Genomic DNA, 107168 nt, shown 5'->3' with positions numbered 1-107168 from the left:
GGTCCGGTCGCCACGCAGTCGGCGTTCGCCGCCTCCTACTCCACCAAGTCCCGTATTTCCAGGGGCACCCCGGTCATCACGGTGAAGCCGAACAGTGCTGCCGTGGAGGCTGCCCCGGCCGCGGGCACGGTTGAGGCGCTTGAGGTGTCCTTCTCGGATGCCGCCACCGGTACGAAGGTTGTTTCGCGTACGCCGCGGGAGTCGACCGGGCGTCCGGAGCTGACCGAGGCCGCGATCGTGGTCTCCGGCGGCCGTGGTGTGAACGGGGCGGACAACTTCCACCTCATCGAGTCGCTCGCCGACTCCCTGGGTGCGGCGGTGGGTGCCTCGCGGGCCGCGGTGGACGCGGGCTGGTATCCGCACTCCAACCAGGTCGGCCAGACCGGCAAGAGTGTCTCGCCGCAGCTGTACATCGCCTCGGGCATCTCGGGTGCGATCCAGCACCGGGCGGGCATGCAGACCTCCAAGACGATCGTGGCGATCAACAAGGACGCCGAGGCCCCGATCTTCGACCTGGTCGACTACGGCGTGGTCGGCGACCTCTTCGACGTCGTCCCCGCCCTCACCGAAGAGGTCAACACCCGCAAGGGCTGAGCCTGTTGACCTCGCAGCCCGGCCGCGCGGACACCGCGCGGCCGGGCTGCGTGCGTCTGTTCACGCACAGCGGCGGAGAGCAGAGGTCAGGTCGTCGACGTGTCGGGCGACCGGGCCCAGGGTGAGCAGGCCACTGCCCGCTCCCGCCAACTCACCTATGGCCGGCCTGAGTTCACTGCGGGCGCGTTCCATCGTCTCCCTGTCGTCGAGGGCCATCGCCGCTCGCCCCGCCAGGCACCACAGGGCTTCTTGCAGCAGGTCGCGGGGTGGGTCCGGGACGTGGCGCAACGCCTCGGCCGCCTCGCCGCGACGGTCCTGGGACAGCAGCACCAGGGGGCGCGCCCAGGGTTCGTACGGGCCCCAGTCCGTTCCGGCGTCCTGCACCTGGTCCAGGGACAGCAGCGCGAGCGGCAGCAGTCCGCACTCCAGGCCCGGCATGCCCGAGCCGTCCATGCGCGCGGCGGCCTCCCGGTAGGCGGCCTCGGCTGCCGGGGTCCGGCCTGCCGCGGCGAGCCGCAGCGCCGCGTACCACTGCGTGAACACCCCTACCAGCGGCAGTTCATGACGCTCCGCCAGGAGTTCCGCGGCCGCCGCGTGACCGTCGGCGCCCGTGAAGTCCGCGAGCGCGCTGCGGGATTGGAGGCGGATGAGGTGGCCGAGGACCTCGTAGGTGGCGAGTCCGTGCCGGGTGGCCAGGGCGACGAGTTCGGCGCCGATCGCGTCCCGGTGTGCGGCAAGGCCCGTGCGGTGGAAGGTCTGCATGAACAGGCCGTTGAGGGTGAACGCGAGGAGTGCGGGGTCCTCGACGCGGCGGGCGATCTCCTCGGCCTGGCGGGCGGCCTGAGGGCCGCGGGCCGATCTGGTGCCGCGTGACTCCAGGGCGATCGTGGCGAGCAGGCGGGCCCGCGCCGCCGGGTGCGCGTCGGGGCCGAGCGCGGCCAGGGTGCGTTCGGCGGCCGCGACGACCTGCGCGGCCTGGTGTGGGTCGTCGACGCGGGTCCAGATCGCCGGGACGTCGTACGCGCCGATCACGCGGGCGGTGAGCTCCGCGTCGCCCCGTTCCTCGGCCGCCTCGACGGCCGCCATGCGGTGCTCGCGGGCGGCTTCGAGGCCGCCGCCCCCGGTGACCGCCAGGTTGCGCAGCAGGCTCACCGTCGAGTCCAGCCGGGCGCGGGCGCCGGACGCCACGGTGCGGTCGTAGGCGGTGGTGGCCCGCGCCCACACCTGCTCCGCCACGCCACCGGCCCGGGACGGCCCGGGGTCGAGGTGGCGGGCCTGGCCGAGGATGTCCGCCTCCAGGTGGCGCAGCGCGGGGCCCGGGTCCACGCCCAACTGCTCGACCAGGAGCGCGCGGGCCCGGCGCAGGACCGCGAGCGCGTCGCCTTGGCGGCCGGTGCGGTAGAGCGCGAGAGCGAGGAGCCGCCAGGCGTCCTCGCGCCACGGGTGTTCGGCCACGTGCGCGTCGAGGTCGGGTACCGCGTCGGCGGCGCGCCCCAGGTCGAGCCGTGCCGCGGCCCGGCGCTCGACGGCGTGCAGCCGCAGCTCGCCCAGGCGGGAGCGCTCGGCGCGGGCCCAGGCTTCGTCGGCGAACTCGGCGTAGGCGGGACCGCGCCACCACCCGAGCGCCTCCGCCAGGCGGTCGGCGGCCTCCCGCGGCGGCAGGTTCGCCGCGTCGGTCACCGCCTGCTCGAAGCGCCAGGCGTCCACCGTGGCGGGCTCGGCGCGCAGGGCGTACCCCGGGCCCTCGGTGACCAGGAGCCGGGCGGGTGTGCGGGGCGGGCGATCGGGTTCCAGGGCTCGGCGCAGTGCGGCGACGAAGGTGCGTACGGTGCCGACCGCGTCCTGGGGCGGGTCCACCCACAGGTCGTCGACCAGGCGGGCGACGGGGACGACGCGGCGGCGGGCGACGATCAGCCGGGAGAGCACCGCGCGGTGCCGCGGCCCCCTCAGCGCGACGGCTCCCCCATCGCCGTCCCAGGCCGTCACCGGCCCGAGCACCCCGAACGTGACCTGCACGCCTGACCAGCCTTTCCACCCGTTCCGTGGGCATCGCCCCAGGTCACGTTAGCGCGCTCATCGGATGCTCATCGGCGCCCGGCAGGCTCGGGAGCACCTGTTCCAGCACCGCGAAGGACCGCGACCATGACCCCTGCCATCGAGAACTTCGACTATCACCGTGTGCCCGTCGCGGAAGGCGTCGGCCTGAACGTGGCCGTCGGCGGCTCGGGGCCGCCGCTCGTGCTGCTGCACGGTTTCCCGCAGACCCATCTGATGTGGCGGCACGTCGCCGCCGACCTCGCCGCGGACCACACGGTGATCTGCCCCGACCTGCGCGGCTACGGGGCGAGCGACAAACCCGCGGAGACCGACGGCACCACGTACTCCAAGCGCACCATGGCGGCCGACGTCGTCGCCGTGGCCCGCGCCCTCGGCCACGAGCGTTTCGCACTGGCCGGGCACGACCGGGGCGCCCTGGTCGCCTTCCGTGCCGGTCTCGACCACCCCGGCACGATCACGCACCTGGCCTGTCTCGACGTGCTGCCCACCCTGGACATGTGGGACGTGATGCACGGCGTCACCGCCGCCGTCGGCTTCCATCTGTATCTGATGGCCCAACCACCCGGTCTGCCCGAGCAGTTGATCGCCGCCGCACCGGACGCGTTCTTCGGGCACTTCCTCGACATCTGGGCGAACGGCCCACGAGCGATCCCCGCCGACGTACGCGCCGCCTATCTGGACGCCTGTCGCGCCGCGGTGCCCTCCATCGTGGCCGACTTCCGCGCCACCGCCGGGATCGACGTCGGGCACGACCGGACCGACCGGGACGCCGGCAACACGCTGCGGATGCCGGTCACCGTGCTCCAGCAGGACTGGGGCGCCGCGCTCGGCTTCGACGCGGCGGCCCTGTGGGGCGCCTGGGCGCCGGACCTGCGGCACACCCCCGTCACCTGCGGCCACTTCATGGCCGAGGAAGCGCCGGACGAGATCGCCGGTGCGCTGCGGGACCTCCTGGCGCGCTGAACCCTGGTCCCGCACCGACCCGACCCCATCGTGCGTTCAGCCCAGCGAACGGTGCGTGAGCGGCAGATATCCGGTATGCCGGACAGAAGGCCATGCGTGCCCGCCTCCGGCCACCGGGTGCGTATGCTCACCGACTCGGCCCGGATATCTGTTCGCGGATTTCTGTTATCTCCGTACGCTCACGCGATCTCCCAGGTGTAAGGCCAAACGTGCCGACGATGAAAGCGAGTGAGGCAGTCCATGATCGGTGAACACGATCCTCTGGTGACGGCGGCGCAGACCGGGGACCAGCAGGCGCAGGACGAGCTGGTGGCCGGATATCTGCCGCTGGTCTACAACATCGTCGGGCGGGCGCTCGACGGCCATGCCGACGTCGACGACGTCGTGCAGGAGACCATGCTGCGCGCGCTGGCCGGTCTGGCGTCGCTCCGCGATCCGGCGAGCTTCCGGTCCTGGCTCGTGGCCATCGCCATGAACGAGATCCGCAGGCACTGGGCTGAGCGCGCGTCCGGCCGGAAGAGCCCGAGCCCGCTCCACGAGGCGCACGACGTCGCGGACCCCGGCGCCGATTTCGTCGACCTGACGATCATCCGGCTCGGCCTGGTGGGGCAGCGCAAGGAGGTGGCCGAGGCGACCCGGTGGCTGGACACCGACGACCGCGCGCTCCTCTCGCTGTGGTGGCTCGAGGTCTCCGGCGAGCTGACCCGGCCGGAGGTCGCCGCCGCCATGGAGCTGCCCACGCAGCACGCCACGGTGCGGGTGCAGCGGATGAAGACGCAGCTGGAGACGGCCCGGATCGTGGTCCGCGCGCTCGCCGCGGCGCCCCGGTGCCCGTACCTGAGCGAAGTGGTGGCCCCGTGGGACGGCACACCGTCCGCACTGTGGCGCAAGCGCCTGGCCCGGCACGTCCGTGACTGCCCGATGTGCTCGGGCCACGGCGCGGGCATGGTGCTCGCCGAGCGGCTGCTGGTGGGCCTCGCCCTGGTGCCGCTGTCCGCCGCGCTCGCCGTCCCCGGGGCGATACGCGCGGTGAGCGCGGCCGACGCCCACCACCTGACGGCCGGCTCACCGCACATGGCGCCCGACACACATTCCACGGGCGGCAATACGTACGAGATATCCGGCTCCCGGGCCTCGGCGAGACACGCCGCCAAGCGCCACCGGACGCCCCGCAAGGGCCGGACCGTGGCCGCGGGAGTCGCTGTGCTCGTCGTCGCGACCGGAGTCATCTACTCGGCCACGCGCCCCTCGGACGACGAGAAGACCGAGGCGCAGCCCCTGACCGCCTCGCAGCCCCCCTCTTCGGCGGCTCCGTCCACGAAGGCCGCCAAGCCGAGCAAGTCCCCCTCCGCCTCCCCCAGCCGCTCGAAGAAGCCGTCCCCCAAGGCCACGCCCTCGAAGAAGACCAAGGCGCCGAAGCCCAGGGCGAGCACCCCGAAGCCCACCCGTACCAGCAGCCCGCCCCAGGCCCCGCAGGCCCCGGCGGGCAACTCGTACGGCGAGCAGGTCACCCGGCTCGCCAACGCCGAGCGGGCGAAGAGCGGCTGCGGCCCGCTGACCCTCAACAGCAAGCTGAACGACGCGGCGCAGGGCCACTCCGACGACATGGCGGAGCGCGACTTCTTCGACCACACGAACCCCGACGGCAAGGACCCCGGCGACCGGGTCACGGCCGCCGGCTACAAGTGGTCCACCTACGGCGAGAACATCGCCGCGGGCCAGCGCACCCCGGCCGCCGTGATGGACTCCTGGATGAACAGCTCAGGCCACCGCGCGAACATCCTCAACTGCTCCTTCAAGGAGATCGGCATCGGCTACCGGCAGGGCAGCGGCGGCCCCTGGTGGACGCAGAACTTCGGCGCGCGGTAGCCGTGCCCGCGGGACCGTGGTCTCGACGGGCGCGGGTGTCCTCGCTCGCATAGCGTGAAGGCAACAGGAACCGCCCGGACTGGAGGCCTCGCGATGTCGGCGTACCCGGAAGGCACCCCCTGTTGGGCGGACGCGACGTTCCCCGACGTGGCGGCCGCGAAGAGCTTCTACGGCGAGCTTCTCGGCTGGACGTTCGACTCCGCTTCGGAGGAGTTCGGCGGCTACACGCAGGCCCGCTCGGACGGCAGGGCCGTGGCTGCCGTCGTCCCGCAGATGCAGGGCGTGGAGGGGCCTGCCGCCTGGAACCTCTACTTCGCCTCGCCCGACGCCGCGGCGACGGCCGCCAGGATCCGTGACCACGGCGGGAGCCTCACCGTGGAGCCGACGCAGGTCGGCGAGTTCGGCACCATGGTGGTGGCGCAGGAGCCGAGCGGCGCGTACCTGAGCGTCTGGCAGCCGGGCACCCACCAGGGCTTCGAGAAGACCGGCGAGGCGGGCGCGTACTGCTGGGCGGAGCTCACCACGCGCGACCCGGCGGCGACGGACGCGTTCCTGCCCGCCGTCTTCCCCTTCGTGACGAAGAGGATGGACGTCGACGACGTCGACTTCAGCGTCCTGGAGATCGAGGGGCGGCCCGTGCTCGGCCGGCTCAAGATGACCGAGGACTTCCCGGCGGACGTGCCGCCGTTCATCAACGTGCACTTCGCCGTGGACAACTGTGACGCCGCGATCGCCACCGTCACCAAACTCGGCGGCCGACTGCTCTTCGGGCCGATGGACAGCCCCTTCGGCCGCTTCGCCACGGTCGCCGACCAGCAGGACGCCATCTTCAGCGTCATCGACCTGACGACCACGGAGGGCGAGATGCCCTCGTTCTCCTAGGAGAACCGTCAGAAGGGCTCCGGCGCCCGCGTGAAGGCGCGGCGATAGGAGCGCGGCGGCACGCCCCGGCGGCGTACGAACTGCTCGCGCAGGACGGCCGCGCTGCCGTACCCGACCCGGTGGGCGATCTCCTCCACCGGCAGGTCCGTGGTCTCCAGGAGCTCCTCGGCGCTGCTCAGCCGCAGGTTGACCAGCCAGGCGTGCGGGGTGGTGCCGGTCGCCGCCGAGAAGCGGCGGGCGAAGGACCGTCTGCTCATCAGGGCGCGGCGGGCCAACTCCGCTACCGGCAGCGGCTCGTGCAGATGCGCGCGCGCCCAGTCGAGCACCTCGGCGAGACGGTCGTCGCCGCAGTCCTCGGGGACGGGAGCGGCGAGGTACTGGGCCTGGCCGCCGTCGCGGTGGGAGGGCAGGACGAGGTCCCGGGCGATGGTGTTGGCCGTCGCCGCGCCGTACTCCCGTCTGAGCAGATGCAGGCTGAGGTCGAAGCCCGCGGCCGCACCCGCGCCCGTGACGACCTGCCCCTCGTCGATGTAGAGGGCATCGGCCTCCACGGTGACGTCCGGATACCGCCCCGCGAGGAGTTCCGCGAACCGCCAGTGGGTGGTCGCGCGCCGCCCGTCGAGCAGCCCCGCCGCGGCCAGGGCGAACGCCCCGACGCAGTGCCCCGCGACCAGGCCGCCCCGCTCGTGGGCGGCGGTGAGCGCGTCGAGGACGGCGGGCGCGGGCGGCGTACGGAAGTCGGCCCAGGGCAGGGCGATCACGAGGTCGGCGGTGGCGAGCCGGTCGAGGCCGTGCTCCACGGTGATCGGCACCCCCGCGTCGGTGCGGACCTGTCCGGGCCGGTCGGTGCACAGGGCGAAGTCGAAGCGCGGCAGGCCGGGTCCCCGCTCGTCGAACACCTCGGAGACGATGCCGGCGCCGAGGATGCCGACGCCCGTCGGGGCGTAGGCGGCGATGGTCACGAAAGGCGGCATACGGGAGTGTGGCACGTTTCCTGCGATCAGTGGCAGAAGGGCCACTCGTTGCCTGGCTCCGTGACCGGAAGACTCATCGGCATGACGACAGACGCACCGCTCGGCCAGAGCGCCACCTACACGATCCTGACCACCGGCTACACGGGCTCCACCGGCCCCGGGGTCGCCGCCACGGTCTCCTACGTACGCGACGCCGACCGGCATGTGATCGTCGACCCGGGCATGGTGGCGAGCCGGGACCGGATCCTGGGCCCGCTCGCGGAGTTGGGCCTGGGTCCTGACGACATCACCGATGTGGTGCTCAGCCACCACCACCCGGACAACACCATGAACGTGGGTCTGTTCGGGCGGGCCCGGGTCCACGACCACAAGGCGATCTACGAGAACGACCAGTGGACGGACCGGGATGCCGAGGGCTTCGAACTCGCCTCGTCCCTGCGGCTGATCCGCACGCCGGGACACAGCCGCGAGGACATCACGCTGCTCGCGGGCACCACCGAGGGAACCATCGCGTTCGTGGGTGACCTGTGGTGGCGGCCGAACGGCCCGGTGGACGACCCGGTGTCCCCGGACCACGCCACGCTGCGTACGTCACGACTGCGTGTCCTTGCCGCCGCCGACGTGATCGTGCCGGGCCACGGTGGCGCCTTCAAGGCCGACGAGACGGCGCCGATCTAGTCGATCCAGGGGCCGCATGCGGTGTTCTCCGTGTTCGCGTGTTCGCCCGTTTCCTCACAGCCGGCGCCAGCGCGCGGAGGCGAAGGAGAACACGCCGTAGAGGATGAGGCCGGCCGCGACGGCGGCAAGGAGCCAGGGGCCCGCGGGGGTGTGCGAGAAGCTGCGGAGCGTCGCGTCCACGCCCTTGGCCTCGTCGGGGTCGAACTGGACGGCCGCCGTCGCGATGAAGACGCCCGCGGCGGCGAACACGGCGCCGCGCGCGACACCGCCGGTCACGCCCAGGGTCGTGACGACCTGGCGCTTGCGGCCCTTGAGGGACCCGAGGTCCAGTTGCTTCAGGAAGCTGCGCATCATCGCCCGTACGGCGAGCACCACGCCGACGCCGATCAGGACGCAGCCCGCGGCCCCCACCAGGTAGCGGCCGTAGGGAAGTTCCAGCGCGGTCTTCGTCCAGTCCTGGGACTTGGCGTCGCCGCTGGAACCCTGGCTCCCCCCGGCCGCGTACGTGGCGGTGGCCCAGCAGACGAAGGCGTAGAAGACCGCCCTGCCGCCGTCGAGGGCCCGGGACGGTGCCTTGCGGTGGGGGCTTCGCCTCCCCAGCGCGCGGGCGCCCCGCCACAGAGCCATGCAGCCGAATCCGACGACCAGCGCCCACAGCATGACCTCGCCGAAGGGCTGCTCGCGGACCTGCGCCAACGCGCCCTGCCGGTCGGCCTCTTCATCGCTGCTGCCGAAGGCGATCTGAAGGGCCAGCGCGCCGATGAGGACGTAGACGACACCCCGTGCGACGAAACCCGCACGGCCTGCCGCTGTCAGCGATTCGTTCTCCGCCGAGCGCCCGGCCAAGGGCTTCTTGTTCCAGCCTCGTATGTGTACTCGAGACAGCGTCATCGTGTCCTCCCAGAACCGTCTGCGCGCGGTACGCGCCCGGTCACCGAGTGCCCCCGTCAGCCGCCGGGCATTCCTGAAAGCCTTCGGGCCCGGGACGTCAGCTCAGGTCGGAGAGCAGGAACGCGGCCACCAGCAGGCCGAAGCCCACCGGCGCGAACACGAGCAACGACAGCAGGGGAACCCACGCGGTGAGCCCCTCGCGGATGGTGCGTCCCGCCTTGAGGCGGCCGTGCGGGCGGCGCACCTCCGTACGCAGGTCGAGGCGTTCGGCGGCCCGGTCCGACACGACGACGCCCGCGCCCGGCGGCCTGCTCAGCAGAGCGTTGCGCACCAGGGCGTCGACCGTCTCGTCACCGCCCGCGAGCTTGTCGAGGACGACCCGCACGCCGTGTGCGTCGGTGAGGATCAACCGGTCGTCGACCCTGGTTTCACCCGGCATCTCGAGCCGTCCGACCTTGGTGAGCCGGGAGAGGTCAACGGTGTGCCGTCCGGTCAGCGTGCGGGCGGACAGCAGTCCGTCGTCGTGCGGGCGCGCGTGCCAGCCCATGTGGGCGTAGGAGGCCACCAGGACACTGATGAAGAGCGAGAACAGGGTGAGGAAGATGAATCCGTCGTCGATCAGCCGGGCCCTGACCAGCAGTACGGGCACCACGAACAGCAGGGGCGGGATCAGGAATACGACGAGGTCGGTGACGCGGCGTGCGGTCCGCCCTTGTCCGGCGGTCACCTCGGACTGCCCGGCGGAGTCGGTGGCGGTCCCACGCGTGTTGATCGTCACGGCGGTGACGCTATCGCGTGCGGATCCCGGGCTGACAGGCGCCTCAGAGGGACGCTCTCCCGGTCCTCGACTCTCGTGACCGGGCGCTGATGTGCCGGCATCCCGCGGCGCCCGGCACGAAATCCATGCCGGTCTCCTCCGCCATCGCGGCGAAGAACTTGCGGCCGTCCGCGGACTGCCGGGAGGTGGTCCACGCGTAACCCGGCCAGGGGTCCGTGGCGCGGTGGAGGGCCTCGCGCCCCAGGCCCAGGCCCTGCCAAGGGCCCGCGACCGCGATGGTGCTGACGTGGGCGGCAGCGCAGAGGTGGCACACCTGGTGGACGAGATGTCCGATCTCCCGGCCACCGGCGTCCAGGAGCGTGACGACCTGGCGGCCCGCCGCCTCCGTGGCGGGGGCACACCGGTAGGTGACCGCCTGCGGACAGGGAGGAGGCGGTCTTCGGAACTTCACCGCCAGCACACTAGCCACAGGGAACGGCCCCCGTATATCCCCGCGGAGGGTGGCTTTTCGTGCCGGGGAGGGGCTTCGGGCGGGCCGGGGCGCGGCGTCGCGGGCGTGCCGGGAAGGGACTCATCGGCGGCCTCGGACCGGCTGTCGTGGTTTATCACCGCCGTGGTTCCATCAGGCGGGCGAGCAGGTCGTCCAGGCTGACCAGACCGGTGAGGCGGCCCGACTCGTCGCAGAGCACGGCGAGGGAGGCGCGGCGGCGGCGCAGTTCCTCGACGGCGTGGGCGACGGTGTCGTCCGCGGCGAGCTCGGGGACGGGGCGCGCCAGCTCGCGGGCGGTCAGTGCGCGGCTTCGGGCGCGGGCCACCAGGGCGTCACGGGCGTGCACCGAACCGAGGACGGTGGCGCCGTCCGTGACGAGGAGGCGGGTGCGGTCGCTCGCTGCGGCCGTCTCCAGGACCTCGTCGATGCTCGCGTCGGCCGTGATGGACGTGATCTGCGCGGCCGCGGTCTGCAGGTCGCCCACCGCGGTGAGCGGCGCGGTGAGGGAGGTGGTGATGAGGCCGGAGTCGGCGTCGCTGATCAGGCCGAGCCGCCACGACTCCTCGACCAGGTGGGCGAGTTGCTCGCGGTTGTGCACCGAGGTGAGTTCGTCGCGCGGGGTGACCTTGCACAGCCGCACGAGCGCGTTGCTGACCTTGTTGAGGACGGTGAGCAGCGGGCGCACGACCTTGACCACGGCCCGGAAGGGCGGGGTGAGCAGCATCGCCGAGCGCTCGGGGTGGGCGATGGCCCAGGACTTGGGGGCCATCTCGCCGACGACCATGTGCAGGAACACCACGACGACCATGGCGAGCGCGAAGGCGATGCCGTAACTGAGCCCGGCGGGCAGGCCGAGCTTCGCCAGGAGCGGGTCGAGTTCGTGGGAGATCGCGGGCTTGGAGACCGAGCCGAGGCCCAAGGTGCAGACGGTGATGCCGAGTTGGGCTCCGGCGAGCATCAGGGACAGTTCCCGCATGCCCGCGAGCGCGGACTTGGCGCCGCGCTGCCCGGCGGCGACCGCGCGTTCCATGCGGTGCCGTTTGGCGGCGACGAGGGCGAACTCGGCGGCGACGAAGAAGCCGCTGGCGATCAGCAGCAGGACGGTCACGAAGAGGGCCAGGGGGAAGCTCATGCCGGGGCCCCCTCGGCGGTCGGCGCGTCCGCCGTCGGCAGGCGCTCGATCCGTACGCGCTCGGGGACGTGGCGATCGAGGCCGAGTACGGCGACGGCGACGCTGCTGCCGTCGGGCAGTTCCACGGTCAGGCGGTCGCCGATGGCCGGGAAGCGGCCGAGCCGGTCGACGATCAGCCCGGCCACGGTGTCGTAGTCGTCCTCCTCGGGCAGGCCGATGCCGGTCGCGGCGGCCACCTCGTCCAGGCGGCGGCCCGCGTCGACGAACCAGCCCGCGCCGTCCGCGACGGCCAGTTCGACGACGGTGTCGGACTCGTCGGCGATGTCCCCGACGAGTTCCTCGGCGATGTCCTCGTACGTCACGATGCCCGCCACTCCCCCGTGCTCGTCGAGGACGACCGCGAACTCGTCGTCACGCTCGCGCATCTGTGCCACCGCGCCCGGCAGCGGCAGGGTGTCGGGCAGCAGCAAGGGCCGGCGGGCCTCGTCGCCCGCCGTGGCGCGGTCGAAGCGGGTGGCGGGCAGCCGCATCAGCTCGCGCACCCCGAGGACGCCCGCGACGTCGTCCGGGTGGTCGCCCATGACGGGGTAGTTCGAGTGCCCGTGGCGGGCGATGAGCCGCACGGCCTCGTCCGCCGTGGCGTCCTTGCGCACGAAGGTGACGTCGGCCCGCGGCACCATCACCTCGTCGAGCGTGCGCTCGGTGAACTCCAGGGCGTGGTCGAGGAGTTCGGCGCTCTCGCGCGGCAGCTGACCGTGCTGGTGGGACTCGCCGATGAGGTGGCTGAGCTCTTCGAGCGTGGCTCCGTGGTGCAGCTCCTCGACGGGCTCGATGCCGATCCGGCGCAGCAGCCGGTTGGCGGCGCCGTCGAAGACGCGGACGACGGGGCCGACGACCTCGAGATACGCCAGGGTGGAGGCGGCGAGGGATTTCGCGAGCCGCTCGGGGACGGCGAGCGCGAGGTTCTTGGGGGCGAGCTCGCCGAGGACCATCTGGAGCACCGTGGCGAAGACGAAGCCGAGGACCACGGAGAGCGCGGAGACGACGCCGTCCGAGAGGCCCGTGCCGTCCAGGGCGGGTTTCAGGAGCCCGGACACGGACGGTTCGGCGAGGAAGCCGACGACCAGACCGGTGACGGTGATACCCAGCTGGGCGCCCGACAACATGAACGAGAGCCGCCCGAGGACCTCGACGGCACGGGCGGCCCGCCTGTCGCCCGCTTCCGCCTCCCGGGCGAGAGCGAGGCGGTCCGCGGCCACGTAGGCGAACTCCTGCGCGACGAAGTAGCCGGTGCCCGCGGTCAGGACGAGGACGGCGAGCAGACCGAGGACGGCGGACAGCAACGGTGGCTCCGTTCCGACGAAGGGGCGTGCCGGTCATTCTCGGCGGGACCGGGGCAGCTCGCCACGCCAGACGCGGCACCCCGGCCTCACGACGACAGTGGGTGCGGAAGTACGCCTCACTTCTACACCCACTGTAAAAGAATCGCAAAGTGCCCGGTCACACGTCCCTTCGGCGCAGCCGCCACCCCGCCGCCCCCAGGAGGAGCAGGGTGTACGCGGCGACAAGCCCGAGCAAGGGCCAGGCGCCGAGGCTGCCGACGGTCTCCGGGCTCGCGTCCGATGTCTGCGTGAGCTTTTCGAGGGCGGCCGTGGGCGTCGCGCCCGCGACCCAGCGCTGGAGGTCGCCGAGCAGCGGTCCGAACAGGGACGGCAGGAGCAGTACGCCGACCACCGTGACGACCGCCCCGGCCGAGTGCTTCAGGAGGGTGCCGACCGCGAGGCCGATGAGGCCGACGAGCGCGAACAGCCCCGCGATGCCGAGCAGCGCGGGCATCGGCTCTCCCTGGGCGTGCGCGCCGTCCTCCAGGACCGCGTCGCCGAGGAGATAGGCCACCGCGCAGGAGACAAGACCGGTGGCGTACAGCAGGCAGGCCAGCAGCGTCGCCTTCGCGGCGAGCACCCGGCCGCGGCGCGGTACGGCGGTGAGGGTGGCGGCGATGGTGCCGCTCGCGTACTCGCCGCACACGGTCAGCGCGCCCACCGTGCCCGCGACCATCAGCGAGACGACGCTGAGGGTGAGGCTGCCGCCGAGCACCGTGTCGTCGGGCTGCAGGCTGCCGCTCAGGCCGACGAACACCGCGCCGACGACGGTCAGTGCGCCGGTCACGAGCAGGGTCCAGCGCGTGGAGCGCAGACTCGCGAACTTGGTCCACTCGAAGGCGAGTGCCGCGCGGAAGCCGGGGGCGGGCGGGGCGGGCGCCGTGGTCATGGGCGCTGTCGTCGTCATCGGACCGGTTCCTTTCCCTTGGACGCCTTGGCTCCCTTGGACGCTGCGGTTTCGCGCGTCGTCGTCGCCGTGCCCCGGTATTCCACCGAGGTCCGCGTCATGTCGGTGTAGACCTCCTCCAAGGAGGAGAAGACGGGGGTGAGTTCGTGGATGGCCAGGCCCTGCGTGCGGGCCAGCTCGCCGATCTCGGCGGGTCTCAGGCCCCCCACCCGCCAGCCGCCGCGCGCGTCCAGGCGCACGGAGGCGCCCGCCGTCTCCAGCAGGGCCCGCATCCGCTGTGCCTCGGAGTCGGGCGTGCGCAGGAGGGTGGCGCCCTGGGAGTTGGTCTCGATGAAGTCCCTCATGTCCGTGTCCGCGAGGAGCCGGCCGCGGCCGATCACGATCAGGTGGTCGGCGGTCAGTTCCATCTCGCTCATGAGATGGCTGGAGAGGAACACCGTCCTGCCCTCCGCGGCAAGGGACTTGAGCAGGTCGCGGATCCAGCGGATGCCCTCGGTGTCCAGGCCGTTCACCGGCTCGTCGAGGATGAGTACGCCGGGGTCGCCGAGCAGCGCGGCCGCGATGCCCAGGCGCTGGCCCATGCCGAGGGAGAGCCCTTTGGCCCGCCGTCCCGCGACATCCGTGAGGCCCACCGCATCGAGTACCTCGTCGACCCGGCTCGCGCCGATGCCGTTGCTGCGGGCCAGGCCGAGGAGGTGCCGGCGCGTGGTGCGCCCGCCGTGCACCGACCGGGCGTCCAGGAGCGAGCCGACCTCGCGCAGCGGCGCGGTGAGGCGGTCGTAGCGCCGCCCGTTGACCGTGACCGCGCCGCCGCTCGGCGCGTCGAGGCCGAGGATCATGCGCATGGTGGTCGACTTCCCGGCGCCGTTCGGGCCGAGGAAGCCGGTCACGCGGCCGGGGCGGACGCTGAAGGTGAGCCGGTCGACAGCCGCCTTGTCGCCGTACCGTTTGGTGAGTTCCCGTGCTTCGATCATGCCGTCGACGCTACGGAGGCCGGGCGCCCCGGGAATCTGCCCACGGGAGTCGACGACTACTCCCCGGGGAGTAGCGGCCGGCGGGAAGGGCGGGCAGGGGTCAGGCTTCGCCCGCCCGTACCAGGCCCGTCTCGTACGCGAGCACCACCAACTGCGCCCTGTCCCGCGCCCCGAGCTTGGTCATCGCCCGGCTGACGTGCGTCTTCGCCGTCAGCGGCGACATGAGGAGCCGTTCGCCGATCTCGTCGTTCGAGAGTCCGCGGCCGACCAGCGCGAGCACCTCGCGCTCCCGGTCCGTCAGCGGGTCCAGGAGCCGCAGTGCCTGGGCCTCGGGCGCCTTGAGGCGGGCGAACTCCTCGATCACCCGGCGCGTGACCCCGGGCGCCAGGAGGCTCTGTCCGGCGGCCACCGTGCGGATCGCGGTGCGCAGGTCGTCCGGTTCGATGTCCTTGAGCAGGAAACCCGCGGCGCCCGCGCGCAGCGCGTCGAAGACGTACTCGTCGGCCTCGAAGGTGGTCAGGACCAGGACGCGTACGGCATCCAGGGTGCGGTCGGCGACGATGCGGCGCGTGGCTTCGAGGCCGTCCGCCCGCGGCATGCGGATGTCCATCAGGACGACGTCGGGGCGGGTGGTGCGGGTCAACTCCACGGCCGCGACGCCGTCCGCCGCCTCGCCGACCACGGCGAGGTCGTCGGTGAGGTCGAGCAGTGCGCGAAACCCCGCACGGACGACGGTCTGATCGTCGGCCAGCACCACCCGGATACAGCCGTTCATCGCGCGCCTCCCTCGACGGGAAGCACCGCGCGCACCCGCCACCCGCCGCCCGGCAGCGGGCCCGCCTCCAGGTCGCCGCCCATCGTCGTGGCCCGTTCGCGCATGCCGATCAGGCCGTACCCCTCGCCCGGGGCCGCGGAGCTCACCGGGCCGTCGTCGGTGATCTCCACGGCCAGACCCTCGCCCACCATCGCCACCGACACCGCCACATGCCGGGCGTCCGCATGCTTGATCACGTTGGTCAGTGCCTCCTGGACGATGCGGTACGCCGCCAACTCCACCAGTTGCGGCAGCTCCCGGCCACCCGTGTCGGTGTGCAGGGACACCCTCGGTCCGGTGCCGCGTACCCCCTCCACCAGTTCGTCCAGTTGCGCGAGGCGGGGCGCCGGGGCGGCGGACGCCGTCCGCCGGGCCTCGCGCAGCACCCCCACCGTGGCCCGCAGCTCGCGTACGGCTTCCTTGCCCGACGTCCGCACCTGCCTCATCGCCGTCCGCGCCACCTCCGGTCTGCTGTCGAGGGCGTCCAGGGCGAGCCCCGCCTGCACGGTCATCGCCGACACGGTGTGGGCGATGACGTCGTGCAGCTCCCGCGCGATGCGCACCCTTTCCTGGTCGACCTTGCGCCGCGCCTCCCGCTCCCGGTCGGCCTCGGCCCGCTCCGCCCGCTCGGCGTACTCCTGCAGCAACTCCCGCCGCCCGCGCACCACTTCACCGAGCAACAGCGGCACGAGGGGCCAGAGCATCTCCAGGAGCGGGGCGCCCTGCGGCTGTGCCACGTCCTTGCCCGCGATGACCGACACCGTCCCCGACACGAGGGCGGCGGCCACGGCGGTCCGCAGCGTGCGGCGCCGGTCACCCCGTACGGCGAGGGCGTACAGCGCGACCATCACCGGCAGATTGAGCAGCTCCCCGATGTGCCCGTACAGCGCCCAGCCCGCGCAGGCCGCCCCGGTGACGACGGTGACGGCGACCGGCCACCGGCTGCGCACCAGGAGAGCCGCGACGGACACGGCGAACAACAGCCACGTCAGCCAGTCGGCCTGCCGGTGGCCGGGGCCGTTGACCGCCGCGTCCAGACCCGTCAGGAGCGCGACGACCGCGGCCACGGCCAGGTCCGTGAGCTGCGGGGTCAGGGGCCACGGGAGGCGCCGCTGCCAGGAGCGGGAGGCGGTGGTCACGAAACTCACGATAGGAGCAGCGCGCGCAGGACGCGTACGACACAGGGAGTAGACCCGCCAGAGGGACCGGCACGGCCGGGACCCGCCGCCCGCGGCGGTCCCGGCCGAGGTGCGCTCAGCCCGTGATGGTGACGCAGGGCAGGCCCACGCTGGCGCCGCCGCGGAAGCCCTCCGCGCAGAGCCGGGTGCCCGCGGGGAAGTGGCGCTGGGGGTAGGCCTGGTCGCGGTAGGTCCGGAACGCGCCGACGTCCTCCACCTTGGTGTTGCTGCTCCAGCCGTTGGTCGTCCACACGCGCGCGCTCATGCGGTGCGGCTGGTTGGTGTTGGTGACCGAGACCTCGACCCTGCCGAGATAGGTGCCGCTGTCGTACGTCTCGATGCACACCGAGTGGTTGCACCACTTGCCGTCGGCCACCGCCGACGGCCCCGAGACGATGACACAGCCCAGCGCCGCGGCCACGGCCCCGATCCCCGCGGCGGTCTTCCTGGTGATGTCGTGCATGATGTGTGCCCCTCAAGCCTTCGTGTCATGGCCCGGCAGGACCTGCCGGGTCCCGGCACACCAACGCGAGAGCAAGATCATCGGTTACGCGGCTTCGGGCGCGTGCCTCAGCAGGGCCTGCGCCACGCGTCCAGGTTCAGTTTCTTGCGCATGGACGACAGGCCGAGGCGCCTGGACTGGGCGCAGAACTTCTCGTTGGGCACGGCGTATTCGACGTGCAGCACCGCCTTGCCCGCCTTGACAAAGGGGGTGAGTGAGGCGCACTCGCCGTACTGGGCGCACTCCTCGTTGACCGCGAAGTCGAAGTCCCGCACGAGCCGCGGGATCTGCGGAAGGTCGTTCTTCAGGCCGACGGACAGGCCGCGGTCGTGCGCGAGGCGGGCGACCATGCGGTTGAAGGCCAGCTGATGGCGCGCGGTCAGGGGGAATCCGGTGCGGTTGAGGTAGCTGTCGAGCAGGTCCGGTTCGATCGCGTCGAAGCCCTTGCGGCGGCACATGTCGAAGCGCTCCGCGAGGAGCGGTCGCAGCACGTCCAGGCGCCGGATGTCGAGCCAGCGCTCACCCTTCCATCCGTTGGCGCGGCCGAGCACGGATGCGGGGTAGGCGTCGCTGTCGGGGCGGAAGGACTCCCAGGCACCGGCGTTGATGTAGCAGATGACGCGGCGCCCGTCGCGGTGCAGCCGGGCCACGTCGGACGCGCGGTTCTCGAACCCGTCGATGTCGTAGACGGGCACGTCCACCCGCGGGTCGACGCGCCCGTCGAGCTGCCACTGCCAGGCCGTGCCGGGCCGGGGCCGCCAGCGGTCCGGGGTGTCGCCGTCCCGTGCCGCGGACACGCAGCCGGCGAGCAGCAGGACGGTGACGAGGAGCGGGCCGGGCCACGAGGTGCGCCGCTTCACGACGTGCCTCACGACGTGCCTCCGGCCACGGGCAGGGGCGGTGGCTGTGTCCAGGGGTTGGGTCCCGCGCCGGGCACCGCGCAGTGCACCCCCGCGCCCCGCTGTACGGCGGTGCGCCCGGCGAGGCGGGCCAGCGCGGGCGGCACTCCGTAGACGAGGTGGCAGAACTGCTCCGGCGGGTGCTTGGCCGTCCAGGACGGGGCGGTGAACGAGCGCAGATACGTCGTCCAGTGCCCCTCGAACGTGACGAGCAGGTCGGCGGCGCGGGCGTAGCCGGGCGCCGGATGCACCCCGGGGTTGAGGACCACGGTGTCCGCGCCCCGCTCCCGCACCGAACGGACCATGCGCCGGCAGGTCCGCAGCTCGCGGCGCCCGGACGCGACCTGGTCCAGGAAGCAGCCGTCGACGCCGTACCAGGCACGGTGCCGGTCCAGGTCGTCGGTGACGTCGGCCAGCGGCCGCTCCCCGTACGCCGTGTCGACGTAACCGAGCACCCGCACCCCGGCCTCGCGCAGGGCCCGCGACGCGGCGGTGAAGGCGGGGTCGGGTGCCGCGCCCGGGCCGTCGGCGGCGTTCAGGACGACGCCGTACAACTGGGGCGCGGCAGCCACCAGCGCCTGCCAGGCCGCGGGGTCCGCGGCAGGGTGGACGTACAGCGGCACCAGCAGGGTCATCGCGGGTCACCGCCGGCCGGCGCGAGCGGCGGCGAGGCCCCGTCGGCGCGCTCCGGCCGCGTCCTTGGCGCACCGTCCGCGGTCCACAGCGCGGTCACCGAATCCCGCAGGGAGTGCGTCGGCGTCCAGCCCAACTCCCGCTCCGCGGCACCGATGTCGGCACACTGCCAGGGCACGGCCACCGACCGGCCCACCTTGCCGAGCGACTCCTCGACGCGGCCGGTGAAGCCCGCGGCGCCGACCAGGCCGTGCACCAGATCACGCACCGGCACGGCACGGCCGCTGCCGATGTTCAACAGGCGCGGCAGCCGCCCCGGCAGGGTCACGGCGAGCGCGACGGCGTGCGCCACATCGCGTACGTCGACGAAGTCCCGGTACGCGGACAGGTCGCCGAGGTGGACGGTGGCGTGCGGGGTCCGGGCCACCGCGCGGCCGAGCTCGGCGGTCAGCCGCCCCGGCAGTCCGGCCCGGGGCGCGCCGGGGCCCACCGGGTTCGTGACCCGCAGCACCAGCGAGTCGAGCTGCGTGTCGAGGACCGCCAGGGTGCCGGCCAGCTTCGTGGCTCCGTACGGGGCGACCGGGCGGGCGCAGGCTTCCTCCGTCGTCCGCTCGCCGATGCCGGCCGGCCCGTACTCGGCGGCCGAGCCAAGGTGCACCAGGCGCGCGGCGGGCGCCGCCGACCCCATGGCCTCGCACAGGGCGGCCGGGCCACGGGCGTTGGCCTCGGCGAGGGCCAGCGTGCTGCCGCCGACCGCGCCCACGCAGTTGACCACGGCGTCGGGCTCGGCCCGGGTCAGCTGCTCGGCGAGCGCGGCGGGCGTCATGTGGGCGAGGTCGACCCGGAGGTCGTCCGAGGGGGCGCGGCCGCCGCGGAGCAGCCGCACGCCCGGCAGGGCGTGCAGCCGCTCGGCGATGTGCCCGCCCAGGTATCCGGTGGAGCCGAGGACGAGAACGCGCACGGGCCCCTCACGCTCCCTTGAGGAGGAGGGAGCGGTGCGTGGTGAACTCCGCGTTGGCGCGGTCGTAGTCGTCCGGCCGTCCGATGTCGAGCCAGTAGCCGTCGAACGCGTAGGCGTGCGGCGGGGTCTCGGTCTTCAGCAGGTCGAGGACGAGCTCGTCGAAGCCGAGCGGCAGGCCGGGCGTGTAGGAGGCGAGCGTGTCGCGCGAGAGTCCGTACACCCCCATGGAGACGCGGTAGTCGACGCTCGGCTTCTCCGTGAAGGCGACCACGCGCTCGGAGTCGGTGGTCAGCACGCCGAAGTCGATGCGCACCTGACGTGCGTACGTGGCGATGGTCAGCGGCGCCCCGGACGTGCGGTGGCTGTTCAGGACGTCCGCGTAGTCGAGGTCGGTGAGGATGTCGCCGTTCATCACGAGGAAGTGCTCGGGCAGCCGGTCCATCATGGTCAGGAGCGGGCCCATGGTGCCGAGGGGGCTGTCCTCCGTGGAGTAGCCGACGCGCAGGCCCCAGCGGGCGCCGTTGCCGACGTACGCGCGGATGATGTGGCCCAGGTGGCCGATCGCGATGGTGCAGCTGGTGAAGCCGGCGCTCGCCAGTTGGCGAAGGACGATCTCCAGGATGGCGTGCTGGTCGCCGATCGGGACGAGCGGCTTGGGCAGCGCGGTGGTGTACGGCCGGAGCCGGACGCCCTTGCCCCCGGCGAGAATGACTGCGTGCATGGTTGTCTCCCCTGTGAATGACCACACATGGTCACGTGCCCGAATACGCGGAACAGTTGACGACTCGTCAGAGACGGCCGGCTGCGGCTCAGATGTTGTAGATGTCCGTCTTGTAGCGGGCCAGGTTGGCCGGGTCACGGAAGAACTCGACGGTGCGCGCCAGACCCTGTTCCAGGTCGTGCCCGGGCGCCCAGCCGGTGGCCGCGCGCAGTCGGCTCGCGTCGGCGACCAGGCGCATCACCTCGGAGGCGGCGGGACGGATGCGCTGTTCGTCCTCGCGCACGTCGAGGTCGGCCTCCATCACCTTGCCGATGAGCCGCACCAGGTCGCCCACGGAGATCTCGCCGCCCGTACCCGCGTTGAAGGTGCGGCCCACGACCGCGTCCGCGGGCGCGGTGCCGACGGCGATGAAGGCCTGCGCGGTGTCGGCGACGAAGGTGAAGTCGCGGGTCGGCCGCAGGTCGCCGAGGGTGATCTCCCGTGATCCGGAGGCCACTTGGCCGATGACGGTCGGGATGACGGCCCGCATCGACTGGCGCGGCCCGAAGGTGTTGAAGGGGCGCAGCGTGACCACGGGCGTCTCGAAGCTCGCGTGGTAGCTGTCGGCGAGCCGGTCACCGCCCGCCTTCGATGCGGCGTACGGGGACTGGGTGTTGATGGGGTGGTCCTCGGTGATCGGCACGGTCTGCGCGGTGCCGTACGTCTCGCTGGTGGAGGTGTGCACCAGGCGGGGGATCTCCAGGTGGCGCACGGCTTCGAGGACGTTGAGCGTGCCGGTCACGTTCGTGTCCACGTAGCTGTGCGGGGCCTGGTAGGAGTACGGGATCGCGATGAGCGCGGCCAGGTGGTAGACGGTCTCGGCGCCGGTGACCAGGCCGCGGACCGAGCCGGGGTCGCGTACGTCGCCGAGGACGATCTCGACCTCGGCGAGCACCTCGGGAGCGAGGGTCTCCAGCCAGCCGTAGGAGGAGAAGGAGTTGTACTGCGCCATCGCGCGGACCCGGTGGCCCGAGGCGACGAGCGCCTCGGTGAGGTGCGAGCCGATGAAGCCTTCGGCTCCGGTGACGGCGACGAGTGGTGCGGATGCCATGAGTGCTCCTGATGCTGGGACGGTGACGGTGACGAAGGTGGTGCGCCGGGCGGGGGCAGGGCCCGGTGGACGTGGCGCCGGACGGCGCGGGCCGGCTCAGGCGTGCGCCGTGGGCCTGCCCAAGTGGTGGACGGCGACGGCGACGAGCGCCGACGCGGCGGCGCCGCAGCCGATGAGTTGCGCGGTGGGCGTCGAGACGGTGCCGGTGAGCGGCAGTGCCGTCGCGAGGGCCGCGGCGACCAGGCAGGGTGCGGCGGACGGCCAGGCCGCGCCGAACGCCTGGAGGAGCAGCGCGGTCCACAGCACGGCCCCGAGCAGGAGGAGCCGGGTCGCGCTCGCGCCGACGAGCGCGGCGCCCAGGGCGAGCGGCACGAGATAGGCGGTGCCGCACACGGCGAGCGCACGCGCGGAGCGCAGCCTGAAGCCTCTGGGGGTGGTCGAGGCGTGCAGGGCGGCCACGGCGAGCCCGCGGTAGCGGTAGAGGAGCCACTCGGCGAGGCCCATGCTGAGCGTCAGCACGATGACGGCGTACGGCTCCTGTTGTCCCGCCACCGCGGTCAGCACACCGGCCGCGAGCCCGAACAGGCCGTACGGAAGCGAGTGCGCGAGGCGTGGCGCGGGGCCAGGCACCGGGGTCGCCCGCAGCGCCGAGCGCAGGGCGTGTCCCGCGGCGGCCGTCGCGAGCAGGACGGTGAGCAGCGGCAGCCCGATGCGCAGGAGTTGCGGCGGCTGCCACCACGGCAGGGCGGCCGCGCCCGCCACGACCGGCAGGAGCGCCGCCGCGAGGATCTTCTCGCGGCCGAGCACCAGGAGCAGCCCGGCCGCGGCGAGGTAGCAGGACTGCCCGACGGCGAACAGCGCGGCCGCTCCCGGGCCCGCGACCAGCAGGCCGGTGAGCGAGGCGGCCACGATGCCGAGCGGCGCGCCGGCCAGCAGGGTGCGCCCCGCCTCGTGCCGCCCTGTCGCGAGCCTGCTGTACGCGCGGTGGCTCAGCGCCTGGGACCAGGCCCAGGACACCAGGGCGGCGGCGATCAGCCCGTACAGCCCGGAGGCCGGCCCCCAAGCGCCCTGCGCCAGTACGTATGCCGTGCCGGGAAGCGCGAAGAGCAGTCCGCGCAGGGCGCAGCGCAGGTGGTCGGGGCGCCAGGGGTCGGGCGGCACAGGCGGCTTCGGATGGCTGCGCGGTACCCGCCGGAAGACGGCGTCGGCCAGCAAGAACAGGTCGGGGTGCCCATAGGTCTCCTGGATCCTGTCGCCGGTCAGGCCCTGGGATTCCAGGAGCGCGGCGACTTCGTAGGCGTGCACGGCCGCGCCCGCCTCGTCGGCGAGCTCGGCGGCGAGGAGGTCCACGGGGTCGTCGGCCCTTGCGGGGCGCAGCGCGACGCCGGGCCGCGTGCGGGGCCGGTTGTCGAGAGGGCCGGTGCGGGGCGGACGCGCCAGGCGCAGGGCGAGGGTGTCGTCGGCGCCGTACGTCTCGCCGTGCTCCGCGCCGCGGGCGTGTACGCCGCGCGGCCTGAGAGGGAGGGGGCCGCTCATCCCGCCACCTCGCCGGAGAAGGTGATGCCATGGCTCGCGAACTCCGCCTGCTGGAAGCCCTGTTGACCTGGCGTGGCCAGCTCTTCGTAGATCGAACGGAACGCGTCGACCGTCTGACGGAGCGTGAACTGCTCGATCACGCGCAGCCGGGCCGCCTCGCCCATCGCGGCGCGGCGCGCGGGGTCGCGGAGCAGTTCGACGACGGCTCGCGCCATGGCCTCCGGCGCGCGCGGCGGCACCACGAGCCCGGTGGGGCCCACGGCCTCGCGCACCCCGCCGACATCCGTGGAGACCGTGGCCCGCCCGCAGGACATGGCCTCGATCAGGGTGAAGGGGAAGCCCTCGCTGATGCTGGACAGCATCACCACGTTGCCCGCCGAGTAGGCGTCCTTGATGTGCTCGACGCGGCCCTCGAAGACCACCGCGTCGCCGTGGCCGAGCTCGGCGGCCAGGGCTTCGCAGCGCTCGCGGTAGGCCTCGCCGCCGCGCGGGGTGCCGCCGAACAGGCGCAGCCTGGCATCCGGGATCTCCTGCCTGACCAGCGCGAAGCAGCGGATCAGGGTCTCCAGGTCCTTGATGGGGTCGACCCTGCCCGCCCAGCTCAGGGTGGGGTTCAGCGGTTCGGGACCCGCGGGCGGGAAGGCCTCGGGGTCCACGCCGTTGTAGACGGTGCGGATGAGGGAGCGCTCCGCGCCGCCGCGCTCCTCCCAGAGGCGGTTGTAGCGGTTGCCCGGGGTGATCAGGGAGGCCTGGCGGTACGTTTCCTCGGCGAGCAGCCGGAAGAACCCCAGCAGCAGGGCCTTGACGGGCCAGCTGTACGGTCCCGTGCGATAACCGAGGTAGCGCTCGCGCAAGTACACGCCGTGCTCGGTCAACAGCAGCGGCACGCCGTGCAGTTGGCGTCCCACCAGGCCGGGCATGGCCGCTATGCCGCCGCTCACCGCGTGTGCGACGCCGCTCTCCGGAGGCCGGGCGGCGAGCGGGCGCAGCGCGTGTTCGAGCAGGCTGGTGGCGGTGACCGCGTCGTGCAGCGTCGGCCGCGCCTCGGCGGTCGCGCGCCCGGGGACGTTCCACACGGAGGTCAGGACGTGCACCGCTCGGTCGGTGCGCAGCGCGGGTGCCAGGGCGCCGTCGCGGGCGTGCCGGGCGAGGTCGTGCAGCGCGGGGGCGAAGCCGTCCTCGGCGCCCGGGTCGAGCAGAGCCGTCAGGAACTGCTCGTAGGAGCCGAGGAGTTGGCGCCTGCGTCGGCCGCGCGGGGCGTGTCCGGCGGGGGTCGGGCCCCACATGGGCAGACAGACGGGCTCGTCGACGTTCGGCGGCAGCTCCCAGGCGAGGCTCTCGCGGCCGGTGCCGGTGACGGCGAGCACACCGAAGTCGATGTCGGGCATGCCCCGGACGAGTTGGTCGCACCAGACGCTGACGCCACCGTGGCTGTGCGGGTAGGTGCCTTCGGTCAGCAGGGTGACGCGGGGCCGGGCGGGCCGGTGCGACGGAGCGGGGAAGGGTGCCGGTATCGGCACGGGCGAGGACGAGTCGGACATGGTGGGGCTCCGCGGGTGAGATACGAACGCGAGGGAGCCGACGGCGACGCCCGCCCCGGTGGTCCGGGGTGGGCGCGTTCCGTGAACGGCGGCATGCGGGTCGTACGGGCGCGGGGGGATGGTGGTGCGGTGTGGCCCCTGATCGACGGGGCTGGGGAGGCGACTTCTCGGGCCCGGTGGCCGGCCGGGAGGGGCCGGCCGGCCACCGGGGGCGACCGTCGGGTCAGCGCCGGGCCGGCAGCGCGCGCGGCGTGTGGCCGTCGGTGCCTGGCTTCACGTATGTGGCGGCGCCGGACGGCACGGGCAGTTTCCTGGCCGCCTTCGCGATGTCGGGCTCTCCGGCCGCCTTGGCCAGGGCCGGCGTGGACGGAAGGTTGAGCGTGACGCGGCTCTGGAGGAGCGCCGGGGACACCCAGCCGGAGGTTCTTCCCGCGTAGGCGGAACCGAACGGGTCGGTACCCAGCAGGAGTTGCCGCACGGTACCGGTGGGCATGGTGGCACGGACCGCCACGCCCGCCGGGGCCTGGACGGTCACCTTGGCGCCGATCCGGTAGGCGGTGACGCGGCCCGCCTTGACCGCCGTGTCCCAGGCCGCGCGGGAGCGCAGCTCGCCGCCGATGTCGGCCATCCGCAGGTTGACCACGGGGGCGTTGTCCGCGAACAGCTCGCCGTACGCGTCGAGGACGGATCCGAGCACGGGGTACGCGATGCGGTCCTCGGCGAGGTTCGACTGGTGGATGAAGTGCGGCCTGGGGTCGTTCGCCAGGACGTGCCCCATCGCGATCGTCGACTCCACCGGCACGATGTGGTCCTGGTAGCCGGTGGCGGGGTCGAGGGGGGCTTCCAGGCAGGTGGCGACGGAGGAGTTCTCACAGACACCGCTGCCGCCGTCCGCCTTGCGGGTGTAGATCCAGTTGTACTCGTCGATCTGCTCGCTGGTGCGGCCCGCGTTGTAGAAGACGTTCATCGGGAAGCGCGGCACGGTCAGGGCCGCGCCCACCGGGCGCTGCCCCCGGTCCCGGGAGTTGTCCGAGCCGAGCCAGGTCACGCCGTTGTCCCGCAGGGCGGGGCCCAGGTTCGGGTTGTCGTCGGGCTGCTGCGGAAGGACCTTGAGGCCCGAGTGTTCGCCGGTCACCAACTCGTCGTTGTCGAGCGGGAGTCCGGCGCGCTGCCCCCAGTTGCGGTTGTCGGAGATCTGCTGGGAGATCTCCGATCGCGAGACGTAGCGTGTGCCGCCGTCCGCGTTCTTCGCGCACACCCACGGCACGACACTGACGTCCTGGACGCAGCCGAGGAAGGGGTGGTTGTACGTGTGGTTGATCCAGCGGTGCTCGCCCCGGTCGGCGATCAGCCGGTCCGCCAAGGGGTCGGCGCCGCCGTTCTCCTCGCGGAAGAGCTCGCTGCCGCCGCCGTTGAAGGCCATGTCGAGCGGGAACTTGCGCCCCTTGGACCACTGGGCCGCGTAGGCCGCGTCGTCGGCGGTCATCCGGATCGGGTCGGGTGTGCCCTGGCCCGGCGGGCAGTCCACGTCGCCGGGGGTGCAGTTGAGCTCGCTGTCCCAGCGGTCGTCGGCCCCGAAGACGTCGTCGACGTGCACGGCGAAGTAGTTGCGGGACGAGCCGAGCTGGACGCCCTGGGTCATCCAGTCCACGATGCCGCGGGCGAGGAGCCGGAACTGCTGCTGGTGCTGGTTGTAGACGAAGGTCACCACCAGCTCGCGCCGCCCGTCGTGGCGGTACTCACCGACCAGTGAGCCGCGGTCCGAGGTGCCGGGGATCGGCGCGTCCACGTAACTCGTGAAGTCGGCGCCCGGCGCGGGCTCGGCCAGGAAGCCGTAACTCTCGTTCGTGGCGGGGGCGTTGTCCTCGAAGGGCACCTGCCCGGCGAGGTATCCGAAGGGTCCGCTCCTCCCCGACGCGGTCACCTGGGCCCGCACCCCGTCGAGCGGACCGCTGAACTCGGGTGTCCGCAGTCCCGCTTCGGGCCTGGCGTACGTGTAGGCGTCGACCTGCGGGATGGCGTAGGTCTGCTCGTAGGAGGCGAGGGCGGCCATCTCGGCCGAACCGGCCGCGAACGGGTTGTCGTTGGGCAGCACGACGGCCTGGAACTTGGCGCGCGCCCTGCCGTCGACGGTGTCCGCAAGGAACGCGGCGTCGATCTCCGGTCGTCCGCTCTGCCGCAGGTCGACGGTCGTGTACGGCGTGCCCTGGCCGTCGAGTTCGGCGGTGATCGCGGCGGTGGCGGGGCCTCCGTCGGTCACCACGAGGATGCGTAGGTCGATGCGTGGCAGCTCGGCCGCCGATGCCGGGCTGCCGGGCAGCGAGAGCGCGAGAAGCAGAGCGGTGGCGCCGAGAGCCGCCGCTCGTGCGGTGTGATTCATGCGGTGCGTGGTCCCCTCCACGGTCGGGCCGAGGGGGTGTCTCCACCCCACGGCCCGCCCCCCAACGACACGCTCACACATCGCAGTGTGTGTCCGCGTCGCTCTGACGCGTCACATAGTGCGGCCCACCTGTGGGGTCTGTGCGGATTCTGTGAAACCTGGCGGAAAAAAGATGGCGAACCCTTAGCGGTACGAAATGAGCGTCACGGGACACGAGATGACACACCGGAGCAGGGCGCTCCGGGACGTCGTGGCCGCTCAGAGGGGTCGTAGATCCCCGAGCACCAGATAGATGTCGAGCACACGCACCGGATCTGGGCCCGCCCGGCGGACACCGGAATCGAATGCGCTCCGAACCGCGCCGATTCAGCCAAACGATCCGGGCCCGCATCGCGGCACCTTCCTCCGGAAAGCGCGTTCTGACCTGCACGGCAAGCGCGTTCCATGAACATCGGGGGGCGCAATTCAGGGCGTGATGGGGGGCGCGCGAGGGGGCGCTCTTGCATTCTCGATGCGCCCTGGGGGGCGGACGGTCGAGACCGGGGGCGAGAGGTCGGTGGGAGCGAGAGGTCGGGGGCGCCGAGGACGAGGGCGTTGAGGACGGGGCGTCGAGGACGAGCAGCGTGGACGCGTCGGCAACGCGTCGGCGCTGAGGTGGTGACAGGCGCTGAGGTGGTGACACGACCAATCCAGCACACGCCCGCCGTCGAATCCCCCGTGTCCGCATGGGTTTGTGAGGGACCCGGACGCACGGAGGTGGCGGCGGATGTCGGAGATCCCGGCGGAATGTCGAGGCGCGAGCCCCTCCGCCCGAACGGGCGGGATGTCGGGGCGCGAGCCTCCTCCGCCCGGACGCTGCCGTCGCCACCTCATCCCCCGCCAGGGGCGCGCGCCGGTGGCGCGCGTTGCGCCAAGCAGGCCCTTCTCACCCACCCATGAGGGAGTCGAGCAATCCATGTGCCCTTCGGTGCCGGATACCTCATGTGATGAGAGAGCGAGAAGTCCTAAGGCGACCGGTCGACCGGTGGCGTGTCCCGGCAGGTGCCCTGAGCGGGCTGCTTGCGGGGTTCGCCGCGCTCGCGGTCGCGGAACTGGTGTCCGCGGCGGTGCGGCCCGAGGCCGGCCCGGTGGTGGCGGTCGGGGGCGCGGCGATCGACCGCACCCCCGCGCCGGTCAAGGACTGGGCCATCCAGCAGTTCGGGACGAACGACAAACTCGTCCTGCAGTCGGGCATCCTCGCGGTGCTCGCCCTGCTGGCGGTCGTGCTGGGGCTCCTCTCCCTGCGCCACCGCCTTCTCGGTGCGGTGGGAGTGCTGCTCTTCGGGGTGATCGGTGCGACGGCGGCCACCGGCCGCCCCGACTCCACCGGCTTCACCGACGCGCTGCCCTCGATGGCGGGGGCCGTCGTCGGTGCCGCGCTGCTGTACTGGCTCGCGGGCCGCCTGGCCCTTCACCCCGCGGGCAGGGTTTCTGAGCCGACGTCAGTGCCAGACGAGCCGACGCCAGCGCCAGACGAGCCGACGCCAGCGCCAGACGAACGGACGTCAGCGCCAGACGAGCCGACGCCAGCGCCGGACGGCGTTGATCGGCCGGAGTGGGATCGTCGAGGGTTCATCATCGCGGCCGGCGCCGCTGCCGCCGCGTCGGCCGGAGCCGGCGTACTCGGACGGTCGCTGAACGCCGCGGGCGGCCAGGACGCCGTCGCATCCCGTAACCAGATCAAGCTGCCGGCCCCGGCGTCGCCCGCGGACCCGGTGCCCAAGGGCGCGCAGCTTCGAGTGCCCGGCATCAGTCCGTTCGTGACGCCCGGCAAGGACTTCTACCGGGTGGACACCGCGCTCGTGATCCCCAAGGTGAACGCCGGCACCTGGCGCCTGCGCATCCACGGCAGGGGCGTCGACCGGCCGACGACCCTGACCTTCGACGACCTGCTGCGGCGGGAGTTGATCGAGCGCGACATCACCCTGACCTGTGTGTCGAACGAGGTCGGCGGCCCGTACGTGGGCAACGCCCGATGGACCGGCGTGCGCCTGGCCGACGTGTTGGCGGAGTGCGGGGTCGAACCCCCGTCGAGGGGCGGCCCGGCGGACCAACTGGTCGCCCGGTCCGTGGACGGCATGACCATCGGCACCCCCGTCGACGACGTGATGGACGGCCGCGACGCGCTGCTCGCCCTCGGCATGAACGGCGAGCCGCTGCCCTTCGTGCACGGTTTCCCCGTACGCATGCTGGTCCCCGGTCTCTACGGTTACGTGTCCGCCTGTAAATGGATCAAGGACATCGAGCTGACCACGTTCGACGACTACGACCCCTACTGGGTGAAGCGTGACTGGGCCCGCGAGGCGCCGGTCAAGACCCAGTCCCGGATCGACACCCCCAAGCCCTTCGCCCGCCCGAAGGCGGGCACGGTGATGGTCGCGGGGGTCGCCTGGGCCCAGCACCGAGGCATCGACAAGGTCGAGGTCCGCGTGGACGACGGCCCGTGGCAGCAGGCCGATCTGGCCGCGGAGGACACCCGGGACACGTGGCGGCAGTGGTCCTTCCCCTGGCAGGCGACCGCAGGGGGCCACACCCTCACGGTGCGGGCCACCGACCGCACGGGCGAGGTCCAGACCGAGAAGCGGACCCGCACGATTCCGGACGGTGCCAGCGGCCGGCATTCGGTGGTGGTCAACGTCGCCTGACTTCGACCGGCCCAGACACCGGCACCGGCACCATCGGCACCAGCACCGCGATGACTGTGACCATCCCACGATTCACTCGTTTGAACGTGGTCAGGACGCAACGCGTCAGCCTTTGGAAGGCTTTTTGATCAATGAGCACATCGCAACGGCCCTCGTCGAGAGGGTCCGGGCGGGTGGCCCTTGACCAGGCCGAGGCCGTCATCGTCGACCAGTACACCCGGCTCGTACGCCTCGCCTACCTCACCCTCCCCCACTCGCTGGGCAGGCACCGTCGGGTCCTCGTCGCCCACGCTCTGGTACAGCGTGCGCTGCCGGGATTCCGTGTCGGCCGGGCCACGCCCCGCGTGCCCGAGCAGCGAAGGGTCACGCCCGACCCCGTGGTGGCGAGCACACGGGCACGCGTCCTGCGCTCGGCGCTGGCGCACGACCGCCGTCCGCGCGGCTGGCCCGGCTTCCTCCCGCCGCCCCGCGCGCTGCGCCCCATGCTCCCGGTGGTCTGGGGGCTGCGGCTGTTCCCGCGCGCGGGCGGCACCGAGGAGGTCGCTCTGGGGCAGGCACTCGCCGAGGTTCCCGCGGCCGCACGCGCGGCGTTCGTACTGCTGCAGTTGGACGGGCTGTCCCGCTCCGAGGTCGCCGAGTTGCTCACCGCCGCTCAGGTGCCCCAGCCGGAAGAGGCGGTGCACGCTGCCTGTGACGTGGCGGCAACCGCGGGCCCGGCGGCTCAAGCACTGCTGCGTTCAAGGGAGTTCGACGCCTGTTCCGTGCAGACCCGTCCGACCGACCTGCTGCGCCGCAGGCGTCGACACCAACTGGCCTGGCTCACCGCCGGGATCGTTGCCCTGTGCGGTGCGGTGCTCCTGGCGACCGTCGGCGGCACGCCCTCGGGAAGGCCTTCCCGAGCTGCCGACGTTCCCCTCTCCTTCGGCCCCGACGAGTTGCTCCGTACCTCCGGCGACACCTGGGCCGACACCTCGCGCGTGGACTTCACCGCGTGGCCGGCCCGCGGCGCGCGCACCGACGACGAAGCACTGATCACGCGCGCACTCGGCGCCTGGACCGACCCGCCGTCCGGCACCCGGGTCCGCGTCGCGAAAGGGACCAGCGCCGAACCCCCGCCCAAGAACACCCAGTTGCTGTACGCGGATGTCGTCGGCCGGGAGGCGGTCGTGCTGTTCCACGACGGCCGACGTGTGGTCCGCTACGGCGAACCGCTCGCCTCGCCGGGCGACGCGACGCTGGACATCTCCCGTTCCGACGAGGCCGACGTGACCACGGCGGCAGCGCTCGTCGTCAGCCGCGAGGCGGACAAGGTCCGCTACCTGACCGCGCCTTGGATCGCCGAGGCGCGGACGCGCGACCTGCTGGCCCCCGAGTCCCCCGGGCGCCCGCTCGACGTGTCGGACGAGGGCCTCACCGACGCCGTCCCCGAGCCACCGGCCAAGGGCGCGTGCGACAGCCTGCCGGTGCTGCAACTGCGTTCATCCGGCCGCATCGTGGAGAAGCACGCCTTCCTCGTGGCCGACCTGGGCGGCCTCTCTCCCGTGCATCTCAGCTACACCCCACTGCCCGGCACCGGGGCCCCCGCCCGGCAGCCCCGCGAGGCGACCGGCAGCACGGCGCTGCGAAGTTGGGCGCACACCGCGTGCCAACTCCCCGGACTGCGGGAGACCGGCGTACGGGCCGTCAACCAATGGGAGTTCGCCGAGCAGGACCTGCCCGAGCGGGGCGGCCGGGCGGTGTGGTCCTGCACGCGTGCCTCCACCTGGCGCGGCCCCGGCGACGTCCTCGTGCAGTTCCGCACGTCCACGGCGTCCCCCACCGCACCGGCGAAGGTCGTCGGACAGGCACGGTCGACCGCGGCCTGCAGCCGGTTCGGCCAGCACATCGTGGCCGGCACTCCCTGGACGGCGGCCTCCGGGCGCCACTACCTCCTCGCAGCGGGCAGCCGCGAGGTCGAGGGGATCGACGTGATCGGTGACGTGAAAGCGACCGAGCGAGGGCGCACCCTGGCCGTCAAGGCTCCCAAGAACCCTGACGCGACGGTGCGGGCGCGCCTTACGGACGGTGAGAGGCTGGACGAGGTCGGCTCGGGCCCGGTGCGCTAGACGGACGGACGGAGCAGACAGAACGGATGGAACGGACGGAGCCGGCATGCGGCCGGGGGGGGGCGGCCGTGCGGGGGAGTCGGCCGTGCGGGGGCGGGCAGATGGTGGGGGAGATCAGAGACCGAGGCAGCTGCGCGCCGTAGACCAAGCCGCCCGACGGCGCGACTCCGAACCAGCTGCGTCGGCCGCGTCCGCCATAACCATTAGGTCCGCCACGTTAACCATTAGGTCCGCCACGTTCGTGCGGCCGTCACCGACAGTCGAGGAGTCCCTGTGTCCTTTCACGACGGCCAACGACCGGCGCTGATGCTGAGCAGACCGGTCGAGAAGCCACGTGCCGCCGTGCTTCTGCTGCACGGCGGCCGGGAGCACGGGACGGACGTGCCCCCGCCGTGGAATCTGCCGGGCGCGCGGCTGCGTATGTTCGAGGGCGCGATCCGCCGGTCCACGTCCGGGGGCGCGGTGCTGATGGGACGGGTGCGCTATCGCGTCCGGGGCTGGAACGGAGAGCGCGAAGACCCTGCCCAGGACGCTCGCCAAGCCCTGCGTGAGCTGGAACAGCTCACCGGTGACGTACCGACCGTCCTGGTGGGGCATTCGATGGGAGCCCGCGCCGCACTGCGCGCCGCCGAAAACTCGCTGGTCCGAGCGGTGGTCGGCCTGGCCCCTTGGTGCCCCGCCGGGGAGCCGGTGGCGCACCTGCGCGGCCGCAGCGTGGCGCTGTTGCACGGCGACCAGGACCGTACGACCGATCCCGCGTCCTCCCTGGATTTCGCGTCGCGCGCCGAGGCCGCGGGCGCCGAGGCGGCCACCGTGCTGATGCGTGGAAGTGACCACGCCATGGTCAGACGTGCCCGCGCCTGGCACATCCTGACGGCGCGGACCGTGGCCGGGTTCCTGGGCCTCGCCGAGCTACCTGACGCGATCGCCGACCAGCTTCACGGCACGCCCGGCGCGGGGCGGACCAGGTCGCCGTACGACATGCCCTGACAGCCTCACCGCTCGTGGCGCCGCTGACTCCGATGGCTGCTGGCCGCGCCGCCCGCAAGAAGCACACCGCGGATTCTTTCCAAGGCCACCTGAGGCGCCGTAAGTTGGCGTGCGGAGACGATGAGCACGCGTGTGCCATTGGGACGGCCTTACGCGGTAGCGTGGCAGGCATCTCCTCACACCGCCCACTCGGGCAGCGAACCGTCGGCGTACGACCGCCGGGGCCCCGGCCGGTGTGTCCACGGAAGGGAGAGGCGGCATGACCGCCATGTCCGAGAGGCAGCGCGAGGTACGGCTGGCGTCCGCGTTCGTGGATCTCGCCGCCCCCTTGGTGCGCGAAGTGAGCGTGCCCGATGCCCTGCACGCGCTGACCCGACACTGTGTGGATCTGCTGGAGGTGTCGGCGGCCGGGGTCATGCTGGACGTACCGCACGGCCAAGTCGTGGAAGTGGTGGCCTCCGACGAGTACACCCGCTCACTGGAACTGTTCGGCCTCGAATGGGACGAGGGCCCGCTCCTGGACTGCCGTCGCTCCCGGGCACAGGTCCGCGAGTTCCGGCTGGACACCGAGCCCGCCTGCACGCGGTGGCCCCGGTTCACGCCGCGCGCCCTGCTGCTCGGCTTCACCTCGGTCGCGACGGTCCCGCTGCGCTGCCAGGACACGGTGGTCGGCGCCCTGAACCTCCTCCACGACCGGCCGACGCCACTGGACGACACCCGGCTGCGGCTGGCTCAGGCCCTGGCGGACACGGCCACTGCCTGCGTCATCCGCCAGCAGGCCCTGCACGAGCAGCGGACGGAGATCGCACAGCTCCAGGGCGCCCTGGAGTCGCGCATCCTCATCGAGCAGGCCAAGGGATTCCTCGCCAACTCTCGCGGGTGCAGCGCGGACCAGGCCTTCATCCGCATGCGAACGTACGCCCGCAACCGCCGCCTAAAGCTCCCCGACGTGGCCCGCCAGGTCCTGAACGGCGGCGTCGCGGAAACCCTGCTCCGCCCAGAACGCTGAACCACCCGCTTCCGGACACGGGCCTACGCCGCGGGACGCTGAACCTCCTACTTCCGGACACGGGCCTACGCCTCGGAACGCTGAACCTCCTGCTCTCGGACACGGGGTCTCCCGCTTCCGGACGCTGAACCTCCCGCTTCGGGACGCGGGGTCTCCTGCTGTCGAACGCGGGGCCGCCCGCTTCCGTATGTGGCGCCCGCTTCGGGACGCGGGGCCTCCGGCTTCCAGAAGCGAAGCCTCCTGCTTCCGAACGCGGGGCCTCCGCTCCGGGACGCGGGGCCGCCCGCTTCCGTACGTGGGGCCTCCGCTCCGGGGCGCCTAGGCTCCCGTTTCCGGAAGCGGGGCCGCCAGTGACGCCCTGCCGCTCTCAGCCGAGCCCCGGCGACCTCCGCTACCCCGCCACCCACCCCGCCGTCTCACCCACGTGCTCTCTATGTGAGACGGCGTTTCGGGATCTCCGCGGGATGCCTAAGGTGGTGCGCATGTTCGGACCCGCTCGTCAGCTCGCTCTCGCGCTCTTCGCGGCCACGCCGTGGAGCGTCGACGACGCGCTCTGTCGCCGCTGACGCCGCACTCAGCGCTCTCGCGGTCGCCGCTAACGCCACACTCGGCGTTCTGTCGCCGCTGACGCCTCGCTCAGCGCCCCGACCTCAGCGCCCTGCACTCAGCGCCCAGCGCTTTGCGTTCCCGCGATCACCGCCTGTCCGACTTCTCCCTCCTCCCCCCCGCTCCCGGAGACCCCCTTGACCACCGCTCCCGATGCCGGGGCGCCGCCCCGGATCGCCGTGTTCCCCCCTTCCCCCACCTCCGCCCCCGCGCCCCGGGCCGAGGCATTGCCGCCGGTCCGGCGGGCGCCGCTGGCGATCGCAGGCGCCATCGGCATCGCGCTCGCCGCGTACGTCTTCGCGGAGCACGGGGCCAAGCCCGGCACCCTGCTCCTGCTCGGCATCGGACTCGGGGTCGCCCTGTTCCACTCCCGGTTCGGCTTCACCTCGGCCTGGCGGCAGCTGGTGGCCGTCGGAAACGGCACCGGGTTGCGTGCCCACACCCTGCTGCTCGGCACCACCGCGACGCTCTTCGCCCTGATCATCGGCACTGGCAGCGGCCTGTTCGGTTCAGTGCCCGCACCCAGCGCCGGACCGATAGGCGTGGCGCTGCTCATCGGCGCCTTCCTCTTCGCCATCGGCATGCAACTCGGCGGCGCCTGCGCCTCCGGAACCCTCTTCGCCGTCGGTTCCGGCCAGGGCACCATCGTGCTCACCCTCCTCGGCTTCATCACCGGCTCCACCCTCGCCGCCTGGCAGTTCGGCCTCTGGAACGATCTGCCTGCGCTCGATCCGTACGTGCTGTCCGACCACGTCGGCTGGTTCGGCTCCTGGGCGGTGACGATCGCCGCGCTCGCCGCGATCTGGTTCATCGCCCGCGCCGTGCAGGCCCGCCGCAATCCCCCGCCGGTCGGCACCCCGCCATCAGCGCGCGGCGCCCTCCGCCGTGCGGTCAGGGGTTCCTGGCCGCTGGCCGCCGGAGCCCTGGCGCTGGCGGTGCTCGGCGCCGGCGTTCTGCTCGTCTCGGGTGGCGCCTGGGGCGTCACCAGCGCGTTCGCCCTGTGGGGCTCGAAGGTCGTGGGCGCACTCGGTGGCACGCCGGAGAGCTGGGCATTCTGGCAACAACCCGCCAGCGCGGCCCAGCTGTCGGGGCCAGTCCTTGCCGACAAGACCAGCCTCACCGACATCGGCATCATGGTCGGCGCGGCCGTCGCGGCAGCGGCCGGTGGCGTGTGGCAACTGCACCGCAACATCCCTGCACGCACGGCACTCGCAGCCGTCATCGGCGGCACCCTGATGGGCGTCGGCGCCCGCCTCGCCGGCGGCTGCAACATCGGCGCCTACCTGGCCGGCATCGCCTCGGGCTCCCTCCACGGCTGGATCTGGGCAGCGGTGGCCATCCTCGGTACCTGGGCCGGCCTACGCCTGCGCCCGCTGTTCGGCCTGGGCAACCCGAAGCCGACAGACAGCGTCTGCTGACCCCCACCGCCTGCTCCGTCATGGCCGGTGAACAACACGGCAGAACCGCTTCCCGACCAAGCAACTGACCGGTGTGGGTGAGACGTCCAGCACCTCACCCACGCCGCCACGGAACGCCAGGTTCAGCCCGAGCCGGTCAAGCCGGGCCTCGTCCGGCAGGCCCGCCCACGACCGTGAGCAGGTCCACGACGAAGATCAGCGTCGAGCCAGCCGGAATCAACGCAGAGGGTGACTGCTTGCCGTAACCGAGCCGCGGGGGAACGATGATCTCCCGCCGACCGCCGACCTGCATTCCCCTCACCCCCCTGTCCAAGCCCTTGATGGCCTTGCCACCGCCCACGGCGAACTTGAACGGCTGCTCCCGCTCCCAGGAGGAGTCGAACTCTGCTCCGGACGCGAACGTAACCCCTACGTAGTGAACCTGGACGACCCTGCCCGGCAGCGCCTCGGGCCCGTCCCCAACCACAAGATCCCGGACGGTCAACTCAACAGGCGCATCACCCTCCGGAACCTCAACCCCGGGCTTCACCAGTTCGCTCATCACGGTCCCCTCACTCACCACCGGAATCCCCACACGGCGGCCCGGCCGGACACATGGACCTCCCATGCAGCAGCCGATCACGCTACCGCCAACGCCTGCCCCAGCGTCACCTTCCACACAGCGAGGGACAGAACCACTTCGGCCTTCGGCTGCTCGGTGCAACGCAAAACGGCCCGCACTCCTGGCGATTTCATGCCGAGGGTGCGGGCCCGTCGTGGTCAGCTTTGCGAACTGATACGGCCGCGCAGGGCATGCACGCCGGTGATGGCTGCAGCCATCCAGAAGCAGGCGCCAGACACCGCGATCTGAGCCGGTGCGTGAAGGAGCAGAGCCAGCACACACACAACAGCAAAGACGATGACGCCGCAGGTTATCGACGTGGCGTCACGCCAGGCGGGTGTCGTAGGTCTGCCTACAAAGAACAGGACCCCGATGGACAGGAGCACCAACAGGGCTCCGCTGTAGATGAGCCACGAGCTGCTCAAAGTCATTCTCCGATCGCGTTGTTGTTGTTACTACTTGCAGTGCCCACCGGAGTATTGGCCCGGGATGAATATCCCAGCCGCGAACTTGACCTTGATGCACTTCTTGGCGTTCTTCGCCTTGAGCGCCGTCGTGGTGATGACCGCGGCGTGTGCGCCCCAGTAGATGTTCAGACCCGGCGGGAGGAACCCCGAGACCACACCGGACAGAGCGCCATTGTTGGCGATCGCGTTGGTCTCCTTCTTGTTGAAGTACGCAGTGCCCGTCACGATGCCCCACGTCATCTTGGGGTCGGCGACCACCGGGAATGCGGTCTCCTCGTCGGTCGCAATGGTCTGGATGAGATCGGTGCCGTCCAGCTTGTAACTGGTGGGAACGCTCTTGCCGTTCGCGTCCTTGGCCCACGGCGCGTCGATCGTGGCAACCGGGACGTGGATGCCCTCGCCTGCCTCGCGAGTGATCTCGAAGCCGCCCTGTCCGTCTTCGGTGATACTCGCGTCCTGCGGGATGTCGAGCTGGAAGCGGTGGGTCTCGGCGGCCTTGCCGTCCTTGAGCGTGACCAAGGTGCGGGCTCCACCGTCCTTGGTCGGCTGCACGGCGATGTCCGTCGCGGCTGCGGCGTCGGGGTAAATCACGGTGCCCGATCCAGCCTTGACTCCGACAACGTCCTTGGCACCCGGCAGGGTGAGGCCGAAGGAAGAGCCGTTGTCGTCCGCGGCGTGGAGGGCGCCGTTCGCCTTCTCCGGTGCAATGACCGTGAGGGCAGCCCCACCCGTAGCGGTAACTGCCTTGGCCGGCGTGCCCGGAGCCGCCGTTGACGCAGCGATGTCGGCCGTCCCCGTGGCAGATTCCACGACAGCGGCAGCCTGGGCCGCGCTGCCTGCAGGCGCGGTGGCGGTGGCGGCGTTGGCCGGAATCGCGGAGGCGAAGAGCGCTGCCCCGACAGTGGCGGATACAGCAGCAAGGGAGAGCTTGCTGAACTGGCGACGGTGTGTGCTGTTCTGCACGCGCCGTACTCCTTTGAACGTGCTTTTCAGGCATAGCTCGCAACCCAGCCCTGTGAGGGCGATGGGCGCTTGCCGGGCCTTGTGGTCAAGATCAACTCCATCACACACAGAAGGGACATGCTGTGGCGAGAGTCATAAATCCGCTCCGAATCTTCCCCAGATCCAAGGATTTTCACACACATAACCTTTTAATCTCAGGCTCAAGATAGAAGCAACCTGCGATGCTCCAGATCCGTCAGCGGTTGCAAGCTTCCACTCCGGCGGCTCCGCTCTCCGAGCAGGCGGCACGCCCGGTCCAGAATCCGCAGCGGCAACCAGGGTGTCGACCGAGGTCGACGCCCGCTTCTTCGCCATCGTCACCGACCTGGTCGAAACGCCAACGGAACTCGTCGATTAACACGGCGACATCGCCTGTCAGTCACGCACCACCTTGTGGGGCACAACCACCTGGAACCGTGACGCCTCCGCCTACACACCGCTGCGCTTCCCCGGCCAGTACGCCGATCACCAGACCGGCCTGCATTACAACTTTTTCCGCCACTACGACCCCGACACTGCCCGCTTCACCAGCCCCGCCCCACTCGGCCTTGACCCTGCCCCCGACCCGTCAACTACCCGCACAACCCCCACACCTGGAGCGACCCGCTCGAACTCGTCCCGAAGGCATGTCTCGAGATGGACGCCTACCTGTGGGACGGCAGCGTCAGATTTGGCAAACTGGACGACCTCGGCCGCCCCACCGGCGCCTGGGCGGCACTCCGCAGGGACAACATGAAAGGCGGCAGCGGAGCATCGTCCTCCATCTGGCCGCCCGGTTGGCGTGGGGAATGGCGCCGCTTCAACGAGGCACGTGGCCACCTGCTGGCCAGAAAGCGCGGCGGGCCGGGGTCGGGCGAGAACGGCCACCGGAACTTGGTCACCTCGACACAGAACCCAGTGAACACCCCAGTAATGCGTGGAATCGAGAAAGATGCGCCCGTCCGTCACCGCGCCAGATCCCGCCGGTCAAGCCTACGACCGACTCGAATTGTCCGGTCTTCAGCCATTCACGGCGGGGCATCGAGAACACCTCGAGCCGACGGCCAGGTGACCAGGTGCTGATCTGCAAGCAACGTTAGTGACTGCTCCGGCCGCCGGTTGCGCCTCCATTGGGCCTCGTTGCGCGCTGCCCACGACACAAGGTCCCGGCCACGTAACTCCCCTCAGTACCTGCCGGCGCCGGCAGGTACTCATGGTGCCGAACTGACACGGTGCTGATGAGCACTGACGCGGGCTTCTACGCCAGCACGCCGCTGGGTCCACGTGGGTCACCCGACCCGTGCCTCCCTCCCATCGGCGCGCCTACCGTGCCGGTCCGGAGGCCCCATGCTCACACCGCCCCAGGAAGAAGAAGCCCTCAGCCGGACGGTTCGGACGGACCCGCCGGGCTGCCTTCCGCATTCAGGCACGCCACCCGCCGGACGCCGGCGACCTGGCGGTAGGACGTGTCGAGGAGTTCAGCCACCTCCTGCCAGTCCACGTCCTGGGGGCCGTGGTGCCGCCGGCGGCGAGGTCGATGCCGATCCAGCCGGACGGGGCGAGATAGGCGGGTTCGAAGAAGCGCTTGTCCTCGGCGAGGGCCGCACGGTCGGCGTCGTCCGGCAGGACGATCAGAGCCCGGTCGTAGCGGATGCGGTCATCAGCAGAGCCCTTGGTCGAACCGCCGTACCAGGCAAAGTATTTGCCGGCCCGGAAGCCCGGTCGGCCATGCGCGATCTGCTCCTCCGCATCCGGGAACGCCAGTGCCACCCGGCGCAGCCGCACCAGGTACGGGTCGTCGTCCTCGAACATCACGGGATGTGCCATAGCACCAGAGCCAATCTGGACGCTTTCACAACGTTCTCCAAAGTAGATCACGCCACGTCTCGCGAGTGCGGCATCGGAAAGAGGTTAGGGCGCGCCTCCGGCAACTCCCACTCCTGCCAGCCCCGTCGTACGCCGACCGCTTGAATCCGGCCGCGGCCAGGACATCGATGACGCGCCGAGGGAGAGGGGAACATCTGTCCAGCTGCCAGCCGGAAGGCCCCAGGCTCACGGGGCTAGACGGTAGGTCGCTCGCCGGTCGAGGTAGAGCTGCTGCTGACACAACTGCTCCACCACATCGCGGCTGCCGGACCGGTAGGAGTCGAGGTAGCCGCGGTCACGACGCCATGGTCTGAGGGATGAGGGCCGGTTCTGCTTCCAGAATCGGGCCACGGCGGGGTTGTCCAGCGTGCGACAGACCATCTGCAGGGTGTACGCCTCCGCGGGTGCCCTCTACAACCAGGCCGTGAACGACTACACGCCGGACAAGCCCTCCCAGAACCAGGGCATGGGCGACGCGGGGCTCTGGCGCCACGCCACGGCCGCGGCCACCGGCCAGTTCCACACCTCCTCGCAGAAGACGCAGGACGGCGACCGGATCGTGAAATGGTCCGACGGGGAAATGACGCTCTACCCCGGCGACCAGTCGCAGGGCTTCTACAACGGCTGTGCCCAGGGCCAGCCCTGTGAGACGCGCCTCGCCAAGCCGAACAAGATGTAGGCCGACTACGCCGAGGTCATCACGGCCGGCGACTACACCGGCTCCAACGCGTACGACCTGATGGTCAAGTGGATCGACGGCGAGGTCACGATCTACAAGGACATCGACGAGCACACTCAACTGCCCACCACCACCTCCGAGCACCCGGCAAACGAGATCACTGTCGCCAAGGCCGGCTCGACGTGGAAGTACGCGAAGGGCATCGCGACAGGCAAGTACGGCGGCAATAAGTGGGCCGACGACCTGGTCGTCCGCTGGGTCGACGGGGAAGTCACCAAATACACCAACGTCGACGGCGGCGGCTTCCACGCCGAGCAGCAACTCCTGGCCCCCAACGCCCTGTGGAAAGAGCACGCCTCGGTCATCGCGGGCGGAGACTTCGACGGGTCCGCCAACTCCGACTTCGACCTCTTCGTGCGCTGGTCGGACGGTGAACTCACCATCTACGAAGATATCGGCGCACACGGCGTCGGTAAGGAGAACCAGCTCAAGGGCCCAAACGGCACGTGGAAGCACGCACGGGTGATCGCTCCGGGCGAGTTCGGCGGGAACCTCTGGGAGGACGACGTCTTCGTGCGCTGGTCCGACGGCGAGGTGTCCGTGTACGGCAACACCCAGGCCGACGCGCTGGGCCGCGAGTACCAGCTCGTTCCTCCCGGATAGGGTCATTTCATGCGCATACGTCATACCCTCCCTCTGTCCGCTGCGCTCCTGGCCGTCCTGATGTCTGGCTGCGCGGATGAACAGGGCGGGAGGGGACCCAAGGAGAGTGCCGCCGCATCGACGCAGCCGTCGAAGCCGTCGAAGCCGTCGGCGTCTTCCGGAGGCACGGGCAGGCCGTGGGAGCCGGACGACGCCTTGCGGCGTGCCGAGCAGGCACTAAAGGCCGCCGCTGACGACGGTACGGAGGCGGAGCTCGTCGATTCCGGCACCGCGTACCTGGGGTCGGGCCTGAAGAAGTCCTTCCGCGCGAGCGGCGACAAACCGTACCGACTCGAGATCACGTGTGACACGGACGGGGCCGAGGAGCTCACTCTGACCCTGTCTCGGGGTGCGGACGAGCAGGCCTACGGGGTGGGATGTGGGGACCGCGAGGCGGACCACTTCAACCTCCCGGCGGGCAAGCCGTTCACGGCGCACGTCGAAGCCGACCAGAACGGCACGGGACTCATCGCATGGCGCCTGACCACGATCGCCCCCGGCGATGTGGACGGATGCGACGACGACGTCGACGGGTGCGAGGACTGACCCCCTTCATTGCACTGTCTCCCGCGAACGGGGCGCCCGCAGGGCACACAGGCTCACGCGGTCGCCCCGCACACGAGAGACCATCACCATCGAGTTCGACCGATCTGGCGGCACACGGTCAGCATGGAGGCCCCACGCCGCTTCAAAACTGCTGCACCACTGCTGACCTCCGGCGACCCGCCAGCCCGAAATGATCAAAGCCGTGGTTGCACGAATATGCCGGAGGTCATGGTGAAACGCACTCCACTGCGTCGCCACACAGAAGCGGTCACCTTCTCGGCATAACGCCCCTGGTTGTCCGGGCAGTTCCACCAGACCCTTCGCCATTCGTGAGTCTGTCAGTGCGATGCGGTATGCATAAGCGTGACAGCGATTCTTGGCCTTGGTCACGGACATCAGCGGGTGCAAAGGGTGGGGTGGCAAGTGACTGATCAACGGGTGTTCGTCCTGGGTGAAGGCCTGCAGACGCTGGAGCCGACCGGGTTTGAGACCGAGGCGGAATTCCAGCAGCTGCTCGCCCGGCATCCTCGCGTCCTGGACTTCGGTTCGCTGGCTGACGGGCAGCCGCTGCGGCTGGTGCTGGTGGCGAGAGAGATGGGAGTCCCCACGAGCGCGGAGACCGGCCGGGCCTTCTCCCTGGACCATCTGTTCGTGGACGCCGATGGCGTGCCGACGCTGGTGGAGGTCAAGCGGGCCAGCGATACCCGAATACGTCGGGAAGTCGTGGGCCAGATGCTCGACTACGCCGCGAACGGAGCCCGCTATTGGCCGGCCGCGCTGCTGCAGCGCTCATTCGAGGAGACCTGCACGCTGGATGGCAGGTCCTTGGATGAGGCGTATGGAGAACTGCTGGGCGAGCAGTCCCCGGAGGAGTTCTGGACGACGGTCGAGGAGCGGCTCGCGGCCGGGCAGATGCGGCTGCTCTTCGTGGCCGACCGCATCCCTCTCGAGCTGAGGGCGATCGTCGAGTTCCTCAACCGGCAGATGCGACACACCGATGTGTACGCGGTAGAGCTGACCCAGTACCGGGGTGGCGGAGACCTGCGCGTGCTGGTCCCGCGTATCCACGGAGAGGCCGCCACCGTGGCGAAGTCTCCCACCGGCCGGCGCGGCACCCAGCACACCACCCGGGCCGACATGGACGCGGCGATACGCGGTCGCCTCGCCCCGGACCTACAGCGGTCGGCGACTGCGCTGCTGGACCACGCAGCAACCCACGGACGGCTCGAAGGCGGTACGGCCCAATACCCGAGCATGTCCGTCTACTATCCGGCCGGAGGCCGGCATGTGCCGGTCTGGACGCTGTCGCTGTACGACAGCACCAAGGTCGAGCTCGCCTTCAGCTTCGGCTCCATCACCCACCACTTGGGCGTCGACGGCACGGCCGCCTTCGCGGCCGCTCTGCCGGCCATCGGGGATCTCAAGGCCAAGCTCGAGGTTCAGCGCGAGAAGGGATACAAGGGGTGGCCGTCCGTCTCCCTCGCCGAACTCGCAGCACAACCGAGAGCGCTCGAGGAACTCCTGGCCGCGGTGCAGCAGCTCATGGGCAGCCAGAGCTCCACACGCTGACCAGCCGCGCATCGTCGTGTCGCGAATAGCCGACGTTCGCCAATTCACCCCAAGGACGGGATTCGAAAACGGTGTCCACCACTCGCCGTTCCGGCACGTCGCGCTGAGGCGTGGCACCTGCTAGATCTTCCCAACGGCGCTCTTCCGCCAGCCACCTGTCGGCCTGCTCCCACGGAACGTGCAACTGTGAGCGCGGCACCCACGCCTCGTGGCCCTCGTCCTCGTCCGCGGTAAAGCGGACCTTGACGCGCGGCGGACGTTTCACACCGAGACGAAGCACTTCCACCTTGGCAACCGGGGCATGCGCCCGCGCACGGTGTGCCCAGAACTCTCCTGCCTCCATCAACACCCCTCACGCGTACCCCTTTGCGCGACATGGGGCGTCGGCGCGGAGAATCGAACTCGATCGGAGAGGTCCACTAGCCTGCCCACTGCCGCGGTCGCGCCCGATTCAGCAACGAACGCAGACGTGAGTGAATGCAGCGCATCAGCCCTCCCACGTCTTGGGTAGACGTGTTGCTGATCAGGGGCACGTCCACGAGCATCGCTGGGAACGATCCCGTGTAGCCACTGGCGGCTGTTCGTCCCGAAGGCTTCCAAGGTCCCGGGCGATCTCTCCGTGGGCCGCAGCGCACCGTGCGCTTCCAGAGCGGGGAAAATCGGCATACAGGTTGAAGGAGGTCTACATACCGCATCATCCTTGGCGCCATGAGTCTCGTCTCCGCCTCCTTGGACGTGCCCGTCACGGGCGACTACGCGCGCGAGTGGGCACTGGTCGACGTGGAGACCTCCGGGCTCGTAGCCCGGAGGGACCGGGTTCTGTCCCTCGCGGTGGTAACGATCGGCGCGGACGGCGAGCAGACCGGGGAGTTCTCCACGCTGTTCAACCCGGGATGCGACCCGGGGCCGGTGGAAGTGCACGGACTGACCGCTGAGCGCTTGCAGGGTGCGCCGACCTTCGATCAGGTCGCCGTGCGGATCGGGGCAATGCTCCAGGGCCGGGTCCTGGTCGCCCACAACGCTCAGTTCGACTACGAGTTCCTGGCCTATGAGTTCGCCCGCGCGCGGCTGTGGCTGCCGGTGTCCCAGCGGCTCTGCACCCTGACCCTGAATCGTCAGGTGGATCCGCCGACAGACGACATGAAGCTGGGTACTCTGGCCGCCCACTACGGCATATCGCAGCAGCAGGCACACGACGCGCTGGACGACACCCGGGTGCTGGCCGGGATCTTGCGAGCGTCGCTGCGGGAGGCGGCGCGGCTTGCTCTCCCGTTGCCGTTGGTGAGCTGCCCTCCCCGAGCGGAGTCCCAGTTCACGCCGAAGCCGCCCAAGACTCCTTGCGGGTACCGCAATCCGGGACGGCTTCCTCCCGGTGGCCCATTGCTGCAGGGGATGAAGATCGCGATAACCGGTGAAACCACCCACGCACGAGCGGAGCTGATCGGCCGGGGCGTGGCCGCCGGGCTGAACATGATGACTTCTGTCAGTCGGCACACCAGTGCACTGGTCACCAACGAGCCGAAGTCCCAGTCATCGAAGGCCCGGCGTGCGGCCGTCGAAGGCGTGCCAGTCATCGACGAAGACACCTTCCTGCGGTTGCTGGCCGACGTACAGACCGGGGCGACTCATGAGGCACCCGGCGCAGTAATGGCCGTCCCAGCAGCTAACGCTGAAGCGGCACAGGCCCGGACTATGGAACCGGTGTCCACCGAGATCCCCGCCCCATCCGGCCCGGGAGCCGCCTACCCCACGGCCGCCCTCGGCAAATCCGTCCCCGCCACGCGCCGACGAGAACCCTCCGGCGAGACTCTGGACCTACCACTGGCAGGACACCGGGTGCTGGTGCTTGGCGGTATCCATGCCGATGCTGTGGCAGCTCGCACCCGTGTCGTCGAACTCGGTGGGTCGGCAGCAATCAACCTGTCCGCCAGCGTCACCGACATCGTGCTCCTCCCGGGCGGGGAGGCCGACCGGCGCATGAGCCGCATCACCGCCGTTGAACTACCAGTACGCGATCCGCACTGGCTCAACTTTCCGGCCACCGCCGACCAGGACGTGGTGACTGTTCGGCTGCAAGAGCCGCAGGTGATGCCGCGGGGAGGCGTTATCAACCTGCCCGAACCACACAGCACATCCGCGCCCGAGTGGCACATTACAGCCAGTTGGGCTCCGCAGGCCGACTGCGAGATCGACGTCGTCGCCTTCATCCTCGACGAGGACGAACAGGTCACCTTCGACGAGGACTTCATCTTCTACGGCGCCCCGGAAAGCCCCGCTGGCAACGTCCGGCTCCTGACCGGCGGTCCCGCTGAACAGTCCATCGCCCTCGACCTCGCGTCCCTGCCTCCCGCGAGCCGCAAGGTGGTCGTCGCTGCCGCCATCGACGGCACCGCCACCTTCGGCACCGTCGGCGCGATCCAGATCGGTGCCGCCCCCGGCAGCAGTGGAGCACCGCTCGCCCGGGCCACCTTGGACGCAGCCACCACAGAACGCACCATGCTGCTCGCAGAGATCTATCGCAGAGGTCCACTCTGGCGTCTGCGCGCCGTCGGCCAGGGCTACGATCACAGCCTCGATGCCCTCGCACAGGGGTACGGCGTCGACATCGCCGACTGAACCCGCAATATCGGCCGGGCGGCGGCTCTCCGTTGACCATGAAACGGCCACTCGCGAGGCATCGGATAGCACTAGCAGGAAGCAGCGAAGGAGACAGCGGGGGCCGGTGTGCCTGAAACTCGGCTACCTCCCGTCAAGCAATCCCTGCATGCAGCCTGCAGCGGAAAGCAACATCACCGTACGAACGGTGCTTCCACTCGAGTCCCCAACCGCATCACACGCCAGCCATCTCGGTTGCAGAGAACCTCGGATACCAGCGGCAGGCCCCATGTCTCCTGTCCCGCGACGTACAGCCACAGGCATGCCCAGCGCGACACCGCAACCACTCGGAGCATCCGCGTACCCGCGCCCTACAGACGCGAGCGTCCACTTGCACCGCGGCAAAAGGACCCACAGGAGCAGTCACCCCCAGCCAACGCCCCGTCGACCTGCACCACATCCCGCTACCGCGTTCACCCCGTCGAACCCCGGTTGACGTCGCTCCCAGGGCCCCCGTCCCCAGGGAGCAATTCTGGGAGCGGCCCCCCGCTCCCAGAATTCCTTCCAAAACGAAGTAGGGGCCACCCGAAGATGGCCCCTACCTGCGACGTTTCCGTCGGGACGACAGGATTTGAACCTGCGACCCCTTGACCCCCAGTCAAGTGCGCTACCAAGCTGCGCCACGTCCCGGTGCGCGTGTCTCGCGGTGTTCTGCGTGATCGCGCAGACAGAACTTTACCCCACGTTCGGGGGTGGTCCGCTCCCCCCGGCGGACGTCTGGCGAGGGACAATCGCCGTATGAGTACCGCACCTCGATCCGACGACCGTGGCCGTGACCGTGACGACGAAGGGCGGGCCCGCAACGCGCGGCCGCGTGATGGGCTCGGGCGACCCTTGCCGTATGGCACCGAAGGCGTGGAGCGGCAGCCCGAAGGGGTGACGCGCACGCCCGAGGAGACAGTCATGCAGGCGCAGGCGTTGCTCGACGCGGGGCGGCCCTTTCACGCGCACGAGGTCTTCGAGGACGCCTGGAAGTCGGGGCCCGATGACGAGCGTGACCTGTGGAAAGGGCTCGCGCAGTTGGCCGTTGGGCTGACCCACTCGGCCCGCGGCAACCTCACGGGCGGGGCGCGGCTGCTGCTGAGGGGAGCGGGCGCGATCGATGCCGGGAGGGAGAGTGAGCGGCCGTACGGGATCGATGTGGACGGACTTGTGTTGTGGGCTCGGCAGTTGGCGGAGTTTCTGGAGGCGGACGGGTCTACGGTGGACGCCGCCGAGCACGCGCCGCGGTTGCGCGGGGCCGACGGCAAGTGATGGTGCTGGGGTGTCGGCGAGTGACACCCAGGGCTGCAGTCGCGAGTGACGCCGCGGGCTGCAGTCAAGTGACATCGCCGTGCCGACAGTGCATGACACGGCGGGTCGGATACGAGTGGCGCTGTGGGGGCAGCAGGGGGGCGACACCGCCGGTGCAGGCGGCGAAGGACACCGCGGGTTGTATGTGAGCGGCACCGCGAAGTCGGTGGCGGGCCTGACCCGGCCCGGCTCGCCCTGACCCCATACGGCAGACTCTCGGCGTGCGAAAGATTCATGTCATCGGTATCGGCGCTGGCGACCCCGACCAGTTGACCCTGCAGGCCGTCAAGGCTCTGAAGAGCACCGACGTGTTCTTCATCCTCGACAAGGGCGGGGAGAAGGACGACCTCGTCCAGCTGCGGCGCGACCTCCTTGACGCGCACCGCGCCGACGGTGCCTACCGCGTGGTCGAGGCGCGGGACCCGGCGCGCGACCGGAAGGCGGGCGGTGCGGACTACTCCCCCGCCGTCGGGGACTGGCGCAGCCGCCGGGCCGACATCTACGCGCGGATGATCGCCGATGAGCTCGGTGCGGACGAGTGCGGCGCGTTCCTGGTGTGGGGGGACCCCGCTCTGTACGACAGCACGCTCGGGATTCTGGAGGAGGTACTCGGCCGGGGCGACTTGACCTTCTCGTACGACGTCGTGCCGGGCATCAGCAGCGTCTCCTCGCTCGCCGCCCGGCACCGCACCGGTCTGAACCGGGTGGCGCGCCCCGTTCAGATCACCACCGGGCGCCGCCTCGCCGACGGCGGCTTTCCCGAGGGTGTCGACGACGTCGTGGTGATGCTCGACGCCCACCAGGCGTTCCGGCGCTATCAGGGTGGGGAGGACGGGGCGGGCGGCGACATGTACATCTACTGGGGCGCCTACATCGGGACCGCCGACGAGATCCTCGTCTCCGGGCCGCTCGACGAGGCCGCCCCGCGCATCGAGGTCCTCCGGGCCGAGGCGCGCGAGCGCAAGGGCTGGATCATGGACACCTACCTGCTGCGCCGCAACCTGGACTGAGGGGACTCGCGCGAGCCCCGCGTCACCGGACCGGACCGGCCCCGCATGCACACGCCCGTGGCCGGTGTGAGGGTGACGGTGTGACGACCACCGCCGAGCCCGCCGCCGAGGCCCCCGCGCAAGGGCCGCCCGTACTCGACAAGCGCCGCCGCAACATCGTCTTCGTGACGATCATGCTGGGGATGCTGCTCGCCGCGCTCGACCAAACCATCGTGGGCACCGCGCTGCCCACGATCGTGGCGGATCTGGGCGGCGCCGAGCACATGTCGTGGGTCGTGACGTCGTATCTGCTCGCCGAGACCGTGGCCACCGTGCTCGTCGGAAAGTTCGGCGATCTTTTCGGGCGGAAGATCGTCTTTCAGGTCTCGGCCGTCGTCTTCATCACCGGCTCGTTCCTGTGCGGCCTGTCGACCAACATGACGCTGCTCATCGCCTGGCGTGCGCTGCAGGGCATCGGAGCGGGCGGGCTCATGGTGACCTCGATGGCGCTGATCGCCGACGTCATCCCGCTGCGTGAGCGCGGCAAGTATCAGGGGGCGATCGGGGCCGTCTTCGGCGTTGCCACCGTCATCGGGCCGCTCCTCGGAGGGCTCTTCACCGATCATCTGACCTGGCGCTGGGCCTTCTACGTCAACGTGCCCATCGCGATCGTCGTGGTGATCGCCGCGGCCCGCACGATTCCCGTCGTGAAGTCGGCGGTGCGGCCCGTCATCGACTATCTCGGCATCGCGTTCGTCGCGATCGGCGCCAGCGCGCTGATTCTGGCGACGAGTTGGGGCGGCAATCAGTACGCGTGGGGATCGGGCACCATCATCGCGCTGTTCGTGGGCGGCGCGGTCGCGCTGGCGCTGTTCTGCGTGGTCGAGACGCGGGCCGCCGAACCGATGCTGCCGATGCGGCTCTTCGCCAATCCCGTCTTCACGGTCTGCTCGATCCTCAGCTTCATCGTCGGCTTCGCCATGCTCGGCGCGATGACCTTCCTGCCGACGTATCTGCAGTACGTGGACGGGGATTCGGCCACCATCTCGGGTGTGCGGACGTTGCCCATGGTGATCGGGCTGCTCATCGCGTCGATCTTCAGCGGCAACGTGGTGAGCAAGACCGGCAAGTACCGGATCTTTCCCATCGTGGGTGCCCTGGTGATGGCGCTCGGCCTGTATCTGCTCTCGCTGATGGACAACGAGACGAGCACCTGGCTCGAATCGCTGTACATGTTCGTCCTGGGCGCCGGCATCGGGCTCTGCATGCAGGTCCTGACGATCGCCGTGCAGAACACCGTCGTCTACTCGGATCTGGGTACGGCGACCTCCGGGGTCACCTTCTTCCGTACGCTCGGCAGTTCCTTCGGCACCGCCGTGTTCGGCACCATCTACGCCAACACGCTGAAGCCGAACCTGGAGGACGGGGTCGCGGCGGCGGCGAAGGCCGGGTCGGCCGATCCCGCCGTGCTGGCCAAGGCCGCGCAGAGTCCGGCGGGGTTGCACGGCCTGCCCCCGGAGGCGGCGGCGCCCATCATCAAGGCGTACGCCGATACGTTGCACACCGTGTTCCTGTGGACGGTGCCCGTGGCGCTGCTCGGGTTCCTGGTTGCCCTCTTCCTCAAGCAGGTGCAGCTGCGGGACAGCGCGCGGATGAGTTCGTCGGACATGGGCGAGGGTTTCGCGTCGCCGACCTCGGGCGGCAGCCGGGACCGGGTGCTCGAACTGGCGGTGGGCAACATCATCCGCAACACCGGTATGGACACCGCTCGTCGTGTCATCCGCGAGTCCGACACGCGGCTCGACATCGCCGGTGCGTGGGCCGTTATGCAGGTCGCGCTGTTCGACCGGATGGTCGGTCACGCGAGTCTGAGCCTGATCGCCGCACGGCGTCAGCTGCCGGCCGAGGTCCTGGTGCCGGTCTTCGACCGCATGGTCGAGGAAGGCTTCCTCACCCGCACCGGCATGCTCTTCTCGCACACGCCCGCAGGGGAACGTGAGGCCGACGTGATCGGCAAGGCGTGGGCCGGGTGGCTGGGCGAGCAGGTGGAGAGGGACAGCGGCCGCCCCGCCGACCAGGACCTCGTCAAGGCGGTCGACGCGATCGCGAAACGTCTGCTGGTGGAGGACCTGGAACACGGCCTCGCCCCCGAGGCGAGAAAGCCGGTTCCGATCTCGACGGGGAGGGCCTAGCTGGGGGCCGGGGGGGGAGGGCTGGAGCTGGGGCTGGGGGGGAGGGCTGGAGCTGGGGCTGGGGCTGGGGTCGAGGTCGGGGGTGGGGCGGAGGTCGAGGTCGAGGTCGGGGTGGGGCTGAAATCGGGGCTGGGGTCGGGGCTGGGGCGGTGGTCGCGGTCAGAGCTGGGGGCGAGGTCAGGGTCGGGCTGGGGCGGAGGTCGGGGCTGGGATCAGGGTCGGGGGCGGGGCTGGGGCCGGGGCCGAGGCCGGGACCCGGGCCAGGACCGGGGCCAGGACCGGGGCCAGAGTCAAAGCCGCGGCCGACGTCAGGGCCGGAAACGGAGCCCAGGTTCGAGGTCGAGGTCAGGGCTGGCTGCCGCGGCCGAAGTCGAGGTCAGAGCCGGGCCCGAGGTCAGAGCCGGGGCTGGTGTCGATGCCGGGGTCGGGGTCGAGGTCCAAGTGGGTCAGGACGCTCTCCTCGTCCTGTAGTACCGTCGCGCCCTCCGGTGGTGGCGGGCGCCGGATGATTACCACGGGTACCGAAAGGGCGCGGGCGGCGGTGAGTTTGGCCGCCGTGGCCGCGCCGCCGCTGTCCTTGGTCACCAGGACGTCGATGCGGTGCTCGCGCAGCAGCGCGGTCTCGCCCTCGACCGTGTAAGGGCCGCGGTCCAGGAGCACCTCGGTGTGGCGGGGCAGCGGTGGGTCGGGCGGGTCCACGGAGCGTACGAGGAAGTGGAGTTCCGCCAGGTCCGGGAGCGCGGGTGAGGGCGCGAAGGCTGCGAGGCCGAGGCGGCCCGTGGTCAGGAAGACGCGGCGGCCTAGCGCGGGCAGCAGCGCCGCCGCGTCGGCGAGCGAGGCGGCGTCGTGCCAGCGGTCCCCCGGCTCCGGCCGCCAGCCCGGCCTGCGCAGCATGACGGACGGGACGCCGGTGGCCGCCGCGGCCAGGACCGCGTGCTCGCTGATGGTGGCGGCGAAGGGATGGGTGGCGTCCACGACGGCGTCCACATCCTGCTCCCGCAGCCAGGCGGCCAGGCCGTCCACACCGCCGAACCCTCCGCTGCGTACCTCTCCTTCGAGCGCGGCCGGACGGGCGACGCGCCCCGCGAGCGAGGTGGTCACACGGACGCCGGGGCGAGCGGCGAGGTCGGCGGCGAGCCGGCGGGCTTCGGTGGTTCCGCCGAGGACGAGCACATGCATCCCCCGAGGCTACGCGGCAGCGCGCGGCGCCTCTCGGGCGGTCCAGCGCGCACCCCGCGGCGCGACTCGGGCAGTTCAACGCACCCCGCAGCACGACCCGGGCAGTTCAACGCACCCCGCAGCACGACCCGGACCGTCCAGCGCACCCCGCAGCACGACCCAGACCGCCCAGCACACCCCCCAGCCCGCCCCAGACCGCTCAACGCACCAGCAGTTGCAGGCCGCCCAGCACCGTTGCCCCGATCACCAGTTGCTCGAAGAGGCGCTGGTTGATGCGGTGTACGGCTGCCTTGCCGATGAGGGCGCCCGGGATGACGAAGAGCACGAGTGCCGCGTCGAGCAGCAGCGAGTGCGCGTCGATCAGGCCGAGGCCCGCGCTGAACGGCACCTTGGAGGTGTTGACGATGAGGAAGAACCACGCCGACGTCCCCAGGAAGCTCAGCTTCTGGAAACCCGCGGAAAGCAGATACATCGACATGACCGGGCCGCCCGCGTTGGCGACCATGGTGGTGAAGCCGCCGAGCACGCCGTAGGAAGGGGCCTTGAGGCGAGAGCGGCGCGAGGGTCGCGCGACTGCGGTCTCGTACGGCTCCTCCGCCCCCTCCGCCTGCGTCCGGCGCCGCCACAGCGTGACCGCCGCCATCATCAGCAGGATCGCCCCGATCGACGTACGCACCGCGGCGTCGTCGGCCCACATCAGGAAGACGGTGCCGACCACCACGCCGCCCGCGACGGCGGGGAACAGCCGCCACAGGGTGGGCCAGTGGGCATGCCGGCGGTAGGTGAGGACGGCCAGGACGTCGCCCGCGATGAGGATGGGCAGCAGGACGCCGGTCGACTCGCGCGCCGGCAGGACCGCGGCGAAGACCGCGAGGCTGACGGTGTTGGCCCCGCTGACGGCGGTCTTCGAGAAGCCGACGAGCACAGCGGCCGCGGCGAGCGCGGCGAAACCCCAGATCGATATGTCCATGCCGAAAACAAATGCTAGACCCAACTATCCGGACGCCGACAGCGTCGGCCACATCCTGGACGCCAGGACGCCCGGGGCACCCGCGGCACCCAGGACGACCGGGACACCCAGGGCCCAGGGCACCCAGGACGACCGGGCCCCCCGCCACACCCACGACGACCGGGCAGACCGGCCTCAAGCCCCGCTGTAAGTGACCCGCAGCTCCCGCTTCAGGACCTTCATGCTGGGGCCGAGCGGCAGTTCGTCGGTGAACTCCACGCGGCGCGGGTACTTGTGGCGGCCCAGGTGCTCCTTGGACCACTCGGTGATGCCCGCGGCGTCCGGGGCCGCGCCAGGCGCCGCGACGACGACGGCGCAGATCTCCTCGCCGTGCACGTCGTCGGGCAGACCGATCACGGCGACGTGCGCGACGTCCGGGTGGCGCATGAGCACCTCTTCGACCTCGCGCGGATAGACGTTGAAGCCGCCGCGGATGATGACGTCCTTCTTGCGGTCGACGATGGCCAGGAACCCGTCGGCGTCCTTGGTCCCGAGGTCGCCGGTGCGGAACCAGCCGTCGACGACGGCCTCGGCGGTCGCCTCGGGGCGCCCCAGGTAGCCGGAGAACACGTTGTGGCCGCGGACCACGACCTCACCCAGCTCCCCCGTCGGCAGCAGTTCGATCCGCCCCTCGACGTCGGCCCGTGCGATCTCCACGTCGACGCCCCACAGCGGGTGGCCGATGCTGCCCGCCTTGGTGCCGAAGACGGGCTGGTTCACGGAGGCGGTGGGCGAGGTCTCGGAGAGGCCGTAGCCCTCGTAGACCGGTACGCCGAAAGCCTCCTCGAAGCGTTCGAGTACGGCCACGGGCAGCGAGGCGCCACCGGAGACCGCGAGCCGCAGCTCGGGCAGTTCGGAGGCGGAGGCGGAGGCGGGGGCGGAGCCGGAGCGGGACCCAGAGGCGGCGGCCGCGGCCGCGGCAGTCACGAGGTTCACGTACATCGTCGGCACCCCGTGGAAGGTGTTGACGCCCTCCCTCGCCATCAACTCGATCGCCCGCGCGGCGTCGAAGCGCGGCAGCAGGACGAGCGTCGCGCCCGCGCGCCAGGTCGCGTTCATGGAGACGGTCTGGCCGAACGCGTGGAAGAGCGGGAGCGCGCCGAGCGCGATGTCGTCGTCGCGCACGTCATGGGCGTCGAAGGCGCAGACGGTCGCGTTCATCACCAGGTTGAAGTGGCTGAGCACGGCGCCCTTGGGGACGCCCGTGGTGCCGCTGGTGTAGAAGACGACGGCGGGGTCGTCGGCCTCACGGGTGACGTAGCTGGTCAGGGGCTCGGCTGCGCCCGCCAGGGTCTCCAGCTCGCCGTCCCCGCCGAGGGTCAGCATCCGTACGTCCGTGGCGGCGGCAGCGGTCTTGCCCGTCTCGGCCTGCGCGGGGTGACAAAGGAGCAGGGTGGCGCCGCTGTCCCGCAGGACTTGCTCGACCTCCTCCGCCGACAGGAGCAGGTGTACGGGGACGACGACGCCGCCCGCGGCGAGGATCGCGTAGTAGGCGCGGGGGAACTCCGCGGTGTTGGGCGCCATCAGGGCCACGCGGTCCCCGGGCCGCACTCCGAGCCCCACGAGGGCCGCGGCCTGCCTACGGGCCTGCTCCCACAACTCGCCGAAGGTGAGCCGCAGTTCACCCTCGACGAGGGCGGTGCGGTCCGGCCGGCGGCGGGCGGGCTCGGCGAGGATCACGGCGAGGGACAGCGTGGCCATGGGGGTGCTCCGATTCCATGCGGCGGTACGGGTGACGCGGCGGTACGGGTGGCGGGGAGGCGGGGGTGACGCGCAGGCGGGGGTGACGCGGAGGCGGGGGTGAGGGGGTGGTGGTCGGTCGGTGGCTCAGTCGCGCTCGACGAGCAGCGCGCTGCCCTGGCCGACGCCCACGCACATCGTGGCGAGGCCGCGGGCCGCTCCGGTGCGGCGCATGCGGTGCACCAGCGTGGTCAGGATGCGGGCGCCGGAGCAGCCGAGGGGGTGGCCGATGGCGATGGCGCCGCCGGTCGGGTTCACCAGCTCCGGGTCGATGCCCAGGGCGTCGACGCAGGCGAGCGCCTGGGCCGCGAACGCCTCGTTGAACTCGGCCTCCTGGAGGTCCCCGATGGTCCAGCCGACGCGGGTGAGTGCCTTCTGGGTGGCGGGTACGGGTCCGATGCCCATGACGTCCGGGTGCACACCGGCGGAGGCACCCGCGACGTACCGCCCGAGGGATTCGAGGCCGAGGTCGTTCAGGGCCTCCTCGCTGACGAGGAGGAGTCCTGCCGCGCCGTCGTTCATCGGCGAGGCGTTGCCCGCGGTGACGGTGCCGCCCTTGCGGAAGACGGGACGCAGGCCGCTGAGCTTCTCGTACGAGGTGTCCTCACGGATGCATTCGTCGCGCTCGACGAGGGTGCCGTCGGGCAGTGTGACGGGGAGGATCTCGTCGTCGAAGTGGCCGTTCTTGCGGGCCTCGGCGGCCCGCTGGTGGCTGCGGAGGGCGAAGGTGTCCTGGCGTTCGCGGGAGACGCCGTGGCGTCCCGCGACCTCCTCGGCGGTCTCTCCCATGGCGAGGACGCCGTGCAGGTCCTTCATGGCGGGATTGACCAGGCGCCACCCCAGGCGGGTGTCGGCGGTCTCCATCTTGTGCGGCAGTGCTTCGTCGGGGCGGGGCAGGACGAAGGGGGCGCGGCTCATCGACTCGGAGCCGCCCGCGAGGACGACGTCGGCCTCGCCGGAGGCGATGGTGCGGGCGGCGGCGGTGACGGCTTCCATGCCGGAGGCGCAGAGGCGGTTCACGGTGGCGCCGGGCACCGAGTCCGGGAGGCCGGCGAGGAGGGCGGCCATCCGGGCCACGTTGCGGTTGTCCTCGCCCGCCTGGTTGGCGGCGCCCCAGTAGATGTCGTCGATCCGGGCGGGGTCCAGCTGGGGTGTGCCGGCGAGCAGGCCCCGTACGACGGTGGCGGCGAGGTCGTCCGGGCGGACGGAGGAGAGGGTGCCGCGGAGCTTGCCGATGGGGGTGCGGCGGGCTGCGGCGAAGTGGACTGGGCGCACGATACGGCTCCGGATCGTTTGCGGTTCAGCATTACGTAAATTAGCGCTGCTAGTTTTAGTCTACGGCGAGGCCGCGCTGGGCGGAAGAGCGGTCTTCCTTCCCCGACCTCGCCCCTTCCCGAGAACCCGCTCGGCGCGGGGGTCTTGTTGCCGTCATCACCGGCTTCGCCGAGTTCCTCCGCAAACGCCGGACAGGCTGGATTTCTCACCGGTCCGGACATGTCTTTCAGCCCCTCAGGCGGTCGAGCAGGCCCTCGCGCAGCGAGTTTCGGGAGGGGGCGGGGCCGGGGGCAGAAAAATGCCCTACCCGACCGTCACCCGCACCGGACCGCCCCCCGCATCCACCCTCCCGGTCCAGCCCCCCGAGAGATACACCCCCTGGTCGGGCAGCACCCTCCGCCGCACCCGTTGCCGGTGCAAGTGCCGCCCGTCCTGCGTCACCACCAGAACGGGGCAGGTCAAAGCCTCCGCCGAGCGCAGCACGAAGCGGCTGCCCGGAGCATCCGGAACGAGCCGGTTCGGAGCCACCCAGCACAGCGGGGAGTCGGCCACGACCGGCACCGCGTCGACAGGCCACCCCGCGCCCCCGAGATGCCTTCGCACGGAGGCCGCGACCCGCGCACCCTCCCCGGCGGCCACCCGCGCCGGCTCCACCGCGTGCACCCCGCTGCCCACCGCGAAGACCCCCGGTGACGCGGTGCGGAACGAGGCGTCCACCGCCGGGCCCCGCGTCCCGGGGTCGAGGGGCACACCCCCGCGCCGGGCCAGCTCGTGGTCGGGGACGAAGTCACCGGTGAACACCACCGTGTCGCAGGCGAGCACGCGCTCCCGCCCGTCGTGCCGCCGCAGCCGCACTCCCGACAGCCTTCCGTGGCCCAGGAGTTCGGCCACCGAAGCCCCGGTCAGCAGCGGCACGGAGGGGAACCCGAGCCGGGCGGCCGCGGCCCTGCCCCGGCCCACCTGGGCCCGCGCCTCCTTGGTGACGAGCGCGACGGCCTCCACGCCCGCGCGCCGCAGAGCGGTCAGCGCCGCGTAACTCACCGGCTCCGCGCCGACGACGACCGCGCGGGTCCCGATCTCCTGCCGGTAGATGTTGACCGCTTGCTGCAGCTCTCCCGTGGTGAAGACCCCCGCCGGGCGCGTCCCCGGCACGAGCCGCGCCGTCCGCGGTCTTTCCCGCGCGCCCGTGGCCAGGACCACGCCACGCGCGGTGATCCGCTCCAGGCCGTGCGGTCCGGTCGTGTCCACGGTCAGCGGCCCGGCCCAGCCGGTGGCGCTCACCCCGGTCCGCACGGCCGCTCCGGCGCCGAGTGCGGCCTCGACGAGGAGCTCCGCGTACTGCGGCCCCGTCATTCCCCACCGCCCGAACCCGCCGTGGTGGCAGTGGCGCGGCACCCCGCCGGCCCGCGCCTCCCGCTCCAGGACCTCCACCGTGCCCGCGCCCGCAGCGGCGAGGCGCGCGGCCGCGGCGAGCCCCGCGGGGCCCGCGCCCACGACGAGTACGTCCACGCTCCGCTGCCGTCTCATCGCGCCACCCCCGACTCGCCCCAGCCGTCGAAGAGTTCCCGTACGGCGGCCCCGCAGTAGAACCCCTGGCAGCGACCGCCCCGCGCACGGGTCCGCCGCCGCAGTCCGTCCAGTGATCCGGGCGGAACGGTGCTGATGAGGGCGTCCCTGATCTCCCCGCGGGTCACCCGCTCGCAGTGGCAGACGATGCTGCCGTACGCGGGGTCGGTGGCGATGAGATCGGCGCGCTGGTAGGGGCGGGGGGAGGCTTCTCCCAGGTTCGGCATGCGCACCGGGTCCAGGTCGTCGGGGGCCGCCAGGTCGAGGCCGAGGTCAGGACCCGTGGTCTCGGCGAGCAGGCCCACGACGTACTCCGCGATCGCCATCGACGCGGTGAGGCCCGTGGACCGGATGCCGCCGACGGTGATGTACCGCTCCTCCGGGGAGGCGTGGATCTGGTAGTCGTCGTGCTCGGTGGCCGCCCGCAGCCCCGCGTAGACCGTGGTGACCTCCTCGTCCAGGAGCGCGGGCAGGATGCGTCGGCCCTTGGCGCGCAGTCCGGCGAGGCCGTCCTCGGTGGTTCCCGTGGCCCTCTTGTCGTCCAACTCCTCGGCGGTGGGGCCCAGAAGGACGTTCCCGTACACGGTCGGCGCCACGAGCACGCCCTTGCCGAGCGCCGTCGGCACCGGCAGCAGGATATGGCTGACCAGGTCACGGGCGAGCTTGTCGAAGACGATGAGCTGGCCGCGGCGCGGGGTCACGGTGAACTCGCCGCGGCCGAGCAGTCGCCGGTCGAGCGCGTCGGCGTGCAGGCCCGCGGCGTTGATGAGGTGGCGGGTGCGTACGGCACCGCGGGGTGTGGTCAGTTCGTGGCAGGTGGAGCCTTCGTCCGGCGATCGTGCTGGACCGGCCTGCCGCACCTCGCAGTTGAGGTGCAGGTCCACTCCCCCGCGCACGGCTTGGGTGGCGTACGCGAGTGTCGTCGTCCAGGGGCAGATGATCGACTCGCCGGGGACGTCGAGCGCCCCCAACACGCCTGCACCCAGGTGCGGTTCACGGGACCGCACCTCGGCGGCGTCGATGATGCGGGCCTTGTCGTAGCCGTTGCGTTCCGCCTTTTGCAACAGGCCCGGCAACGCGGCACGTTGTTCCTCGTCCCAGGCGATGAGCAGCGCTCCGACGGGCTCGACGGGGATGCCCGACTCTGCTGCGTAAGCGGCCAGGCGGCGGCTGCCCTCGCGTACGAGGCGGGCCTCCAGGGAGCCGGGCACGGCGTCGAAGCCGGTGTGCAGGATCGCGGTGTTGGCCTTCGACGTGCCGTCGCCCACGTCGCCGGAGGCTTCGATCAGGGCGACGCGGAGGCGGCGGTGCCTGGCGAGCTCCCTGGCGATGGCCGAGCCGACCACCCCGGCGCCGACGACGGTCACGTCGTAGGGCGCGGACGGCAGTGGGCCCTTGGTGGTGACGCTCATGACGAGGGGGCGGGCGCGCGGTCGAGCAAGGTGTCGACCGCCGAGCGGAACCCTCCGAGGCGCTCGGCGGCTCGCGTGGCGTCGATCTTCGGCTCGTACACGGCGGCGGGCTGCCACCGGGGGACGGCGTCCCGCACCGTGAGCCCGGGATCGAGGCCCATGCGGGCGACGGCCCCCACACCCAGGGCGGTGACGTCGGGCAACGCCGATACCTCCACGGGGAGTTGGAGGAGGTCGGCCTGGGTCTGCATCAGGAGGGCCGAGCGCGTCAGGCCGCCGTCGACGCGCAGGCTCGTCAGGGGCTCGCCCAGGTCCGCGGCCACGGCGTCGGCGAGGGAGACCACCTGGGCCGCGACGCCCTCGCACAGGGCGCGGACCAGATGGCCGGGGGCCGTGTCGAGGCCGAGCCCGGTGATCGAACCGCGCAGGTCGCCGCGCCACCAGGGCGCCGCGAGCCCGGCGAGCGCGGGCACGAAGGTGACGCCGCCCGTGTCCGCCACCGACGAGCCGACCAGGTCGAGGTCCGCCGCCCCCTCGATCACGCCGAGGTCCGTGAGCCAGCGGACCGCGGACGCGGCCGTGTAGACCTGCCCGTCGAGGCAGTAGCTGCTCTCCCCCGCGAGACGCCAGGCGAGACAGCTGACCAGACCGGAGTCGCCACGGCGCGGGCGGGAGCCGGTCTGGGCGAGCAGGAACGCGCCGGTGCCGTAGGTGCACTTGGCGGTGCCCGGTTCGGTCACGTCCTGGGCGAGCAGCGCGGCCTGCTGGTCGACGAGGAGGCCGGTCAGCGGGAGTTCGGGGCCGAATGCCTTCGTGGTTCCGACCGGGCCCGCCGCGTCGACGACCCGGGGCAGCCGCTCGTCGGCGAGGCCGAAGACGTCAAGGGCGCGCGGCGCCCACGTGGCGGCGTCCAGGTCGAGGAGCTGGGTGCGTCCCGCGGTCGCCGCGTCGGTGACGAACTCGCCGGTGAGCCGGTGGACCAGCCAGGCGTCGCTGGTGGTGACGACGCCCTCCCGGGTGAGGTGGCGGCGTATCCATGCCATTTTCGGCGCGGCGAAGTACGGGTCCAGGGGGAGCCCTGTCAGCTGCCTCAACTCGGCGGCGTGGGGGGCGAGTTCCGTGCAGAGCGGCTCCGCGCGGCGGTCCTGCCAGACGATCGCCTCGGTCAGCGGGCGCCCTGAGGCGGGATCCCACGCGAGCACCGTCTCGCCCTGGTTGGCGAGGCCGACGGCGGCGACCGGCTCCCCGGCGTCCGCGAGTGCGCGGCGTCCGGCGTCGACGACCGAGGCGAGGAGCGCCGCCGGATCGACCTCCACCCGGCCGCCGGGGAGGTGGCGCGGGCGTACGGGCGCGGCACCGGAACCGATCACCCCGCGCTCCGGACACAGGACGAGAGCCTTCGTGCCGGACGTGCCCTGGTCGATGGCGAGGACAGCCTCGCCGCGCGGTCCGCTGCCGTTGGTGATCACCGCGGAAGCCTGCTACAGCGCCCAGGAAGGCGTCAAGAGTCCCCTTCGCGGGGCGGCATACGACTGACTTTTCCTCAAATTGCCAACCGGCGCGCCGAGTTGTTCGCAATGCGATCCCAAAAGATCCACGAACCGCCCTGTAAACGGAAGTTACAGATCTACACTGACCGCCGAACAAACAACATCACTCCCGCACACGCCAGTTCACCCCCCGCCCGCCCCGCTCTGCCCCCACAGAGGATTCATGCCCACTCCGTCAGGCCGCCCCGTGTACCACCCGGCGGGCCACGACGAACAGTTGCGCGCCGTACTCCAGGACCTCAAGACAGGTCGCTGGGTGTCGACGCGCACCCTGCTCGACTCGACACCCGACTGGGGTCTTTGGACGCAGCGCACCCAGATCCTCGCCGCCGCCGTCGCCGGTTCCGACGTGGTCAGCACCTGGCGGGCCGAGGAACCGCGCAGCGCCGCGGCATCCGTGCTGCACACCAGGGTCCTGGTCGAGCGGACCCTGCGGGCCCATCGCGCCGGGCACCGCCACACCAACGAACTGTGGCGCGAGGCGGCAGCGGCCTGCGGAGCCACGATCGACGCTTCCCCCGAGGACCCCGTGCCGTGGGTCTGCCTGCTCGCCCTCGCGCAGCTCGACAAGGGGCAGCGCTGGGACGAACACCGGGTGCCCGCCCCCGAGCCGATGCTCTTCCCCGGCCCCTGGCATCTCCTCGCCGAGGCCGACAAGCGGGACCCCGGCAACCGCGAGGCCTACCACCGGATGCTGCAGTTCGCGTACACCCGGCGCCCCGGAGGACCGCTCACCGAAGCGGTCAACTTCGCCCACTGGGCGTCCGGTTCGGCGCCCGCGGGCTCCGCGCTGCACGTACTGCCCCTGTATGTGCGCGTCGAGCGGTACCGCAAGGACGGCGGCGCCGAACGCGCCCTGGACCTGCACTGGATCGGGGAGGACGCGACCCGCTCCGCCCAGCGCGCGCTGCACCTGTGGTTCGAGCACACCCGGCCCGCGGCCACCTCGCTCCTCGACCTCAGCCACGTCGCCCACGCGTTGTGGGGCGCACATCAATTCGCGGACGCAGCACGGGTCTTCGAGGTCCTTGACCCCTTCTACACCGTGGCGCCATGGACGTACCGCACGCGCTCGCCCGGCGACGCGGACGCGGCGGCCGAGGCATTCACACAGGCACGTGCGCGCTGTCTGAGCGCCGTACCGGATCAGGGCTGAGCACCCTCCTCGGCACGATCCACCGCAATCAGCACCACCAGCTCCCCGGTCCACCGCTCCCCGACGGAGGTACATCCGTGTCCCGCACCACCTGGTCGAGTCCCGACTCGACCGCGGCCCCACTGCCCGACGAGGAACAACGGCTCAGGGAGCTCGGTTACCAGCCGGTCCTGGCACGTCGGATGGGCGGCTTCGGCAACTTCGCCATCAGCTTCTCCGTCATCTCCATCCTCTCCGGCTGCATGACCCTGTACGGCTTCGGGCTCGGCACCGGCGGCCCGGCCGTGATGCTCTGGGGCTGGGCAGGCGTCGGCCTCTTCGTGCTCTTCGTGGGCCTGGCGCTCGCCGAGGTCACCAGCGCGTACCCGACCTCGGGTGCCCTCTACTACATGGCCGACCGGCTCGGCGGCCGACGCTGGGGCTGGTACACCGGCTGGCTGAACCTGCTCGGGCTGCTCGGCGCGATAGCCGGCATCGACTACGGCGCCGCGCTCTTCTCCGGGGCGTTCCTGAACCTGAAGTTCGGCTTCACGCCGACACCGGAGAAGACCTTCCTGATCTTCCTCTGCATCCTGCTCCTGCACGCCGTGCTGAACCTGTTCAACGTGCGTCTGGTGAGCCTGCTCAACTCCATCAGCGTGTGGTGGCACGTGGCCGGTGTCGCCGTCATCGTCGGCGTCCTCGCGATCGTGCCCGACCACCACCAGTCGCCCGGGTTCGTCTTCGGCGAGTTCGTCAACGACACCGGGTGGGACAACCCGCTCTACGTCACGGCGATCGGTCTGCTCCTGGCGCAGTACACCTTCTGCGGGTACGACGCCTCCGCCCACCTGTCGGAGGAGACCTCCAACGCCTCGGTGACCGCGGCACGCGGCATCGTGCGTGCCATCTGGGCGTCCTGGATAGCCGGGTTCGTGCTGCTCGCCGGTCTCACGTTCGCGATCCAGGACTACGCGGGCACCCAGAACACCGAGACCGGGGTGCCGCCGGCACAGATCATGATCGACGCCATCGGCGAGTCCGGCGCGACGGCCCTGCTGCTCATCGTGATCGTGGCGCAGCTGTTCTGCGGCAACGCCGAGACGGCGGCGGCGAGCCGGATGGTGTTCGCGTTCAGCCGCGACAACGCGCTGCCGGGCTCCAAGGTGTGGCGCAAGGTGAGCTCCCGCACCCAGGTCCCGGTGCCGGCGGTGTGGCTCTCGGTCGGCCTTGCCGCGGTCATCGCCCTGCCGTCGCTGTACTCGACGACCGCGTACACGGCCGTCACCGCCATCAACGTCATCGGCATCACGCCCGCGTACGCCATCCCGATCTACCTTCGGCTGCGGGCGGGCGACCGCTTTGAGCCCGGCCCGTGGAACCTGGGCCGCTGGAGCAAGCCCATCGGCTGGATCGCGGTGATCTGGGTGACGTTCGTGACGGTCCTGTTCTGCCTGCCGCAGGTCTCGCCGGTGACCGTCGACACGATGAACTACGCGTCGATCGCTCTCGTCGTGGTGCTGACCCTCGCCACGGTGTGGTGGTTCGTGGCGCGGCGCTCCTACAGCACGCCGTCCGCGTACGGGTCGGAGCGGGAGCAGGCGGAGATCGCGGAGGACATCGTCTAGACGCCTGCATGTCGTCCGGACGGCCGCACCCCCTGGGATCGCCTCAGGGGGTGCGGTCGTTGAGGATCAGCTGGAAGAGCCGGTGGTCGCGCCAGGCGCCGTTGATGTGCAGGAACTTGGGCGCGACCCCGAATTCCTCGAAGCCGCACTTGGTGAGGACGCGCTGCGATGGCACGTTGTCGAGGAGCGTGCCCGCCTCCACGCGGTGCAGGCCGAGCTCGGTGTCCGCGAGGGCGCAGGCTTGCCTGACGGCGGCGGTGGCGAGGCCGCGGCCGACGTGGTCCACGTCGGTCCAGTAGCCGAGATTCCCGCTGCGCAGCGGGCCGAGGACGATGTTGGACAGGGTGACCGAGCCGACGATGTCCCCGTCACGGTCGAGGACCCAGGGAGCCGTACGCCCGGCCCGGCACTCCTCGAGCTGGGCGCGGAGCCGGGCCGCTTGCGCCTGCCGGGTGAAGTAGTCCTCGGGTCTGCTGGGTTCCCACGGCTCCAGATGCGCGCGGCTGCGCAGCCGGGCGTGCGCGAGACCTCCGGCGTCCTCAGGCCTGGCGGGGCGCATGACGACGTCCGGGGTGATGCGGGCGGATGCGGTGATCATGCGCCAAGCCTAGGGATCGCGACGGACACGCGCGCCCGGCCGGCGCACGCGGGGTGGCTCACCTTCCGCCGGCGACCCGCAGGATCGTCCCGGTCGCGTAGGACGCCTCGGCCGAGAGCAGCCACGCGACGGCCGCCGCGATCTCGTCGGGGTGGCCCGAGCGTCCCAGGGGGATGGCCCCGGCGAGCTTCGCCGGACGCTCCGGGTCCGCGTGGAACTCGGTCCAGATCACGCCCGGCGCGACCGCGTTGACGCGGATGCCGTCCGCCGCGACCTCCTTCGACAGGCCGACGGTCATCGTGTCGACGGCTCCCTTGGCGGCGGCGTAGTGGACGTACTCGCCCGGGGCGCCGAGGGTCGCCGCCGCGGAGGAGATGTTCACGATGCCGCCGCCGGCGCCGGTCCGCCGCATGTCGCGGATCGCGCGGCGCGCGCAGAGCAGGTAGCCGAGTACGTTCACTTCGAGCGCGCGGCGCATGGCGGCGACGTCGGCGTCCGCGAGGGGGCCCACCGGGGCGCCGATCCCGGCGTTGTTCACCAGCCCCGTCACCGGACCGAGTTCCGCGGCCGCGGTCTCGAAGAGGCGGTCGACGTCCGCCTCGTCGGCGGTGTCCATGCGGACGGTGACGCAGCGGGCGCCTGTCGCGCGGACCTCCGCGGCCACCTTCTCGGCGGCATCGGCATCGGAGTGGTAGCCGAGGGCGATGTGGTGGCCGTCCTTGGCGAGGCGGGTGGAGATGGCCGCGCCGATGCCGCGGCTGCCGCCGGTCACTATCGTGACGGGGTGGTGCTGCACGTTTCCTCCGGGTATGGGGCATGGGTTGGACAGGGTTGCTGCCCGAGCGTTTGATCGATCATTCCCCACCCCGCCCCTTCCCGAAAGCCCGTTCCGGCGCGGGGGGCTTCGGCTGCCGTCGATCACCGGCTTCGCCGAGTTCGTCCTCGAGCCGAGTTCGTCCTCGAACGCCGGACGGGCTGAAACACTCAGCCCCGACGGCCCCGCACGAACTCCCGCAGCGTCCCCGGAGGGCGGCCCCCGAACCGCTCGATCGCCTCCGTCACCTGATACAGCTCGTGGTGCGAGCCGATCAGGCGGAACAGTTCCCACAGCTTGTCCAGGTGGGCCACCACGTGCGTGTCCCCGTACAGGGACATCGCCCGCTCACGCCACTCCTCCGGTGGCACGTCCACGTACTTCAGGCCGCCGCCGAAGGTCTCCACGGCCTCCCCCACGCTCAGGACCTGCCCGGTGAGCAGCACCACCGGCTCCGGGCAGTCCGGCACCGGATCGGCGAGGAGCCCCGCGCCGACCCGCGCCACGTCCTCCCCAGCGATCAGCGGAAGCACCGTGTCCAGGGGGCCCAGCGGCATCGCGAGCTCGTGGCCGCCGCCCGCGCGCACCAGGAAGTCCAGGTTCTCGAAGAAGACCCCGGCGCGCAGGTGCACCGCCCCGATCCCGGCCCGGTCGAAGACCTCCTCGGCGACCCAGTGCTGCCGCATCCGTGGTGTCCCCGCGTCCGGGGCCGCCGCGAGCTGGGACACCTCGACGACGCGTTCGAGGCCCTCCCGTCGGGCGGCGGCCGTGAAGGCACCGGTCGCCTCCAGCAGGCCGTCGGTCACCGGATAGGTGAAGAAGGCCCGGCGCACGCCCCGCACCGCCGCGAGCACGTCCGTGATCTCGCGCAGGTCCCCGACGACCACCTCCGCGCCCAGGGCCCGCAGCCCGGCGGCGCGGTCGTCGTCGGTGCGCACGAAGGCACGTACCGCCTGGCCGCGATCGAGCAGCAGCCGCACCACATGGCGGCCGGTGGAACCCTGCTGCCCTCCCGCGGCTCCGGTGACAAGGATCGGCTCGTCCGTTGTCGATGACGTCCGAGGCATCCCGCTCACGCCTCCCCGCGTCGCAGCGTGAGCGTGAACGCGCCCTGGCGTTCCAGATCCCGCAGGAACGGCTCCGCCGAGAACGCCTCGCCCGGTGCGAGGACACCTGTCTTCGTCGGGCCCCTGCCCTCCGCGATCCGCGTCGCGCCCTCCACCGAGGCGAGCGCTCCGGCCCGCCACAGGTCGCGGCCCGTCAACTGCCCTGCCGCGCTGCCTCCTTCCCACATCGCCTGGACGGCCACGGTGAAGTCGGTGGCCGCGCGTTCCGCGGCGTCGATGTGCTCGCTCTCGAACGCCTCCTCGGCCTCGAAGGCGCTGGTGCTGAGCATCAGGTCGATGGCGCGGACGGGGACATGACGCGGCACCGTCACGACCTCGCTCGACGGGAACGGAGCGATCATCGAACGCGGGCCGAGCGGAGGCGGGAAGGGGAAGACGGCGTTGCGGGGCTCGACGTAGCCCGCGTGCAGGGCGCCGCCCTCGAAGGTGAGGCGTTCGGTCTCGGCGAAGAGGTGGGTCGCGGTGTTCTTGGCGCCGGTGGTGAGCCGCCAGCCGTTCACCGCGTACGCGACGACGATCCGGTCGATGCCCGCGATGCCGTCCGACACCGCTCCCGCCAGGAGGTCACCGAGGCCGCCGTAGAAACTGAGGCCGGGGATCATGACGGCGCCGGTGCGCTGTGCGGCGGCCTGCGCGGTGTCGAAGACGCCTTTCACGTGGTGGGGTTCGAGGGCGTGGTCGATGTAGTGGCAGCCCGCCGTCGCCGCCGCGGCGGCGACGGGAGCGCCGGTGATCGCGAAGGGGCCCGCGCACTGGATGAGTACGTCGGCGGCGGTCATCACCTCGCGCAGGGCCGTGGTGTCGTTCACGGAGGCGGTGCGGGTGCGCACCCGCCGCCCCGCGTCGAGTTCGTCGGCCAGCGCCTGCAACGCTGCGGTGTCGCGGCCGACGAGGAGTAACTCCGCGTCTCTGGCGCGGAGTTCGGAGGCCACGAGGCGTCCGGTGTGGCCATAGGCTCCGTAGATCGCGAAGAGCGGCTTTGTCATGCTCGACTCGCTTTCATACCGAAGGTATGCAACTGGTGCGGAACCTACGTACCCTGAGTATGTTCGTCAAGAGGAGCCGGTCGTGATCCCCTCAGTGCCGTCAGCGCGATCAACTGCCCGCCGCACACAGGCGGAACGCTCCGGCGCGACCACCGGGCAGCTGATCACCGCGGCGCAACGGCTCTTCGGCCGGGACGGATACGCGACGACCTCGATCGTCGCCGTGGCAGCCGCCGCCGGGGTCACCAAGGGCGCGGCCTACCACCACTTCCGGGGCAAGGCCGATCTCTTCCGGGCGGTGTTCGTCCGCGAACAGGAGGAGATCGCGGCGGAGTTGGAGCGCGCCGCGGCCGAGGAGCCCGACGCCTGGTCCGCGCTGCGACGCGGCTGCCGGCGCTTCCTGGAGCACTGCCTCGACCCCGGGTTCCGGCGGATCGTGCTGCTCGACGCGCCCTCCGTCCTCGGCTGGGAGGGCGTCCGCGAGATCGAGTACGCGCACACGCTGCGGGTGCTGACGGACGGCATGCGTACGGCGGCGGACGCGGGGCACTTCGGCGGCGGGGACCTGGACGTGCGCTGTCAGCTGATGTTCGGCGCGCTGTGCGAGGCGGGCATGCTCCTGGCCCGCTCGCCCGACCCGGCCTCCGCCCTCACCTCGGTGACGGCGGAGGCCGAACGTCTGCTTTCGGCGCTGGCCGCGCCCGGGAACTGAGCCCTTCTCGAAACTAGGCTTTCCCGGGGACGACGTTCCCGGTCACGCGGTCCTCGGGGGCGGCCTCGTCCGGCGCCAGGCTGTCCATGAAGGAGGAGACGGAGAACACGGCGCGTCCCGGACCCGCGGGGCCGTAACCAGGAGGCGAGGAAAGGCCGTTGGCCTCCATCGTGGCGCGGTACGCCTCCAGCAGCCGCACGTGGTACTCCAACGGCGCGCCCAGCGGGTTCGCCTTGCCCAGCGGTGTCGTGGGCTCCGGGCACCAGGTGGTGAAGCGGGGCGTGATGCCGCGCGACATGAAGAACTGGAGGCCCTCGACGGTGGAGTCGATGGCCTCGCCGACCGTCTTGAACCCGAACGGCTCCGCCATCTCCACGCCCGCCACGAAGTTCGGGATGACGTTGCGCGGCCCGAAGACGTCGGCGGAGTCCAGGATGCGGCGGTGCCACTCGTCACGGCCGACGTAGCGCTCCTTGCCGGGGCAGTAGCGCTCGAAGAGGTACGGGTCCCACACCTCGTAGTTGGGGTGGTAGATCCGCACGCCGTAGTCGTGGAAGCGCTGCACGTCCTCCTTGGGGAGGGCCTGCGCGACGACCTTGCCGATCCAGCGGCCGGGGAAGCGCTCCTCGATGGCCTTCGCGTACTGGCCGTAGAAGTCGGCCTCGTCCTTGCCCTGGAGCTTCGAGGTGATGGCGCCGCCGGTGAGCGTGTACGCGGTGGAGGACTTCGCGGTGTCGTACTTGTCGATGATGGCGAGGGCTTCGAGGACCTCGTCCATCGGCTTCACGCCCGTGTAGGGGCGGCCCGCCGCCTTCTGCTGGCGCCAGTTGTGGTTGATGTCGCAGTACCCGCACTCCTCCTTGGCGCCGAAGTACTGGCAGACGCGGAAGACCGTCAGGTAGATCAGGTAGCCCCACTGGATGGTGGGGGCCACCTCCATGACGGACTTGCCGTTCTCCAGCGTGTGCCGGTAGTAGTCCGGCATCGGCGGCAGACCCACGTCGGAGATGCGCACGCCGTCCAGGTAGAGGCCCAGTACGCCGTCGTCGCCGGCGGCGACGCGATAGGGCGACGAGGGGTTCACGCGGACCGAGACGACCGTGCGGCGCAGGTCGTACGGGCCGCCGGTGAGGACGATCTCCTCCGGCGGGCGGCGCAGGGCGGCGGCGCCGAGCTCGGGCAGGGTGCTGTGGTCGAAGGAGAAGATGAAGTACGACTTCGGCTTGACCTCGCCGCCTTCGTTGTCACTGAGCGCGGACTCGTCGAACGCCATCCCGCCCCTGAGCAGGTCCTCCTTGATCACCGCCTCTCGCGGCACCTGCGGGAACCGCTCCATGAGTCCCTCTACGAGCTGGGTACGGCTCTCGCTGCGGCTTGCCATCTGCCGGGCACCTCGGATCCTGTCGGTGAATTGTGCTTTCCCGTGACCCCCACGCTAATACGCGGCTTTTCCGGCGCGGATCCGCCTCCGGTCTCAGCCGCCCTCCGCCCTTCGGCGGTCCCTCCCGCTCCGTCCCCGCGCGGCGGGAACCTGACGGTGCGGGCCCCGCGTTGTCCCTGCATGAACGAGCTGGTTGCCGGGGGGAACGTGCCGCTGCCCGACGGTGCCGTCACCCTGCGGGTGCCCGGCCCCTTCGACCTGTCCGTGATCGTCACGGGCGACAGCGGGAAGGTCGCGGGCGACGGCGACTTCGTCTTCTACAACCAGCCCGCCACGTCCGGCGCCCGGCTCCAGGGTGACACGGTCACGGTCGACGGGCGGCGCCTGCGGGCCGGTGCGAGCCGCGTCACCGTGGCCGTGAGCCCCGCCGAGCCGGGCACACCACTGGGGCGCCTGCCCGGCATCGCGCTCCAGGTGCACGGGCCCGGCGGCGGGCTGGTGGCGCGTTTCACACCGCCGCGTCCCGACCGCGAGACGGTGCTGCTGCTCGCGGAGATTTACCGCCGCGGTTCCGGGTGGAAGCTGCGGGCACTCGGCCAGGGGTACGCGGACGGGCTCGCGGGGGTGGCACGCGACTTCGGGGTGGACGTTTCGGAGGAGGAGACGCCGGGGGCGCAGGGGGCCAGCGGAATCGGGCCGGGCGCTCGTTCCGGTGTGCGGCCGGGCTCCCCTTCCGGTTCCGGGCCACGGCCGGGCTTCTCCTCCGGCCCCCGACTGCCGGCGTCCTCCGGTCCGGCCGCCCCCGATGGGTTCCTTTCGCTGGTCAACGCCGCTCGCGGCTCGGTGGGTGCGCCGCCGGTCACCCTCGATGCCCGGCTGACCGCCGCCGCGAGCGCGCACGCCGCCGGGATGGCGGCGCGGTCCACACTCAGCTCGGAGCATGCGGACGGCACGTCCCTCTACCAGCGGGTCGTCGCGGGCGGGTACGCGTATCTGGCCATCGGCGAGCATCTGGTCTCCGGACCTCGTTCGGCCGCCGATTTCGTGGAGTACTGCCTCTCCGGCGAGCAGTCACGGCTGACGGTGCGGAGCCGCGCCTACACGCACGTCGGGGTGGGCCACACCGCCGACGCGCGCTCGGGCGACATCTACTGGACGGCGCTGTGGGCCGCGCCCTTCAGCACGCAGGGCCTCGCGGAGTGGGTGGCGGCGGTGCTCCGCCTCACCAACGCCGAGCGGACCGCCGCGCGCCTGCGGCCCCTGGCCCCCGACCCGCTCCTGACCGTGGCGGCGCAGGCCCACAGTGCGGACATGGTGACCCGGGCCTTCTATTCCCACACCTCGCCCGACGGCGGCGAACCCTGGCACCGAGCCTCCGCCGCGGGCAGCACGCACCGCGCGATCGGCGAGAACATCGCCTGCGGGCAGCGCACGCCCGCCGAGGTGGTGGACGGCTGGATGAACAGCCCCGGCCACCGGGCCAACATCCTCAAGCCCTCCTTCACCCACCTCGGCGTCGGCTTCGCGGGCGGCGGCTCGGCGGGAACGTACTGGACGCAGCTGTTCGGAGGGTGACCCACAGGGGGCGGGGCTCAGCCCACCGCCACCGCAACCCCGCTCCGGGCCGACGCGTAGCCCGCCGTCACGATCTTCAGCGTGCGCAGGCCGCCCTCTCCGTCGGCCACGTCCATGCCGCCCTGCTCCGGGCCGTACAGGAAGGCCCGCAGCATCCGTTCGTCCAGGTCGGCGCCGAAGGGTAGTTCGAGGCCCTGCCCCCGGCGTTCGCTGTAGCCGTGGACCGCCTGGTCGAAGGCGTCCATCTCCAGGGTCGCCCGCTCGCCCACCACGGTGAGTTCGAGCCCGCCCCAGGAGTGGTGCGAGCGAGGGTGCGACCAGCTGCAGTCGATCGTGGCCACCGAGCCGTTGTCGTAGGTCACGGTGACCAGACCGCTGGTCTCGGCGTCGACCTCGCCCTCGTACATGCGGTTGTTCGTCTGGGCGTACACGTCGACGGGGCGGGCGTCGCCGAAGAGATCGTCGAGGAGGTCGGCTATGTGCACCGTGTGGTCCATCAGGGCGCCACCGCCCGCCAGTTCGGGATCGGCGAACCAGCGCCGCGAGCTCGGCATGGAGCCGTTGTTCGCGCCGGACACGGTCAGTACCCGGCCCACCTCTCCCGACGCGACGGCCGCCTTGACGGCCGCGTACGCCGGGCTGAAGCGGACCGGGAAGGCGACGGCGAGCCGCACTCCGGCCTCCCGGCACGCCGCGAGCATCGCCTCCCCGTCCTCGACCGTCGTGGCCAGCGGCTTCTCGCACAGGACGTCGACGCCGTGGGACGCGGCGAGTTCCACCAGCGGACGGTGCCGCGCGTTCTCGGAGCAGACGATCACCGCGTCGGGACCCCAGGCGAAAGCTTCCTCGTACGTCTCCACGTACGCGACCCCCCGCTCCTCGGCGAACGCGCGCCCCCGCACCTCACCGGGCGCGCCCGACCCGCTCTCCGGATCGCTGCCGATCACCTCGACACCCGGCGTCCGGGCAAGGAGCCGCAGGTACCCGGCGGCATGGACGTGGGCGAACGACAGAACGGCGACCTTCATCGCGTGACCTCCTGGATGACCGTCCGGACCGCTGACGCCCGGCTCGCTGTGATCTCGACGGCCCGGCCCGTACGGCTCGACTCGACGGCCGCCTCGGCGATCCGCACCGCCTCGATCCCGTCCCGCGTGCCCACCCGCGGCTCCGGGCCACCCTCTTCCCAGGAAGCCGCGAACTCCCGCAGCTCGGAGAGGTAGGGGCTCTCGGTCATCGGGCTCGACGGGATGCCCTCGTTGGCCGCGCGCACCCCTTGCGCGGTGATCCGGTAGCCCGGCACGGTCGTGGAGTCGTGCCGCAGCAGCCCGTCGCCGCCCGCGACGCGGAACGTCGTACGGAACCGCTGGTCCGGGAGGCCCCAGAGCCCGGTGATGTGACTGATCGCGCCGGAGGCGTGGGTGAGGACGGCGGTCGCCGACACGACCTCGGCCCGGGCGTCGCCCGTGGCGTGTTCGACGCCTCGGGTCTGCGCGTGCACGCGAACCACGTCGCCCGCGATCCAGCGTGCGATGTCGATGTCGTGCACCATCAGGTCCATGATGACGCCGCCGGACATGGCGGGGTCACCGAACCAGGACGCCCACTGCGGACGTGCCCCGCCGCGCGTGAAGCGCAGCACCGCGAGGTCCCCCAACTCCCCGCGGGAAACTGCTTGTTGCATCGCCGCGTACGCCGGGAAGTAGCGCACGACGTGGGCGGGATGCAGCCGCACACCCGCCGCTTCGGCGGCCGCCGCGATCTCCTCGGCGTCCCGCGTGTTCAGTGCGAGGGGCTTCTCGCAGATGACGTGGCGGCCCGCCGCGACGGCCGCGAGGGCGAGTTCCTTGTGGGTCGGGGTGGGGGTGCAGATGTCGACGGCCGTGCAGTCCGCGAGCAGTTCGCCGAGGCCCGCCACCGCGGTGACCCCGCGGCCCTCGGCGGCGAGCTTCTCCGCCGAGCCGTCGACGGTGTGGACGCTGACGCGCGCACCCAGTTCCAGCCAGCCGGGGAGATGGGCGCGGGCTATGCCGCCCGCGCCGATCAGGCCGATGTGAAGCGGTCGCATGAAGGAAGTTACCTTTCCTGGTTCCTGGCAGGGGTGGCTCGTCGAAGGGGCTGGAGTCAGCTCTTGGAGCCGGAAAGCGCGACACTCTGCACGAAGTGCCGCTGCAGGAAGACGTAGACGAGGAGCATGGGCAGGCTTGCGATGAGCGAACCAGCCATCATCACGGGGTAGTTGGTCTCGAACTGGCCCTCCAGCGAGGTCAGTCCGGCGCTGATGGGCATCTTCTGCGGGTCGGTGTTGACGATCAGCGGCCACAGGAGGTCGTTCCACGACCACATCGCGGTGATGACGGCGAGAGCCGCGAGCGCGGGCCGCACCAGCGGCAGCATGATCGACCAGAAGACGCGGAAGGAACCCGCTCCGTCGATGCGCGCGGCTTCCTCCAGTTCCTTGGGCAGCGTGAGGAAGAACTGGCGCAGCATGAAGGTTCCGAACGCGCTGAACATGCCCGGCAGGAACAGCGCGGGCGCCGAGTTGAGCAGGCCGAGCCGCTGGATGATGTCGTACTGCGGCAGGACGAGCAGCGAACTCGGCACCATGAGGACGGACAGGAAGACCGCGAACAGGACGTTGCGGCCCCGGAATTGCATGCGGGCGAAGGCGTAGGCCGCCAGTGAGCAGAACACCAGCTGACCGACCGTGCGCCCCACGGTGTTGAGGGCGCTGTTGAACAGCATTTCCTTGAACGGCAGTGCGCTGAAGACCTCTTCGAAGCTCGACCAGTTCCAGGTGTCGGGCAGGAAGGTCGGCGGCACCTTCGCCGTCTCGGCGAGGGACTTGGCGGCCGTGAGCAGCTGCCACAGGAAGGGGAAGACCATCACCAGGGCGCCGAGGGAGAGCACCGCGTGGGTGGCGACCGATCCCGCGTCGGGGCGGCGACGGCTCGTGGTCCGTACGGCGGACTTACGCATAGTGCACCCACCTCTTCTGCAGCCTGAACTGCACCAGCGTCAGTGCCGCGATGATCAGCATGAGCAGGAAGGCGAGCGCGGCGGCGGCGCCTTGGGCGTTCTCGACGAAGGCCCATTTGTAGAAGAGGCTCACCACGGACTGGGTGTCGCCGATCGCCGGGTTCTTCTCGGCCATCATGATGTAGATCAGGTCGAAGGTCTGCAGCGAGTTGATCATGCAGATGATGGACGCGAAGAAGATCGTGGGGCTGAGCAGCGGCAGCGTGATCGTGAGGAAGCGGCGCACCGGCCCGGCGCCGTCCAGTTCCGCGGCTTCGTAGTAGTCCTGCGGTATGCCCTTGATGCCCGCCATGAAGATGATCAAGTAGTAGCCGGTGGTCGACCAGACCATGACGGTGCCGATCGCGTAGACGGCGGTCGAGGGGTCGGAGACCCAGTAGCGGCGGTCCGCGCCGAACCACTCGAAGACTTCGTTGATCAGTCCGTAGTCGCCGTTGTAGAGCCAGTTCCAGACGAGACCGACGGCGACGGGCAGCGTGACGAACGGGACGAAGTACAGGGCGCGGTAGACCGGGACACCGCGCAGTCCGCGCCGGTTGAGCAGGGCCGCGACACCGATCGCGACCGGCAGGGCGAGCAGCCCGATGGCGCAGTAGATCAGGGTGTTGCCCAGCGCCTGCCAGACGGTGACGTCCTTGAGCACGCGCACGTAGTTGTCCGTGCCGATCCAGGTGTTGCCGCCGAAGGCCCCGAACTCGGTGAAGCTGAAGTAGAAGGTCTGGAGCAGCGGCCAGAAGTAGAAGACGGCGAAGCCGATGCCGAGCGGCGCGATGAAGAGGTAAGCGGCACGCTGGTTACGGGACTTGGGTACGGCGCCGGATGCCTGCCTGGTGCGGCTCGCCTTCTTCGCTGCCGCCGTGGAGGGAAAGACACTCATCATGCGCGCTCCTCCTTCAGGGCCCGGTCCATCTGTTCGCCCAGGGTGCGTGCGGCGCTCTCGATGCCGCCCTTCCCGCTGAACGCGGCTCCCAGGAGCGGGTATTGGAGGTTCTCCCAGACCGCGGTGTTCTTCGAGCTCGGGTACGGCACGGCGTACTCCAGCATCTCGATGTAGTGCTTCAGGTCGAACTCGGGCATCGACTTGAGCCAGGCGTCCTGCGTCCCTTCGTACGAGGAGATGGTGATGCCTGCCGACGCCTGGATCTCCGCGGCCTCGCGGCCCGCCATGAAGTGAACGAACTTCCAGGCCGCCGCCTTCTTCCGGCTCTTGGCGGAGATGACGTTGGCGAGCCCGTGGATGATGGTGGCCCGCTCCCGGCCCTTGGGCAGGACGGTGACGCCCGCGTGGTCCTTGAGCGCGGGAACGGCGTGGTACTGCCCGGAGAACGCGGATATCTCGTAGACCATGGCGGCCTTCTCCGACCAGAAGCGGTTGCGGGCCTTGGACTCGACCATCGCGCTCTGCGGCGGCGACCAGCCGCGGTCGATCATGTCGGTCCAGTAGCGCAGGCCCTCGATGGAGCGCTCGTCGCCGAAGCCCGACTTCCCGTCCTCGAGGACGTGGCCGCCCGCTCCGTGGATGGCGGGGTAGAGCTGGGCCTGGCGGTCCATCTCGGCGGCCATGCCGTGCACGCGCTCGCGCGGGTCGGTGAGTTCGGCGGCCGCGTCGCGCACGTCGTCCCACGTCCACGTGGTGTCCGGGTACTTGATGCCCGCCTTGTCGAAGAGCGCCTTGTTGTACCAGAGGCCGATGGTGTCGAAGTCCTTCGGGATGCCGTACTGGGTGCCCTGGTAGGCGTAGATCTTCACGAGCGAATCGGGGTGACGGTCCACGGGGGTCCGGTCGCTCTTGATGTGTCCGCTCAGGGGTTCAAGGACGCCGCTGGACGCGTACAGCTGAAGATTGACCGCGTTCATCCAGAACACGTCGGGCGCCGTGCCGCCGCGCATCGATGTCTTGAGGGTGGTCCAGTAGCTCGACCAGGGTGTGAGCTCCATGCGCACGGATATGCCGGGGTTCTCCTTCTCGAAGGCGTCGATCACCTTCTGCAGGCCCGGCACCTGGGCCACGTCCCACACCCCGTACGAGAGGGTGGTGCGTCCACCGCTCCCCTTGCCGTCGTCACTCTCGCCGGAGCAGGCGGCGAGCAGGGGCGCCGCCATCGCTCCGTACAGCAGAGTCCTCCTGCGCATGAGCGCCTCCCTTCAGGACTGGTCAGAGCGCCGGGTCCGAGGCCGAATCCGTCAGGAGATCGGACTCGACCCGGTCAAGTGCCTTGCGTACGGCGCCGATCGCGACGCCTTGTTCGCCGAGCGTGCTCAGCGCGATGCGCGGGACGTGCAGGGTCAGCGGGCGCAGCCGGTCCTCGATGAGCGGCACGAGATGGCCGCCGAGCGGGGTCGCGCCGCCGGTGAGCACCACGAGCTCCGGGTCGACGGCGAGGGCGAGGGCGGCGATGCCGGGCGTGATGCGGTCGGCGAAGTCCGCGACGGCCGCGAGAGCGCGGGGGTCTCCGGTGTCCGCGGCGCGGGCGAGCGCGGCCACCTCGGACTCGCCGGAGCGCCGGTCGCCCTTCCAGCCGAGCGCGTCCTGTGCGGTGTTCATGCCGAGCAGCGGCAGCAGGCCGAGCTCGCCCGCGCCGCCCCGCCTGCCCCGGTGCAGTCGCCCGCCGATGGTGAGGCTGCACGCCACGCGGTGACCGGTCAGGACGCAGACGACGTCGTGCGCGAGGGTGGCGGCGCCCTGCCAGCGCTCGGCGAGGACGGCGAGGTTCACGTCGTTCTCGACGAGAGTGTGCCCCGCCTCCCCGTCGGCGAGGAGCCGACCGAGGTCGACGCCGGACCATTCGGGTATCACGTGGGAGGTGATGGTGCCGCCCGCGTCGACGACGCCGGGTACGCCCACGCAGCGGGCGAGGATGTCGTCGCGCCGCACGGAGTGCGCGTCCAGGAAGGCTTCGAGGCCCCTGCGCAGGAGGTCGAGCCGCTGGGCTCCGCCCAGCTCCGGGTCGATGTCGTCGCGCCGCACGGCGAGCACGGTGCCCCCGAGGTCGGCGAGGAGCAGCACCATCTTGTGCAGGCCGATGTCGGCGCCCACGACGCGGCCCGCCTCCACGCGGAACCGGAACCGCCGGGCGGGGCGTCCCGGCGTGCGCTCGCTCTCGTCGCGCTCGGCCTCCCCCGCCCAGCCGTGCGCGGTCAGTTCCTCGACGGCGGATTCCACGGTGGGCCGGGAGAGCCCGGTGCCGGCGGCGAGTTCCGCGAGTGTCTGGGGGCTGCGGCGGTGCAGGGCACGCAGCACGACGGTGGTGTTCAGCCGGCGCAGCGAGGCGAGATCGTGCCCCCGTGTCCCGTTCCGCAACACTTCTTCACCTCATGTCGAGGCCGGGGCAGCCCTGTTGACCATTGGGTCAACCGCTTGCCCCGGAGATTAGGGAGGAGACTTGCATATCTCTGGCCGCCGGGGAACCCCCTCCGCGAAGCCGGATGCACGCCTCACCTGGCTCCCCGGGCTCGCCGTGGACGAGTAGACGGCGCGGGATGTCGGACATCGCCCCGCGCCCCGGGAGTTGAGGGCAAGCTGGGTGCGGGCCCCCGGCAACGGCGCCGCACCCATGGGGCAGGATGACGCTCGCGCCGGACCACGAACACGCGTCCGGTGCGCCCGCACAACCTGGAGAATGAACTGATGGAGCGAGCGCTCACATGGCACGACCTGATCACCGCCGGTATCGCGGTGGCCGTCGGCATCGCGGCGGGTCTGCTGCTGCGGATGACCCTGCGGTGGCTGGGCGAACGGGCCAGCAGGACCCGGTGGAGCGGCGATGACGTCATCGTCGACGCCGTGCGCACGCTGGTCCCCTGCGCGGCGATAACCGCGGGGGCGGCCGTCGCGGCCGCCGCCCTTCCGCTCACCCCGAGGACCGGCCACAACGTCTCGATGACGCTGACCGCCCTCCTCGTCCTGGCCGGGACCCTGACGGCGGCCCGCGTGGTCACCCGCCTGGTGAAGTCCCTCGCGCAGTCCCGGTCGGGCGTCGCGGGCTCGGCGACGATCTTCGTCAACATCACCCGTGTCGTCGTGCTCGCGATGGGTTTCCTCGTCGTCCTGCAGACGCTCGGCGTCTCCATCGCCCCGCTGCTCACGGCGCTCGGCGTGGGCGGCCTCGCGGTGGCCCTTGCCCTCCAGGACACCCTGGCCAACCTCTTCGCGGGCGTACACATCCTGGCCGCCAAGACGGTGCAGCCGGGTGACTACATCAAGCTCAGCAGCGGCGAGGAGGGTTACGTCGTCGACATCAACTGGCGCAACACGGTGGTGCGTCAGCTGTCGAACAACCTCGTCATCATCCCCAACGCTCAGCTCGCGGGCACCAACATGACCAACTTCAGCCGCCCCGAGCAGGACCTGTCCATCATGGTCCAGGTCGGCGTCAGCTACGACAGTGACCTGGAGCAGGTCGAGCGCGTCACGACCGAGGTCGTGGAGAGCGTCATGAAGGATGTCGACGGCGCCCTTCCGGAGCATGAACCGGCCGTGCGTTTCCACACGTTCGGCGACTCCAGGATCAGCTTCACGGTGATCCTGGGCGTGGGCGAGTTCAGCGACCAGTACCGCATCAAGCACGAGTTCATCAAGCAGCTGCACCAGCGCTACCGCGCCGAGGGCATCCGGGTTCCCGCCCCGGTCAGGACGGTGAACGTACAGCAGGGCGAGCTGCCGCCGGGCCTGATCCCGCACCAGCGCGAGGCCACGGCGCCGACGACGAAGCCGGTGCCGTAGCGCGAACGACCCGACGACCAAGAGCGCCGCCACGCGCGAGAGGAGCCATCAGCCACCCGTTTGACAGACTCGGCGCGCCCAGATCATGATTCCATTAATTGTTTAATGGAATCGAGAGAGGCGCGCGTGGACATGACCCTTGCCGACCCCACCGAGGCCGCCGGCCCCCTGAGCGCGACCGCGCTCGAGGCTCGCGGCCTGGGCAAGCGCTACCGCCGCGGCTGGGCGCTGCGCGACTGCTCCTTCCGGCTGCCCGCCGGGCGGATCTGCGGTCTCGTCGGCCCCAACGGCGCGGGAAAGAGCACCCTGTTGGGGCTCGCGACCCGCCTGGTGGCCCCGACCGAGGGCGAACTGCGCATCTTCGGCGTGCCGGTGGACGACCCGGCCGCGATGCCCCGCTTCGCCTTCCTCTCCCAGGACAAGCCGCTGTTCAAGCGGTTCACCGTGGCCGAGACACTGCGCATGGGCAGCGAACTCAACCCCGGCTGGGACATGGCGGCCGCCGAGCGGATCGTGCGCTCCGGCAACGTCCCGATGGACGCCAAGGTCGGCACGCTCTCCGGTGGTCAGCGCACCCGCGTGGCCTTCGCGCTCGCCTTCGGCAAGCGGCCCGATCTGCTGCTGCTCGACGAGCCCATGGCGGACCTCGACCCGCTGGCCAGGGACGAGATGAGCTCCCTGCTGATGTCGGAGGCCGTCGAGCGCGGCACGACCGTGCTGATGTCCTCCCACATGCTCTCCGAGCTGGAGGACATGTGCGACTACCTCGTGGTCGTCGCGGACGGCCGGCTCAGGATGGCGGGCGACACCGATGAGCTGGTCCCGGCCCACGCCCTGGTGACCGGGCTCGCCCCCGACGGCACACCGCCCGCGGATCTCGCCCCGCACACGGTCGTCGAATTCCGGGCCCAAGGACGCCAGTTCCGCGCACTCGTCCGCCCCCACGGGCCGCTGGCCCCCGACTGGGAGGTGTCCGAGCCGAGCCTGGAGGAAGTCCTGCTCGCCCATCTCCGTTCGCCGGACGCGGAGCCGCTGTTCACGCACGACGCACGTATCGAGGCCGAGGGGACCGCCGCCGCATGAGCACCACCCTGACCGAGCAGCCGCGCACGGAGCGGTCCGCCGTGAAGCCGGGTCTGCTGCACGGGCTCACCTGGCTCGTCCTGCGCCAGCACCGCACCACGACGTGGATCGTCGTCGCCCTGGTCGTGCTCGGCTCGGCCGCGATCATCTACGAGCGCGGTCAGCTTGCAGACATGCTCGCCGGGATGGGCTGGCCCGGCAAGAACGTCAACCTGACGCAGGCCCCGGAGAGGTTTCAGTACATCGCCGAAGCCCTCGGCGCCCTGCCCATCGTCCTCGGTGTCTTCATCGGCGCCCCGCTGATCGCAAGCGACCAGGAGCACGGCACCGCGCACCTGGTCACCACGCAGTCGGTGCAGCGCCGCCGCTGGCTCGCGGCCAAGCTGACCTGGTGCCTCGCGCTCGTCCTGGTGGCCACCCTCGTGCTAGCCACGCTGTTCTTCTGGTGGTGGGAGCCCTACCGCGACCCCCTCCTCGCGGAATGGCTCTCGGGATCGGTGTTCGACAACACGGGCCCCATGCTCGCGGCACTCTCCCTCTTCACCACCATCAGCGGCATCGCGATCGGCATGCTGCTGCGCCGGGTGCTGCCCGCCATGCTGGCCACCTTCTTCTTCGCCGTGGTCGTCCAGGTGGCCTGGGGCGAGTTCCGCGACCGCCTCGCCACCCCGCGCACGATCACCTGGCCGCTGAACGGCGACACGCCGAACTTCCTCGACAGCGGCAGCGCCGTGGAGGCGGACCGCTGGATCAGCACCGCGGACGGGCAGCTCTACGGCTGGGGCACATGCGCCGAACCGACCGAGAAGGCCACCAACGCCTGCATCAAGGAGCACGGCATCGTCAACAACGTGGTCGAGTACTTCGGCTACGACCAGATGCCGGGCATGCAGTGGACCGGCGCCGCGATCCTGCTCGGCGCGACCGCCGCCGTGGCGGTGTTCGTCCTGTGGTGGGCCTCGCGGCGGCCCCTCTAGGACGCCGGGGACGGCGCGAACGTAAAGTGTCCGCAAACGAGCAGAGAGTGGGGACAGTGGTCGAATTCCGCATCGACCGGCGCAGCGGTGTGGCCACGTACCTCCAGATCGTGCGCCAGGTCGAACAGGCGCTGCGCATGGGCGCGTTGGTGGAGGGCGACCGGCTGCCCACGGCGGCCCAGGTCGCCGCGGCCACCAAGGTGAACCCGAACACGACGCTCAAGGCGTACCGCGAGCTGGAGCGCGCGGGCCTCGCCGAGGTCCGCCAGGGGGCCGGCACGTTCATCACCCGCTCGCTCGCCCGCCCCCAGGCGGGTCCTGACTCGCCGCTGCAGAGCTCCCTGGCGCAGTGGATGGAGCAGGCGCGGTCCGCGGGGCTCACGGCGCAGGACGTCACGGCGCTGTTCGAGGCGGTGCGCGCGGCCACCTTCCAGGGGGACGCGGTCGGCTGAGCCGGGTGTCACGGGGCCGCCCTCGACAAACCCCATAAGCAACCGCTTAGTATCGGGTGTGCGGGGCCCCCTGCCCCGGGATCGGTCCCGCCGTCACCCCATGGAGAAACCGCATGTCATCCCTGCTCCTGTCCCGTCGTGACCTCGACTTCCTGCTGTACGAGTGGCTCGACGTGCCCGCGCTCACCGGCCGGGAGCGGTACGCGGACCACTCCCGCGAGACCTTCGACGCCGCACTCGAACTGAGCGAGCAGATCGCCACGCGGCACTTCGCCCCGCACAACAAGAAGAACGACGCCCAGGAGCCCACCTTCGACGGGGAGCGGGTGCACATCATCCCCGAGGTGAAGGAGGCCCTGCGGGTCTTCGGGGACTCGGGGCTCCTGGCCAGTGCCATGGACCACGAGATCGGCGGCGGGCAGCTGCCCGCCGTGGTGGCGCAGGCGTGCTTCGCGTGGTTCCAGGCGGCGAACGTCGGCACGGCCGCGTATCCCTTCCTGACCATGGGCAACGCCAATCTGCTCCTCGCGCACGCGTCCAAGGAGCAGATCGACACCTTCGTGCGCCCCATGGTGGAGGGCCGCTTCCTGGGGACGATGTGCCTGTCGGAGCCGCAGGCGGGTTCGTCGCTCGCCGATGTGCGGACCCGGGCCGAGGAGCAGGAGGACGGGACGTACCGCCTCTTCGGGAACAAGATGTGGATCTCCGGCGGCGAGCACGAGCTCTCGGAGAACATCGTGCATCTGGTGCTCGCCCGCATCCCGGGCGGCCCGCCCGGCGTGAAGGGGCTCTCGCTGTTCATCGTGCCCAAGGTGCTCGTCGGCGACGGCGGGTCGCTCGGCGAGCGCAACGACGTGGTGCTCGCGGGTCTCAACCACAAGATGGGCTACCGAGGGACCACGAACACCCTGCTGAACTTCGGCGAGGGCGCCCACTGTCCCGGCGGCGAGCCCGGCGCGGTCGGCCACCTCATCGGTGAGGCCAACCGCGGTCTCGCGTACATGTTCCACATGATGAACGAGGCCCGGATCGGTGTGGGCCTCGGCGCCACCGCGCTCGGCTACACCGGCTACCTGCACGCCCTTGACTACGCGCGCACCCGCCCGCAGGGCCGTCCGCTCGCGGCGAAGGACCCCGCGTCGGCGCAGGTCCCGATCATCGAGCACGCCGACGTACGCAAGATGCTCCTCGCCCAGAAGGCTTACGTGGAGGGCGCGTTGGCGCTCAACCTGTACTGCGGGCGGCTGCTGGACGAGCAGAACACCGGCACATCGCCGCAGACGCGCGACGAGGCCAAGCTGCTGCTCGACGTGCTCACGCCCATCGCCAAGAGCTGGCCGTCGCAGTGGTGCCTGGAGGCCAACAACCTGGCGATCCAGGTGCACGGCGGCTACGGCTACACGCGCGAGTACAACGTCGAGCAGTTCTACCGTGACAACCGCCTCAACCCCATCCACGAGGGCACGCACGGCATCCACGGCCTCGATCTGCTCGGCCGCAAGGTGATCATGGACGGCGGCAGCGGCCTTCGGCTGCTCGTCGAGCGGATCTCGCGGACCTCCGCCCGTGCCGCCGCCGCGGGCGGCTCCGCGTCCGGGTACGGACGGGCGCTCGACGCGGCCGCGGCGCGTGCCGTGGAGGTGACCCAGCGGCTCTGGTCGACCGGTGACCCGCAGACGGCGCTCGCCAACGCGAGCGTCTACCTCGAAGCGGTCGGGCATGTGGTCGTCGCCTGGATGTGGCTGGAGCAGCTGCTCGCGGCCGAGTCGGGCACCGAGGACTTCCACGCCGGCAAGCGCGCCGCCTGCCGTTACTTCTTCCGCCATGAACTGCCGAAGACGGAGGCCCAGTTCACGCTCCTGGAGAGCCTGGACCGGACCGCGCTCGAACTCGACGAGAACGCCTTCTGACCCAGAAGTAGAGGAACACCGAGCACACCGCCGCGAACGCGCACCACGTGGAGATGTACTCGCGACGCCACAGCAGCACGCACACCGCCGCCCCGACGGCGACCAGGACGCCGAAGAGGACCAGGCCGCGGTCGCCGGAGAGGAGCAGGGAGCCGATGGTGGCGATGAGGTATCCGGCGATGATCAGCTCGGGCCGTGGCAGGCCGAGCGCGTACCCGACCGTGTGGCCGCGGATGTCGGCCGTCACGGTGCGGGTCGCCAGGTAGTAGGAGAGCGCCGCCGCCGTCGCCACGCCCGCCGCGAGGGGGAGCAGCAGACGGCGGCGGGCACTCGGCGGGGCCGCGCACAGCACCGCCACGGGCAGCCACAGCGCCAGCAGCGGCATGGCGATCACGGCCCACGCGACGGTGGCCCACCCGGTGCCGCCGTCGTTCCGCCAGACCTCGGACTCGATGATCTGGTGTGCGCCGAGCAGCAGCGGCAGCGCGGCGATCGGCAGATCGCGCGGTCGGCCACCGCGAGCCGCGCGGGCCACGCAGGCGACCCCCACGGCGGCCACACCCACGCCCGCCACGAGATCGGCCGTCGCGCTCCAGCACATGGACCCCACGCTACGACCGCCGCCACAGCGGGGCGCGGCGGGCGGTCCACCGGGGTTACCCGAGGTCGCGCCGGTCGGGCTCGATGTTCTGGTTCAAGCGGAAGACGTTGTCCGGGTCGTACGCGGCCTTGACCCGCGACAGGCGTGCGTAGTTGTCGCGATAGCTGGCCCGGACGCGTTCCTGCCCCTCCTCCATCATCATGTTCACGTAGGCGCCGCCCGCCGAGTACGGGTGCAGTGCGTCGAAGTAGTCGACCGTCCAGCGCTTGATGAGGTCGGCGTTGCCCGGGTCCGGGTCCACTCCCGCGTAGACGCAGGCCCAGCGGGCACCGCGATAGCTCCAGGCCGTGTCCGCCGTGCCGTGGTCGTGGGCGGCGCCGTCGATGGGGTACAGGTGCATCGTCGACTTCATCGTCGGCACCTCGGGGCCGAACTTGGCGTGCAGGGCGACGGCGTCGTCCGGGATCTCGTCGACGAAGTCCGCGCGCCAGTACCACTGGTCGCCGGGCGGGTAGAGCCCGTCGAACATGGACTGCAGCACGGGGTGCGGCATCGGGGCCACGGCGTGCAGGAGCGGGTCGGGCAGCGCGTCGAGCAGCGGCGCCATGGCGTGGGCAGCCGCCTCGGGGTCCTCGATGGTGTGGCACCACACGACACCGCAGATCTTGCGCAGATGGAGGGTCTCGGGGAAGGGCGGGGCCGGCGGCACGGTGCCGTACATGAAGAAGCCGTTCACCTCGCGCGGCGCTCGGGGCAGGAAGTCCCGATAGGCGGCGAGCACCTCGGCACCCCGTTCCGCGGGCCAGAAGGTGGGGCCCGCGACGACCGTGCTCAGCTCGTGCAGCCGGAAGAGGAACGAGGTGACGACGCCGAAGTTGCCGCCGCCCCCGCGAATCGCCCAGTACAGATCCGTGTTCTCGTCGGCACTCGCCCGCACCTGACGGCCGTCGGCCAGGACGAGGTCCGCCTCCAGGACGTTGTCGACGCTCAGCCCGAACCTGCGGGTGAGGTGCCCGAGGCCGCCGCCGAGGGTGAGCCCGCCGACCCCGGTGGAGGAGATGATGCCGCTCGGCGTGGCCAGGCCGTGCTCGTGCGTGGCGCGATCCACCTCGCTCCACACGCAGCCGCCGCCGACCCGCACGGTGCGGTTCGGCGCGTCGACCTCGACCGACTTGAGCGGTGACAGATCGGCGACCACGCCGCCTTCGACGGTGCCGAGTCCCGCGCCGTGGTGGCCGCCGCCACGGACCGCGAGCGGCAGGCCGTGCGCGCGGGCGAAACCGATGACCCGGGACACGTCGTCGGCGTCGGCGCAGCGGGCGACGAGCGCGGGGCGCTTGTCGGCCATCGCGTTGTAGACGGCACGTGCCGCGTCGTACCCGGCGTCGTCCGGACCCTTCAACTCACCCTTGAACCCTGCCAGTTCGCGGCGCGCTGCCTGTGCGGGCGTGATGGACATGAGCTCCCCCGTTGGTTCGGCGTGTCCGATCCGCCCGTTCTAGTACCGTCCGCCACCCGCCGATATCCGTGCCCACCACCTAGCTCCCGCCCGGCGATTACCTACTTTTCGCGGCCGATCTCCATCCCGAGCTGCGCGGCGCGGGCGGCGACCTCGCGCCGGGTGCGGGCGCCGAGCTTCTCCAGGACCGCACGGACGTGGTTGTCGACCGTGCGCACGGACAGGAAGAGCCGCTCGGCGATCTCGATGTTGGTGAGCCCCTCCGTCAGGAGCCGTCCGACCTGGAGCTGACGTCCGGTGAGGCCCGCCGGGTTGCGCCGGGTCGCCGCGTGCGGGCCGCGCGGGATCCGGGCGACGCCCAGGTCGCGCAGGTCGGCGCGGACGATCCGGGCCAGGGGTTCGGCGCCCAGGGCGTCGAGGCCGGCGAGCGCGGTGAGCTTGTCCGCCGGGTCGGGGCTCTCCGCCAGGGCTGCCGCGTGCTCGTAGGGGCAGCCCGCGGCCCGCCACGCCTCGGCCGCCCGGCGCCACTGCCCGGCGGCCTGCAACGCGTACGGGTGATCGGAGCCGTCCGCGTGAGCGGGGTGCCCCGCCTTGCTGAGCCAGTAACCCAGTTCGGCGCGGTAGGGCGTCGCGGCCAGGCCGCGCGCCTGCGCGTACAGGGGGCCGACGGCGTCGAGCACGGCCGCGTGGTCACCGCGCAGCCAGGCGGCCTCCGCCCGTGCCGCGGCGACCGGGCCCGTGCGCTGGAGCTCCCGGGTCCGCTCGGCGACCTCCCAGGCCCGCCCGAGCAGTGCGTCGCCGCCTTCCGCGCCGCGCCGGATGCGTACGCGTGCCAGGACGGTCAGGGCGGGGCAGCGCGCGGGCGGGAACTCGTAGGCGTCGCCGGACTCGGCGTGCTTCTCCGCCTCGTCCCACCTCCCGGCGGCGAACTGCCGCAGCGCCAGCTCCACTTGGAGGTACCGGAGGAACCCGAGGTGCTCCGTGCGGTCCGCGAATTCCATGGCGGGGGCCAGGAAGTGGTCGGCCTCCGCGAAGCGGAGGTTCTCCAGGAGGGTCCAGATGACGTTGGCATAGGCGCGGCAGGCGTGTTCGGCCTCGCCCGCCTTCAGCGCGACCGCCAGGCTCTCCTCCAGCTGCGGCCTGCCCAGCGGATCGCCGCCGCGCCAGCGGGCGGTGCCCACGTTGTTCAGGGCGTGCGAGAGGATCGCCGCGTCGTCGGTGCGCCGGGCCAGGGTGATGGCGCGCTCGCCGTAGCCGATGGCCTCGGCGTAGCGGTCGGAGAGCATGCGCAGCTGGGAGGTGTTGCTGAGCGCCAGCGCCAACAGCCGTTCGTCACCGGCCTGTTCCAGTACGTCGATGGCTTCCCTTGCGGCCTCCTGCGCGGCGTCCGCGTCGCCCGCCCACCAGTGGATCCGCGACAGCCAGCGCAGATCGGCGCCGAGTGCCCGCAGGTCGCCCAGGGAGCGCCGCAGGGCGACGGCTTCCCGCTGGGCGCCGACGGCGGCGGGCGAATCGGCGATGGTGTAGCTCTCCACCGCGAACCGCTCCAGGAGGTCGGCGAGTTCGGCCGGTCCGTAGCGGTTCCGCTGCCGCAGGACGAGCCGTAGCTGGGCGGCGGCCTCGCGGTGCGCGCCGGTGCGGGCCGCGTCCCTCGCCGCGTCGGGGCCGTAGCGCGCGATGGCGTCCTGGTCGCCCGCCCGGGCGGCGTGGTGCACGATGCGGGAGGAGTCGGCGCCGGGCTGCGCGACCAAGACGGCGAGCACGTTCCGGTCGAGCTCGATGCGCCGTGCCGCGGGCAGCGAGTCGGCGATGGCGCGCCGGATGATCTCGTGCCGGAACATCACGCGCTCGGGGGTCACGACGAGCAGGCCGCGCCGTTCCGCCGAGGTCAACTGGCCGACCCCGCCCGGCAGCAGCGCGTCGGCCAGGGTGCGCTCGGCCGCCGAGGGGACCACCGCGAGCTGTTCGAGGGCGTCGCGTGCGGCGTCGTCGAGGCCGCGCAGCCGGGCCAGGACGGCGTCGACCACCGTCGGGGGCACGTCCCCGGTGCCGCCCGCCGCGACGACCTCGGCGACGTAGAAGGGGTTGCCCGACGTCACGGCGTACACCTGCGCGGGGTCGAGGCGGCTCACCGCGCTCAGCGTGCGCACGGCGTCGCGGGAGAGCCGGGGCAGGGGCACGCGGTGCACGCGGGCCGCTCTCGACACCTGGCCCAGGAGGTGCCGCAGCGGGTGTTCACGGCCCAGCTCGTCGTCGCGGAAGGTCAGCACGAGGACCGCGGGCATCCGGTCCACCCGGCGTACCAGGAACCGCAGCGCGTCGAGGGATGCCTCATCCGCCCAGTGCACGTCCTCTACGACAAGGACGGTCGGATGCGGCGGGTCACCCAGCTCGGCCCGCAGCGCGTCGTACACCCGGTGCCGGTCGCCGCCCTCGGTGACCGCCTGCGCCAGCTCGGTGCGGACACTGCCGACGAGATCACGGAAGGGGCCGAGCGGCCGCCGGGTCGCGAGGTCGTCGCACTGTCCGACCAGCACCCTGGCCTGCGCGGACAGCGCACCCGGCAGGGCGTTCACGAGGCTCGACTTGCCGATGCCGGCCTCTCCGAAGACGAGCGCCACCGAGCCCGCTCCGCCCCCCGCTTGTCGTACGGCGGCGGTCAGTCGGGCCAGCTCACGATCCCGCTCCAGGATCCCCCCGTCCACCCGGAAATTCTCCCACGCGGCCACCCCGTTGCCGTCGCCCGTACGGAGACCCGCCGCCCCGGGGCCGCCGCGTCTCGTACCGGGCGGACAGAACGGAGGGCCCTCCGGCAAGCGACATGAGTAAAGCGCGTACGCTTACGTCATCGATCACAGGAGATCGCTCTCCCCCCTCGTTCCCTGCCAGGAGGACACATGACCTCGGCGTCACAGACCGCGCGCACTCCCCAGACCCTCGACCGCCCCTTCGGTGTCGGCAGCCTCACGCTGCCCAACCGCATCGTGATGGCCCCCATGACCAGGGAGTTCTCGCCGGGCGGCGTACCGGGCGCGGACGTCGCGGAGTACTACGCGCGTCGCGCCGCCGCCGGGGTCGGCCTGATCATCACCGAGGGCACGTACGTCGATCACCCCTCGGCCGGCACGAGCGACCGGGTCCCGCGCTTCTACGGCGATGACGCCCTCGAAGGCTGGCGCAAGGTGGTCGACGCGGTGCACGGCGCGGGCGGGAAGATCATTCCGCAGCTCTGGCACGTCGGCATCACGCGCGACGAGGGCAAGGGCCCGGTGCCGTCCGCTCCCGCGGCGGGCCCCTCCGGGATCGACCTGGACGGGCAGCCCAAGGGCAGCTCGCTGACCGCCGACGACCTCGACGACGTGATCCGCGCGTTCGCCGACGCCGCGGCAGCCGCCGAGCGCATCGGGTTCGACGGCATCGAACTGCACGGCGCCCACGGCTACTTGCTCGACCAGTTCCTCTGGGAGCGCACCAACCGCCGTACGGACGGCTACGGCGGTGACATCGAGGCCCGCACCCGTTTCGCCGCGGAGATCGTCGCGGCCGTACGCGCCGCCGTCTCGCCCGACTTCCCCGTCTTCTTCCGCCTCTCGCAGTGGAAGGCCGGCAGCTACGACGCGCAGCTCGCCCAGTCCCCCGAGGAGCTGGAGCGCCTGCTCACCCCGCTGGTGAACGCGGGCGTCGACGTCCTGCACGCCTCCACCCGCCGCTACTGGGAGCCCGAGTTCGAGGGCAGCGACCTCAACCTGGCCGGCTGGGTCAAGAAGGTGTCCGGAGTGCCGGTGGTCACCGTGGGCTCGGTCGGCCTCGACCAGGTGTTCATCGGTTCGCAGGGCTGGGCGGCACCGTCCGCCTCGACCGGCATCGAGCCGCTCATCGACCGCCTGGAGCGGGACGAGTTCGACCTGGTCGCGGTGGGGCGCGCCCTCATCGCCGATCCGGAGTGGGCGGCCAAGGCCCTGGAGGACCGGCTCGGTGACGCGCTGCCCTTCGACAAGTCGCTCCTCAAGAGCCTGGTCTGAGCGAACCTGACCGAGCCTGAGCGACGGCCACCCACGGCGACAGCAGTTAATCCCATACGATGCTGTCGCCCCCGGTCGCGTACGATATGCGCATGACCTGGCCTGCCACCGAGCGCTACTTCCCCACCGCCGTTCCCGGCGGCCTGGGGCTCGTGCAGGACATCCTGAACACCGCGCCGACCGGCCACGCCCCCGAGGCCGATCTCCTCGGGGACGTGGCCGCCGCGCAGGCCTGGGTGTCCGTCGCGCTCCCCACCTGGGCCGAGCGAACGGGGCGCACGGCAGTGCGGCTCGCCCTCACCGAAGAGGATCTGCCCAAGCTGCGGCAGCTGCGCGAACAACTGCGCCGCGCCCTGCTGTCCCGGTGCGGCACGACGAGCGGCGAGACCGCCCGCTTCACCTCGTGCGCCCTCCAGGTGAACCTGCACGGCGACGCCGCCCTGACCACCGAACCCGAGGGCGAGGGCTGGCGCTGGCTGACGTCCGCCGTGCTGTGCGAGGCGCTGCTCGCCCAGACCACCGGAGAGTGGCGCCGCCTGAAGATCTGCCGCAACGAACGCTGCGCCACGGCGTTCTACGACCGCTCCCGCAACAACAGCGGCGTCTGGCACTCCACGCGCGACTGCGGCAACGCCGCCAACCTGCGGGCCTCGCGCCAACGCCGCCGCGCGGGCGCGCAGCCTGAGCCGGCGCATGAGCCCGCGCCGGACGGTCAGGCGTAGGACCACCGGGGCCCGGCGACCGCCGCGAGCCTCAACTGCCGTACTCCACCAGGCTGGTGGACGTCACGACCCGGCGCGCCGGGACCGCCGCCAGTTTCCTGCCCGGGTCGGGTTCCCTCCCCCGCATCCGGTCGGCGAGGAGCCTGCCCGCCGCCCGGCCGATCTCGTCGCTGTCGTACGCGACGAGGGTGAGCGGCAGCCCGAGCGCGTCGGCCAGTTCGAAGTCGTCGAAGCCCGCGAGCGCGGTGTCGGTGCCGGACGCGCGCAGGGCGCGGAACGCGCCGATCGTGTTGCGGTTGTTGGAGCAGAACAGCGCGGTGGGCGGCTCCGGCAGCGCGAGGAGTTCGGCCGCGGCACGCCGGGCTTCGCGCGGCTCGGTCTGTCCTTGCCGTACGTAGTCCTCGTCGAAGCGGATGCCGTGTGCGGCGAGTGCCGCCGCGTACCCGCGCAGGCGCTCGGTGCCGGTGTAGACGGCGGGCGGCGAGCCGAGGAAGCCGATCCGGCGGTGGCCGCGGGTGATCAGCCGGGCGGTGGCGGCGCGGGCCCCGCCGAAGTCGTCGACCAGGACGCAGTCCGCCTCGAAACCTTCGGGCGGCCTGCTGGCGAGCACCACGGGCACGCCGTCGGCGGCCGCGGCGGCGAGATGGCGCTGGTCGGACGCGGCGGGGACGGCGATGATGCCGTCGACGCGACGGGCCACCAGATCGGCGACGAGCTCGCGTTCGGCGTCCAGGTCCTGGCCGGTGTTCCCGATGACCGTCTTGAGGCCGTCGCCCGCGATGACGGAGTCGACGCCGAGGGCGAACCGCGAGTAGAAGGGGTTGGCCAGGTTCGTGACGACGAGTCCGACCAGGCCCGTGCCGCGTCCCAGGCGCAGGCTGCGGGCCACTTCGTTGGGCCGGTAGCCGAGTTCGGCCGCCGCGACGCGGATGCGTTCACGGGTGGCCGGGAGCACGCGCGGGTCGTCGCGCAGGGCTCTGGAGGCGGTCATCGCGCTGACTCCCACCCGCTCGGCGACATCGCGCAGCGTGGGGGGACCGTCCATCGGGGGACGCGGTTCGGGCATCGTCATGTGTGTCCTTTCCCGGGGATCGCCTCACCTCCCGGCAGCCCCCACATACTCGGCCGCCCCGATCAGCGCCGCGTCCGCGCCCAGCGTGCCGGGGCGCGGTACCACCGGAGTATCCCCGAGGCCGGTGCGCAGGGCCGGGCCGAGCAGGTCCCAGGACAGCGCCATGGAGCCGCCGACGACGACCGCCGAGGCGCCGAAGTCACGTACGCACGGGGCCAGGACAGTACCCAGGGCGGCAAGGGCTTCGTCAAGGACCTGCGCGGCCCGCTGTTCGCCCTCGCGCGCACGCTCGGCGATGTCCCGCACGTCGGTGCCGCGTTCGCCGCCGTAGCGGGCAAGGATCGCGCGCCGCGAGACGGTGTGCTCCAGCGGTGCGCCGGACCAGCGCAGCAGGTCGAGGCGGCCCTCGGGCGGCACCCCCGGCCCTTCCCCGCACAGGACGCCGTCCACGAGGAACGCCGACCCCACCCCCGTTCCCAGGGTGACCCCCACGCAGCGCCGATGGCCGGCCACGGCTCCCGCGCTCCACTCCCCCAGCACGAACGCGTGCGCGTCGTTGAGGAACACCACGTCAGCGGGCCTGGGCCACACGCCGTCGAGCAGCACCGAGCGCACGTCGATGCCGTACAGGTCGTCGAACTTCCCCACACCTTCGAAGCGGGCGATCCCCTTCTCGTGGTCGAAGGGTCCCGGTACGGCGGCGCCCCACACCTGCCCGGCGGGCACCTCCAGGTCCCCGGCACAGCGCACGACCGTGCCGAGTACGTGCTCGGCGTCGCCCCGCGCGTCGAGCGGTCGCCGGACGCTGCGGCTCACCCGCGTGCGCAGGGAATCCACCAAGGCGGCGGTGACATGGGTGCCGCCGATCTCCAGGACGGCTCTCACGGGTGCCCCGCGCCGGCGGCGCCCGCGGCCCGGCGGTCCCGCACGAGTGCCTTCACCACCTTCGCCGGGCCGTCCCGCGCCTCCAGGCGGTAGCCGCCGACTGCCGCGGGTACCGTCAGCGTCTCCGCGTACGCCAGGGTGTGCCGCCGGCCCGCCGAGGTCAGCACGGTGACCGCGTGCCCCTCCACCACGTTCAGGACGTGGAACCGTCCCGCCGTGTCGTCCGCGGCGACGGCGTCCGCGTCGAGCGTGTAGCGCCGCACCTCGTAGAACATCTCGTCCAGGGCACCGAGCAGCTCCTCGCGCCAGCCGTCCCCGCGCCGCAGGACGTACGGCTCCGGCACGAGATCGCGTGTCACGGCGTCGCCGCGCCGCCGGGTCTCCAGGTTGGTCAGGCCGTGTTCGTAGGGCAGGGGGCGAGGGTTGCCGTCGGCGTCCGGGCGCAGCCAGTCGTAGAAGCGCAAGCTGTAGAGGTAGGGGGTCGCGCTGATCTCCAGGACGAGGTTTCCGGCGCCACTGGCGTGCGGGGTGCCTGCCGGGATCATGAAGAGCCTGCCCTGTTCCGCGGGGAACGTCATGACGTGGTCCGCGGGGTCCATCGGCACCCCGTCGTGCGCCGCTTCCTCGATCTCCTTGCGGAGGAGGCCGATGTCGGCGTCCTCGCGCAGGCCGAGAAAGACGCGGGTGTCCGTGCTGCCGAGCGTCATGTAGTACGTCTCGTGCTGGGTGTAGTGCCAGCCGAACCGCTCCCGCATGTACGGCTCCTTGGGGTGGCAGTGCACCGACAGGTTGCCGCCGCCCACGGTGTCCAGATAGTCGAAGCGGATCGGGAAGGACGTGCCGAAGCGGGCGTGCGCCTCCGGCCCGAGCACCTCATCGGGGTGCAGGACGCACAGCAGCTGGAAGGGGACCTCCGCCTGCGCTTCGGGACCGTCCCCGATGAGGATGCCCGCCTCCGGGGCGATGAGTTCGTAGCCGAGTGCGGTGTTGCGTGCGCCGGGGTTGAAGCCGAGCGCACGCTGCCCCCAATGCCCGCCCCAGGGAGTCGAGTTGAAGAACGGCCTGGTGCGCACGGGGCGCCGCGCGAGCTCCGCGTAGCTGGCCCGCAGCCCCTCCCCGTCGACGAACACGGGTCGCCCGGGGTCCTGCACGTCCAGCCAGCCGTCCAGCTGCCCGGCGAGCGCGTCACGGTGGCGGTCCAGCATCGGCCAGTCCACGAAGAAGAGCCGCTTCAACTCGGCACGCTCGCCGTGCAGTCCGAGGTTGCTCCCCTCCCCGGCCGCCACCGCGGACTCCGCGTACCGCTTGGGCAGGTCGGCGTACCAGAGCACGTCGTGCAGGACCAGCGAGGCACCTGGCCCGTACACGAGCAGCAGGCCCTCCGGGTCGCCGTCGTCCTGCGGGAGTTCGTCGAACAGGTCGGTGAGGGGGTTCTCGGCGAGCTTGCAGTAGTAAGGGTCGTCGGCGTCCGGTGCGCTCATGGTGCGGCGGCACACCTCGGCCGGGGGCGCGTAGCGCGTGCGGATGTCGAGGGTGCGTACGGGCAGGGGGCATGCGGCGGTGAGCCGCGCCGCGAGGTTCTCCCAGTCGGCGGCGGGTGGCCCTTCGACGGCCACGATCGTTGGCTCGGAGGGGAGTTGTGCGGCCACGGCCTCCCAGCCGACGGTCAGTACGGTCCCCGGTGCCGGGGGATAACGCGGGTCGAGCCGGTACACGCATGCTCCTTCGTGCGGGGGTTCTTCGTCGGGACAGGGGGGATTCAGGGACGCGTCAGCAGCACCGCGGTCGTGCCGAGAGTCGGCACATCGACGGTCAACACGCCCTTGGTGAGGGTCAGTTCACCGTTCGGCGCGCCCAGGTAACTGGCGCTGTGCGCGGCCACGACCGGGAAGTGCAGCCGTACCGGGCAGGCCACCGGTTCCTCCGCGAAGGACTGCAGCCGCAGCAGGACCTTGCCGGCGTACGGGACCGTGCAGCCGACCAGGCGGACCCGCGCGTCCCCGAGGCCGACGAAGGCGAGCGACGGCTGCCCGCCGCCCTCCTCCCGGTCGGCCGCCGCTCCTCTGGCCCGCACGCCTCGCAGCGGGTGGCTCCAGGCCGCGGCCGTGCGGGGGCCGAGCCCGTCGGCGCTCGCGGCGCAGGCCAGGCTGTAGCGGAAGGTGAACTCGAAGCCCTGCGCACTGGGGAAGTTGGTGTCCCACAGGTTGTTGTGGATCCAGGAGAAGACGGTGGCCGGTTCGTCGTGCCCCATGGTCTTGGGGAAGGGCGCGTACGGCAGGGCGATGTTGCCGAACTGCACGAGCGGCGCGTCCTGCGTGGACCAGGCCACCGCGAGCCCTTCGTCGGCGAGCGTCACCCAGCGGCGCACGGCCCGCATGTGGAGGGCCGAACCCGGCACCACGGGAAGGGTGTTGCCCGTCAGACCGCCGGAGGCCTCCATGCGCACGACGGGCTCTTCGAAGGCGAAGGGGAACGCGAAGTAGGCGCTCTCCTTGCCCTGCGTCGCGTCCTTGTCGAGGCGGTTCTCGATGTCCAGGCGTGGCACGCCCACGGGCAGGGTGAGGGTGGTGCGCAGCCGGTTGGCTCCGGCCGGACGTGTCTCGTACGTGATCGACTCGGCCATCGCGGTGGAGCGGCGGGCGATGAGCGCGGCGGGCGGGGCGACGGCGCGGTTGCCGAGGTGTTCGAGGCGGTCGGAGGCCGTGGTGCGGCTTGAGTTGTGGTTGAAGGCCCCGGCGGTGGTGTAGCTGTCGTGGATGTAGCCGTTGAAGCCGACGGTCGCGCCCTGCCGGACCAGTTCGCGGCCGGTCGCCTTGTCGATGACGGAGGCGACGCAGGCGTGGGCCAGGTCCACGCGGACTGCGAGGTGTTCGTTCTCCAGGAGGGTCGGTTCGGGGCGGGCGTGCGCGGCGGCCGCGGTCTCCGCCGGGTGCTCGCGTTCGGTGCCGCCGGTGGGGTTCCAGCCGGTGGCGGCCTTCACCACCGTGGCTTCCGCGCGCTCGCCGGTTCGTGCCGCGTCGGCGGTGATGTCCAGGCGTACCGATCCCGCGGGCGGCACGTCGTTCACGCGCACCACCAGGAAGCGTCCGGCGTCCCGGTGGTCGTCGTTGGTCTGCGCCTCCTCCTCGTGGACGATCCGGCGTCCGCTGCGGGCGTCGTGCACGGCCACCGCCAGTGCGAGCGGCACGCTGCTCTCCGGCAGGAAGATCCGCACGACGTCCGTGCGCGGCCATGAGCAGGTGTTGATCACGTGGTACGTGGCTGCCGCGCCCGGTGACACCGCGAGGCGCTGCCCGAGCCTGGCGCTCGCCCTGCCGAGCAGCGCGTTCCCGTCGTCGTGGGCGCGCATCGCCTGCCCGTACTTCCAGTGCCACTGGTGCTCACCGGAGTGGCCGCCCTCGTCGCCGTGGGTCCACGGGTCGCCGGCGCCCCAGGTGTGCTCGTCGAAGAGCGACACCGCCTCGTAGACCCCGGACGCGTCCGCACTGTCTTCCTCCGCCCCCGTGGCGCCGAGGAGTCCCGCGAACGTGCCGATGGTCTGGGCGTCGGCGACCACGGACTGGGCGGTGCGGGCCAGGGACAGCGGCCGCGCGCCTGAGCCGACTCCGTCGACCCACCAGTCGGTCCAGTCACCCTCGAAGGTCTGGATGGCGTCGCCGAGCCTGGCCTCGGCGTCGGTGAAGAAGTCCTCGTTGCGGGAGAGCCGCAGCCGGGGGAAGGCCCAGGTCTCGTTCCAGCGGCGGACGGTGTCGGCGATGATGCGGCGTGGCGGCGCGTTGTCGCCGAACTTGCCCTGGACGCGCAGGTGGAGAACGTCCCAGGGGTAGGGCTCGCGCTTGATCTCGGTCTGGTCCATGGCCCAGCCGAAGATGCCGCCGCGGTAGGGGTACGGGTTGGTGGCAAGGGAGGTCAGATAGGCGGGCAGCAGGTCGTCGACGTCCGTGTAGTCGGTGTCGAAGCCGAGCAGCGGGCCTTCCATGTAGGCGAGGCCGTGCGGGGTGTCGGTGACCCAGACCAGGACGCTGTTGCCGCTGGGCGCGCGCCACCGGAACAGGCGCGGCAGCTTCTCCCCGCCGACCAGATGGGGAACGGAGCGCCCGGCCCAGTTGTGCGCCACGGAGAGGTACCTGACCCCGGCGGCGGACAGCGCGTCGACGAGACCGACGACCGCGCCCGGCACATCGGTCTGCATGGCGGAGGTGAACGTGACGCCGTGCCGCTCGCGCATGTCGTGGGCGAGCCGGAGCAGTTCGTGCAGTTCGTCGGTGGAGCAGGTCTCGGTGTGCAGGTTGAACGGCAGTGCGGTCAGCTCGATGCGGCCCTCGCGCACCCGCCGTACGAACTCCTCGACCTGTTCGGCGGGGCGGGCGTCCGCCCACTGCCGGAACGACCACAGGGACTCGACGCACCACCGGAAGCGGGACTCGGCGGGCCAGTCGTCGGTGGCCCGGGTCAGCTCCAGGCAGGAGTCGAGGAAGGAGAGGTGCTCGGCGAGGACGTGCCCCTGGGGGTCGGTGTAGCCGATGTCGAGGTGGGAGTGGTGGATCAGGTGCAGGGTCCACCGCCGCTGCGGGGTGAGCCGTACGTCGATCCCCTCGTCGGCGGTGTCCGGCAGACCGACCGTGAGGCGGGTCTCGGTGTCGACGGCGGGCACCATGAGGCGTACGGAGCCGCCGGGGCCGGTGATCCGTTCGACGGGCAGAGCGGTCCCGGACTCGGTCCGGACGATGAACTCCGCCGGCAGTGGAGCCCCGTTGACCGCCTCGATCCGCAGTGACTGCGTCAGGCCCTCGCCGTCCGCCGCCTCGCGCAGCAGTGGCTCTTCGGTCAGCCGCAGGGCGCTGCCGCCGAGGCTGCCCTCCGCGGTGACGACGCAGGAGCGCAGGCTGTCGCGTATCCGGTCGTTGTCCCAGTCGGTGGTGCGGACGAGGGCGCGTGTCGTCATGCGGTTCTCTCCCGGTGGGGCGACGGTCGGTGGACGGGGCTCAGCGGGCGGATGCGGTGACGCCGCGCAGGAACAGGCCGCGGAACACCAGGAAGAGGAGGAGCGTGGGCACGGAGACGATCAGCGCGCCCGCCAGGATGACGGGCGGTCCCGTCGAGGCGTAGGCGTTGTTGAGGGTGGCCAGGGCCGCCATGACGGGCTGGACGTCCGGGCTGCGGCTGAGCGTGATGCCCAGGAGCAGGTCGTTCCAGACGGCCGTGAACTGGAAGATGAAGGCCGCGCCGAGTCCGGCCTTCATCAGGGGCAGGTGGATGCGCCAGAAGATCCGCCGGAAGGACGCGCCGTCGATGAGCGCCGCCTCGGTCAACTCGGGCGGCATCGTGGTCATCTGATTGCGGATCAGGAAGAAGGCGAAGGGCACGGCCCACGCGGAGTAGACCAGCATGAGTCCGAGCCGCGTGTCGTACAGGTTGGCGTCCGCGTACAGACCGAAGAGCGGTGCCAGGAACATCTGCAGCGGGAAGAGCGTGCCGGAGTAGATCAACCAGAACCAGAAGGCGGGCCTGGGGATGGGCAGGACGACGACGGCGAACGCGGCCATGGCCGCGACCAGCACCGCGGCCAGGCCGCACACCACCGCGTAGAGCATCGAGGCCTGGAAGCTGTCGCCGATGCCCGCCACGTCCCAGGCCGTTCTGACGTTCTCGCCGAGGTCGAAGCCCTGGACGGTCCACTCGGGCTTGCCCGTGTACTCGGTCGCGGGCGTCAGCGCGTTGACGACGAGGAGATACAGCGGGATCAGCCAGAGCAGCACGCATCCCGCGACGAAGAGTTGGCGCACGGTGCGACCCATGAGGAGCCTCCTCAGGCCTTGGCGGTGGCGGCGCGCGATTCGGCCTCGGGCATCTGGCGGCGCAGGTACATCCAGGAGGAGGCGACGACGATCACCGAGAGGACGAGCGCGATGGCCGAGCCGTAGCCGATGTGGAAGAGGCGGAACGCCTCGCGGTACATGCTCAGGGCGAGCGTCTCGGAGGAGCGGGAGGGGCCGCCCTTGGTGAGGATCCAGATCATGTCGAACGCCTTGAGGCTGTTCACGACGGCCATCCCGACCACGACGACCGTGACGGCCCGCAGCTGGGGCAGAGTGACGTACCGGAACATCCGCCAGCCGCTCGCGCCGTCCAACTGGGCTGCCTCGACGGTGTCTTGGGGGATGGCCCGCAGGCCGATGGCGAAGAGGACGACATTGAGCCCGGTGGCCTGCCACGTACTGGCGACGATCATCGAGAGCGTGTTGTGCGGCCATTCCAGGAGCCAGGTCTGCGCCCACGAGTCGAGACCGATCCCGCGCAGCACCTGGTTGACCGCCCCGTCGGACGTCAGCATGAAGTTCCACAGGACGGCCGTGGCGGCGGCGGAGATGGCGTACGGCAGCACGATCACCAACTGGGCGAGTGTGCCGAAGCGCGTTCGGTGCGTGGCGACGGCGATGAGCAGTCCCGCCAGGACGGGCAGGAGCAGGGTCCCGGCCACCCACATCAGGGTGTTGAGCAGCGAGCGGCCGAAGATCGGGTCGTCGGCGAGCCGTGCGTAGTTGTCGAGCCCGACGAAGCTGCTCGTGAAGCCGTTGTCCTCGAAGAAGCTGTCGTAGACGCTGCGGAAGAAGGGGTAGACGAGGAGTACGCCGACGAAGGCGAAGGCGGGCAGGGCCCAGGGCAGTGCGGCGAACGGACCGCCGAGCCTGCCGTTGCCGCGGGCGGCCCGGTGCGGGCTGCGGGTGGGGACGCGGCGGCGTGAGCGTGCGGGCTTCGCGGTGTGCGGGGCGGGGGTGACGGTCTCGGTCATGTCTCCTCCGCCTCCCGCCATACCTGCCAGGCCTCGTCCGCGCGGTCCTGCATGGTGCGCAGCGTGCTGCGGGCCGACGAGGGGTTCAGCAGGAACCCGGCGAGGTCGTCGACGGTCGCCTCGACCAGTTCGGGCGGGCCCTGCTCCCAGAACCGGTTGAGCAGCCGGAGCTTGTCGCCGCGCACCTTCCTCGCGAGGCCGGCGATCACCGGGTTCGGGGGTTCGACCGCCGGGTTGGGGCAGCCGTCCTGGAGGCTGTGCGAGAAGGCCTTCATGACCTCGGGCCGCAGCCAGTTGCCGGCCGCCTTCAACGCCTCCTTCCTGTCCGGTCCCTTGACCGTGGAGACGAGGGCGCTGGACTCGAAGATGACGCAGGGCCGGGCCCTCGGGTCCGCCATGGGCAGCACGAAGGCGCCGAGGTTCTTGCCGGGCTTCGCGCCCGCGCCCACGAGGGTCGAGCCGAGCCAGGTGCCGCAGGGCACCATCCCGACCTTGCCGTGCACCACGGCAGCGGCGGCGTCGGCGTGGCTCATGTCCATGGAGGTGAACCAGTCCTTGTCGAAGAAGGACTCCAGGGTGCGCAGGGCGCGTTCGGCACGCGGGTCGGTGTAGCGCTCGCGGCCGTTCATCAAGTCCTCGTAGAACTGCGGGTCCTGGCGGCTGAGTACCTCCTGGAACCAGATGAAGGAGGGCCAGCGGTCGGCCGCCGAGCCGTGCAGCGGGGTGATCCCGCTCTTCTTGAGCCGCTCGCAGGTGGTAAGGAAGTCGGCCCAGGTCTCGGGGACCTGGAGGTCGTGCTCCTCGAACACCTCGATGTTGTGGAAGAACACCCAGTACGCGAGGTTCATCGGCAGGCCGTAGACCCGCCCCCGGTAGGTGAACGCCTCCCGTAAGGATGCGTCGGCCCAGCCTCTGCCGACGGCGCTGTCCCACTGCCGGGTCAGGTCGACGATGCCGCCGGTGCGGGCGAGGTCCTGGAGCCGGTAGCCCGACCAGTACTTGAGCATGTCCGGCGTCTTGCTGGTGCGCAGCGATGACTTGACGACCTGCTCGAACGACTCCAGGGACGGATTGACCTCGGGGACCAGCCGCAGCCCCGCCGTCGCCTTCATCGCCGCCCCCGCGGCGGCCATCGGCTTCTCCCACGCGGCGCTGTCCCCGAGCACGGCGACCTTCCCGGGAGGCTGCCCGCCAGCGGTTCCGCAGGCCGTGGCGAGCGCTCCGGCGGCGGCCGCGGCCAGGAGGGCACGGCGGTCGAGCGGAGCACCCGACGCCGGATGAAGGAGGTGACGACTACCTGACACGGGCGGCTCCCCCAGGTGTGTGTCGGCCCGGTGTTAGCGTTAACACGGGCGTTTTGGAGCTTCTCTGCGCCGGGGTGGGATGTCAATGGTTCGCGCAGCGCCTCGGCACGGGTTCCGGTCAGCCGCGCTGGATGCCCGTCGTGTTGTACAAGAACCCCCGCCTGCTTTCCTGGTCCAGCGCGAGGAGCGCGTCACCCCGCTGCCCGATCGCCAGGTACCAGATGCCGGGGATCAGCTCGCCCACCACTTCGGAGGCGCCGTCCGCGCTCATCAGCGGACGCGCGACCGGCACCGCGAACCAGAACGGCTCGAAGTCAGCATCGAACGCGGTGCCCACCCCGCCGATTTCCCCACTGATCCCCCGCTGGATGCCCGACGTGTCGAGCAGGAACCCGCGCAAACCGTCCTGGGATTCCGCGAGAAGTGCCTCGCCCCGCTGCTCGCCCGCCAGGTACCACGCACCAGGTTGCAGCACAGCCACCTCTTCGAAGTCACCCTCCACGCTCATCAGCGGACGCGCGACCGGCACCGCGAACCAGAACGGCCTGAAGTCCGGATCGGGCGAGGCGCTCACCGCGTCGGCCAGTCTCCGGGCCTCGCGCACGGTCCGCTCGGTACGCCGTCTCGACGCCGGGTCGCTGCCGCCGTGCGGGGAGCCCGACTGCACGGCCCGCGCGTCGGGCTGCTCGCTGATCCCCCGCTCGATGCCCGACGTGTCGAGCAGGAAGCCCCGCAGGCCCTGCTGGGTGATGGTGACGTACGCCGTTCCGCGCTGGAACGCCGCCAGATGCCAGACGCCCGGTGCGAGCTCCGCCACCGGCTGCAACGATCCGTCCTCGCTCATCAGCGGACGCGCGTCAGGCACCGCGTACCAGAACGGTTGGAAGTCGGGGTCGGGCACGGCCGCCACGGCCGACGCGAGGCGTTGCGCGGTCTCGACCGTCTCGCGGGCGCGGCGCTCCGCCTCCTGACGCAACTCCTCGCTCTCCAGGCGCATTTGCTCGGCACGCTGCTCGATTCGCTTGAGCCGCTCCTCGGCCTCCCGCTGCAGGAGGTCCATCCGCTGCCGCTCCGGCCGGGGGACGGCCCCACGGGCCGCCGCCCGGTTGCGGGCGATGGCGATGTCGCCGCCGAGGTTGCGGTTGCGCTGCTGCGGCACGGGGCGGGACTTGCTGGTCAGGGCGCGGCGCACATCCCGGTAGAGGGTGTCCATGTCCAGCGGATCGGGCTTCCCCACGACCCCCTCGGTGAGGGTGGTGAGCAGTTCGCCGGTGAACGCGGTGTACGTCTCGCCGGGCGGGGACAGCGCGGGGCGGGTCTCCGCGCAGGACGCGAGCACGCACGTCCCGTCGACCACGGCCTGGTCCGCGAGGTGCGCGCTCGCGCTCATCTTGCCGACCAGGGCCCGCCCGCTGTAACAGCAGTCGAGGATCAGGACCGTGCTGCGGGCGCGGGCCCGCGGGTCGAGCACGGCCCTGCGCAGGTACTCGTACCGCAGCCAGGTGTACTCGCGTTCGCCGTCCGAGTCGGGCAGGGCCAGGTAAAGCTCCTCGGTGTGGGGGTCCATCAGACCGTGCCCGGCGTAGTAGACGAGCAAGGTGTCCAGGGCACGGTGCGCCCGCTCCCGGACCACGTCGAGGACCTGCCCGGCGCTGCTCGGCTGGGGCAGCACGGTGCACGCGTCGTCGGAAAGACCCCACACGGTAGGATCGGTGAGAACGTCCCGCAGCCCCCGCAGGTTGCGGGCGACCGAGGGCAGGTCATCCAGGCTCGTGTAGTCGTGGACACCGACCAGTACGGCCTCGGAGCGGGCCGGTTCCGAGAGCAGCGCCACGGTTACTCGTCAGCTCCGTCCGCCGGGGCGGGTGCGGGGTCTGCGCCCTCGTTCCAGAGCCGCAGGACCTGTTCGACGGTCTCCGGTGAGCTGTCCTGCAAGGTGATGACGACGCCGTCCCGTTCGAGCCGCACCTGCGGCGGACGCGGCCGCGAGCCCCGCCAGGCCGCGACGGCGGTGACCAGGCCGCCCAGGGCGATGCTGTTGGCGAGGACGACATTGACCAGGTCCAGGCCGTCGCCCATGCTCCCCGGCGCCACGTGTCGTGCCCCGGTGGACACCCTTGCCCGGCCGCGCAGTTCGGGCTCCGCCATGAGCCAGCGGTACAGCGAGAGCACTGCCGCCGTGGACTCGACGCCCTGGGCCCGCGCGTCCGCGCCGTCGGCTGCCGCTCCGGCTTCCCCGTCTTCGCCGAACGTGAGGTTGACCTCCACGCCCCGGTTCCTTCCCCCCGATGTGGTCCGCGCTGTTCATCGTAGGGCTCGGCCCGAGCGAGCACCGGGCTTTCACGGGCCCGGGACCCGCACGGCGTCCTCGGCGGGCTCGGGCAGCTCCCGGGTGCCCGGTACGGGCGACGGCAGGAGCCACAGGACCGCGAGGACCGCTCCGGCCGTGCCGATCCACAGCGTGGGGCGCAGGCCGATGGCCGTGCCCAGTACGCCCGCGGTCAGCGCGCCCAGCGGGCGGAAGCCGTGGTTCAGGGTGCGGAAGGCGCCCATCACCCGGGAGCGGATGGCCTGCGGGATCAGCACCATCTGGAGTGACGCGGCGGCGATGTCGATGACCATCACACCGACGCAACTGAGGAATTCGGCAGCGAAGAGCATGGCGAGGACCAGCGGCAGCGGGCCGTCGGCGAGCGGCACGAGCAGCAGGGGCAGGGTGAACACCACGGAGCCGCAGAGGATCGAGGGGCCGATGCCGATGCGCCGCACGACCCCGCCGCTGCACACGGCGCCGATCAAGCCGCCGACGGCACCTGCGCTCAGGACCGCGCCGAGTACGCCCGCACCCAGGCCGAGCTCGACCGTCACGTACAGCACGAAGAGCGTGTGGAACATGTAGTTGAAGAACTGGATGGTCCCGGACCACGCGAACAGCGCCCGCATCGACGGTTCCTTGACCACCCACCGCAGGCCCGCAGTGAAGTGCCCCTTGCCGACGGGCTCGGGCACGGGCTCCACTGGGTCGATACGGGCGAGGAAGTGGGCCGAGACGAGATAGGTGAAGGCGTCGGCGAGCAGCGCGAAGGGAGCGGTGAGGAACTGTACGAGGAGCCCACCGGCTCCGGGTCCGGCCAGCCAGGACATCGAACGGGCGCCGCTGACGAGCGAGTTGGCCTGCACATAGCGCTCCTTCGGTACGAGCGCCACGAACAGGGTGTTGTTGCAGGCGTCGAAGAGCACGGTCAGCGCACCGACCGCGAACGCCGTCACATAGAGCTGCCCGAGGGTGAGGACGTCGAGCAGATACGCGACCGGGAGCGTCACGAGCAGCGCCGCGCGGGCCACATCGGCGACGATCATGGCGCGCCGCCGCCGGGCCTGCCGGTCGGCCCACGCGCCGAGGGGCAGGTTGAGCAGGAGCGCGGGCAGCAGCTCGACGGTCTTGAGCCAGCCCATCTCCGCGGCGTCGGCGCCCAGGACGAGCACGGCGGCGAGCGGGATGGCGATCAGCGAGATCTCGCCGCCGATGAGCGAGACGGTCTGCCCGGTCCAGTAACGCCGGAAGGTCCGCTCCCGCAGCAGCTCGGGTATGCGCTCCCGTACCCTCACCCGCCGGCCTCGGTGCCGTCACCCGCCGCATCGGCGCCCGGGACTTCCTCCGGGATCTCCCGGTCGACGAAGGCGAGCCGCACCAGGCTGATCGGGCGCGCGTCCTCGGGGCGCAGGTCAGGGTCGCGCTCGCGGTCCTCGTAGGGCCGCAGCAGCGCCTCGACGCGCTCGTTCAGGCCGGTGAGTTCCTCGGGGGTGAGGTGGAGGAGGGAGTCGCTGAACTGCTCCGCCTCGCGCCAGGCGCGCGGCAGCAGGTGGCGTTGCTCCATCGCCCGGACGGCCCGCTCGAAGTACCGCCGGGCGACCGCCGCGCTCAGCGCGTCCGACGCCTCGGCGACGGACGGGTCCTCGCTGTAGCCGGGCCAGTCGGTGAACCGCGCGGTCGCCTGCCAGGGCTTCTCGCGCCCCCGGCCGCCGGGTGCCTCGTCGACCAGCCCGTACTTCGCGAGTATCCGCAGGTGGTACGAGCAACTGGCCACGGACTCGCCGGTCAGCTCGGCGGCGCGGGTGGCCGTGAACGGTCCGCTCCGCCGCAGCAGTCCGACCAGGGCCATGCGCGTGGGGTGGGCGTAGGCCCGCAGGGCACGGGGGTCGGTGAGGTGAATGCTGCGCTCGGTCGGCCTGGGGTTCTCTTGATCGTCCGGGGTCTCAGGGGTCTCCTCCATGATGTAAAGGTATCTTTAGAAAGAATCCTTTACAAGGCTCTCACGGGCTTTACGGGAGCCCCGATCCCACTGGCGGGCACCCGCCCCCTGACCCACCATCGAGGGACACCGGAGGAAGGGACCGCCCCGTGGCCAAGAGCAAGAAGGACGCGAAGAAGGACCCGAAGGACAAGAAGAAGCAAGGGGGCAAGAAGGCCGGGACGGGCTCCGCCCCGCCGCTCCGTGAACTCCTTCGCATCCCCGAAGGCGAGCGCGTCAGCCTCACCTCGTACGCCGCCGACGCGACTCCCGGCGGGCCGGTGGACAAGGCCGCCGGCCTCCTGGCCACCGCCCGGATGGGCGAACGGCTCGCCGACCTGCAGGAGCGGCTCTACGCGGCAAGCACCGCGGGCGACCGCCGCCGCGTGCTGCTGATCCTGCAAGGCATGGACACCAGCGGCAAGGGCGGCACCGTCAAGCACGTCATCGGGCAGTTCAACCCCTCCGGCTGCCGCATCCACGCCTTCAAGGCGCCCACGCCCGAGGAGTTGAGCCACCCCTTCCTCTGGCGCATCACGCAGGCGCTTCCCGTGCCCGGCGAGATCGGCATCTTCGACCGCTCGCAGTACGAGGACGTCCTGATCGCCCGCGTACGCGAACTGGTCCCGCCCAGCGACCTCGGCCGCCGCTACGGCAGGATCAACGACTTCGAGCAGAGCCTCGTCGACGACGGCGTCACCGTCATCAAGTGCTTCCTGCACATCTCGTACGAGCAGCAGCGCCGCCGCCTGCTCGAACGCCTCGACAACCCGGACAAGCACTGGAAGTTCAGCCCGGGCGACATCGAGGAGCGCGCCGTGTGGCCCGCCTACCAGGAGGCGTACGAGATCGCGCTCGAGCGCTGCTCCACGGCGGACGCCCCCTGGTATCTCATCCCGGCGGACCGCAAGTGGTACCGCAACTGGGCGATCAGCGGGCTGCTCCTCGAGCATCTGGCCGCGCTCGATCCGCAGTACCCGAAGGCGGACTTCGACGTCGCCGCAGCGCGCGAGCTGCTCGCGGGCCAAGGTGCCGCATAGGGCGCCACGCGGGCACAAGATCGGACATTAAAGATCACTCCGACAAGATCGGGCAGAAGTTACTTCTAGGTATGCAGTGACTTAGCAAGCCACTAGCAGTAGAACTCGTTCCCATTCCTACGAGAGTGAGGAACGTCACATGAGTGGCACCACCATGCGTTCTGACGGTTCCGGAGGCGTTTCACGCCGAAGATTCATAGCTGGAACCAGTTCTATTCTGGGTGTCGCATCCCTCGCGACGCTCGCCCCCGCGACCCACGCGTACGCCGCCGCAGCCGCGGCCGGACCCATTGGCGACGGAGCCCGCGTCCCCGTACTGATCATCGGCACCGGGTACGGCGGCTCCGTCGCCGCCCTGCGCCTCGCCCAGGCAGGCGTCGACGTGCACATGGTCGAGATGGGCATGGCCTGGGACACCCCCGGCTCCGACGGCAAGATCTTCGCCCACACGACCTCACCCGACGGCCGTTCCTACTGGCTGCGCACCAAGACCAAGCAGCCCCTGAGCAACTTCCTCGGTTTCCCCATCGACAAGACCATCCCCCGCTACACCGGAATCCTCGACGCCGAGGACATGGGCGGGATCCTCGTCTACCAGGGCCGCGGAGTCGGCGGCGGCTCCCTGGTCAACGGCGGCATGGCCGTCACGCCCAAGCGCGAGAACTTCGGCGCCGTCCTGCCCTCGGTCAACGCCGACGAGATGTACTCCACCTACTACCCGCGCGCCAACGCCGGTCTCGGCGTCAGCACCATCGACCCCGCCTGGTTCGACAGCGTCGACTGCTACCAGTACTCCCGGGTCGGCCGTAAGCACGCCCAGCGTTCCGGCTTCCCGTTCGTCTTCGTGCCCGGTGTCTATGACTGGGACTACATGAAGCAGGAGGCGGCCGGAACAGTCCCCAAGTCGGCGGTCGCCGGTGAGATCCTCTATGGCAACAACTACGGCAAGAAGTCACTCCAGAAGACCTACATCGCCAGGGCCACCGCGACCGGAAAGGTCAGCATCTCCCCGCTGCACAAGGTCACCACGGTCAAGCCCGCGTCCGGCGGCGGCTACACCGTCGTCATCGAGCAGCTCGACACCAGCGGCAACGCCACCGCCACCAAGACCGTCACCGCGCAGAAGGTGTTCTTCGCGGCAGGCAGTGTCGGCACCAGCAAACTGCTTGTCAGACTGAAGGCCACCGGCGCGCTGCCACTGCTGAACGCAGAGATCGGCAAGGGCTGGGGCGACAACGGCAACGTCATGTGCGGCCGCGCCAACCACATGTGGGACCCGACCGGCAAGGTCCAGTCGTCCATCCCCACGGCCGGCATCGACAACTGGGCGGCCGGTGGCGCCTTCGCCGAGGTCGCGCCGCTGCCCACCGGCATCGAGACCTACGCCTCGTTCTACCTCTCCATCACCAAGAACCCGAACCGTGCCGCCTTCTCGTGGAACGCGGCGGCGGGCAAGGTGGAGCTGAACTGGCAGACGGCCTGGAAGCAGCCGTCCATCGACGCGGCCAAGACCATCTTCGACAAGATCAACTCAAAGGAGGGGACGATCTACCGCACCGATCTGTTCGGCACGTACAAGATCTGGGGCGACCATCTGACCTACCACCCGCTCGGCGGCGCCGTCCTGAACAAGGCCACCGACAACTACGGCCGTCTGCACGGCTATTCGGGCCTTTACGTCATCGACGGGGCGCTGATCCCCGGCAACACGAGCGTCAATCCGTTCGTCACCATCACGGCGCTCGCCGAACGTAACATCGAGAAGATCATCGCCACTGATGTGTAGCACCGTGGGTGTGTAGCAACTTCCCTCAGTGGCCGGGGAGTACGCAGACCGCGTCCAGACCGAGCACGTGATTGAGGCGGCCGAAGGCCAGCCAGGAACCGATGCTCATGCTCAGCTCCACGATCTCGCGCTGGCTGTAGTGCGCGGTCATCCGCTTCCAGAACTCCTCGTCGAGGCCATGGTGATCCAGGGCGTACCGCTCGGCGTACTCGGCGGCCAGGCGTGTCCGGTCGTCGAAGGCGTCGGTGGTGCGCCACTGGGTGACCGCTTCGGCGAACTCCTCCTCGACCTTCTCGCCCTCGCGTTCGGTGCGCCAGTCGAGGCAGAACAGGCACCCGTTGATCTGCGCGACGCGCAGCCGCGCGGCCTCGAACTCCCGCAGCCCCAGCGTCGTGTGCTCGTACACCGACAGCGAGAAGTTCGCCGCGGCCATGCCGATCCCGGGGACCATCTCACCCCACACGTACCCGATCGGCTCCTGCCCCTCGGGGATGTCTATGTGCATCGAGCTCATTGCTTGCTCCTTCCGAGCTTGCCGGTCGCGGGGCGCAGCGGGACGTCGAGCGCGTCGTACAGTCCGGGGTCCATGTCCACGAGCCAGTCGATGGCGCCCACCAGCCGGCCGACCGCGGTGGCGTTGCCGCCCGCCGACCGGTTCTCCCCCTCGTCGGTGGCCTCCACCGTCACCTCGATGCGCGGGCGGCCCTCGATGATCACGCGGTGCGCCCCGGCGCCGTCGGGCGGTGTGGGCCAGTCCGGTGCGCAGGACGGGTGGATGCGGGTGACGTGCTCGATGACGATGCGGGGCTCGCCCCCGACGATGCCCTGCACCTCGAAGCGCACGGCGCCCTGGGTGCCCGCCTCGAAGTCACCCATCGTCCTGGTGCTCACCGAGGTGGCGAGCGCGCGTCGCTCCAACGTCTCGCGGATGTCGTCGAGTTCGACGCCGAGCGCCCTGGCCATCAGCCGGATCTGCCCGCCCCACACCATCGTCGGGATGGTCTCGGCGAGCATCAGGGGCTGGTAGTCCATCGGATGCCCCATGCCGATCAGGTGGCGTACGGAATCCTCCTGGTCGTACGTGGAGTAGTCGAAGATCTCCTGGCAGCGGATCGCGTCGACGGTGCTGCCGAGTCCGCTGA

90 protein-coding genes, 1 tRNA gene and 3 pseudogenes (1 of these 94 only partly in view) are annotated in these 107168 nt (G+C 71.3%); 33 read left to right on the top strand and 61 right to left on the bottom strand.

Annotated elements, in window-relative coordinates:
• The coding region (locus ACWD02_RS22060) for an electron transfer flavoprotein subunit alpha/FixB family protein (RefSeq protein WP_451213311.1) at positions 1 to 594 on the top strand (594 nt) is incomplete at its 5' end.
• A 60-nt stretch (positions 595 to 654) separates the two neighbouring features.
• On the opposite strand, the gene ACWD02_RS22055 is transcribed toward ACWD02_RS22060, so the two are convergent.
• Positions 655 to 2610: a BTAD domain-containing putative transcriptional regulator gene (locus tag ACWD02_RS22055; RefSeq protein ID WP_451213308.1), complete on the bottom strand. Its 1956-nt coding sequence runs from the start codon at positions 2608 to 2610 to the stop codon at positions 655 to 657.
• Positions 2611 to 2736: 126 nt separating this feature from the next.
• On the opposite strand from ACWD02_RS22055, the gene ACWD02_RS22050 reads away from it, so the two are divergent.
• The 3 genes from ACWD02_RS22050 to ACWD02_RS22040 all read left to right on the top strand — a co-directional run bounded on the left by ACWD02_RS22050 (position 2737) and on the right by ACWD02_RS22040 (position 6366).
• Complete coding sequence (locus ACWD02_RS22050; RefSeq protein ID WP_451213305.1) at positions 2737 to 3615, top strand: alpha/beta fold hydrolase; 879 nt, start codon at positions 2737 to 2739, stop codon at positions 3613 to 3615.
• Between the two features lie 240 nt (positions 3616 to 3855).
• On the top strand, positions 3856 to 5484 hold the full coding sequence (locus ACWD02_RS22045; protein WP_451213302.1) for a sigma-70 family RNA polymerase sigma factor: 1629 nt from the start codon (positions 3856 to 3858) through the stop codon (positions 5482 to 5484).
• A 93-nt stretch (positions 5485 to 5577) separates the two neighbouring features.
• The gene (locus ACWD02_RS22040; RefSeq protein WP_451213299.1) at positions 5578 to 6366 is read left to right on the top strand and encodes a VOC family protein; all 789 of its coding nucleotides are present in this window, start codon (positions 5578 to 5580) and stop codon (positions 6364 to 6366) included.
• 8 nt (positions 6367 to 6374) lie between these two features.
• Here ACWD02_RS22040 and ACWD02_RS22035 read toward each other — a convergent pair whose 3' ends face one another.
• A complete protein-coding gene (locus tag ACWD02_RS22035) occupies positions 6375 to 7340 on the bottom strand; it encodes a GlxA family transcriptional regulator (RefSeq protein WP_451213296.1) in 966 nt (321 codons plus the stop codon).
• Positions 7341 to 7421: 81 nt separating this feature from the next.
• On the opposite strand from ACWD02_RS22035, the gene ACWD02_RS22030 reads away from it, so the two are divergent.
• A complete protein-coding gene (locus ACWD02_RS22030) occupies positions 7422 to 8018 on the top strand; it encodes an MBL fold metallo-hydrolase (RefSeq protein ID WP_451213293.1) in 597 nt (198 codons plus the stop codon).
• Positions 8019 to 8072: 54 nt separating this feature from the next.
• Here ACWD02_RS22030 and ACWD02_RS22025 read toward each other — a convergent pair whose 3' ends face one another.
• The 18 genes from ACWD02_RS22025 to ACWD02_RS21940 all read right to left on the bottom strand — a co-directional run bounded on the left by ACWD02_RS22025 (position 8073) and on the right by ACWD02_RS21940 (position 26827).
• Positions 8073 to 8909: a DUF1206 domain-containing protein gene (locus ACWD02_RS22025; RefSeq protein WP_451213290.1), complete on the bottom strand. Its 837-nt coding sequence runs from the start codon at positions 8907 to 8909 to the stop codon at positions 8073 to 8075.
• Between the two features lie 97 nt (positions 8910 to 9006).
• A complete protein-coding gene (locus tag ACWD02_RS22020; RefSeq protein WP_451213287.1) occupies positions 9007 to 9687 on the bottom strand; it encodes a hypothetical protein in 681 nt (226 codons plus the stop codon).
• A gap of 43 nt (positions 9688 to 9730) precedes the next feature.
• Positions 9731 to 10138, bottom strand: a complete 408-nt coding sequence (locus tag ACWD02_RS22015; protein WP_451213284.1) for a GNAT family N-acetyltransferase — start codon at positions 10136 to 10138, stop codon at positions 9731 to 9733.
• Between the two features lie 154 nt (positions 10139 to 10292).
• Positions 10293 to 11309 (bottom strand): hemolysin family protein, encoded by a 1017-nt coding sequence (locus ACWD02_RS22010; protein ID WP_451213281.1) that lies wholly within the window; start codon positions 11307 to 11309, stop codon positions 10293 to 10295.
• Positions 11306 to 12649: a hemolysin family protein gene (locus ACWD02_RS22005; RefSeq protein ID WP_451213394.1), complete on the bottom strand. Its 1344-nt coding sequence runs from the start codon at positions 12647 to 12649 to the stop codon at positions 11306 to 11308. The genes ACWD02_RS22010 and ACWD02_RS22005 overlap by 4 nt, the downstream gene beginning before the upstream one ends.
• A gap of 160 nt (positions 12650 to 12809) precedes the next feature.
• Positions 12810 to 13598 (bottom strand): ABC transporter permease subunit, encoded by a 789-nt coding sequence (locus tag ACWD02_RS22000; RefSeq protein ID WP_451213279.1) that lies wholly within the window; start codon positions 13596 to 13598, stop codon positions 12810 to 12812.
• Positions 13595 to 14572, bottom strand: a complete 978-nt coding sequence (locus tag ACWD02_RS21995; RefSeq protein ID WP_451213276.1) for an ATP-binding cassette domain-containing protein — start codon at positions 14570 to 14572, stop codon at positions 13595 to 13597. Before ACWD02_RS21995 ends, ACWD02_RS22000 begins: the two co-directional genes overlap by 4 nt.
• A 100-nt stretch (positions 14573 to 14672) precedes the next feature.
• The gene (locus ACWD02_RS21990) at positions 14673 to 15347 is read right to left on the bottom strand and encodes a response regulator transcription factor (protein ID WP_451213273.1); all 675 of its coding nucleotides are present in this window, start codon (positions 15345 to 15347) and stop codon (positions 14673 to 14675) included.
• Positions 15344 to 16525, bottom strand: a complete 1182-nt coding sequence (locus ACWD02_RS21985; protein WP_451213270.1) for a sensor histidine kinase — start codon at positions 16523 to 16525, stop codon at positions 15344 to 15346. Before ACWD02_RS21985 ends, ACWD02_RS21990 begins: the two co-directional genes overlap by 4 nt.
• 115 nt (positions 16526 to 16640) lie before the next feature.
• Positions 16641 to 17027 (bottom strand): hypothetical protein, encoded by a 387-nt coding sequence (locus tag ACWD02_RS21980; protein WP_451213267.1) that lies wholly within the window; start codon positions 17025 to 17027, stop codon positions 16641 to 16643.
• Between the two features lie 107 nt (positions 17028 to 17134).
• Entirely contained in the window at positions 17135 to 17938 is an 804-nt protein-coding gene (locus ACWD02_RS21975) for an endo alpha-1,4 polygalactosaminidase (protein WP_451213264.1), read from the bottom strand.
• The gene (locus ACWD02_RS21970) at positions 17935 to 18600 is read right to left on the bottom strand and encodes a spherulation-specific family 4 protein (RefSeq protein ID WP_451213261.1); all 666 of its coding nucleotides are present in this window, start codon (positions 18598 to 18600) and stop codon (positions 17935 to 17937) included. Before ACWD02_RS21970 ends, ACWD02_RS21975 begins: the two co-directional genes overlap by 4 nt.
• Complete coding sequence (locus ACWD02_RS21965) at positions 18597 to 19559, bottom strand: NAD-dependent epimerase/dehydratase family protein (RefSeq protein ID WP_451213259.1); 963 nt, start codon at positions 19557 to 19559, stop codon at positions 18597 to 18599. Before ACWD02_RS21965 ends, ACWD02_RS21970 begins: the two co-directional genes overlap by 4 nt.
• A gap of 7 nt (positions 19560 to 19566) precedes the next feature.
• The gene (locus ACWD02_RS21960) at positions 19567 to 20280 is read right to left on the bottom strand and encodes a nucleotidyltransferase family protein (RefSeq protein WP_451213257.1); all 714 of its coding nucleotides are present in this window, start codon (positions 20278 to 20280) and stop codon (positions 19567 to 19569) included.
• A gap of 88 nt (positions 20281 to 20368) precedes the next feature.
• Positions 20369 to 21370, bottom strand: a complete 1002-nt coding sequence (locus ACWD02_RS21955; protein WP_363207341.1) for a GDP-mannose 4,6-dehydratase — start codon at positions 21368 to 21370, stop codon at positions 20369 to 20371.
• Positions 21371 to 21466: 96 nt separating this feature from the next.
• Positions 21467 to 22906, bottom strand: a complete 1440-nt coding sequence (locus ACWD02_RS21950) for a hypothetical protein (RefSeq protein WP_451213254.1) — start codon at positions 22904 to 22906, stop codon at positions 21467 to 21469.
• Entirely contained in the window at positions 22903 to 24447 is a 1545-nt protein-coding gene (gene pelF / locus ACWD02_RS21945) for a GT4 family glycosyltransferase PelF (RefSeq protein WP_451213251.1), read from the bottom strand. The genes ACWD02_RS21950 and pelF overlap by 4 nt, the downstream gene beginning before the upstream one ends.
• A 223-nt stretch (positions 24448 to 24670) precedes the next feature.
• Positions 24671 to 26827 carry a hypothetical protein gene (locus tag ACWD02_RS21940; protein WP_451213248.1) on the bottom strand — a complete coding sequence of 719 codons (2157 nt, stop codon included), beginning with the start codon at positions 26825 to 26827 and terminating at the stop codon, positions 24671 to 24673.
• Between the two features lie 986 nt (positions 26828 to 27813).
• On the opposite strand from ACWD02_RS21940, the gene ACWD02_RS21935 reads away from it, so the two are divergent.
• The 5 genes from ACWD02_RS21935 (at position 27814) to ACWD02_RS21915 (ending at position 35639) form a co-directional block, all read left to right on the top strand.
• The gene (locus ACWD02_RS21935; protein ID WP_451213245.1) at positions 27814 to 29511 is read left to right on the top strand and encodes a sulfite oxidase; all 1698 of its coding nucleotides are present in this window, start codon (positions 27814 to 27816) and stop codon (positions 29509 to 29511) included.
• A gap of 131 nt (positions 29512 to 29642) precedes the next feature.
• On the top strand, positions 29643 to 31616 hold the full coding sequence (locus ACWD02_RS21930) for a hypothetical protein (protein ID WP_451213242.1): 1974 nt from the start codon (positions 29643 to 29645) through the stop codon (positions 31614 to 31616).
• 273 nt (positions 31617 to 31889) lie between these two features.
• Positions 31890 to 32606: an alpha/beta hydrolase gene (locus tag ACWD02_RS21925; protein ID WP_451213239.1), complete on the top strand. Its 717-nt coding sequence runs from the start codon at positions 31890 to 31892 to the stop codon at positions 32604 to 32606.
• A gap of 259 nt (positions 32607 to 32865) precedes the next feature.
• Positions 32866 to 33615, top strand: a complete 750-nt coding sequence (locus tag ACWD02_RS21920; RefSeq protein WP_451213237.1) for an ANTAR domain-containing protein — start codon at positions 32866 to 32868, stop codon at positions 33613 to 33615.
• Between the two features lie 743 nt (positions 33616 to 34358).
• Positions 34359 to 35639, top strand: coding sequence for a YeeE/YedE family protein (locus tag ACWD02_RS21915; protein WP_451213234.1), 1281 nt, complete (start codon positions 34359 to 34361; stop codon positions 35637 to 35639).
• 136 nt (positions 35640 to 35775) lie between these two features.
• Here ACWD02_RS21915 and ACWD02_RS21910 read toward each other — a convergent pair whose 3' ends face one another.
• Both ACWD02_RS21910 and ACWD02_RS21905 read right to left on the bottom strand, forming a co-directional pair.
• Positions 35776 to 36180 carry an FKBP-type peptidyl-prolyl cis-trans isomerase gene (locus tag ACWD02_RS21910; protein WP_451213231.1) on the bottom strand — a complete coding sequence of 135 codons (405 nt, stop codon included), beginning with the start codon at positions 36178 to 36180 and terminating at the stop codon, positions 35776 to 35778.
• Positions 36181 to 36695: 515 nt separating this feature from the next.
• Positions 36696 to 37670 (bottom strand): hypothetical protein, encoded by a 975-nt coding sequence (locus ACWD02_RS21905; protein WP_451213229.1) that lies wholly within the window; start codon positions 37668 to 37670, stop codon positions 36696 to 36698.
• 328 nt (positions 37671 to 37998) lie between these two features.
• Here ACWD02_RS21905 and ACWD02_RS21900 point away from each other — a divergent pair.
• A pseudogene (locus ACWD02_RS21900) lies at positions 37999 to 38330 on the top strand (RHS repeat-associated core domain-containing protein); the annotation flags it as partial.
• A gap of 15 nt (positions 38331 to 38345) precedes the next feature.
• Entirely contained in the window at positions 38346 to 38771 is a 426-nt protein-coding gene (locus tag ACWD02_RS21895; RefSeq protein ID WP_451213392.1) for a DNA/RNA non-specific endonuclease, read from the top strand.
• Between the two features lie 339 nt (positions 38772 to 39110).
• On the opposite strand, the gene ACWD02_RS21890 is transcribed toward ACWD02_RS21895, so the two are convergent.
• Both ACWD02_RS21890 and ACWD02_RS21885 read right to left on the bottom strand, forming a co-directional pair.
• On the bottom strand, positions 39111 to 39515 hold the full coding sequence (locus ACWD02_RS21890; protein ID WP_451213226.1) for a hypothetical protein: 405 nt from the start codon (positions 39513 to 39515) through the stop codon (positions 39111 to 39113).
• Positions 39516 to 39740: 225 nt separating this feature from the next.
• Positions 39741 to 39935: a hypothetical protein gene (locus ACWD02_RS21885; protein ID WP_451213224.1), complete on the bottom strand. Its 195-nt coding sequence runs from the start codon at positions 39933 to 39935 to the stop codon at positions 39741 to 39743.
• A 7-nt stretch (positions 39936 to 39942) separates the two neighbouring features.
• Here ACWD02_RS21885 and ACWD02_RS21880 point away from each other — a divergent pair, with 7 nt between their 5' ends.
• The 4 genes from ACWD02_RS21880 (at position 39943) to ACWD02_RS21865 (ending at position 43050) form a co-directional block, all read left to right on the top strand.
• On the top strand, positions 39943 to 40233 hold the full coding sequence (locus tag ACWD02_RS21880; protein WP_451213221.1) for a hypothetical protein: 291 nt from the start codon (positions 39943 to 39945) through the stop codon (positions 40231 to 40233).
• A gap of 60 nt (positions 40234 to 40293) precedes the next feature.
• Positions 40294 to 40896 carry a hypothetical protein gene (locus ACWD02_RS21875; RefSeq protein WP_451213219.1) on the top strand — a complete coding sequence of 201 codons (603 nt, stop codon included), beginning with the start codon at positions 40294 to 40296 and terminating at the stop codon, positions 40894 to 40896.
• Between the two features lie 9 nt (positions 40897 to 40905).
• Positions 40906 to 41481: a hypothetical protein gene (locus tag ACWD02_RS21870; RefSeq protein ID WP_451213216.1), complete on the top strand. Its 576-nt coding sequence runs from the start codon at positions 40906 to 40908 to the stop codon at positions 41479 to 41481.
• Positions 41482 to 41904: 423 nt separating this feature from the next.
• Positions 41905 to 43050 (top strand): hypothetical protein, encoded by a 1146-nt coding sequence (locus tag ACWD02_RS21865; protein WP_451213213.1) that lies wholly within the window; start codon positions 41905 to 41907, stop codon positions 43048 to 43050.
• Here the strand turns inward: ACWD02_RS21865 and ACWD02_RS21860 are convergent.
• Positions 43022 to 43393, bottom strand: a complete 372-nt coding sequence (locus ACWD02_RS21860; protein WP_451213210.1) for a hypothetical protein — start codon at positions 43391 to 43393, stop codon at positions 43022 to 43024. The two genes, ACWD02_RS21865 and ACWD02_RS21860, sit on opposite strands and share 29 nt — an antisense overlap.
• A gap of 365 nt (positions 43394 to 43758) precedes the next feature.
• On the opposite strand from ACWD02_RS21860, the gene ACWD02_RS21855 reads away from it, so the two are divergent.
• Entirely contained in the window at positions 43759 to 45666 is a 1908-nt protein-coding gene (locus tag ACWD02_RS21855; protein WP_451213207.1) for a TerD family protein, read from the top strand.
• A gap of 595 nt (positions 45667 to 46261) precedes the next feature.
• Here the strand turns inward: ACWD02_RS21855 and ACWD02_RS21850 are convergent.
• Positions 46262 to 46335, bottom strand: a tRNA-Pro gene (locus ACWD02_RS21850).
• 108 nt (positions 46336 to 46443) lie between these two features.
• On the opposite strand from ACWD02_RS21850, the gene ACWD02_RS21845 reads away from it, so the two are divergent.
• From ACWD02_RS21845 to ACWD02_RS21835, 3 genes are all read left to right on the top strand, one after another.
• On the top strand, positions 46444 to 46959 hold the full coding sequence (locus ACWD02_RS21845; protein ID WP_451213205.1) for a DUF309 domain-containing protein: 516 nt from the start codon (positions 46444 to 46446) through the stop codon (positions 46957 to 46959).
• A gap of 260 nt (positions 46960 to 47219) precedes the next feature.
• The gene (cobF, locus tag ACWD02_RS21840; RefSeq protein ID WP_451213202.1) at positions 47220 to 48008 is read left to right on the top strand and encodes a precorrin-6A synthase (deacetylating); all 789 of its coding nucleotides are present in this window, start codon (positions 47220 to 47222) and stop codon (positions 48006 to 48008) included.
• 80 nt (positions 48009 to 48088) lie between these two features.
• On the top strand, positions 48089 to 50179 hold the full coding sequence (locus tag ACWD02_RS21835) for an MDR family MFS transporter (RefSeq protein WP_451213200.1): 2091 nt from the start codon (positions 48089 to 48091) through the stop codon (positions 50177 to 50179).
• Positions 50180 to 50524: 345 nt separating this feature from the next.
• On the opposite strand, the gene ACWD02_RS21830 is transcribed toward ACWD02_RS21835, so the two are convergent.
• From ACWD02_RS21830 to ACWD02_RS21800, 7 genes are all read right to left on the bottom strand, one after another.
• Positions 50525 to 51358 carry a cobalt-precorrin-6A reductase gene (locus ACWD02_RS21830; protein WP_451213197.1) on the bottom strand — a complete coding sequence of 278 codons (834 nt, stop codon included), beginning with the start codon at positions 51356 to 51358 and terminating at the stop codon, positions 50525 to 50527.
• A 199-nt stretch (positions 51359 to 51557) separates the two neighbouring features.
• Positions 51558 to 52328 carry a sulfite exporter TauE/SafE family protein gene (locus tag ACWD02_RS21825; protein WP_451213195.1) on the bottom strand — a complete coding sequence of 257 codons (771 nt, stop codon included), beginning with the start codon at positions 52326 to 52328 and terminating at the stop codon, positions 51558 to 51560.
• A gap of 174 nt (positions 52329 to 52502) precedes the next feature.
• Positions 52503 to 54068, bottom strand: coding sequence for a long-chain-fatty-acid--CoA ligase (locus ACWD02_RS21820; RefSeq protein WP_451213192.1), 1566 nt, complete (start codon positions 54066 to 54068; stop codon positions 52503 to 52505).
• A gap of 126 nt (positions 54069 to 54194) precedes the next feature.
• The gene (locus ACWD02_RS21815; RefSeq protein WP_451213189.1) at positions 54195 to 55382 is read right to left on the bottom strand and encodes a thiolase family protein; all 1188 of its coding nucleotides are present in this window, start codon (positions 55380 to 55382) and stop codon (positions 54195 to 54197) included.
• A gap of 303 nt (positions 55383 to 55685) precedes the next feature.
• Positions 55686 to 56909, bottom strand: a complete 1224-nt coding sequence (locus ACWD02_RS21810) for an FAD-dependent oxidoreductase (RefSeq protein ID WP_451213186.1) — start codon at positions 56907 to 56909, stop codon at positions 55686 to 55688.
• Positions 56906 to 58360, bottom strand: a complete 1455-nt coding sequence (locus ACWD02_RS21805; protein ID WP_451213183.1) for an FAD-dependent oxidoreductase — start codon at positions 58358 to 58360, stop codon at positions 56906 to 56908. Before ACWD02_RS21805 ends, ACWD02_RS21810 begins: the two co-directional genes overlap by 4 nt.
• On the bottom strand, positions 58357 to 59829 hold the full coding sequence (locus tag ACWD02_RS21800) for an FGGY family carbohydrate kinase (RefSeq protein WP_451213180.1): 1473 nt from the start codon (positions 59827 to 59829) through the stop codon (positions 58357 to 58359). Before ACWD02_RS21800 ends, ACWD02_RS21805 begins: the two co-directional genes overlap by 4 nt.
• 244 nt (positions 59830 to 60073) lie before the next feature.
• Here ACWD02_RS21800 and ACWD02_RS21795 point away from each other — a divergent pair, with 244 nt between their 5' ends.
• On the top strand, positions 60074 to 61066 hold the full coding sequence (locus ACWD02_RS21795; RefSeq protein WP_451213177.1) for a hypothetical protein: 993 nt from the start codon (positions 60074 to 60076) through the stop codon (positions 61064 to 61066).
• A 77-nt stretch (positions 61067 to 61143) separates the two neighbouring features.
• Positions 61144 to 62673 (top strand): amino acid permease, encoded by a 1530-nt coding sequence (locus ACWD02_RS21790; RefSeq protein WP_451213174.1) that lies wholly within the window; start codon positions 61144 to 61146, stop codon positions 62671 to 62673.
• Positions 62674 to 62716: 43 nt separating this feature from the next.
• On the opposite strand, the gene ACWD02_RS21785 is transcribed toward ACWD02_RS21790, so the two are convergent.
• The 4 genes from ACWD02_RS21785 to ACWD02_RS21770 form a co-directional block, all read right to left on the bottom strand.
• Complete coding sequence (locus tag ACWD02_RS21785) at positions 62717 to 63271, bottom strand: GNAT family N-acetyltransferase (RefSeq protein WP_451213171.1); 555 nt, start codon at positions 63269 to 63271, stop codon at positions 62717 to 62719.
• 58 nt (positions 63272 to 63329) lie between these two features.
• A complete protein-coding gene (locus ACWD02_RS21780; protein WP_451213169.1) occupies positions 63330 to 64067 on the bottom strand; it encodes an SDR family oxidoreductase in 738 nt (245 codons plus the stop codon).
• A gap of 188 nt (positions 64068 to 64255) precedes the next feature.
• Positions 64256 to 65152, bottom strand: coding sequence for an NmrA family NAD(P)-binding protein (locus ACWD02_RS21775; RefSeq protein WP_451213166.1), 897 nt, complete (start codon positions 65150 to 65152; stop codon positions 64256 to 64258).
• 5 nt (positions 65153 to 65157) lie between these two features.
• Positions 65158 to 66198 (bottom strand): saccharopine dehydrogenase NADP-binding domain-containing protein, encoded by a 1041-nt coding sequence (locus ACWD02_RS21770; protein WP_451213163.1) that lies wholly within the window; start codon positions 66196 to 66198, stop codon positions 65158 to 65160.
• An 82-nt stretch (positions 66199 to 66280) separates the two neighbouring features.
• On the opposite strand from ACWD02_RS21770, the gene ACWD02_RS21765 reads away from it, so the two are divergent.
• Complete coding sequence (locus tag ACWD02_RS21765) at positions 66281 to 66910, top strand: TetR/AcrR family transcriptional regulator (protein ID WP_451213161.1); 630 nt, start codon at positions 66281 to 66283, stop codon at positions 66908 to 66910.
• A 13-nt stretch (positions 66911 to 66923) separates the two neighbouring features.
• Here ACWD02_RS21765 and ACWD02_RS21760 read toward each other — a convergent pair whose 3' ends face one another.
• Entirely contained in the window at positions 66924 to 68291 is a 1368-nt protein-coding gene (locus ACWD02_RS21760; protein WP_451213158.1) for a radical SAM protein, read from the bottom strand.
• Between the two features lie 180 nt (positions 68292 to 68471).
• Here ACWD02_RS21760 and ACWD02_RS21755 point away from each other — a divergent pair, with 180 nt between their 5' ends.
• Entirely contained in the window at positions 68472 to 69866 is a 1395-nt protein-coding gene (locus tag ACWD02_RS21755; RefSeq protein WP_451213155.1) for a CAP domain-containing protein, read from the top strand.
• A gap of 17 nt (positions 69867 to 69883) precedes the next feature.
• Here the strand turns inward: ACWD02_RS21755 and ACWD02_RS21750 are convergent, their stop codons facing one another.
• The 6 genes from ACWD02_RS21750 to ACWD02_RS21725 are packed head-to-tail and all read right to left on the bottom strand — an operon-like array spanning position 69884 to position 76206.
• Positions 69884 to 70894, bottom strand: coding sequence for a Gfo/Idh/MocA family protein (locus tag ACWD02_RS21750; RefSeq protein WP_451213152.1), 1011 nt, complete (start codon positions 70892 to 70894; stop codon positions 69884 to 69886).
• Positions 70891 to 71934 (bottom strand): Gfo/Idh/MocA family protein, encoded by a 1044-nt coding sequence (locus ACWD02_RS21745; RefSeq protein WP_451213149.1) that lies wholly within the window; start codon positions 71932 to 71934, stop codon positions 70891 to 70893. The genes ACWD02_RS21750 and ACWD02_RS21745 overlap by 4 nt, the downstream gene beginning before the upstream one ends.
• 56 nt (positions 71935 to 71990) lie before the next feature.
• Positions 71991 to 72845 (bottom strand): carbohydrate ABC transporter permease, encoded by an 855-nt coding sequence (locus ACWD02_RS21740; RefSeq protein WP_451213146.1) that lies wholly within the window; start codon positions 72843 to 72845, stop codon positions 71991 to 71993.
• Positions 72838 to 73785 carry a carbohydrate ABC transporter permease gene (locus ACWD02_RS21735; protein WP_451213143.1) on the bottom strand — a complete coding sequence of 316 codons (948 nt, stop codon included), beginning with the start codon at positions 73783 to 73785 and terminating at the stop codon, positions 72838 to 72840. The genes ACWD02_RS21740 and ACWD02_RS21735 overlap by 8 nt, the downstream gene beginning before the upstream one ends.
• On the bottom strand, positions 73782 to 75038 hold the full coding sequence (locus ACWD02_RS21730) for an ABC transporter substrate-binding protein (protein ID WP_451213140.1): 1257 nt from the start codon (positions 75036 to 75038) through the stop codon (positions 73782 to 73784). The genes ACWD02_RS21735 and ACWD02_RS21730 overlap by 4 nt, the downstream gene beginning before the upstream one ends.
• A 22-nt stretch (positions 75039 to 75060) precedes the next feature.
• Positions 75061 to 76206: an ROK family protein gene (locus tag ACWD02_RS21725; protein ID WP_451213137.1), complete on the bottom strand. Its 1146-nt coding sequence runs from the start codon at positions 76204 to 76206 to the stop codon at positions 75061 to 75063.
• 327 nt (positions 76207 to 76533) lie between these two features.
• Between ACWD02_RS21725 and ACWD02_RS21720 the strand changes: the two genes are divergently transcribed.
• The 5 genes from ACWD02_RS21720 to ACWD02_RS21700 all read left to right on the top strand — a co-directional run bounded on the left by ACWD02_RS21720 (position 76534) and on the right by ACWD02_RS21700 (position 82050).
• Complete coding sequence (locus ACWD02_RS21720; protein ID WP_451213134.1) at positions 76534 to 77628, top strand: mechanosensitive ion channel family protein; 1095 nt, start codon at positions 76534 to 76536, stop codon at positions 77626 to 77628.
• Between the two features lie 132 nt (positions 77629 to 77760).
• Positions 77761 to 78711 carry an ABC transporter ATP-binding protein gene (locus ACWD02_RS21715; RefSeq protein ID WP_451213389.1) on the top strand — a complete coding sequence of 317 codons (951 nt, stop codon included), beginning with the start codon at positions 77761 to 77763 and terminating at the stop codon, positions 78709 to 78711.
• Positions 78708 to 79688 (top strand): ABC transporter permease subunit, encoded by a 981-nt coding sequence (locus tag ACWD02_RS21710; protein WP_451213131.1) that lies wholly within the window; start codon positions 78708 to 78710, stop codon positions 79686 to 79688. Before ACWD02_RS21715 ends, ACWD02_RS21710 begins: the two co-directional genes overlap by 4 nt.
• 47 nt (positions 79689 to 79735) lie before the next feature.
• Positions 79736 to 80140, top strand: a complete 405-nt coding sequence (locus ACWD02_RS21705) for a GntR family transcriptional regulator (protein WP_451213128.1) — start codon at positions 79736 to 79738, stop codon at positions 80138 to 80140.
• Positions 80141 to 80253: 113 nt separating this feature from the next.
• Positions 80254 to 82050 (top strand): acyl-CoA dehydrogenase, encoded by a 1797-nt coding sequence (locus ACWD02_RS21700; protein WP_451213125.1) that lies wholly within the window; start codon positions 80254 to 80256, stop codon positions 82048 to 82050.
• Here ACWD02_RS21700 and ACWD02_RS21695 read toward each other — a convergent pair.
• The 3 genes from ACWD02_RS21695 to ACWD02_RS21685 form a co-directional block, all read right to left on the bottom strand.
• Entirely contained in the window at positions 81992 to 82651 is a 660-nt protein-coding gene (locus ACWD02_RS21695) for a DUF6629 family protein (RefSeq protein ID WP_451213123.1), read from the bottom strand. The genes ACWD02_RS21700 and ACWD02_RS21695 overlap by 59 nt on opposite strands.
• A gap of 55 nt (positions 82652 to 82706) precedes the next feature.
• Positions 82707 to 84110, bottom strand: coding sequence for an FAD-binding oxidoreductase (locus ACWD02_RS21690; RefSeq protein ID WP_451213120.1), 1404 nt, complete (start codon positions 84108 to 84110; stop codon positions 82707 to 82709).
• Between the two features lie 101 nt (positions 84111 to 84211).
• Complete coding sequence (locus ACWD02_RS21685; RefSeq protein WP_451213117.1) at positions 84212 to 86815, bottom strand: helix-turn-helix transcriptional regulator; 2604 nt, start codon at positions 86813 to 86815, stop codon at positions 84212 to 84214.
• A gap of 192 nt (positions 86816 to 87007) precedes the next feature.
• On the opposite strand from ACWD02_RS21685, the gene ACWD02_RS21680 reads away from it, so the two are divergent.
• Both ACWD02_RS21680 and ACWD02_RS21675 read left to right on the top strand, forming a co-directional pair.
• On the top strand, positions 87008 to 88132 hold the full coding sequence (locus ACWD02_RS21680; protein ID WP_451213114.1) for an NADH:flavin oxidoreductase: 1125 nt from the start codon (positions 87008 to 87010) through the stop codon (positions 88130 to 88132).
• Positions 88133 to 88224: 92 nt separating this feature from the next.
• The gene (locus ACWD02_RS21675; RefSeq protein ID WP_451213111.1) at positions 88225 to 88854 is read left to right on the top strand and encodes a CGNR zinc finger domain-containing protein; all 630 of its coding nucleotides are present in this window, start codon (positions 88225 to 88227) and stop codon (positions 88852 to 88854) included.
• 31 nt (positions 88855 to 88885) lie between these two features.
• Here the strand turns inward: ACWD02_RS21675 and ACWD02_RS21670 are convergent, their stop codons facing one another.
• The 12 genes and pseudogenes from ACWD02_RS21670 to ACWD02_RS21615 form a co-directional block, all read right to left on the bottom strand.
• The gene (locus ACWD02_RS21670; RefSeq protein ID WP_451213386.1) at positions 88886 to 89920 is read right to left on the bottom strand and encodes a LacI family DNA-binding transcriptional regulator; all 1035 of its coding nucleotides are present in this window, start codon (positions 89918 to 89920) and stop codon (positions 88886 to 88888) included.
• Between the two features lie 30 nt (positions 89921 to 89950).
• Positions 89951 to 90811, bottom strand: a complete 861-nt coding sequence (locus tag ACWD02_RS21665) for an ROK family protein (protein ID WP_451213108.1) — start codon at positions 90809 to 90811, stop codon at positions 89951 to 89953.
• Entirely contained in the window at positions 90808 to 92526 is a 1719-nt protein-coding gene (locus ACWD02_RS21660; protein WP_451213105.1) for a class I mannose-6-phosphate isomerase, read from the bottom strand. Before ACWD02_RS21660 ends, ACWD02_RS21665 begins: the two co-directional genes overlap by 4 nt.
• 44 nt (positions 92527 to 92570) lie before the next feature.
• Positions 92571 to 95756: a glycoside hydrolase family 38 N-terminal domain-containing protein gene (locus ACWD02_RS21655; RefSeq protein WP_451213102.1), complete on the bottom strand. Its 3186-nt coding sequence runs from the start codon at positions 95754 to 95756 to the stop codon at positions 92571 to 92573.
• Positions 95757 to 95796: 40 nt separating this feature from the next.
• Positions 95797 to 96609 (bottom strand): carbohydrate ABC transporter permease, encoded by an 813-nt coding sequence (locus ACWD02_RS21650; protein ID WP_451213099.1) that lies wholly within the window; start codon positions 96607 to 96609, stop codon positions 95797 to 95799.
• Between the two features lie 11 nt (positions 96610 to 96620).
• Positions 96621 to 97604, bottom strand: coding sequence for a carbohydrate ABC transporter permease (locus ACWD02_RS21645; RefSeq protein WP_451213096.1), 984 nt, complete (start codon positions 97602 to 97604; stop codon positions 96621 to 96623).
• Positions 97601 to 98908 carry an ABC transporter substrate-binding protein gene (locus ACWD02_RS21640; RefSeq protein WP_451213093.1) on the bottom strand — a complete coding sequence of 436 codons (1308 nt, stop codon included), beginning with the start codon at positions 98906 to 98908 and terminating at the stop codon, positions 97601 to 97603. Before ACWD02_RS21640 ends, ACWD02_RS21645 begins: the two co-directional genes overlap by 4 nt.
• Before the next feature lie 118 nt (positions 98909 to 99026).
• Positions 99027 to 99227, bottom strand: a pseudogene (locus tag ACWD02_RS21635) (hypothetical protein); the annotation flags it as partial.
• Between the two features lie 840 nt (positions 99228 to 100067).
• Positions 100068 to 100742, bottom strand: a pseudogene (locus tag ACWD02_RS21630) (caspase family protein); the annotation flags it as partial.
• A 2-nt stretch (positions 100743 to 100744) separates the two neighbouring features.
• The gene (locus ACWD02_RS21625; protein ID WP_451213090.1) at positions 100745 to 101176 is read right to left on the bottom strand and encodes an effector-associated constant component EACC1; all 432 of its coding nucleotides are present in this window, start codon (positions 101174 to 101176) and stop codon (positions 100745 to 100747) included.
• Between the two features lie 72 nt (positions 101177 to 101248).
• The gene (locus ACWD02_RS21620) at positions 101249 to 102517 is read right to left on the bottom strand and encodes an MFS transporter (protein WP_451213087.1); all 1269 of its coding nucleotides are present in this window, start codon (positions 102515 to 102517) and stop codon (positions 101249 to 101251) included.
• Positions 102514 to 103182, bottom strand: coding sequence for a helix-turn-helix domain-containing protein (locus ACWD02_RS21615; protein WP_451213084.1), 669 nt, complete (start codon positions 103180 to 103182; stop codon positions 102514 to 102516). Before ACWD02_RS21615 ends, ACWD02_RS21620 begins: the two co-directional genes overlap by 4 nt.
• 128 nt (positions 103183 to 103310) lie before the next feature.
• On the opposite strand from ACWD02_RS21615, the gene ACWD02_RS21610 reads away from it, so the two are divergent.
• Positions 103311 to 104240 carry a polyphosphate kinase 2 family protein gene (locus tag ACWD02_RS21610; RefSeq protein ID WP_451213081.1) on the top strand — a complete coding sequence of 310 codons (930 nt, stop codon included), beginning with the start codon at positions 103311 to 103313 and terminating at the stop codon, positions 104238 to 104240.
• 139 nt (positions 104241 to 104379) lie between these two features.
• Positions 104380 to 106026: a GMC oxidoreductase gene (locus ACWD02_RS21605; protein WP_451213078.1), complete on the top strand. Its 1647-nt coding sequence runs from the start codon at positions 104380 to 104382 to the stop codon at positions 106024 to 106026.
• 25 nt (positions 106027 to 106051) lie between these two features.
• Here ACWD02_RS21605 and ACWD02_RS21600 read toward each other — a convergent pair whose 3' ends face one another.
• Together ACWD02_RS21600 and ACWD02_RS21595 are read right to left on the bottom strand one after the other, a co-directional pair.
• Positions 106052 to 106531 (bottom strand): carboxymuconolactone decarboxylase family protein, encoded by a 480-nt coding sequence (locus ACWD02_RS21600; RefSeq protein WP_365816265.1) that lies wholly within the window; start codon positions 106529 to 106531, stop codon positions 106052 to 106054.
• Positions 106532 to 106536: 5 nt separating this feature from the next.
• A protein-coding gene (locus ACWD02_RS21595) for an NAD(P)H-dependent amine dehydrogenase family protein (RefSeq protein ID WP_451213076.1) crosses the window boundary here: on the bottom strand, positions 106537 to 107168 show its 3' portion. It continues 448 nt past the right edge of the window; 632 of the gene's 1080 nt are visible here — the last part of the coding sequence; the start codon falls outside the window, past its right edge — the gene reads right to left on this strand; the stop codon is at positions 106537 to 106539.

The organism is Streptomyces sp. NPDC002853, from assembly GCF_053591915.1.
The sequence above is the reverse complement of the archived record's forward strand: the minus strand, read 5'-3'. Positions and strand labels throughout refer to the sequence as shown.

What these genes read in the sequence shown, in the direction of transcription:
- ACWD02_RS21990 (WP_451213273.1), bottom strand. Translation starts at nt 15,347, where the DNA reads ATGAACGGCTGTATCCGGGTGGTGCTGGCCGACGATCAGACCGTCGTC.
- ACWD02_RS21720 (WP_451213134.1), top strand. Translation starts at nt 76,534, where the DNA reads ATGGAGCGAGCGCTCACATGGCACGACCTGATCACCGCCGGTATCGCG.
- ACWD02_RS22050 (WP_451213305.1), top strand. Translation starts at nt 2,737, where the DNA reads ATGACCCCTGCCATCGAGAACTTCGACTATCACCGTGTGCCCGTCGCG.
- ACWD02_RS21745 (WP_451213149.1), bottom strand. Translation starts at nt 71,934, where the DNA reads ATGCGACCGCTTCACATCGGCCTGATCGGCGCGGGCGGCATAGCCCGC.
- ACWD02_RS21920 (WP_451213237.1), top strand. Translation starts at nt 32,866, where the DNA reads ATGACCGCCATGTCCGAGAGGCAGCGCGAGGTACGGCTGGCGTCCGCG.
- ACWD02_RS21615 (WP_451213084.1), bottom strand. Translation starts at nt 103,182, where the DNA reads ATGGAGGAGACCCCTGAGACCCCGGACGATCAAGAGAACCCCAGGCCG.
- ACWD02_RS21950 (WP_451213254.1), bottom strand. Translation starts at nt 22,906, where the DNA reads ATGAGCGGCCCCCTCCCTCTCAGGCCGCGCGGCGTACACGCCCGCGGC.
- ACWD02_RS21955 (WP_363207341.1), bottom strand. Translation starts at nt 21,370, where the DNA reads ATGGCATCCGCACCACTCGTCGCCGTCACCGGAGCCGAAGGCTTCATC.
- ACWD02_RS22040 (WP_451213299.1), top strand. Translation starts at nt 5,578, where the DNA reads ATGTCGGCGTACCCGGAAGGCACCCCCTGTTGGGCGGACGCGACGTTC.
- ACWD02_RS21710 (WP_451213131.1), top strand. Translation starts at nt 78,708, where the DNA reads ATGAGCACCACCCTGACCGAGCAGCCGCGCACGGAGCGGTCCGCCGTG.
- ACWD02_RS21855 (WP_451213207.1), top strand. Translation starts at nt 43,759, where the DNA reads ATGAGTCTCGTCTCCGCCTCCTTGGACGTGCCCGTCACGGGCGACTAC.
- ACWD02_RS21755 (WP_451213155.1), top strand. Translation starts at nt 68,472, where the DNA reads ATGAACGAGCTGGTTGCCGGGGGGAACGTGCCGCTGCCCGACGGTGCC.
- ACWD02_RS22045 (WP_451213302.1), top strand. Translation starts at nt 3,856, where the DNA reads ATGATCGGTGAACACGATCCTCTGGTGACGGCGGCGCAGACCGGGGAC.
- ACWD02_RS21645 (WP_451213096.1), bottom strand. Translation starts at nt 97,604, where the DNA reads ATGACCGAGACCGTCACCCCCGCCCCGCACACCGCGAAGCCCGCACGC.
- ACWD02_RS21970 (WP_451213261.1), bottom strand. Translation starts at nt 18,600, where the DNA reads ATGACCCTGCTGGTGCCGCTGTACGTCCACCCTGCCGCGGACCCCGCG.
- ACWD02_RS21770 (WP_451213163.1), bottom strand. Translation starts at nt 66,198, where the DNA reads ATGACAAAGCCGCTCTTCGCGATCTACGGAGCCTATGGCCACACCGGA.
- ACWD02_RS21820 (WP_451213192.1), bottom strand. Translation starts at nt 54,068, where the DNA reads ATGGCCACGCTGTCCCTCGCCGTGATCCTCGCCGAGCCCGCCCGCCGC.
- ACWD02_RS21960 (WP_451213257.1), bottom strand. Translation starts at nt 20,280, where the DNA reads ATGCACGCAGTCATTCTCGCCGGGGGCAAGGGCGTCCGGCTCCGGCCG.
- ACWD02_RS21930 (WP_451213242.1), top strand. Translation starts at nt 29,643, where the DNA reads ATGAGCACATCGCAACGGCCCTCGTCGAGAGGGTCCGGGCGGGTGGCC.
- ACWD02_RS21605 (WP_451213078.1), top strand. Translation starts at nt 104,380, where the DNA reads ATGAGTGGCACCACCATGCGTTCTGACGGTTCCGGAGGCGTTTCACGC.
- ACWD02_RS21785 (WP_451213171.1), bottom strand. Translation starts at nt 63,271, where the DNA reads ATGATCACCGCATCCGCCCGCATCACCCCGGACGTCGTCATGCGCCCC.
- ACWD02_RS21890 (WP_451213226.1), bottom strand. Translation starts at nt 39,515, where the DNA reads ATGGCACATCCCGTGATGTTCGAGGACGACGACCCGTACCTGGTGCGG.
- ACWD02_RS21740 (WP_451213146.1), bottom strand. Translation starts at nt 72,845, where the DNA reads ATGCGTAAGTCCGCCGTACGGACCACGAGCCGTCGCCGCCCCGACGCG.
- ACWD02_RS21935 (WP_451213245.1), top strand. Translation starts at nt 27,814, where the DNA reads ATGAGAGAGCGAGAAGTCCTAAGGCGACCGGTCGACCGGTGGCGTGTC.
- ACWD02_RS21690 (WP_451213120.1), bottom strand. Translation starts at nt 84,110, where the DNA reads ATGTCCATCACGCCCGCACAGGCAGCGCGCCGCGAACTGGCAGGGTTC.
- ACWD02_RS21675 (WP_451213111.1), top strand. Translation starts at nt 88,225, where the DNA reads ATGACCTGGCCTGCCACCGAGCGCTACTTCCCCACCGCCGTTCCCGGC.
- ACWD02_RS21700 (WP_451213125.1), top strand. Translation starts at nt 80,254, where the DNA reads ATGTCATCCCTGCTCCTGTCCCGTCGTGACCTCGACTTCCTGCTGTAC.
- ACWD02_RS21715 (WP_451213389.1), top strand. Translation starts at nt 77,761, where the DNA reads ATGACCCTTGCCGACCCCACCGAGGCCGCCGGCCCCCTGAGCGCGACC.
- ACWD02_RS21995 (WP_451213276.1), bottom strand. Translation starts at nt 14,572, where the DNA reads ATGATCGAAGCACGGGAACTCACCAAACGGTACGGCGACAAGGCGGCT.
- ACWD02_RS21670 (WP_451213386.1), bottom strand. Translation starts at nt 89,920, where the DNA reads ATGCCCGAACCGCGTCCCCCGATGGACGGTCCCCCCACGCTGCGCGAT.
- ACWD02_RS21810 (WP_451213186.1), bottom strand. Translation starts at nt 56,909, where the DNA reads ATGAGACGGCAGCGGAGCGTGGACGTACTCGTCGTGGGCGCGGGCCCC.
- ACWD02_RS21805 (WP_451213183.1), bottom strand. Translation starts at nt 58,360, where the DNA reads ATGAGCGTCACCACCAAGGGCCCACTGCCGTCCGCGCCCTACGACGTG.
- ACWD02_RS21750 (WP_451213152.1), bottom strand. Translation starts at nt 70,894, where the DNA reads ATGAAGGTCGCCGTTCTGTCGTTCGCCCACGTCCATGCCGCCGGGTAC.
- ACWD02_RS21680 (WP_451213114.1), top strand. Translation starts at nt 87,008, where the DNA reads ATGACCTCGGCGTCACAGACCGCGCGCACTCCCCAGACCCTCGACCGC.
- ACWD02_RS22025 (WP_451213290.1), bottom strand. Translation starts at nt 8,909, where the DNA reads ATGACGCTGTCTCGAGTACACATACGAGGCTGGAACAAGAAGCCCTTG.
- ACWD02_RS21795 (WP_451213177.1), top strand. Translation starts at nt 60,074, where the DNA reads ATGCCCACTCCGTCAGGCCGCCCCGTGTACCACCCGGCGGGCCACGAC.
- ACWD02_RS21980 (WP_451213267.1), bottom strand. Translation starts at nt 17,027, where the DNA reads ATGCACGACATCACCAGGAAGACCGCCGCGGGGATCGGGGCCGTGGCC.
- ACWD02_RS21875 (WP_451213219.1), top strand. Translation starts at nt 40,294, where the DNA reads ATGGTCAAGTGGATCGACGGCGAGGTCACGATCTACAAGGACATCGAC.
- ACWD02_RS21760 (WP_451213158.1), bottom strand. Translation starts at nt 68,291, where the DNA reads ATGGCAAGCCGCAGCGAGAGCCGTACCCAGCTCGTAGAGGGACTCATG.
- ACWD02_RS21940 (WP_451213248.1), bottom strand. Translation starts at nt 26,827, where the DNA reads ATGAATCACACCGCACGAGCGGCGGCTCTCGGCGCCACCGCTCTGCTT.
- ACWD02_RS21845 (WP_451213205.1), top strand. Translation starts at nt 46,444, where the DNA reads ATGAGTACCGCACCTCGATCCGACGACCGTGGCCGTGACCGTGACGAC.
- ACWD02_RS21895 (WP_451213392.1), top strand. Translation starts at nt 38,346, where the DNA reads ATGGACGCCTACCTGTGGGACGGCAGCGTCAGATTTGGCAAACTGGAC.
- ACWD02_RS21830 (WP_451213197.1), bottom strand. Translation starts at nt 51,358, where the DNA reads ATGCATGTGCTCGTCCTCGGCGGAACCACCGAAGCCCGCCGGCTCGCC.
- ACWD02_RS21650 (WP_451213099.1), bottom strand. Translation starts at nt 96,609, where the DNA reads ATGGGTCGCACCGTGCGCCAACTCTTCGTCGCGGGATGCGTGCTGCTC.
- ACWD02_RS21860 (WP_451213210.1), bottom strand. Translation starts at nt 43,393, where the DNA reads ATGGAGGCAGGAGAGTTCTGGGCACACCGTGCGCGGGCGCATGCCCCG.
- ACWD02_RS22010 (WP_451213281.1), bottom strand. Translation starts at nt 11,309, where the DNA reads ATGAGCTTCCCCCTGGCCCTCTTCGTGACCGTCCTGCTGCTGATCGCC.
- ACWD02_RS22000 (WP_451213279.1), bottom strand. Translation starts at nt 13,598, where the DNA reads ATGACGACGACAGCGCCCATGACCACGGCGCCCGCCCCGCCCGCCCCC.
- ACWD02_RS21730 (WP_451213140.1), bottom strand. Translation starts at nt 75,038, where the DNA reads ATGCGCAGGAGGACTCTGCTGTACGGAGCGATGGCGGCGCCCCTGCTC.
- ACWD02_RS21910 (WP_451213231.1), bottom strand. Translation starts at nt 36,180, where the DNA reads ATGAGCGAACTGGTGAAGCCCGGGGTTGAGGTTCCGGAGGGTGATGCG.
- ACWD02_RS21870 (WP_451213216.1), top strand. Translation starts at nt 40,906, where the DNA reads ATGCGCATACGTCATACCCTCCCTCTGTCCGCTGCGCTCCTGGCCGTC.
- ACWD02_RS21695 (WP_451213123.1), bottom strand. Translation starts at nt 82,651, where the DNA reads ATGTGCTGGAGCGCGACGGCCGATCTCGTGGCGGGCGTGGGTGTGGCC.
- ACWD02_RS21600 (WP_365816265.1), bottom strand. Translation starts at nt 106,531, where the DNA reads ATGCACATAGACATCCCCGAGGGGCAGGAGCCGATCGGGTACGTGTGG.
- ACWD02_RS21775 (WP_451213166.1), bottom strand. Translation starts at nt 65,152, where the DNA reads ATGCCTCGGACGTCATCGACAACGGACGAGCCGATCCTTGTCACCGGA.
- ACWD02_RS22030 (WP_451213293.1), top strand. Translation starts at nt 7,422, where the DNA reads ATGACGACAGACGCACCGCTCGGCCAGAGCGCCACCTACACGATCCTG.
- ACWD02_RS21885 (WP_451213224.1), bottom strand. Translation starts at nt 39,935, where the DNA reads ATGGTCTGTCGCACGCTGGACAACCCCGCCGTGGCCCGATTCTGGAAG.
- ACWD02_RS22035 (WP_451213296.1), bottom strand. Translation starts at nt 7,340, where the DNA reads ATGCCGCCTTTCGTGACCATCGCCGCCTACGCCCCGACGGGCGTCGGC.
- ACWD02_RS21825 (WP_451213195.1), bottom strand. Translation starts at nt 52,328, where the DNA reads ATGGACATATCGATCTGGGGTTTCGCCGCGCTCGCCGCGGCCGCTGTG.
- ACWD02_RS21735 (WP_451213143.1), bottom strand. Translation starts at nt 73,785, where the DNA reads ATGATGAGTGTCTTTCCCTCCACGGCGGCAGCGAAGAAGGCGAGCCGC.
- ACWD02_RS21655 (WP_451213102.1), bottom strand. Translation starts at nt 95,756, where the DNA reads ATGACGACACGCGCCCTCGTCCGCACCACCGACTGGGACAACGACCGG.
- pelF (WP_451213251.1), bottom strand. Translation starts at nt 24,447, where the DNA reads ATGTCCGACTCGTCCTCGCCCGTGCCGATACCGGCACCCTTCCCCGCT.